The following is a 115,343-nucleotide window of genomic DNA, read 5'->3' on the forward strand; positions in this document are numbered from 1 at the left end:
AATAAGTAAAGATGATGCGTTATTTTAGAGGGAGGTGAGCGTGTTGAGCCAGACAGAAACTGCAATCGGGCCGTCGGGTCGTACAGGAAAGAGAGCTAAACGGCAAAAACAACCCAATGAAATTTCTAATATCTCCAATTTGTTAATTAATATATTCTTCTGGATCTATACGGCGATTTGTGTGGTCCCACTGATCCTCGTGATTATCGTATCGTTCTCAGATGAACAATCGGTTGTGCAGCACGGCTACAGCTTTTTCCCGAACAAGTGGGATATCTCGTCATATGAATTTCTGTTAAAAGATTATTGGCAAATCATAGATGCGGCTGCCGTTTCCTTATTTGTGACGGTGGTTGGAACGATTCTGAGTCTCGTAATTATGGCAATGTATGCCTATCCTATCTCGCGTGGGGATTTTCCACATCGTAATTTCTTTTCGTTCTTTATGTTTTTTACACTTTTGTTTAATGGAGGCTTAGTGCCCTGGTATCTAGTTTATACTCAAATGATGCATTTGAAAGATACGCTATGGATTCTGATTATGCCACTGCTGGTTTCAGCATTCTTTGTCATCATTTTACGAACCTTTTTTGCAAACACAATCCCGCCGGCACTAGTTGAATCCGCTAAAATTGACGGGGCACCGGAGTTTCGGATCTTCGTTCAAATCATTCTGCCTTTGTCGTTACCGGTGCTAGCTACAGTGGGATTATTTCAAACCTTGGCGTATTGGAATGACTGGTATCTAAGCTTGATCTTTATTTCACCCGAAGGGCATGTCAATCTGCAGTATCTAATGTATAAGACGATGTTGAACGTTCAGTTCCTGACTGCAAGCCCTCAAGCGATGGCTGCCTTAGCTGCACAAGGTGTAGAAATCAATCTGCCGACAGAGACAGTAAGAATGGCAATGGCTGTTATTGGGATCGGCCCTATCGTATTCGTTTACTCCTTCTTCCAAAAGTATTTTATCAAAGGACTTACCGTTGGTGCTGTTAAAGGCTAATGAGGATTGGAATGGCTTAATTCGGCGTTCTATGCAAGTGTGTGAACGTCCGATTCAGCATATATAAATATTTTGAGGGAGGTTATGGTGTACATGAAGGCTATTCGAACAAGCACACTTTTAACGCTGATGCTTATCGTAGTACTCAGTCTTAGCTTAGCTGGATGCGGAGGGAATAACGGGAATAATGAAGGAGCATCACCAGCGCCAAGTGAAAATGCAACCGCTACCAATGCTGCGGCAACAGATGAGCCCGCTGCAGATCCTACAGCTGAACCGGAGAAGAAATTAGATCCTTATACTGTTAAGTTAATCTATGTCGGTGCCGTTCAAAAGGATGAGCAGGTTGTAGAAGATGCTATCAATAAGCTTCTGGAACCTAAAATTAACGCCAAATTGGATATCGCACCGATCGACTGGGGGCCATGGGACAATGATGTTAATCTGAAGATTGCCAGTCAGGAGAAATTCGATATTATTTTTACAGCCCAATGGAAAAATTATGTAACCAATTCAGCTAAAGGTGCTTACCTCCCGCTTAATGATGATAACGGCAAGTACGGTAATCTATTGAATGAATATGGCCAAGGGATTCTTAAAAATCTCGACCCGCAATTCTTAAAAGGTTCTGCGATCAATGGTGTGAATTATGCCGTTCCTACGAATAAGGAGCTAGCAGCACAAGGCGGGATCGTTTATCGCTCCGATATTGCTGATGAACTGGGTATTGATATGTCGAATGTAAAGACCATTCAAGATTTGGATGCCGTGCTCAAAGTCGTAAAGGAGAAGAGACCTGACCTAACCCCACTGTACTTCAAACAAGGAGAGACCTTTAACTCTCAGTACATGGCGCAGTACGATACGCTTGGTGATGCTTCAATTCCGGGCGTTCTGCTTAAGGATTCATCGGATACTAAAATTCAATCCATGATTGAACTGGATCGTTATAAAGAAATCATTAAACTTACTCGTGAATATATGAAGAAAGGTTATATTAACAAAGATGCGGCCGTGGCTACAAATTCTACGCAAGATGCAATGAAGGCTGGTAATGTTTTTATGACAGTACAATCACTTAAACCTGGTAAAGATAGTGAATTGGCTAATGCTACAGGTTTGGTAGGAAAACTGAAACAAATTGCTTTTAACGAACCGACGATTTCTACTAGTGATGCAGCAGGATCAATGTTAGCGATCTCCGCTTCCTCGGGTGATCCAGCTCGTGCCATGATGGTATTAGATCTTTTGCACACGGATAAAGAAATCAATAATCTGCTCGTATTTGGTGTAAAAGGTGTCCATTATGATGTCGTTAGCGGTGATACGATTAAAGCTACTGACAAAACGGGTGACTATAATACCGCTGCCGCCTGGATGCTTGGAAGCCAATTCCTGAATCCTGTATGGGAAAGTGAAGCTCCAGACAAATGGGAGCAATTCAAGGCCTTCAACTCCAAAGGTAAAGCTTCTGTTGCGCTCGGTTTTAACTTCGACGCATCCTCTATGAAGACTGAAATGGCAGCTTGTAAAGCTGTTATGGATGAATATGACATCAGTTTGGATACGGGTTCTGTTGATCCCGATACTGTATTGACTAAGTACGCCGACAAGCTGAAGAAAGCCGGACTTGATAAGATTATTGCAGAGAAACAAAAACAATTAGATGCTTTCTTAGCTGCTCAAAAATAAATACTTTAAATGAAACTAAAAGGCTATCCCCGGCATGATTACTGCGCTGGGGATAGCCTTTATTGTACGCTTGGTGAATAGGTTAGCGGAAAGAAGTATCTATTTTTTGCGCTACCTGAATGGCAAGTGACCAAGCCTGCTCGGGATCTAGCTTACCTTGCTCGGCTTTGGTTAAATACTCGAGCATATTTGTTTCTACATCGGCGTGGTGCGGACCGTAGTAGGTGGGAACTACTTCTTGTGCTGCTGTAGAGAGGACACGTCCAACCTCAGAATTAGGAAAATAGGGATCAGACAGGTTATGGATCTCGGGATCGTCATAAATTTCGGGCGTGGAGGGAAATGCCCCTTCTGACTTAAATGAAATTAGCTGTTGTACGGGCTCGGTTAACCATTTGATAAGCGCGAATGACTCCTCTGGATGACTGCCTGTTCTAGGCAAGGTAAGGACGGAACCTCCTCGATTAGCGCTATTTCCTGGGATGGTCGTTACATTCCATAATCCGCTGGCTGTTGGAGCACTACTTTTGATATGATCAATCATCCAAGCCGGACAGAGCATCACTGCAAAGTCGCCGTTTAGCAGACCTGCGCCCCAGCGCTGTGTATCTACAGCAATACCTGCGGATAAATTCAGCTTCAGAGCTTGAATTGCAAAGTCCCAAGCCCCTTTTACTGCTGGATTATTTCCTATGATCAGCTCTTGGGAAGTGGGGCTGTAATATTGAAGCTTGGACTGACGCAGAAGGGTTAGATAAAGATTCTCTAAGTCATTGACAAAGGCTTTGCCTGTTGCCTCATGGACTCTAGTGCCGGCCTTGAGGAATTGGTCCCAAGTTTGGATTCGCTTTGCTACTTCTTCAGGTTTGGTAGGGAGTCCAGATAACGCGAAGATGTCAGTCCGATACAACATAGCGTAGGGACCAATATCAGTCGGTAATCCGAAGATAAAATCATTACCGAGCACCTCCTGCCATTTCCACCTCAGAAATTGATTCTTTAGATCATTCGCTCCAAATGTTGTTAGATTATAAAAATAATCGGGGAACTGCTTGAAACGATCCAAATAGCTAATATCAATGGCCGCCACATCAGGGGAACTATATCCTGCTGCGAATGAAGTTTGCAGCTTGGCAGGAAGCTGCGTGGAGGTTGAGGTCTGAATATGGATTTCTAGCTCGGGATGCTGCAATTGATACTCTGCTATAAGCAGCTCAAGACCCGATCCAGCTGTAAGCCAGATGTTCAGCTGGATCGGGTCTTGAAGGTCGATATCTTCCTTGGAAGGAGAGATCTGGCAACCGCTTGTATGAAGCAGCAATCCAAAGCTTAACAGGATAGTCAACAACTTAGCATTCACATGCAAGAGAACACACCTCGTCTTTATTTGTTGTGCTTCTGAAATTCCTGAGGAGTCATACCCATGTATTTTTTGAATATGAGGCTGAAGTACGCAGGATCTTTAAAGCCAACTAATTCGCTAACTTCGTAAACTTTGAGCGTAACATTATTTAGCAGTTCTATCGCTTTTTGAATACGAAGCTTGGTAAGAAAACTAGAGAAGCATTCTCCTACATCGTCTTTGAACAGACGGCCCAGATAGGTTGGATTCATGTATAATTCATCTGCAATCATTTTGAGAGAGAGGTTCTCTTGGAGTCGCGAATTCATAGCCTCAATCATCATAGAGATTACCCTGCGTGTAGCCTTCACCTGTAGTTGTTCCGTAAGCTGAGGAGAAGCTGAGCACATGGATACATCACTATAATAGATAACGGGTCGGGTACTATCCTTTTTGAGCTGTTGGCATGCCTGCAGGCTCTCATGATAAGCTGTTGCGAGGGCTCCAAGATCATAGTGAGGGTTGGAGACACCCGCGCTGAAAGGCGATTTCAAGAGGCTAGACAGCTTAATCATCATTTCCTGAGTTAGCGCCTCATCGATTCTTTCGGATTGTTCATCGGGATAAAACAACATGATTATCGCTTCTTGCTCCTCTTGAATGCCGACAACATTAGCGTAAAGCGAAAAACACTCTTCTAATATATTGATTACGGCCGCATACATCGCTTGTTCAGACCAGTACTGTGGCATAACATCACCTAGGTGATTTACAGTAATGATGACAAAAGAATGAAAGGGAGGTATGAGCTGTTCTTCAAAGTAGGGTAATGGAATGCCATAAAGTAGATCAGAAAGGCGTTTCTCCCGAAGATTCTTTTCTCGCAGCTGCGAGACTTGCCTGTGTTGCTTCTTCAATTCCAGACGTTCATACACACTTGTTACGACTTCGAGGATATTTTCAACTGAATTTGGCTTGACCAGATATTCTCGTACACCGTACCTTATGGCTTGGCTGGCATAGGAGAAATCCTGATAACCAGTGAGCAGTATCGTCTCGGTGTCAGGGTAACATTCATGGATATGCTTAGAAAGCTCGAGTCCATCCATGCCAGGCATACGTATGTCTGATATTACAAGGTCAATTGCCTGCTCTTTTAACAGTTGTATCGCTTCTAATCCGTTCTCTACTGAACCAATGATGCTAAAATTATGGTTCGCACTTCCCAGCATTTCTGACAGGGATCGTCGGACAAAACTTTCGTCGTCAACAATTAACACTTTCATCACTTCGCCCCCTACCCTTGATCGAACTGTAATGGAACAGTGACTTTTACGAGTAAGCCTCCGAGCTCGCTGGTTGATAAATGAAGGCCAAATCCATGTCCATAGATTAGTTCTATACGATGATTCAGATTGGAGAGACCGATACCCGTGTGGAGCAGCTTCTCCGGATTAACCTCGCCGCTGATTAAGGCCTCTTCCATTCTTGCCTCGCTCATGCCTTCTCCGTTATCTTCTACTGTTAGCACAAGTGAGTTGCCTTCACTATAGGCCCGAATACGTATAAGCCATACTTCGCGTAGTGTAGGTTCAAGTCCATGCGTGATAGCATTCTCTACAAGGGGCTGAAGGGTTAGCTTCATAAGCTGCCTATTCATGACCTCAGGATTCACGTGCAGATCAACCTGTAGTTTGTCCTCGTAGCGTAGTTTTTGCAGGTAAATGAACCTTTCTAGTTGTTGTAAATCCTCATCAACCGTAACAAATTCCGATCCACGATCAATGCTGTATCGAAGCAAATCGCTTAGTGCAATAACCATCTGTGACTCTTCTCGCATATGTTTATTAGCCAGTGACCAATAGATGGTGTTCAATGTATTGTAGAGAAAATGAGGGCGAAACTGTGCTTTAAGAGCTACGATCTGAGCTTGTTTTTCACTGATTTGTTTGCTTGAGAGGTCAGCAATCGTATGGTCTAGGTTTTGAAGCATGGAGTTATAGCTTGAGTATAGGATAGCCATTTCTTTATTCATGGTTGTTTTTACAAACGGTAGCGTGGTTCCGCGTTCAACGTTGCTTAGCTTGGTTGCGAGATTACGAAGCGGCTTAGACAGTGTCCACGAGAAAAAGAAGGTAAATAATAACGCTGCGGCCATCCCGAGCAGGCCAATTAAAATAATATTTCTGCGAATGCCATTTAAATCTTTAACAGCTTCTTTAGAATCAATGTAAGCAAAAATGCTCCACTCACTGTAGGGGGAATAAGCGTAGGATACGAACATATTGCGGGAGTTTATGGTATTTGGGATGATTCGTGCTTTATGATTACTGAATTGACTTAGAATTCTATCATCCATATACAGACCTATCTCATCTGGATCGGTGGAATAAACAATGGTGTTGAAGGAATCAACAATTTGAATTTTCTCATTCTTACCAAGATGAAATTGGCTGACAGCGTTATGGATAACCTCCACAGGAAGGACGAGAAATAGGGTTCCTAGCCGATTTAAATCATTCCAATCATTAATTTGCCTAGCTCCCATGACCACAGGGATCGTGCCGTTCTGCCATACATCTACACCAAACCAGAGCATACGGCCGTTATTCTGGGCTATAGCTGGAAACCAATAGGCGCCGCGGATTTCTCTCTCGCTGTCCCAGATTACTTTTAAGGAGCTGCTATTGGTATATACCTGATTATCTGAAAGTCCGAGCAGCTTGAACTGGATGTCATAATTGATGGAACGTGTCTGTTGATCGATGTAGCGGGTGATATCCATAGCGTCAGTAGGAGGTGTGCGGGATTCTGCTAAGTCTCCTAGTGTTTCTTGAATCAAGGGACTGAACATGATCGTAGAAGAGAGTTTGTCGTTATCTTGAAGGATAGCGTCCATTTTACCTTGAAGCTGTTTGACGGACTCCAGAATATATTGGTTCGACCGGTTAAGAACGGCTTGGGATGACGAACGGTAGGACAAAAAAATCGTAAAAGCTACGATAGTGAAAATGATCAGTGAGAAACCCATGATTAATTGAACGAGGATGGAGATTTTCTTGGACATGTCATCACCCGCATAAAAATATATTCTTCCATACATTGTAACAAAAGCAAATGAAAGCGAATATACCTTGCCGTAAAAAACACATATTTATATGGATAATCTCATATTTTTCGGGTAGCGGATGAAAGGTTGTTTTTGCTTGTTTTAATACTGGGTTAATCTTTCTTTACTTTAAAATGAAACTTTTTGCGGTCGGATGCGTCTAATACTATGTTTTGTTATAACGAACGTGGCAAAAAGCAATTCTTCCGCTCCGCTGAGAGCGGTTGCGTTTTTGCGGGGAATATAAGAGGAGTATGAAAAAGACAGAGACCTACTTATATTTACAAATAGGAGCAGAGGAGTCATATCATGGATTTGAAGAAATTAACGTTAGTTGCTGTTTTGGCCATATCTCAGGCCGCCTCGGCAGTGCCGGCTTTTGCTGAATCTGTCAATAGTACCTCAGGTAATACCAATGCAGTAGGAGCAGCTGCCACATCTGCGACGGATGTAATGCCAGAAGCTACTGACCCATTGCCGCCAATGCCAACTGAGGTACCAGGGGGAGTCGTATCACCTACACCAACTCCAATGCCTGGGGCAACAGCTGAACCGACGACTGAGCCTACGACAACACCTGAACCTACATCAACACCTGAATCAACGGCTACACCGATCCCTACAGCAACACCTGAAACCACTACACAACCTACACCAACGGATGGTGTTCGTGCTGCAGCTAGTAATCAGCTTGTACTTATGATGAACAGCAACAAAATGTACCAAAACGGCGTTGAGTATTTGGCTAATCAGCCAATGGCCGTGAAGAATGGCGTCTCATACGTTTCGATCCGAGCTATGGTAGAACGCGTAGGTGTGAAATACATTTACGATTATAAAACGAAAGAGACCATTGTTACCAAAGGAAGCGACGTAATGCGCTTTAAAACGGACAGTAAGATCTATTCCGTTAATGGTAAAAATGTGACGATGAAAGGTCCAGCTTACCAAACTAATGGTACATTCATGGTTCCTTTGACGTCCATCACCGGGGCATTAGGCATTCCTTATACCGTTGATAATGTGCAAAAACGAGTAATTCTTACGTTGAACACGAAGCCAAAAGCTTCTTTTACAGTGCCAACTGAAATTTATGCTGGTGATCCTGTGAATTTTGTAACTTCCAGCTCTTCACCGAATGGTACGGCCATTGTCGATGAACGCTGGGAAGGAAATAAGCAAGATATCTATGATACACCAGGATTTTATGTAGTATCCTATTCCGTTATGGATGCGAATGGACAGTGGAGTGATCCTTACTCTGTGACCATCAACGTACTAAAACCAAATACACCGCCAGTCGCTAATTTCACGACAGACAAAGATTCTTACAAGATGGGTGAAATGATCACTTATTCGGATCTAAGCAGCGACCCAGACGGTGATCCAATTGAAGTGACTTGGACGAACAAAGCAGAAGCTTTCTTTACACCAGGTCCAGCAACAGTCGCTATTCAAGTCAAAGATTCACATGGCGCAATCAGCACTTTTGAGAAAACCATTAATATTTCAGATGAAATCTTGTACAGTAAAGAAGATTTCTATAGATTATTCGGTGCTCCGGGTAGCGTATTTAACATCGACGGATCGATGGTTCCAACTTGGCAGAAGGTAGCCTATAATCTTTCTTCTGAGCCATATAACCTTATTCGCAGTAATAGTCCAGAAACAGTGAATACGGAAGGGATCACGTATAAAGAAACATCATTCGGCGGAACTCGCTTTTTGGTCCACCACAAGAATAATATGAATATTAAAACGAAGGTGTATGTGATTGCTAAGAATAACAATCTGTACCCTACGACAATTACAACAGAGTATGTAGGCTTTGGCGGTCCAAGTTCATTTCCAGAAGGCACTGGTAAAATGTCTGTGGAACGTTACTGGAAGTCTATGATTACTAGGGAACATTATAAGACAACGGTCCTTCAACCAGGAGAAAGCGTATCGATTCTTACGGACCTAAACAAAATTGCAATGAAACCAGGCGAGATTGTATCCCTCCAAGCGGATTTATTTAGCGATTATCCTATTGAATATAATGTCATGATGATCGAAGCGAATAAAGATCCTCTAACTACACTTCCTACACTTCCAATATTGGATCGTGATGGGGTGCATAACCGAGGAACTTATGCTGATTCTACACGCATCATCACGGTTACCGACGAAGTAGGAACAACTCCTGCGAGACTTCTTCTCGGTGACAATTCGAGTGATTTGAATTTGACCGGTGTAGACCCAATGAATGGTACTGAAGCATCCAATGCAGGTAATTTTGGTGTGTTATACAAAATCAAATTCGACCGTGTTGCACCTAATTCATTGATTACGTTTAATCCACGTGGCGGTAATTACATGGGACCAGTCATGGTTAATGGTCAAATCGTACAAATGCCGAATTCAGGAAGTCTCTCTAGTGCTGACATGAACAGTGTGATTTATCGTACTGGCGATTATGGCGGCTCCGTGGAGATTTTGTTCACAGCAGCTTCTGGTAGTAACTTGCCGGTGAATTTCCTGGTTACACCGCTGCCAGCGAAAAAATAACAAAATAGGTCCATCCATTAAGTTATTTGGGATTCACCTGAAATAAAAGTCCGGCTGAATATTCCGCAAAGGAATACTCAGCCGGACTTTTTGTATTTATATGTATGATTTTACTCTGATGAGCGCTCATACGCGTGGTTGTTTCATTGACGGGGCATTTATTTTGGGGCATTATTAAGAGAGTGAAATATAAATGAACTGAAATGTTATGGGAGATGAGCGTATGCTGTCGACAGAACAAATATTAGAGGTCATGTCGGGGCAAGGTCTGCGAATCACCGACCAACGCAAAACGCTTGCCAAGTTATTCGGCGAGAATAAGGGTTATTTGTCAGCGAAGGATGTCTATGAGCATATGGGCCGCAAGTATAGCGGACTTAGCTTTGATACCGTGTACCGCAATCTGCGTGTAATGGAAGAGCTTGGTGTACTTGAACAAATCGTCTTTGAAGACGGAGTGAAATTCAAGGGAAGCTGTAATCATCAGGATCACCATCATCATATGATCTGCCTTCAATGCGAGAAAACCTACCCGATTAATTTCTGCCCGATGAATTTAACGGATACTCCTGATCAATTCCGGGTAGTCAAGCATAAATTTGAGGTGTTCGGTTATTGCAAGGAATGTGAAGAGAACCGGGAAGAAGAACTAGTCGCAGCAGCTAATCGCAAAAAAGGGGTCTAAGAATGGCGACCCTTCGTAGAACGATTCAGGCTCCCATTCGGGTGTACCGCAAGTACATTTCCCCGATTAAGCCTGCCACTTGTCGCTTCTATCCAACCTGCTCTGCCTATGCACTAGAAGCTATTGAAGTCCATGGTCCACTTAAAGGTTCATGGCTTGCTGCCAAGCGGATTGCTAGATGCCATCCCTTCAATCCAGGGGGACTTGATCCGGTTCCGCCTCTTGAGGAACACCCCACAAAGAAGGATTCTGCTCGCGCGACTTGACACGAGCCCTTGCCATTGGGTATATTCACAGGTAATAGTATGAATTCCGAGGAACGGATGAGTAAATCGGTACGCCCATTACAGAGAGCCGGAACGAGCTGAAAGCCGGTATGGAGCGTTAGATTGAATATGGTCCGGGAGGAACTGTGTTCGAGCGGGAACTGCAATTGAGGTTCACGTAAGATAACGGCGTGTTCCAGCGTTAATGGACAGTTCCCGAGAGGGAACTGGCGAAGCCTGATCTCTGTGAAGAGACAGGAAATTTGGGTGGTATCGCGTGAGTTATACTCTCGCCCCATTAAAGGGGCGGGAGTTTTTTGTCTTTTTATGAAAGAAAGGATGATTAATCAATGAGCGAAAAGAAAACTTTTTACTTAACTACACCTATCTACTATCCGAGTGATAAGCTGCATATCGGACATGCTTATTCTACCGTAGCTGGAGATGCAATGGCCCGCTACAAACGTCTACGCGGCTATGATGTAAGGTATCTTACAGGTACAGACGAGCATGGTCAAAAGATTGAACGGAAGGCAGAGGAAGCAGGTAAAACCCCTCAGCAGTTCGTAGATGACATCGTTGTTGGCATTAAGGAATTATGGCGCAAGCTAGACATCTCCAATGATGACTTCATCCGTACAACGGAAGAGCGTCATAAAAAGGTTGTTCAGGATATTTTTGATCGACTGCTCAAGCAAGGTGACATCTATAAAGGCGAATATGAAGGCTGGTACAGTATTCCGGATGAAACCTTCTATACAGAAACACAATTGGTTGATATCGTTCGAGATGACAATGGCGTAATCATTGGTGCAAAAAGCCCTGATAGCGGTCATCCGGTTGAACTGGTGAAGGAAGCGAGTTATTTCTTCCGGATGAGTAAATATGCAGATCGATTGCTGCAATTTTATGAGGAGAATCCGGAGTTTATTTTGCCGGAATCCCGTAAAAACGAAATGATCAACAACTTTATCAAGCCTGGTCTGGAGGATCTTGCGGTTTCCCGTACGACTTTCGATTGGGGTGTTAAGGTTAAAGGCGATGAAAAGCATGTAGTGTACGTATGGATCGATGCATTGACAAATTACATTACTGCTTTGGGTTACGGTTCCGAGGATCGTAGTCTGTACGATAATTTCTGGCCTGCTGATGTGCATATTGTCGGCAAAGAAATCGTCCGTTTCCATACGATTTACTGGCCAATCATTCTAATGGCGCTGGGTGAGCCTCTTCCGAAAAAGGTATTTGCTCATGGTTGGCTGCTCATGAAGGATGGCAAAATGTCAAAATCCAAAGGGAACGTAGTAGATCCAGTTACATTAATTGATCGTTACGGCCTGGATGCACTTCGTTATTACCTGCTACGGGAAGTACCATTTGGTTCGGATGGTACATTCACACCGGAAAGCTTTGTAGATCGGGTTAACTATGATCTTGCTAATGACCTTGGTAACCTGTTGAACCGGACAGGTGCGATGGTAGAGAAGTATTTCGGTGGAGAGCTTCCAGCGTATGAAGGAAATGTAACAGCATTTGATGGTGAGCTTCAAGCTGCGGCAGAGAATACTTATGCCAAAGTAGAAGAAGCGATGGAAAAAATGGAGTTCTCCGTAGCGCTAACAGCGATCGGGATCTTTATAAGCCGCACCAATAAATATATTGATGAGACACAGCCTTGGGTGCTTGCTAAGGATGAGAGCAGAACAGCTGAGTTGGCTTCCGTAATGAGACATCTTGTGGAAGGTCTTCGCACCGCTTCCATTCTACTGCAGCCGTTCTTGACGCAAACCCCAGCGAAGATTTGGGAACAGCTTGGCATCGAAGTTGGTGAATTAACGACATGGGACAGCGGCAAGACCTTTGGTCTGATTCCGGCAGGAACAAAGCTGGTGAAAGGCAATCCAATCTTCCCTCGTCTGGATGTGGAGCAAGAGGTAGCTTATATCGCCGAAGCCATGGGCGCTGGTAAACCGGCTGCTGAAGCGACCGAAGCAGCACCTGCGGCTCCTGTGGTATCCGAGCCTGAGGAAGAGCATAAAGAAGAGATCGGCATCGACGATTTCGCCAAGGCTGAGCTTCGGGTAGCTCAGGTCATTGCAGCTGAGCCTGTGAAGAAAGCCGACAAGCTGCTGAAGCTGCAGCTGGATCTAGGTTATGAGCAGCGTCAAGTCGTTTCTGGTATCGCGAAGTTTTACACACCGGAAGAGCTGGTAGGCCAAAAAGTGATTTGTATTGTGAACCTGAAGCCAGTGAAACTGCGCGGAGAATTGTCCCAAGGGATGATTTTAGCGGCTTCTAAAGGTGATCAGTTAACCATCGCTACAGTTCCAGACAGCATGCCAAATGGAGCTATTGTGAAGTAAGAATCGTTATGTAGAATCTATATATGTAATTGTTATATAAGAAAGGGAATGCTCCTTCAGCCAGCTAGGCTGTGGGAACATTCCTTTTTCAACGTATAAGCAGGGATAAAATTCAGAATCATCTTATTAGGATTTATTGTTGACTTATCGTAATGATTACTATTATACTTCTAATAGTAAAGATTACGATTTGAGAGGGAGATCAATTTAATGGTTGCTATGAAGTCACGAATAAGTCTGCTTATACTTGCATTGGTGCTTGTATTTACACTCACTGCATGTGGACCTAAGAGCAGTGGAAGTATAGTTGAAGGGAAAGTAAATGTTGTAACTACTTTTTATCCTATTTATGAGTTTACTCGGGAAATTGGTGGAGATGATATAAATGCCATTAACCTTCTTCCGGTTGGTGTAGAGCCGCATGATTGGACACCACGCAGTCAGGATATTGTCAATACCTCCAAAGCGCAATTGTTCTTGTACAATGGAGCAGGGCTTGAGGGATGGGTTCCTAATTTTCTAAAAGGACTTGATAGCAGCAGTAAAGTGGAAGCTGTTGAAGTAAGTAAAGGTGTTGATTTAATAATGACCGATGAAGATGACGGACATGATCATGGGGGAAGCGGCGAAGAGGATCATCACGAAGATGATGCTGATCATAATAGCCATTCTTCTGAGGACAGCCTTCATACGGACCCGCATACCTGGGTAAGTCCGAAATCAGCGATCATCATGGCGCGCAATATAAAAGAAAGCCTTCAATCTGTGGACCCTGAGCATAAAGATGGTTATGAAGAGCGTTACAATAAGCTTGCTGAACGTTTACAGGCTTTGGATAGTAAATTTGAACAGGAGCTTACCAAGCTGCCTAACCACAAAATTGTAGTTTCACACCAAGCTTTTGCCTACCTTGCCCGTGACTATAAGCTTGAGCAGCATGCGATTATGGGATTATCCCCAGACGCTGAGCCGCGTGGACAGGATTTAGTAAACCTGGCGAAGATGGTTAAAGAGGAGAAAATTAAATACATCTTTTTTGAAGAGCTTGTCTCCGATAAACTGGCTAAGACGTTAGCGGCTGAAGCTGGTGTGTCTACTATGGTTCTTAATCCTGTAGAGGGTCTTACTGCGGAGCAAGAAAAGAACGGGGATAACTACTTCACCTTGATGGAGAAAAATTTGCAAAATCTGATTATGGCTTTACAATAAAAAGGAAAGTATAAGGAAAAGGCGGTGCTAAAGCATGCAATCGGTATCCTTGGACTGCCATCAGCATATCATCGATATACAGGATCTTTCTTTTTCATATGGTGAACAGAAGGTGATCTCGAATCTTAACTATAGTGTAAGAGAACGAGACTTCCTTGGTATCATTGGTTCTAATGGCGCTGGTAAAACTACACTGATGAAGATGATCGTCGGTTTGCTTCCGGCAAGCAGTGGTGAAATCAAATTATTTGGAACGCCTGTCCGCAAGTTTAAAGACTGGGAACGGATAGGTTATGTTCCACAAAAGAACGCCTTCAACCCGCTGTTTCCAGCAACGGTGCGTGAAGTAGTGCTATCTGGTTTGTACAACAACAAGAATCTTATTCGAAGAGTATCTAAGGCTCAGCATCGTCAGTGCGAAGATGCACTAGAAGTGATGCGGATACAGGATATTGCGGAGAAAAGAGTAGGCCAGCTGTCGGGCGGCCAGCAGCAGCGTGTATTTCTAGCACGTGCGTTGATCAACCATCCGGATCTGCTGATTTTGGATGAGCCTACAGTCGGTATTGATGCTGAATCACAAGCAGGATTCTTTGAATTAATTACACATATGCATGCCCATCATCATATGACATTCCTAATGGTGTCGCATGATATTGACATGATTAAGAATTACTTAGGGAATGAACCTGTGCAAACGAACGGTAAGATTAACTTTTTCTCCCGTCATTCTCATGATTTGCAGAATTGTACAGAGGAGAACCTGCAGCACACGCTCTCTTAGGTCATAGTTAAGCTCTGGTAGAAAAAGGGAACTCTCGATTATTGTGGGCGTACATAGAGCGTGGGAGCAGGGTTTCCCTCATCTTTAATCCTTTCCGTATACTAAATACCGCGACGCTGTAAGCGTGCCCCGTTAGGGGTGAAAGCGATCCTTCTTCGTCCTGACTATGTTCAGTAACCCCACCTCCTACGCCAGTTGCACTTGACGGGTGTCCAGAGGGCAGAGCCCTTGGGGCCCTCCCTTGGAAGGGAGGGTTTGGGAGGGATCGAAAAAAGATTTTAATAAAAGATTTTAAAAATGTTTCAATTGTTCTACGGAGGAGAGTTAAAGTTGGAAATTCTATTTAGCGATTTTTTTCAGCGAGCGCTTGCGGGCGGTCTTCTGATTGGCATTACAGCGCCGCTTATAGGCGTTTTTCTTGTGCTCAGACGTTTATCTATGATTGGGGATACGCTGGCTCATGTTACGATAGCCGGTGTGGCACTTGGTTTTTTGACAGGATTTTACCCGCTGGGAGCAGGTCTTATTTTTGCAGTGGTGGCTTCCTTCGCGATAGAGAAGCTGCGCAAGGCTTATAAGAGTTATGCAGAGCTCTCGATAGCCATAATTATGTCGGGCGGAGTGGCTTTAGCCTCACTCTTTTTCACTTTAGGAAAAGGTTATAATGCAGATGTTATGAGTTACTTGTTCGGTAGCATTTATACGCTAGACAATACCGATTTAATCGTAGTAGGGATCGTAACGATAGCAGTTGTAGTAGTAGTATCTCTGTTCTTTAAGGAGTTCTTCTTACTTAGCTTTGAAGAGGATGCTGCGAGTGTCAGCGGACTCCCAGTGAAGCTGCTTAACATGTTGATTACCATTCTGACGGCGCTTGTAATCAGTACTGCGATTAAAATTGTTGGATCTTTGCTGGTATCAGCTCTACTGACCATTCCTGTGGCCATCAGCTTATTGTTATCTCGAAGCTTTAAATCCTCAGTCATTCTATCCGTCATCATTTCGGAAATTGCTGTTGTAGGCGGACTAGTGGTTGCAGGAGTTTGGAATCTGGCGCCTGGTGCAACCATTGTGCTTTTACTCATATCACTATTAGTGTTGACTTTGATTGGTAAAAAGGGTTTGCCAGCATAAACAGCGAATAAAATATAGGGTATGCCCTGAAGTGACTCGAATGCTGGAAGGAGAGCCGCTACCTTGTCTAATATCAATGCAGGAATAGCCTTAGCAGCAGGGGTAGCATCATTTATATCACCCTGCTGCTTACCGCTTTATCCCTCTTATTTATCGTATATTACCGGATTATCCGTTCAGCAATTGAAGTCAGGCAGCAATACCAAAGAGGTCCGTATACGCACAATAACCCATACATTGGCATTTATTTTAGGTTTTTCAGCGGTTTTTTACACCTTGGGATTTGGTGCAGGACTATTTGGACAATTTTTTAATGGACAGCGTGATCTGATCCGGCAATTATCGGCGATTTTGATTATTGTGATGGGATTATTTTTGCTTGGGATCTTTCAGCCGCAATTTCTACTTCGCGAACGTAAGCTTGATTTAAAATGGAAGCCGGCGGGTTATGTGGGATCCTTTATTTTTGGGATCGGTTTTTCAGCGGGCTGGTCTCCATGTATTGGACCGATTCTGACTGCGATTATCGCACTTTCTGCAAGTGAGCCTGGCACGTGGTTTACGTTAATTACGGCTTATAGCATAGGGTTCGCATTGCCATTCTTTGTCTTAGCCTTCTTTCTTGGAGGAGCCAGACGCATCCTTAAATATTCAAATGTGCTGATGAAGATTGGTGGCGTTCTCATGGTATTTATGGGCGTTCTGCTCTTTACAGATCAAATGTTTCGGATCACAGTTTGGCTACAGGGAATCACACCAGATTGGCTCATTTTTTAAGTGAAATAATCAATTCCTGCTTCTGGAAAATGTTCGAATATCCGCTCTGTGATAAACTCTCGCAGGGCGGTTTGCTGTTCATCTGGATAGACATATTTATTTTGTCCCCAGCGTCCCCATTTCTTCTTACGCTTCTCCATGTCCATTTCTAGCTTGGATTTGGGGTAGCGCTTCTCTATAACCGTCTTAGCGGTTTTAGTGAATCGATGCTGAATCATTTCGAAGGTTAGTCCTTTTCCGATTTCAGGGGGAAGGGTCTGGGCTAATTTGGCCAGTAGCTCAGCATAACCTTCTTGCCAGCCGTCATACCAAATAATTGGAGCAATGATAAAGCCAAGAGGATAACCCGCCCGTGCTACCTTTCCAGCGGCTTCAATACGCTCCTCAAAGCGGGAGGTGGCAGGCTCGAAATTTTTGATTACATAATCTGCGTTGACGCTGAAGCGAACTCGGGTATGTCCGTTATGCTCCAAAGCAAGCAGTGGTTCAACATGTTGGTATTTGGTCACAAAGCGCAGACGGCCAAGGGGTTCTTTTGCCATAAATGTAATTAGTTCTGCTAGAGAGCCGGTAATATGCTCAAGTCCTAAAGGATCTGATGTGCAGGCAGCTTCAAAAGTGGTGATTTCTGGATTGCGCTCCTCAATATATTTTTTGGCAGCATCTATAATGTCATCTGTGTTTACATATACGCGAATGTAGGGCTTTGCTCCTAAGGTAGTCTGCAAATAGCAATAATGGCAGTGCCCCATACAGCCGGTGGCAATGGGAATAGCATAATCAGCCGATGGCTTGGATTGGTCAAATTTCAAAGTTTTGCGTAGGCCGACAACAAGCGTTCTTTTGGCAATTTTATATTGCTCGACCTCAGTTTCACCAGGGAAATTCATAATACGATTATGTGATGTGGTCATACGATATGGGATATTGTTAGCCTTTACCCATTCCATTATTTTTTCACCTTTAGGGTAATTTAAAGCATTCGGTTCGAAGAAAACAAGCTCTGGAAGAAAAAGTGCAGTAGGTTTTCTGGGTCTTTTTACAGTAGAGGGCTCTGGCGTCACTATAGTCATAAATTCACGCTCCTTTTGAATGACGAGTATGTTTATTATGTCTAACTCAGCCCCAATAGAAGCATGGCAAACATGTGCAACTCAACTGTAAGTTCCTTTGAAGGACTTGCCAAGGTGCGTTAGAAACATGTATCATTGTTAGAGCAAGGTTTGGCCCGGCGCCATGCTCATTATAGAAAAGAGGTAAAGTTTAATGCCAACACCCAGCATGGAGGATTATTTGGAGCGCATATACAAGCTCATAGATGAGAAAGGTTATGCGCGGGTCTCGGATATTGCCGAGGGACTGGAAGTACACCCCTCCTCTGTGACCAAGATGATCCAAAAACTGGATAAGGACGAATATCTCATCTATGAGAAATATCGTGGGCTTGTCCTAACCAACAAAGGGAAAAAAGTAGGAAAACGTCTGGTTGATCGCCATCAACTATTGGAGGAATTCCTCGGGTTGATCGGAGTACAGCAGGAATACATTTATAATGATGTTGAAGGAATCGAGCATCACTTAAGTTGGGATTCGATTACGCGTATTGAAACATTGGTAGAATATTTCCGCCGCGACGAAGAACGTGTACAGACTTTATATGCGATTCACAACGAACTGACAAGCGATTCTTGAAATGTTTTTCCCGAAACGGATACTGTCCTAAAAGTTATGCGCAGCAAGGCTTTCGTGAGCATAATCAGTGGATAGTATAGCCGTTTCTATTTTGTTTAGTGCAACCTTTCCCAGTTTTTAGCGTCAAAACGGATACAGTCCTTTTAAAAATATAAGAGAGTATGAGTTTTATTCGGTACTTCTTATATTTTTTGCAGAGACAGATACCCCCTTTTTAGAAGGAGGCATTCTCTCATCTGCTTGAAGGATTTATCCGTTTTTTCTTATTTTTGGATACATATTTTTTAGATTTGGGGAGGAATTATGAATTATCGTAAATGGATGTTGAGCTTGTTAGTACTTATGTTGTTTCTGCCTTTATGGTCTCCTGGTGCACGCGCGGCAGCGGTGCAAATTACGATTGAACTGGATGGAGAGGCGCTGATTAGTGATGTGCCTCCGTATATCACAACTTCCAATGTAACGATGGTGCCAATAAGTGTGATCAGTAAAGGATTAAATGCCGGCGTAGTATGGAATCAAAATAGTAAGACTGTAACGATCACTCAAGGAGATACGGTTCTCAAGCTGACCAGTGGCCTGAAAAACGCATGGGTAAACGATACTTCGGTAGCGCTGGATACATCCGTGCAGATTAAGCAGGGGCGGGTAATGGTACCCATTCGTTTTGTAAGTGAACAATTGGGACTGCAGGTGTTATGGGATCAGGTTAATAAGCATATTTCCTTGATCTCCAACACTGAACCACCACAATCTGTCGATCCAGAAACACCAACGACACCAACGACACCAACAGTGCCGACGATACCGACTATCCCTGGTGGATCGACTAGTAAGGAGATGAAGGGGGCTTGGATCTCTACCGTATTCAACCTGGACTGGCCTTCAACGTCTTCGGCAGGAAATGAAGCGAAACAAAAACAGGAGTTTGATAATTTGTTAGACAAGCTAAAGGCTGTTGGCTTTAATGCTGTATTTGTTCAGGTTAGACCTTCAGCAGATAGTCTGTATCCATCGACTTTAGTTCCTTGGTCTAAGGTATTGACGGGTACACAAGGGAAGAATCCGGGATATGATCCTCTAAGCTATATGGTCAGTGCTGCGCATTCCCGCGGCATGCAGTTTCATGCTTGGTTCAACCCATTCCGTGCAACGACGGATGCTTCCACCTCAGCGTTAGCAAGTAACCATGTGGCAAAAGCACATCCAGAATGGATTGTGAATGCCGATGGTAAGAAATACATTAATCCAGGTATTCCGGAGGCTCGCCAACATATCATCGACACGGTGATGGAAGTGGTTAAAGGTTACGATATCGATGGTGTCCATTTGGATGATTACTTTTATCCTTCAAATGTTACTTTTGCCGATGATGCTGCTTATTCTACCTATAATACGAAAAAGCTTTCTAAAGCTGATTGGCGCCGAGATAATATTAATGAATTTGTCCGTCAGTTGGGAGAACAGATTCATAAGGTGAAGCCAAAGGCTTCTTATGGGATCAGTCCTTTTGGAGTATGGCGAAATATTAAAAATGATAGTACAGGTTCGGACACGACTGCAGGGGTATCTGCTTATGACAGCATGTATGCGGATGTTCGGACATGGATTAAGCAGGGCTGGATTGATTATGTCGCTCCGCAAATTTATTGGAGTTTGTCCTTTAGCACAGCTCGTTATGATAAGTTAGTTGATTGGTGGGTAAAAGAAGTCGAGAATACGAATGTTAAACTCTACATCGGGTTAGCTGGTTATAAGGTCGGAGCCAGTGATCAAAAGGCTGAATGGCAAAGTGGAGATCAAATTATTAATCAGCTCAAATATAATGAGAAGTACGAAGAGGTTGCAGGTAGTATTATGTTTAGAGCGAATGACGTCGTAGTCCGCAATCCGTTCGGATTGTCGAGCTTACTGACCTTTTATTTTAAATCCTAATAGCTTAGTTGTTATTCATAAGGAGTCATGAATGTTCCCCCGTGCTCATAGATAAGCAATAGAATCTATGGGAAACGGGGGATTTTTGTGTATGGAGATTAACGCAGTATTTGAAGGAGGAGGCGTAAAGGGGATTTCTCTTGCGGGAGCAGTTGAAGCTACAGAAAGGGCAGGCTGGACTTTTAAAAGGGTAGCAGGAACCTCCTCAGGTTCGATTGTAGCCACTTTACTAGCAGCGGGCTATGAAGGGGAGGAAATGTGTCGGATAATCCAAGGGACATCCTTTTCATCGTTTTTGAAGCGAGGTCCCATTTATAATACGGCTATCGTTGGTCCTGCGCTGCGAGTGTTATTGAAGAAAGGATTATATTCTGGGGAAGCCTTGGAGTCCTGGATAAGAGCATTATTACTAAAAAAGGGGATCATCACCTTCCGTGATCTGCCTCCCGGTAAATTATCTATCATCGCATCCGATATCACAAATGGAAGGATATTGGTCTTGCCAGATGGCTTGGAGCAGTATGGGATTTCTGCGGAGCATTTTGAAGTGGCCAAGGCAGTGCGAATGAGCTGCAGCATTCCTTATTTTTTTGATCCTGTGATGTTAAGACTAAACGGGCAGGCAGCAAGAGGGAAATCCTTTGCCGAGCAGTTTGTGTATGTTGTAGATGGTGGGCTCTTGAGTAATTTCCCTTTGTGGCTATTTGACGGCAAGAATAATGGGAGCAAACAACCTGGGAGCAGAATTCCTACGGTAGGTTATCAATCGGTAGGTAAGACCGATCCACAGCCGCATAAAATTAGAGGGCCATTCAGTATGCTCCAAGCTCTGGTAACCACCATGCTCTCTGCTCATGATGAGAAGTTTATTGAAGGGGATAAATTTGTTCGTACGGTAAAAATTCCTACGCTTGGGATTGGAACGACTCAATTTGAAATTACAAAAGCGCAAAGCGATGAAATGTATGCTGCTGGACTCAAAGCAGGAGAAGATTTCTTTAAGGAGTGGCGACCAAGATAACGAGCGAGGTATCCATAAGAGAAAAAAGCATCCCGCACGTTACTTAAAACGTGGAGATGCTTTTTGGAGTTCTTATGAAGTTAGTGATACTTCGGAAGCTGATCATCATTTTTCCCTTTACTTCCTTCGATCACTTGGAAAGGATAGCTTTTGCGTTTGCCTGGTGCAGCTTGAGTCTTGCGAATTCCTGCTACCTTTGACATGGTCTTCTGGGAAGGCTTCACTTTAACCTTAGATCCACTGCTGCTACGAGCGTATTTGCCTGGTCCCATTTTTTTGTAAGCATAATAAATGATTGCTAACAGTACTAGGGGGAGAATCAGCTTCGACAGCGTAAAGAAGGGCTCGGTCAAGACTCCAATCACAAAACCGAAAATCGCAAGCGTAACCGTAATCCAAAAAATTAAAGCATGCCTGATCATAGATCACTCATCCTTTCGCAGGATCCAATATGCCGCCTGACACACTTGCCTCCGAATATCCTCTTGCTTCAATCGCAGCATCAAGCTCACGCATACGGTTAAAAGAGGCAATAGATACTTCTACCTGATCGTCTTTTGGCTCTTTGGTTGTAAGGAGTTGCAGCCACAATCCAGGGTAACCCAGATATTTAAGGCCTGGTACTTCTCTTACCGCATTGGTTCCCTTTAGAACTTCGAACGATACACCAATTACGACTGGCAACAAGATAATCCGCTGGATCACTCGTTCCCAAAGATTATCCCATGGGACTACGGAGTAAATGATCACACCGAGGATAATCGTCAGCATCATAAAGCTACTTCCACAGCGGTAATGCAGACGGCTGTATTTCTGAACGTTCTGAACAGTCAGTTCTTCGCCTGCTTCAAAAGCGCTGATGACTTTATGTTCGGCGCCGTGATACTGGAACAGTCGCTTGATCACAGGTGTTTGAGAAATCGCCCATAAATAGACCAGCAAGAGAATCATTTTGATGCCGCCTTCTATGAGGTTGTGCAGTACGTAGTTATCAAATACATTTTTAAATAAAAAATCCTCTACAAATACCGGAACAAGCGTAAAAATGAGCTTTCCGAACAAGAAGGAGAGAATACCCATTACAGCAACCCCAAAAATCATTCCAAGGCTCCAGCCCTCATCCTTTTTCTTCGGCTTCGCTTTTTCCTTCTCGATATCTTCCGGTTCCAATTCATCTTCAGCGTAGGATTCGGCTGAATAGTTCAAGTGCTTAGAGCCTTTAGCGCTGGCATCTATTATACTGACAAGGCCGCGAAGCAGCGGAATCTTGCGCAGTTTCGTGACCCAGCTCTTATCGCTTTTGGGTACTTCTAAAAATGTGATTTCCTGATTCTTGCGTCGCACGGCTGTTACATTGATATGCTTACCGCCGAACATGACGCCTTCAATGACGGCTTGGCCGCCGTAACTGGGAGTTTCCTGGGACAACCAATTCACCTTCTCGTATTTAATATGATTTATATAATACATTGTAACTAATTTTTGAAGACATTACTAGTTGGATCGCCTTTTGCTGTACATACTATCTTCTAGAGAGAACGAGAGATAAATTGGCATTGAAAATAAAGAAAGCGAGGCAATTTCATGAGCAAATCACATCAACAACAATCGGGGCATACAAATATTTGGCTTTTTGCACTCGAATTAGGTTTTTTTGCAGGATTAATTTGGGGTGGGCTTCATTGGCTAGTCTATTGGTTCAGTTTTACCAAAGTAAGCCCTGGCTTTATCGCAGAGCCTTTTTTCAGGCATGCGTTTTTGACAACAGCATTTGGACATTTCGTGGGATATATGATGTTTATTGTATTTTCGGTCATCGCCTCCATGCTGTATGTACTGCTTCTCCGCAAGCTGAAGGGACCTTGGCCAGGCCTGGTCTACGGCGTTTTATGGTGGGCGATTATATTTATTCCTGGTTCGCAGATGTTTCTTATGCAGCCCCCATTCAAGCTGCCGTGGAACACTGTCATTAGTGAGTTCTGCATTTTTCTGCTATGGGGAATGTTCATTGGATATACAGCAGCGATCGAGTATACGGACGAACGGAAGCGTGAGCAAAGTACAGCGCTTGCCTAACGGCGCGAAAAAACTTCTCAAGGGGATATCCCTATGTTAAAATACAATGTGGCTATTTCGAGAGGAGAATGAAAATGGGTAACAAGCGTGTCTCCAAGCTGCGTAAGGTTTTGCAGGATCAAGGATTGGATGCAATGTTGATAACTAGCGGTTATAACCGCCGCTATTTAAGTGGATTTACCGGATCGTCCGGTTATGTACTGGTGACAAGTGATGATTGTTATCTGCTGACTGACTTCAGGTATATGACACAGGCCGCGGACCAAGCAATGGGGGTTAAAGTTGTAGAACATACAACTAAGTTCATTGATACAGTTCGCGAGCTTCTGCCTTCTGGTAAAGAGGTACGTATCGGTTTCGAACAGGATGATGTTTCATTCAGCGCGTACACCTCATATGCAGAAGCACTTAAGCCGGCAGTGTTAGTTCCAATTTCCAAAGCTGTGGAAGACCTTCGTATGTTCAAGGATGAGGAAGAGCTTGCCGTTATGCAACGTGCAGCAGATCTGGCCGATGCTACATTCAGTCATATTCTGAACGTGATCAAGCCGGGCATGACTGAGCGCGATGTTGATTTGGAAATGGAATTTTATATGCGTACCCATGGTGCAACTTCTTCATCGTTTGATACGATTGTTGCTTCAGGTGAACGCTCGTCCATGCCACACGGCGTAGCAAGCAGCCGTGTAATTCAAGGCAATGAATTCATTACCCTTGATTTCGGTGCATTACTTGATGGCTATTGCTCAGATGTGACAAGAACCATCGCACTCGGAGCACCGGATCCGAAGCTGAAAGAGATCTATGATATTGTGCTGGAAGCTCAGCTACATACTTTAGCACATATCAAGCCGGGTATGACTGGACGGGAATGTGATGCCTTGGCACGTGATATCATTGCTAGCTACGGATATGGTGAACAATTTGGACACAGCACAGGCCATGGACTTGGAATGGAAGTTCATGAGTGGCCGCGTTTGTCCAAACTTAGCGACGATATTATGCAGCCGGGGATGGTCGTAACTGTGGAACCTGGTATTTATTTGCCGGGAATTGGCGGAGTACGTATTGAAGACGACATTGTGATCACGGAGAGCGGAATATCACTGCTGACCCATTCGTCTAAAGAATATACAGTACTGTAAGTAAGCGTGATGTATTAGATTGATTATAAATTTTGGAGGGATTTTTAGTGATTTCAGTAAATGATTTTAAAACAGGTTTGACCGTAGAGGTAGAGGGAGATATTTTTACCGTTATTGATTTCCAACACGTTAAGCCAGGTAAAGGCGCAGCATTTGTTCGTTCCAAGCTTAAGAACTTGCGTAACGGTAATACAGTAGAGCGTACATTCCGTGCAGGTGAAACGATTGGCCGTGCTATTATCGAAAACCGTGGTGTACAATATCTCTATGCCAGTGGATCGGACCACGTATTCATGGATAACGAAACTTATGACCAATTCGAATTGTCCGAAAAGCAATTGGAATGGGAATTGAATTTCCTTAAAGAGAACATGACTGTAAACATCGTTAGTTACAAAGGTGAGATTCTTGGGATCAACCTTCCTACCAGCGTAGAGTTGAAGGTTGTTGAAACTGAGCCTGGCGTTAAAGGAAACACGGCTCAAGGTGCTACGAAATCGGCCAAGCTTGAAACCGGACATAGTGTTCAGGTTCCATTGTTCATCAACGAAGAAGACATCTTGCTGGTTGATACTCGTGAAGGTAAATATATCTCCCGCGCGTAGGAAAAAGAACAATAACCTAGATATTACCAGAAGAGCCTCCCCGTTTATACGGTGGAGGTTTTTTTATGAACAGTAACGGATAAAGATGCTATGGAAACCTACATTAAAATACTGGAAGTTGAGTAAAATAAGCACAGCTGAAGGGCAGATGCTTACCTTATCTTTTTTTTCACAGCGGGGAAATTTAATAAATTTTTTATGAAACCATTAACGCAAGGCACTGTTTTCGTATTATACTGATTTAAAGCGGGAAACCGATTAGAAGCAACTACATAGACCGATATGGGGAGTGAATGGGACTTTGTCACTTTATGTTATGAAATTCGGAGGCAGCTCCGTCGGCGACACTGAACGAATGAAACGCGTCGCCAAGCGCATCGCAGACAAGCAAGATGAGGGACATCGCTGCGTTGTGGTTGTATCTGCAATGGGGGATACAACAGATGATTTGATCGATACGGCGAAGCAACTAAACGGGCAGCCGCCCGCACGTGAAATGGATATGTTGATGACGACAGGTGAACAAATCTCCGTCGCTCTATTGTCCATTGCCCTGCATGGGATCGGGCGGAATGCAGTTTCTTATACAGGATGGCAGGCTGGATTCCGAACAGACGAAACTCACGGCAGAGCTCGTATCAATGAAATTGACCCGCGTCGTGTATTAGCGTCTTTGGAGCGTGAACAGATCGTGATCGTTGCAGGCTTTCAGGGAATGACTGTGGACGGTGAGATCACCACATTAGGCCGCGGTGGTTCGGACACTACAGCCGTAGCATTGGCTGCTGCTATTCAAGCAGATGTATGCGAGATCTATACCGATGTAGATGGTATTTACTCCACTGACCCACGTATCGTGAAGACGGCACGTAAGCTGAAGGAAATCTCTTACGATGAAATGCTGGAGCTTGCCAATCTGGGAGCAGCTGTATTACATCCACGTGCAGTGGAGTACGCTAAGCGTCATCAAGTTAAGCTGGTCGTTAGATCGAGCTTTAATCATAATGAAGGTACTGTTGTGAAGGAGGAAACAAGCATGGAGCAGGGAATCGTAGTTAGTGGTATTGCATTTGATAAGAATGTAGCACGTGTCAGTATTCTTGGAGTTCCTGATGTACCAGGTGTACTCGCTCAGGTCTTCGGCAAGCTTGCTGAAGAGGGCGTTAACGTAGATATCATCGTACAAAGTGGTGTACAGAATGAGCAGGCTGACTTCTCATTTACAGTTTCTCTTGATGAGCTGGATCGGGCGAAGGAAGTAATTAAAGAAATTCATAAAACTTTGCCTTATCGTGAAGTTACCTCCGAAGATAACCTGGTGAAGGTATCCATCGTTGGTGCTGGTATGGTCAGCCATCCAGGGGTAGCGGCTCAAATGTTTGATGTACTCTCCCAAGAGGGTGTAAGCATCAAGATGGTCAGCACTTCTGAGATCAAAGTATCTTGCGTCATTGAATCAGGCAATTTGCCATCAATCATACAGGCGCTGCATAGCGCCTACAATCTCGATACAACAGAGCAGGCTTTCGTCGGAGGTCCTAAAGATCGCCGATAAGAGCTGTTGGGAAATAAAAAGGGATGCTTACAGCTAAATGGCTGTAAGCATCTTTTTTTATTGTTTAGGAAATTATACAATACAAAAAAATGTGGATAACTCCGAAGAAAGAGGAAGGAGGGGTGAACGTGAAGAAGCAGGAGACATGGAATAAACGAGGAGTCCTCCGTCAGATTCTAAAAACCGAGCGGACCTTATATCCTCCGAAATGCATGTTTTAGTCGAGCCTACGGACAAATGTATGCGAATAATCGAATACAAATGTGCCGCCGGTAAAGTAAATGTGCCAATTGTATGCGAAAAATCGAATACAATATGCCGCCGGTAACGTAAACGAGCCAAATGTATGCGAAAAATCGAATACAATATGCCGCCGGTAACGTAAATGTGCCAATTGTATGCGAAAAATCGAATACAATATGCCGCCGGTAACGTAAACAAGCCAAATGTATGCGAAAACCGAATACAATGTGCCGCCGGTAACGTAAACGAGCCAAATGTATGCGAAAAATCGAATACAATGTGCCGCCGGTAGCGTAAACGAGCCAAATGTATGCGAAAAATCGAATACAATGTGCCGCCGGTAACGTAAACGAGCCAGCGCTGTTATTCGCCCCAGATCACCGGGAAGGGACTTGTTATTAGGAATAAGTGCAATACGGTCCGTCCCTAATATATGTGCTCATTTCATCGAAATAAAGCCATTCGGTCCGCAAGCGGAACCACACTACGAAGGTGTATATGGATACGAGTATGGAATTACGGATGTACTCAGCTTGTAACTCTACCTCCAAGGACGACTCAGGCGTTTTTCTTGTTTAGACTTATAAACCGAGTTTGTTGCGGTATTCCTGCGGTGTTATGCCATAATGCTTCCTGAATAGATGAATGAAATAGCTAGGTTTTTGATAGCCAAGCAAGGTGGAAATTTCATAGATTTTTTCAGGTGACTGCTCTAGCAAGAGGATTGCCTTCTCCATACGAACACGAAGCGTATATTCACTGATTCCTTCACCAGTTTCAAGCTTGTAAATCTTCGAGAGATATGAAGGATTCAGATATACGCTTGAAGATATAGTCTGTAGTGAAGCTGTACCAGGGTTCTGCGCGATGTAATCCTGTACCTTGCGGATAATGGAGTTTCGGGAATCCTTCTCCACACTGCTAACCGAGCGTCGGTAGCTGGCGATGACCCGTTCACTCCAGTTGCGTAGCTCATCGACTGTTTGCATAGGCTGCCCGCTAGTAACGGTGTAGAAATCTTCACCGATCGTGTCAGCCAGCCATTTTTTGGTGCGATGAATAAGAGAAGAAATGGAGGAGGCAATGGCGAAATAAGCTTCAAGGATATGCTCCTGTGAGTCTCGCCATTCTTCTTCCAGCTCTTTCAGGATTGCTGCCAGCTTATCGTTGGCTGCTTCCCATTGGCCCATTTCCAGCAGCAATCCGAGAGTCGGCGTTAGGTAGAGCTCATTTAGCTGCTGCATTTCACCGCGGTTTGGTTCCTTGGCTAGTGAAATGAACAATTCGGTATCCCTTCCGATGAAATGCCTGAAACTCGCCAGTGAGGACTGATACATGGTCCGGATATCTTGCGGAAATTGGCCTCTTTTACTCGTTAGAACGGATACGCCTACCTTTAAGTAGGATTTAGCCGCACGTTGGAGCTGAAAGGCCTGTGTTTCAATCCAGACATCGAGTTCCTCTTCTTCGCTTATCTTTGTTGATTCAATCGTATTTGGAAGGGACTTGTCTGACAGCAAGCAGACGATAAATCCGTGCATATCTGTACAATGCCATAACGCCATACGGGGGCCGAACAGCTCAGCAGCAATGTTAGTCAGTGCATATTCAATGAGTGTCTCATCACTCTGATCGTACTCGCCTTCTGTTGTGTCTATCCTCAGCAGCATCATGCTGTAGGGAGTGCCTCTGGCAATGGGAACTTCATACATTTGAAGTTTTTTGGAAAGTGGACCTATGGCCGGGTCCTGCTTGCCGGTAATCAGATCCCGCAGTAGATATTCCCGTAGCTTAGACAGCTGTTCTCTAAGCGTATAATTAATTTTTTGAATCGAAATGATTCCTTGCCACTCTTGTTCAAGCTCGTCTAGTGCTTTGCGAACGGCGCTCATTAATTCTTCGTCTTCAACTGGTTTAAGGAGATAATCGCTGGATCTCAGCTTCAGCGCCTGTTGACGAAACCGATTGGAATAGCAGCAAATATGTTGAGCCAATCACACTTACGACGGTTAAGGCCATCGGTAATAACTATTACTATAAAACCGGCGAGAGTATGGAGAACAACGTTCTTAACACTTATATGAAAGATAATCTGGGCATTGATGTGAAATATGATTGGGTTGTCACCGACACCAACCAAGCCTATCAGACGAAGATTAGACTTATGTTGTCTTCAGGTGATAAAATGCCGGACGTGATCACTTACCGCGGCGATATGGAAACGGTCAATATGCTGATTGACTCCGGACAGTTCACAGATGTTGGTGGCTTGATCGACAAGTATGCTGGCGATGTATACAAGAAGGGTATGGAGCTGAATCCGGATACATTGTTACCAGTAACACGCGATGGCAAAGTTATGGCGCTTCCGGTTCTGGATTACGCTTATAATGACGACATGGTTCTCTGGCTGCGTCAAGATTGGATGGATAAGCTGGGTCTGCAGGCTCCTAAGACACTTGCTGATTTCGAGAACATCATGGACGCTTTTGTAAACAAAGATCCTGATGGCAACGGTAAGAAAGACACTCTTGGTCTCGCAACCGGTTTTAAAAATACTTACTTGAACTGGATCGCTGATATCAGCTGGTTGTTCGGTGATTTCGGCACCATGCCAGAACAATGGAACAAAGGTGCAGATGGTACGCTGAGCTATGGCTCGATCGATCCAGGTGCGAAGCAAGCACTGTCTACACTGAAGACATGGATGGAAAAAGGCTATATCACTAAAGATGCAGGTCTTGTCGATGAAAATGGTGGTTACGAACAATTCACTAAAGGTCAAGCGGGTGCAATTGTAGGTCGCAACTGGCTTCCAGACTGGCCGTTTGGTGATCTGCTGAACAACGTACCTGGTGCAAAATACAAAGCTTATGCAATTCCTGCCGGCCCTGATGGCAAAATTGGTACACAAAGTGGTAACCCGTCTGTTAACGGATGGATGCTGATCAATAAAGATTCGAAGCATCAAGAAGCACTGCTGCGTTATTATAACTTCTTATTCGATAACTGGGCGAATCCACAAAAAGGTGGCATTTTCGAAAATGGCTTTGCTGAAGGTTATGACTATGCCAAGCAAGCAGATGGTACTGTAGTTAAAGACCCGGCGAAATATCCGGATCTATTCCCTGGCTATGGCGACCGGACACATTTAGTTGAACCGATCTACTACTCTCTTACCTTTGACGGTGCCCGTGAGCCGGGATTGTACGCAGAGACGATGAACAAACTGGCAAACGGTGGTACGCCTGAAACACCGTACGAGATCGCTACAGCTGCGGTTCGTAAACCGGAGAATATTGAAGCCATGAAGATCGTCTTGGAGCAAAAGGATATTCGTATGAAGAATTACTTCCAAGGACCTCTGACTGAAACCATGAAATCCAAAAATGAGCTATTAAAGAAATTGGTACTTCAAACGTACTCCAAGATCATTTACGGTCAATCCCCTATCGAAGAGTTCGATACGATGGTGGCCAACTGGAAGAAATCTGGCGGTGATGAAATTACTAAGGAAGTGAATGACTGGTATATTTCCGCTAGTAAAAAATAAGCAAATAGCATCACTAATAAATGAAAAGGAACGCTGCAGATTTGAATGCAGCGTTCCTTTTCATTTATATAACAGCAAGGGAGGTAGGTCCCTGAATTTATCCTAATCGTTTGAACCGGCCCTGAATCTCTACAGTCTCCACAACATTGACGAAGGAGCTTGGGTCTGCCTCAAGAATAGTTCTCCGCAGATTTGCAAGTTCATACCGAGTCGTTACAGTCATTAGCATGGTATTTCCCTCATGACTGTATCCACCCTCTGCATTGACGACAGTGATGCCATGAGGTAACTCTCTGAGACGGGTTAACATCATCTCCCGTTCTTTGGTAACGATAAAGCAGGTCAGCTTCACATGGCGAATATGGATCATATCGACTACTCTACTCTTTACAAAAATACAGAGCATAGCGTATAAGGCGGAATCCCAGCTTTTAAAGAAGCCTAAACTCAGAATAACTAATCCATCCATTAGGAACATGATATTCCCCATGGGAATATCCCGTTTACGTGAAATAATCGAGCCTAATATATCAAATCCCCCAGAAGAGCCCCCAGTACGGAGAGAAAAACCAACGCCCCCAGCAATAATTACTCCGCCGAAAATACTTGCAAGAATGGGGTCCTTGGTCATTTGCACCTCAGGAATAATGGTAATGAACCAGGTGGTGGCCACGACGGAAAGCAAGCTTAGTAAGATGTACTTTTTCCCCACTGCAATAAATCCCCAGACAATTAAAGGAAGGTTTATTACAAAATAAAGTTTAGAAATGTACTTCGGATCCGTTAAATAACCGACGACCGAAGCCACCCCTGCTACCCCACCGCTCAGAAGCTGATGAGGAATTAGAAACAATCGCATCCCGCTTGCAATTAAAAAGGCTGAAAAAATAATGATAGCTACTTCCTTGAGTGGTCTGACTACGGTCCGCATGTTTTGCGGTAACCCGTAACTTCGAACTTGCATGACACAAATCCCCTCTTTTTCTTATGTCTTTATAGTCTGCTCTTTTTGAAAATATAAACCCACTATATTTCCAATTAACAAGGATACCACAGATGGAAGTGTTCGTAAAAAATAATTTTATCGTACTGATTATATTTATTTATATAGGTGTGTACTATGAACTCTTTCACAGTTGGACTTGCAATTCTGTCATTTCTCCTTGTCTAAAGTGAGTAATTATCGCATATCCATGGATAAGAGAAGGACAAACCAGCCCTGAATATCATTCTGTGTGAAATAGTAAAAGTTAGGAGTGGAGTGGATTGGACAAGTATGTAAGCTGGATGGCGACTCTTCGGCTGTTCTCGGGTAGTGCGGAGATTATAGCTGCACTGATTATGCTGCGGTTGAATCAGGTAGACAAGGCGCTTGCAGTCAATTCTGGACTAGCTTTGGTAGGCCCGACGATCTTGATATTGACGACAGCGATCGGACTTACAGGGATGGCTCAGCAGTTGTCCTGGAGCAAACTGGGCTGGGTCGGTTGCGGTGTAGCCTTTCTCTTAATCGGGATTCTAAAAAAATGATAGATGATAGGCATATTGAGCGCGTACAAGCATAAATATGGAATAAAGCAATTAGATAGAGGACAACTTGGGGGTACTTTGTATGGCAGATGATTGGTTGCAATTGTTTCCTGAAAAAGTAAGAGCACTATTAAAGTGCCTTCCCCTTCCGCTACTTGGAATGGTGGAAGAGATTCGGGTCCGTGAAGGTCGTCCGCTGGAGATTAACTATTCAGGTAAATATCACTTTCTTAGAGCAAATGGCAGCGTAACGCAAAGGCCGGAAGAAGCCTATAGGCCGGATCGGGAGGACACTCATAGACTGCTAGATCTGATCAGCAACCATTCACTATATACGATGGAAGAAGAGCTGAGAAAGGGATTTATTACGATTCCTGGCGGCCATCGAATAGGACTTGCTGGTCGGACGGTGCTGAGTGGTGGTGGTGTGGAGCATCTACGCGACATTACAAGCTTCAATGTCCGCATAGCCCGTGAGGTTCCTGGAGTCGCGGATAAAGTGCTACCCTATCTGCTGGACAAGGGGAGGCAGCGAATGATGCACACCTTGATCCTCTCGCCTCCACAGCACGGGAAGACAACACTTCTTCGCGATATCGCGAGACAAATCTCATTAGGAGATTTGGGGAAGCGTGAAGGCGGAAGACCCGGTTTGAAGGTGGGGATTGTCGATGAACGTTCTGAGATTGCAGGAAGCAGACGCGGGATTCCCGCCTTTGATGTTGGTCCGCGCACAGATATTCTCGACGGCTGTCCCAAAGCTGAAGGCATGATGATGATGATTCGTTCCTTGTCACCGGATGTATTGATCGCTGATGAGATTGGTCGTCCTGAAGACGCTGAAGCAGTCACTGAAGCGCTGCATGCTGGAATATCAGTCGTTGCTTCGGCTCACGGTAAAGAAGTAATAGAACTGGCTCGTAGGCCCGGGCTTGGCGGGCTATTGGAACAAAAGATGTTCGAAAGATACGTCATTCTGCATCGCTCAGAAGCAGGGCTCTCCTTTCGTGTTCTGGATGGACAGAAACGCGGATTACTTCTTATCTCACCCGGGGATCGATTAGGTGGTGATTTACATGCTTAAGCTATTCGGTGCCGTTCTGATTGTGCTGGCTGGTACGCTAGCAGGGCTCCAATTTGCAAAACAATATGCAGACAGGCCAAGACATATCAGAGGCTTGATAGCAGCGCTACAGCGGCTGGAAACAGAAATTATGTACGGCTTTACCCCATTGCCTGAAGCTATGAGGCGTATTGGGATTCAGTCTAAGGAACCGCTCAAAACATTGTTTATTAAAACAGCTGAGGAGATGAGCCCGCCCCATGATCGAAGTGCCCAGGATGCCATTCAGAGGGCTATGGACTCGCATTGGAAGTCTACCGCATTGAAGGGGACAGAAAAAGAGATTCTCCGCCAGCTCAGTTGTACTCTCGGTACAAGCGATAGGTCCAATCAGAGCACTCATATCGCGTTAGCATTGCAGCAATTGAAGCAGGAGGAGTCGGTGGCCAGAGAGGATCAAGGCAAATATGAAAAATTGAGTAAAAGCCTGGGTCTGCTGCTTGGAGCATTGATCGTCATTTTGATCTTTTAGCGAGGTGCCAGGAATGAATATTGAAGTCAATGCGATTTTTCAAATTGCCGGCATTGGCATAATTATCGCCATGATACACACGGTGCTTAAACAGATGGGAAAAGAAGATTTCGCACATTGGGTTACCGTAATCGGGTTCGTCGTTGTGCTATTTATGGTTATTCGAATGCTGGACGGACTGTTGCAGGAAATAAAAACGATCTTTCTTTTTCAATAGGCGTGCTATGGAGATCATTCAAGTTGTTGGAATAGGGCTGATATCGACCATATTGATTCTCGTGCTGAAGGAACAAAAACCGATGTTTGCCTTTCTCCTCGCTACTGCCACAGGGATTCTGATCTTCCTGTTTCTAATCGGCAAGATTGGAATGATACTTTCCACACTGGAGCGGGTGGCAGAGTCATCGGGGATGGAAATGATCTATTTGAAGACCGTGTTCAAAATCATCGGAATTTCATATATCGCTGAATTTGGAGCACAGATTGTGCGTGATGCAGGGCAGGAATCGATTGCTTCCAAAATAGAGCTCGCCGGAAAAGTCCTCATTATGGTACTAGCTGTACCCATTATCAGCATCATTATTGAAACGGTCATGAAGCTGCTACCTGCTTAAAGCAATTGAAGGAAGCTAAGCAACGATTAGGGAGGAGAAGTTATGCAAAAGTGCAGTGTTTTTCGTCCTCCAAAATTAAAAATAATACTGTTGCTGCTTCCATGCTTCTTCATTCTATGGTTTGCAGGTACAGCTCAGGTGGCCATAGCTTCTCCAGCAACTCCAGCACCTGGATCGGGGAACTCCTCCCCAGTAGACCAGTGGGTCAAGGGTCAGGTGAACAATCTGCCAACAGATAAGGTGGAGTCGTACTGGGATCAACTGATGAAGGATTACGGAGGTTTTTTTCCAGACGGGGCAACACCATCACTTATGGACATGCTGCTTCCAGGGGATAAGGGACTCAGCTTACAAGGTGTATTATCCGGGCTTCTTGGATTTATGTGGCATGAGGTGCTGTACAACGGAAGGCTGCTGGTCACGATTGTCATGGTCAGTGTGCTCAGCATGATACTGGAGACGCTACAAACCGCTTTTGAGCGAAAAACGGTCAGCAAGGTGGCTTATACGCTCTGTTATATGGTAGTGCTCGTTATTGCCGTGAACAGCTTCAATATCGCTATAGGTTATGCGAAGGATGCTATCGACCGGATGATTGATTTTATGATGGCCATGATTCCGCTACTGTTCGCGTTACTAGCTTCCATGGGGAACATTGTTACCGTCTCGGTCACACATCCACTAATTGTTTTTATGATTCATACCGTTGGCACACTGATCCACACCGTTGTCTTTCCACTATTATTCTTCTCGGCGGTGCTGCATCTCGTAAGTGCATTGTCGGAGAAATACAAGCTGACCCAGTTGGCGAATCTGCTAAGAAATATCGGAGCTGGATTACTAGGAGTACTGCTCACTGTGTTCCTCGGTGTGATTTCAGTCAGGGGAATTACGAGTTCAGTGACAGATGGTGTTACGATCCGGGCCGCTAAATATATTACAGGCAACTTTGTTCCGGTCATCGGAAAAATGTTCGCAGATGCAACAGACACAGTGATCTCAGCTTCACTCCTGGTGAAGAACGCTATTGGGCTATCCGGAGTGATCATCATTTTGTTCCTTTGCGCTTTTCCGGCGATCAAAATTCTGGTGCTTGCTCTGATCTACAATGTAGCTGCTGCTGTAATGCAGCCATTAGGAGAGACGCCGATTGTGGTCTGCCTCCAGACCATCGGAAAAAGCATGGTGTACGTATTCGCTGCTTTGGCAGCTGTATCGTTAATGTTTTTTATGGCCGTCACGATCATGCTAACCGCTGGCAATTTAACCGTCATGATGAGGTGAGCTTGAAGGCTATGCTAACAAAACTTAGCGGGTGCTTACGAAGCTAGTTTTGTACGTAGAAATTCTCTGAAGGCTATGCTAACAAAACTTTTAGGAGGGAAACGATGAGCTGGTTGGGCGATTGGCTACGAGAGATCATACTTGTCGTGCTGCTAGCATCATTCGTTGAATTACTGCTCCCAAGCAAATCCATGGAGCGTTATGCAAGGCTGGTTCTGAGCCTCCTGATCTTACTTACCATGCTTAGCCCGATCGTTTCTCTCCTTAAAGGTGACGCAATAGCCGAGCTGAGTATAGCCATGGGGCGTCAGGAGAAAGAGGGAGGCTTTTTCACAGGAGGGGGAAGTGGAGATCCCTCTTTGGAAAAGATTCTGGCAGATGGTCAAAAGCTTGCGCAAGGGCGACAGGATCAAAGTCTAAAACTGGCCGCAGAAGAGGTTGCTGAGCAAATGAGGGAGCAGATCATCAGCGAGACCGGCAAACGCGGGGTTAATGTCACTGTAACGCTCGGTATGGGGAAATCCGGCGGCTCTGGTAATGAAGATATTCCTGTCATCTCCGCAGTGAAGGTCTCAATGTCCCAAGCAACAGCTAATTCCATAGGGGCTTCCGGTACTTCCAGCGCAGCTGCTGCTCCGCCGATTGCAATCGCTCCTGTAGAGCCTGTAGAAGTAAAGATCGGTACGAATCCAGAGAATGGATCAGCTTCTGCAGATGAGCCCAAAGCAGTGAACGGAAATGTAACAGAAAATAACACGCCTTCAAGTGAAACGGAGTCCATCGTAAATCTGTTGGAACAAAAATGGGATTTGGATCCCAAAGTAATCCAAGTAGATGGCGGCGTTGTGAATAACGTCAAGTTATGAGTCTGTAGCTTCTAAACTATCAATGTTAGGAGGGATAGGAGTGGGCAATTGGCTGAAAAAGCTGGAGCAATGGGCTGGGGGTGGGGCTGGCAGTCCGAAGAGAAGTCATACTTTCCGCTGGCTAATCATTCTGGGTCTGCTGGGTGCAGCGATTATGCTGTTTAATTCCTTCGTCAATGTGAAGAAGATTGATAACGAGAATACGGGGCGTGAGCCACCGCTGAATCAGTCCTCCCAAACGGCGCTGGTACAGAGTGATCCTGGAGCTACTAACTCGTTCGAGAGTATTGAACAGACACTGGAGAACCGGACGAAGGAGATTTTGGAAAAAATCGTTGGTGTCGGTACCGTTGATATCATGGTCACTGTGGAATCCACGGAAGAAATTGTCGTGGTGCGAAATATGAACGACTCCCAGCAGCTTAGTGAGGAGACGGATGCCAGTGGTGGAAAACGTCACACGACACAATATACGAGGGATGGCGAAATCGTAACCTACTCGCAATCGGGTGATGAAACACCTATTGTGACGAAGCGGATTAAGCCTCAGGTACGCGGCGTACTGGTAGTTGCCAAAGGTGCAGAGAACAAAGTCGTTCGTGGACTTATCGAGCAGGCTATCGAAAAAGGCTTGAATGTCCCAATTCAGCGGATTTCAGTAGTACCACGCAAACAAGAGTAGCAGGAGAAAGTCAAGAAGTGAGTGCTTCCGAAGCAGCCACTAGATTAAATTTTAGGAGGAATTAAGAATGAACGGCAAAAGACAAACAATATGGTTGGTTTCTATGCTCAGTTTGATGGTTGTACTCTCGGCATACTATTTATTTACTGAAGATTCAGGTGCATCGGTTCCAAAAGACACAGCAGGAACTATGCAGGTAGACTCCTTGAAAAAAGATACAGCAAACGCAGCATTACCAACGGTTGGCGACAAAGGTATCGTTGTGAACGAAGTGGTCAATCAAGGAGATGTTGTTGCTGATGGAGGCGTTGTAGATAACGCTACAGCCACTGACGATAGTGCAGCTACTGCAACTACTGATGACAGTGCAACTACAGCGGTTAAGGATGATAGCAGTAAAGCTGCAGCAGACAGCGATAACTCTGAGAAAGCTTCGACGGACACTGCTGCAAAAGACTCCAGTAAAACTTCTGACACGGCAGCTAAGGACACAGCAGCTAAGGACACAGCAGCTAAGGATACAGCAACTAAGGATACGGCAGCTAAGGATACAGCGGCTACTACAACATCCAAAACCCCTGCTAAGAATGATAAAGAAATCCTGGATGAAGTAGCTTCACAAAGTGTATCGGCGAGCAGCATGTTCACTAACTACCTGTATGAACGTGAGCAAAAGAATCTAAAGAGCCAACAAGACTTACTGGCTTTGATTAACAATATGGAGAAGACGCCTGCTGATAATGCAGTTGCTCAAGAACAGCTCCTTAACCTTGAAGAAAAAGAATCTAAAATTACGGGCATCGAAGAACAGCTTCAACAAAAATATGGGGAAGCCATCGTGAAGGAAGAAGCTGGGGACAGCTATAAAGTAGTCGTACTGAGTGACAAGCTGGATGTAAAACAAGCGGTTAGCATCGTTGATCTCGTAATGAAGGAACTGAGTGTGTCTCAGGATAAAGTTAGTGTTCAATACGTTTCCGAGAAATAATAAGACGTGAAATTATAGGAAAAATGACGAAAGAGCTCGGGTTCTCCCGGGCTCTTTCCATTTCTAGCGTTTATGATATAATACATAAAGTTATCTTGTCCGCTTAAGAAGTGGCTTCGAGAGAAAGCTGAAGGAGTGAACTAATGTATGTTCAAGTTGAGCGAAATTAAGGAATTAATTAAATTGCTGGACCAGACCTCCTCTGTACATGAGTTGGAGATCGAAAGCGAAGGAATGAAGCTTGCAATTCGCAAACCGGATCGCCCTGAAGCTGATGGAACAGCAGTACTGGCGACTCCTTATAATGCCTATCCCTTTACGCCTGCCCCGCAGCCGCAGAGCGTGCAGCAAGTGTCCTATCCAGTAATCAGTGAGGTTCCTCCAGCGCAGCAGCCACAAGCCGTCGCAGAAGGCAATCTACATAAAATTGTATCTCCAATGGTGGGAACATTTTATAGTGCCGCTTCTCCGGAAATGCCATCGTTCGTTAATGTTGGAGACCGTGTTGGTGAGAAAACAACGGTATGCATTATCGAAGCGATGAAGCTGATGAATGAGCTGGAAGCGGAGATTAAAGGTGAAATCGTGTCCGTACTGGCTGAGAATGGTCAGCTTGTAGAATACGGTCAACCACTATTCTTGGTTAAACCGGAATAAATACCGCAGATTACTTATGGAGCGGAAGCTTCGCAAAACTTTGGGAGGAAACGCATGAACATTCAAAAAGTGTTGATTGCCAACCGCGGCGAAATCGCGGTCCGCATTATTAGGGCCTGCCGAGAACTGGGCATTTCCACCGTCGCGGTCTATTCGGAACCCGACCGGGATTCACTGCATGTCCGGTTGGCTGATGAAGCTTACTGCATCGGTCCGATGCCGTCCAAGGACAGCTATCTGAACTTTACAAATATTATGAGTGTAGCCACCTTAACAGAATGTGATGCCATCCATCCTGGTTATGGATTTTTAGCTGAGAATGCAGATTTTGCAGAAATTTGTGAATCTTGCAATATTATCTTCATTGGGCCATCTCCAGATGCAATCAACCGTATGGGTGATAAAGCTGTGGCGAAGGAAACCATGAAGCTGGCTGGAGTTCCGATCATCCCGGGCTCAGATGGCCTTGTAGGTGATGTTGAGGAAGCCGTCATGCTGGGTCGTGATATCGGATACCCGATTATCATTAAGGCTACCGCAGGTGGCGGGGGTAAGGGCATTCGGATTGCTGAGGACGAGGAATCATTGGTGAAGCAGATTACTGCTGCACAACAGGAAGCGCAGAAGGCGTTCGGCAACGCTGGTGTATATTTGGAAAAGTACCTTACAGGTATGAAGCACGTAGAGATTCAAATTATTGCAGATAAGCATGGTAATGTAGTGCATTTAGGTGAACGCGACTGTTCCGTACAGCGTCGTCGCCAAAAGCTGATTGAAGAGGCACCTTGTTCTGTACTTACACCGGATATCCGTGAAGCGATGGGGAATGCAGCAGTTCGTGCAGCACTCGCTGTGAATTATTCGGGAGCGGGAACGCTTGAATTCTTGCTTGGACCGGATGGACAGTTCTACTTCATGGAGATGAATACTCGTATTCAGGTAGAGCATCCGGTAACGGAAATGGTTACGGGTGTGGATTTGATCAAGGAAATGATTTCGGTTGCAGAAGGAAATCCTTTGTCATTTACACAGGAAGATATCGTGATTAATGGCTGGTCGATTGAATGCCGTATCAATGCGGAAGATCCAGAACGTAATTTTATGCCTTCACCAGGTAAAATCGGCTTTTATTTGCCGCCTGGAGGTCTCGGTGTTCGTGTAGACAGTGCGGCGTACCCTGGTTATACGATTTCCCCTTTCTATGATTCTATGATTGCAAAGCTGATTGTATGGGCACCCACACGTCAGGAAGCGATTGCAAAGATGAAGCGCGCCTTGGCTGAATTTGCCGTGGAGGGAATCCATACTACGATCCCTTTCCATCAGAAACTGTTGGAGCATCCTGTATTTCTGGATGGTAATTTTGACATCAAGTTTCTGGAAGAGTATGAAATTTAGGACGACTTCGCTTTGTTTGTCATAAAGTTCGTCAAATGATATAGTATGTTTAATAAGAGACGTGCTTTACGCTTGAATTTATGAGAATCTTTGTTGAAAGGTGTGAAGTCTAAAATGAGTACATTGCCGACAGAATACGAACGGACAGAAATCGGTGAGATCCAGATTGCTCCTGAAGTGATCGAGGTGATCGCAGGTTTAGCGACCGTTGAGGTTAAAGGTGTAGCTGGCATGAGCGGTGGTTTCGCCGGTGGTATTGTTGAGCTTCTCGGACGTAAGAACTTGTCTAAAGGAGTTAAAGTAGAGGTTGGACAACGCGAAGCTGCAGTGGATGTTTCTGTAATCATTGAATATGGTAACCGTCTTCCTGAAGTGGCTGCTGAAATTCAGCGTAATGTTAAGCGTTCCATCGAGACTATGACTGGTCTGACTGTTGTGGAAGTGAATGTGCATATTCATGATGTACAATTCAAGAACAACAACACTGTAGACAAGAACGAGGAAGCTGAAACGGTTCTTCGCGTGAAATAACAGTCGTCGTTCTTCCATAAACCCCCGACAGTAAAGTCGAGGGTTTACTCTAATTTAAGGAGGTTATGAGACTCGTGGCAAAAATTTTGGACAGACTTTTGCTGTTTGTCTACAGCTTAAGTATCGGAATATTATCTGTTATTGCCATCCTCCTCTTGAGCGGTGCTATTCCTAAAACTTTGGAGATTGAGAATGGACCAGCAGCTTATATTACTGCAATTGTAGTAGCAGTTGTCTTGTTCCTTCTGAGCATCCGATTTTTCTACATCTCTTTGCGTCGTGATCGCGCTTCTTTACCTTCTGTTGATCAGCGTACAGAGTATGGGGATATCCAGATTTCAGTGGAGACCATTGAGAATCTGAGTCTGAAGGCTGCCGGTAAAGTGAAGGGAATCAGAGATCTCAAATCGCGTATTCGCGTTTCTCAGGCGGGCCTTGAAATTACAATTCGCGCAGTAGTGGATGGTGAACATTCATTGCCGCTACTAACCACAGAAGTGCAACGTCAGGTGCATGATTTTGTGCAGGAGACAACCGGTATTCCGGTTGCTGATGTGTCTGTATACATTGCTAACCTCACGCAGTCTCCAAGCTTCAAAAGTCGAGTGGAATAGAGGTGAATTTCCCTTATGTCTTGGAAAGAAGTATGGGAAAGTCACGGGGGTAGAATCGCCGGAGTGACTTTCGGCATTGGTCTAGGTTTGATATATTTAATTTGCGGTTTTTGGGATATGTTGTTCTTTGCACTGGTAGTGTTCATCGGATATACGTTCGGCAAAAGAAAGGATAACGCAGAGGCTCCCCTGTTTCAGTGGCAGGAGCTGATTACGCGTCTATCCGGACGCTGGCGTCCCTTCAAGTGAACCGCGATAGTCTTTTTCCCGGAGCAGGAAGCCGTAAGTTTGTGTTGTCCAATGCCCCTGGAAGAAAGACTTTGCGGTTTTTTTAATTGTGAAAGATATCTTTAACGGACATCGGACAATAATCCTCTAAGGATTAGGGATAGAATTCGAAGGATTTGGGCTTAAAATAATTATAGGCGATGTGATTAAAGTCTGAATTATTATCACACTTGAGGTGTGAAGTTATATTTATGGTTGCCCGACGTTATAGAAGTTTGAGTAAAGATGTTAATGCGATATAAGATTTTAGGAGGAACACATGAAAAGACGTATAGCGAGAGAGATTATTGTCCAAAGCCTGTATCAGATGGAAATGAACGATGTAGAGAGCGCGGAAGCTGTGGAAATGCTGCTGGAGGAAGCTTCAGAGGAGAATGAAACAGAGCGTGTAATTACGGACGAAATTCAGCTTAAGCACTATGTGGTGGAGCATGTAAACGGTGTGTGGGAGCACAAGGTTGCAATTGACGATATGCTTGAGCATTACTTGAAAGGCTGGCAAATGAGCCGTCTGTCACGTGTGGATCGTCAAATTTTACGTCTTGCGGCGTATGAAATGGTGTTCGCGAATGATGTTCCGGCTAAGGTTGCTGTGAATGAGGCTATAGATTTGGCCAAGCATTTTGGAACGGATGATTCCGGTAAGTTTGTAAACGGTGTGCTTGGTAAGATGATCCAGGAGATCGATACAATTAAAGCTGACCATTCTTAATTTTTAAAAAATATAAGCAAGTATAAGTTATTCACCTATTCTTTATGTTTTATATTTCTCGCATAAACGCTTACCGTCCACATAAGGACGCCGAAGGCGTTTATGCTTGTACAATAGTAAAGTATATAAAAGGGGAGAGACTATCATGACAGCAGCAATCATCAGTGGTAAACAAGTATCTGAGGAAATTCGTATTGGTATTGCCCAGGAGGTTGCTGAACTGGCGAAACGTGGCGTGAAGCCCGGTCTGGCAGTAATTCTAGTAGGTGAAGATCCAGGATCACAAGTTTATGTTCGCAACAAGGAAAAATCTTGTATCAGCCTTGGTTTCCATTCGGAAGTGCATAAACTGGATGAGTCTACTACTCAAGAAGAATTGCTGGCTCTCGTAGAGCAGCTTAATGGACGCGATGATATTGATGGGATTCTAGTTCAACTTCCATTGCCTAAGCATATTGAGGAAAAAGCTGTTATTGATGCGATCTCCGTGGAGAAAGACGTTGACGGCTTCCACCCTGTAAATGTAGGTAACCTAGTGATTGGTGCTGACAGTCTGCTTCCTTGTACACCTGCAGGTGTAATTGAACTAATCAAACGTACAGGAACAGGAATGGCTGGTAAACATGCTGTGGTCATTGGCCGCAGTAATATTGTAGGTAAGCCAGTGTCTTTGTTATTGCAACGTGAGAATGCTACTGTGACGATGTGCCATTCCCGTACAGCTAATATGCAAGAAATTAGCCGTCAAGCAGATATTCTAGTTGTTGCGATCGGACGCGCGAATTTCATTGACGCTTCTTACGTGAAACCGGGTGCTGTTGTCATTGATGTGGGTATGAACCGTTTGGATAACGGTAAGCTTGCGGGTGACGTTGATTATGATAGTGCAAAAGAAGTTGCCGGATACATCACACCTGTTCCGGGTGGGGTTGGACCGATGACAATTACAATGCTGATGAGCAACACGCTGATTGCGGCTAAGCGCCGTCACGGCTTGGAATAGGGGTAGGAATTCATGGCGGCAGAGCGGCAGGTCTATTCGATAAAAGAACTCAACCGTTACATCCGCATGAAGCTAGACTCGGATAATTTACTTTCGGATGTATGGATTCGCGGAGAGATTTCCAACTTTACGCATCATGGTAGCGGTCATATGTATTTCACGCTAAAGGATGAGAGCAGTCGGATCAAGGCGATTATGTTTGCTTCTCATAACCAGCGCCTACCCTTTATTCCGAAGGAAGGTGCTCGGGTAATTGCTAGAGGTAATGTGACCGTATATGAACGGGACGGGCAGTACCAGTTCTATGCCACACACATGCAGCCTGATGGAATTGGTAGTCTATATTTAGCCTATGAGCAGCTGAAGAGCAAGCTTGAGCAAGAGGGGCTGTTTGCAGAAGCGCGTAAACGTCCTTTGCCTCGCTTTCCAAAGTGCATTGGCGTGATTACTTCGCCAACGGGGGCAGCTGTGCGGGATATCGTGATTACACTCCAGCGGCGGTTTCCGCAGGTGGCTATTGTGATCTATCCCGTACTGGTGCAAGGCAAAGGCGCCGCGCCTTCGATCGTGAAAGCGATTGGAGCGCTGAACCGCATGGGTGAGGCCGACGTGCTTATCGTCGGCCGCGGCGGCGGTTCGCTCGAGGAGCTGTGGGCGTTTAACGAGGAGGAAGTCGCGCGAGCGATATCGGCATCGAGGATTCCGGTCATCTCGGCCGTTGGCCACGAGACCGATTTCACGATTGCCGATTTCGCCGCCGACCTCCGCGCGGCTACGCCCACAGCGGCCGCGGAGCTGGCCGTGCCACACGCCGGCGAGCTAGCTGCGCAGCTTCGCCAGCAACAGCAGCGGCTGCGCCAAGCGCTGCAAAGACGCGCCCAGCGCGGACGCGAGCGTCACGCGGGGCTGGAACGCTCGCTGGCGCTGGCAGGCCCGCGCCGCTCGCTGATGCAGCACACGCAGCGGCTGGATCAGCTGCGTGAGCGGCTCCAGCGCTCAGCGGATGCACGGCTCAGCCGTTCCCGCGAGCGCAAAGCTGTGCTGCATCATAGTCTGCAGCGGTTCCATCCGCACGGCAGTGTTGCCGCTGCGCGTCAGCGCACCGAAAGCATGCGCCGTGAGCTGATGGGTGCTATGCAGGCCCGCCTGCAGGAGAAGCGAGCTCGCTATATAGCGGAGATTCGTCATCTGGATGCACTGAGCCCTCTTAAAGTTATGTCGAGAGGCTACAGCTTAGTCTATGACGAAGCAGAAGAACATTTAATCAAATCGCTGACCGAAGTACAGCTTGGCGATCTTGTAGTGATAAAGATGAATGACGGACAGCTGAACTGCCAGGTATGGGGAATGAAGGAGGATGGCAAAGACGATGACGAAGGAAGCGGAACTTGATTTTGAAGGCGCCATGGACCGGCTGGAGGAAATCGTACGTGAGCTTGAACACGGCGACGTTCCCCTGGAGAAGGCCATCGATTTATTTCAGCAAGGTATGAAGTTATCTCAGCTTTGCGGCAGCAAGCTTGAGCAGGTAGAGCGTAAGATCGAAATGATTACCCTAGAGGACGGAGAACTGCGTAAGAAGCCGTTTGGTGCACGTCTGGAAGGGGACGCCGATGACTCGCTTTGAGCATGAGCTTGAGAGAAACGCTGAAGGAGAAACAGTGCGTCAGCCACTGGAGGATTACATCGCGTCCTTAAGCGATCTAGTCTCACATGAACTAGAGGTTATTCTCCCCACGCAATGGATGGTTCCAGAGAATTTACAGCAAGCCATGAAGTATTCACTTATGGCTGGGGGCAAACGCCTCCGACCACTGCTGGTGATTATCGCATGTGAAGCACTGGGAGGAAGTCGAGAGGCTGCCCTGCCTGTCGCTGCTGCTATAGAGATGGTACATACCTACTCGTTAGTTCATGATGATTTGCCTGCCATGGATAATGATGATTATCGGCGCGGGAAGCTGACGAATCATAAAGTCTTTGGCGAAGCGACCGCTATTCTTGCGGGTGATGCCCTTCTGACCCATGCTTTCTACAGTGTGGTACAAGCCTCGCGTAAATTTGGCGTCCCTGCGGAAAGTGTACTATCCATCGTGGAGGATTTGGCGGAAATGGCAGGTCCTCGTGGTATGGTTGGCGGTCAGATTGCAGATATGGAAGGCGAGCAGGGTCTAACCGATCTTGCACAGCTAAAGTACATTCATCTGCATAAGACAGGAGATTTGATTATCTTTTCGCTATTAGCTGGCGGTCGTATTGCAGGTGCTAACGAGCAGCAGCTTGAGGCTTTGCATAAATTCGGAACAGCCATTGGACTCGCTTTTCAAATCCAGGATGACATTCTGGATTTGATTGGAGACGAAGGTAAACTTGGCAAAAAAACAGGCAGTGATGTTAAGCAGCATAAAGTAACCTATCCTTATTTTATCGGCCTCGAAGCATCGCGAGAAGAAGTGAAGCAGCTTACAGAAACAGCCCGAAATGCTGTTCTGAACGGTGGCTTTCATGACAGCCAGCGCCTGCTGGAAATTGCAGATTACTTAATGGCACGTGATCACTAATTATGAACTTTCGAAACGGCTGTATTTCGACAGCCGTTTCGTTTGTGTTATAATGGGTTTTATATAATTTACAACATCTAGGAAAGCGGGGAACTATACGTGCTGCTTCCACAAATAAATGATCCTAAGCAACTAAAATCATTGTCAGTCGATGAATTAACTACCTTAGCGGAGGAAATTCGTCGATTTCTGATTGAGAAGCTTACAGCAACTGGGGGGCACCTCGGATCCAATCTAGGAGTCGTGGAGCTCACTTTGGCTTTGCATTATTGTTATAACAGCCCTCGTGACAAAATGATTTACGACGTTGGGCACCAGGCTTATGTTCACAAGATCCTGACTGGTCGTCAAGACCGCTTCGATACCCTGCGTAAATATCAGGGCTTGTGCGGCTTCGTTAAGCGCTCCGAAAGTGAGCATGATGTATGGGAAGCTGGACATAGCAGTACCTCATTATCGGCAGCAATGGGGATGGCGATGGCTCGCGATCTCAAGGGTGAAGACAATAAGGTTATTGCCGTGATTGGTGACGGTGCTCTTACTGGTGGAATGGCGTTTGAAGCACTTAACCATATTGGCCATGAGAAGCGTAAGCTGATGGTTATTTTGAACGATAATGAAATGTCAATTGCTCCTAATGTAGGGGCGATGCATAATTATCTAAGCAAAATACGTTCAGATCGCCACTATTTGCGTGCCAAAGATGAAGTAGAGGGGCTGCTTAAGAAGATTCCGGCCATCGGAGGACGATTAGCAAAGACTGCTGAACAGTTAAAGAATAGTCTCAAATATATGATGGTACCTGGAGTATTGTTTGAAGAGCTCGGCTTTACGTATCTCGGTCCTGTAGACGGACATGATCTGGAGAAGATGATTGACACCTTCCACCAAGCAGATAACGTGGCTGGACCTGTGTTGGTACATGTACTAACAACTAAAGGTAAGGGCTACAAACCCGCTGAGACCGATTTCTATAAATCACATGCCATTTCACCATACAAAATTGAGTCGGGTCAGGCGCTTAAAGCTGTGGGTCCTCCAATGTACACGGAAGTATTTGGCGAGACGCTGATCGAACTGGGTCGGGAAGATTCCCGTCTGATTGCTGTTACACCTGCGATGCCAGGAGGCTCGGGTTTATTTCCTTTTGCTAAGGAATTTCCCGATCGTATGATTGATGTCGGGATTGCTGAGCAACATGCGGCTACGCTTTGTGCAGCTTTGGCTATGGAAGGGATGAAGCCGGTATATGCGGTGTATTCTACCTTCATGCAGCGTGCCTATGATCAGATCGTCCATGATATTTGCCGACATAACGCGAATGTTATGTTCGCCATTGACCGCGCGGGGTTTGTAGGTGCGGATGGTGAGACTCATCAGGGTGTGTACGATGTTGCTTTTATGCGCCATATTCCGAATATGGTGATGATGATGCCAAAAGACGAAAATGAGCTGCGTCATATGATGAAGACGGCGCTTGAATATAATGACGGTCCGATTGCTTATCGCTATCCGCGTATTAACGGTACAGGTGTAGCAATGGATCCTGAGCTGCGTACTATTCCAATCGGATCATGGGAACGACTGCGTACAGGCGAAGGTTATGCTGTTGTAGCCTGCGGACCTATGGTTCAAGTGGCTGAAGAAGCCGCTGATTTACTCAAGCGGGAAGGGATTCAGGTAGGCGTCGTAAATGCGCGGTTCCTGAAGCCACTCGACAACTCCATGCTGCTTGATTTGGCTCACGCTGGAACCAATATGGTTGTTATTGAAGAGGCTTGCCAAGCGGGAAGCCTCGGCAGCTCGGTATTAGAATTCTACGCAGAGAATGAAATTTATGACGCTCGTGTACATCTGATGGGTGTACCTGACATCTTTGTGGAGCACGGCTCTATTAAAGAACAGCGCCAGGAAACAGGTCTTACTGTAGAAGCGCTATGTGCACGTATCAAGTCCATGATGGCTTTGAGTGCTTATAACTACAAAACAACTTCGTCTTCCTAAATGGAAGCCGGAAATTAGCAACCCTTTGAACGATCGGGAGATGACCATGGAACACCGTAAAGAACGGATAGATGTACTACTTGTTGAGCAAGGTTTTTATGAAAGCCGTGAGAAGGCTAAAGCAGCCATTATGGCAGGACTGGTGCTCGCGGATGAAGAACGCATTGAAAAGGCTGGTATGAAGGTGTCACGGGAGGCTACCCTTAAGGTTAAAGGCTCTGTGCATCCTTATGTCAGTCGTGGGGGCCTAAAGCTGGAGAAGGCTCTACGCCAATTTAATATTGATCTTACGGGACGGACCATGCTGGACATCGGTGCTTCTACTGGAGGCTTTACGGATTGTGCACTTCAGAATGGAGTAAGCCATGTGTACGCGATTGATGTTGGCTATAATCAGCTGGATTGGTCGCTGCGTAATGATGAACGCGTTAGTGTGATGGAACGAACGAATTTCCGATATATGACGCCTCCAGATTTGGTGGGTCCGATTCCAGATTTTGCGAGTATTGATGTTTCATTTATCTCCTTAAAAATAATTCTTCCACCGCTCAAAGCTTTGCTTAAGCGCCCGGCGGATATTGCTGCGCTGATCAAGCCGCAGTTTGAGGCAGGACGGGAGAAGGTTGGTAAATCAGGTGTAATTCGTGATTCTGCTGTTCATAAAGAGGTATTAATTAATGTACTGACCATGGCGGCAGAGCTAGGTTACCAGCTGCAGGGATTAACTTTTTCACCGATTACAGGCGGGGAAGGCAATATTGAGTTTCTTGCTCAATGGAGATTAACACCTGAATTGGCGGAAGCTGAAGAAGGTACATTACAGCCTTCAGATGCTGTATCATCAGTCATTCCAGTGGAGGATTTCCCATCCCTAGCGGATGAAGTGATTAAGCAGGCTACGGGTACTTTTAATGTAAATTCGACTCATGGAAACTCATCGCGCCGGTGAGTTTCTTTTTCCATATGGAAAATAACAATTATTTGGAAAGCTTCTAAAAAGGCAGCTTAGAAGAAGGAATTGGCATGGCTTCACGCGAATAAATCACCGAGGTGATTGATAGTGGCGGGTAGCTCTGACAAGGTCGTCATGGCGTTTATTGGAGTAGCATTATCGATTTTTATAATTTATCGGATATATATATGGCTGCAAAATTCTCCGCGTTCTTTCATGAAGGATCAGATCCCGTTTAATAAAGTGATTATTCCTCACCCATCTATAGACATACTAGAGGATGAAGGGTACGAGGTCGTTGGAGGGAAGCTCAAAATCCCGTTGTCCTTCAACGTAAACGGGGCGCAGATGTATAGCCGGTTATTTATAGATTATGTGGCGACTAAAGAGGAAGGATCAATATATTTGGTTATCCTTTCTAGACCACGCAAACCTTTGGATTTCACAGGCAGTGGCTTACGAGATACCTTGCTTCCGTACTTGCTGATTTATCCGGAATGTAGCGGAGTTTTGTATGTTAATACTGCAGCGGGATCTATTCAAGTGATTAAGCTTGGCAGAGATGACGGAGAATCAAACTGAGTCCATATTTAACTAGGTGTATGCTTCCGAAGTAGTTTTGCCGAAGCAATTCGGGGAGCATCGCTTACAAAACTAAGTCCATGCTTCCGATGTAGTTTTGTCGCTGCTAATCTGGAAGTGTCGCTTACAAAACTTTTAGGAGGCAACAATGAAGGGTCAACGACATATTAAGATACGTGAGATTATTACGCAAAAGGATATCGAGACACAGGACGAGCTGGTAGAAGCCTTGCGTGAATCTGGTTTTCAGGTTACTCAAGCTACAGTATCTCGAGATATTAAAGAGCTATTGCTCATCAAGGTGCCTATGGATGATGGAAGATATAAATATTCGCTTCCAACTGACCAACGGTATAATCCCATACAGAAGCTGAAGCGCGTTTTGGTGGATAATTTTGTGCAGATCGATTCATCGGCTAATCTTGTGGTGATGAAATGCTTACCGGGGACGGCTAACTCAGTCGCTGCTTTGATTGATAATATTGACTGGCCACAAATTATGGGGACCATCTCTGGTGATGATACCATTCTAATTATTTGCCGCCAGCCTGAGGACAGTAAGACTGTAATTTCACAAATCATGGGTTACATTTCTTAAATTATAAGAAAGTATTAATTTCATTCTATTAAATTCTTATCATCTTCTCGGAGGTGCTCTATTAGTGTTAGAAACCTTGTCTATCCGCAATCTAGCCGTCGTTGAGGCGGTAGATGTGCATTTTTATCCTGGCTTCCATGTGCTCACAGGGGAGACTGGGGCAGGTAAATCCATTATTATTGATGCGCTTGGACTGATTGCCGGAGGGCGCGGCTCCGCGGATTCTATTCGTTACGGTTGTGAAAAAGCAGAGATGGAAGCGCTCTTCAGCCTCCCAAGCGGTCATCCCGTCTGGGATACTTTAGAGCGTCTTGGCATTGAGGCTCAGCGTGAGGAGCATCTTATAATACGCCGTGAACTCACCTCTCAGGGTAAAAGTACATCACGTGTAAACGGACAGATGGTCAATCTTACTATGCTACGTGAAATTGGCGAGCAGCTGGTTAATATTCATGGACAGCATGAACACCAAAACTTATTGAAGGCAGAACGACATTTGGGACTTTTAGATACATACGGAGAACCCATTATCGGGCCGCTAAAAGCGGTATATCAGGAAAAGTATTCAGCCTTTGCAAAAGTGGAGAAAGAGCTCCGAGAGCTGCAGGAATCCAGCCAAAAGGCTTATCAAATGCTTGATTTGTACCGTTTTCAGTTAGAAGAAATTTCATCTGCAGCATTAAAACCGGGAGAAGATGAATTACTTGCCGAAGAACGGGTCAAACTATCCCACAGTGAGAAAATGATGGATTCCGTATCCGGTGCATATGAGCTTCTCTACGATAGACAAGGCTTAGAATCCATAGGTAATGTCATTTCCAGACTCGAGGATGCGGTTCGTTATGATGAAAAGGGTCTTAAATCCGTGCTTGAGCAGCTGCAATCTTCTTATTATCAACTAGAGGATGCTGCATTTCAGCTTCGTGATTACCGAGAAGAGATCGAATTCAATCCACAGCGACTCGAAGAAATCGAGAATCGTCTCGATTTAATTACCGGACTCCGCCGTAAATACGGAGATAGTGTAGAACAGATTTTGGCTTATTATGAACAAATCCATCGGGAAACCGATCTGCTTGAGAATAAAGATGAATATCTGGAGAAACTGACGACCAAACGCGATGCATTGCTGTCTGTATTGATGGATGCAGCTACTGAATTAAGTGAAGCACGGAAGCTGTGTGCGTCTGATTTAGCCACGCAAGTGGAGAGTGAGCTTAAAGATCTTCAAATGGAAAGAACTTCGCTACAGGTTAAATTAGACACGTTGGAGGACCCACGTGGAGTTGATTATAAGGGTCGGCGTATTCGTCTTACAAGACAAGGGATCGACAGTGCGGAATTTATGATTTCCCCTAACCCTGGCGAGCCGTTAAGACCTCTTGGCAAAATTGCCTCGGGTGGTGAGTTGTCGCGAATTATGTTGGCAATGAAGAGTATTTTTGCGCGTCATGATGCGATTCCAGTTCTGATTTTTGATGAGGTAGATACCGGTGTGAGTGGTCGGGCTGCTCAATCCATTGCAGATAAACTGTATAAGCTGTCCTCCACTTGTCAGGTGTTCTCCATTACGCACTTACCGCAGGTGGCTTGTATGGCTGATCATCAGTACTTAATCCGCAAAAAGGTTGAGGACGGAAGAACCATGACGGAAGTGGAATCACTCTCGAATGATGGACGTGTAATGGAGCTGGCCCGAATGCTGGGTGGGGTGGAAATTACCGAAAAAACATTGCACCATTCGCAGGAAATGCTTAATTTGGCCGAGGCAAGTAAGGCTGCAACAAGCTAAGCGGAACAATGATTGACAGTAATAAAAGCCTGGGGGCAAGGTTATCTTATAGGTACGCAATTGGCGACCACCTTTTTCGTCAAGCGAAAGAAGCAAAAGGGAGCGTGACAGCCATTGAAGCCTAACCTCAGGAAGTTAATGCCAGGCCTTTTATTTGCCTTCTTTCTTAGTTTATCGGGCATAACGGGAACCCACCAAAGTTTTGCCGCACCACTGAACAGTGAACCTGCCAAGGTGACTGCGCATGGAATGAAACCGGAACTGAAGGTGATCCCGGGAGGTCAAACGATCGGAGTAAAGGTGAAATCAGCAGGTGTTCTGGTTGTTGGACATCATCTGATTGAAGTATCCGAGAAATCCAAGCTTTCCCCAGGTGAGGTCAGCGGTTTGGTGCCAGGTGATTTGATGATCTCCATTGATGGAGAGAAGTTGGACGAGTTATCTAAGGTGGCCAAGCTTGTGGATCGTGCTGGAAAAGCGAATAATTCTCTGACGATTGTCTTTAAACGCGCTGGGAAAGAGCATACAGCCAAGCTGAAACCCGCGTATGATATTAATGACAAAGTCTGGAGGTTAGGCCTGTACATTCGAGATTCTGCAGCGGGTGTCGGCACGTTAACTTTTTATGCCCCGAAACAGGGGGTTTATGGAGCTTTAGGACATGTGATTACGGACATGAATACAGGAACACCAATTGTTGTTGGCAGCGGTCATATTGTTCAGTCCAGTGTAACTTCGATTTCTAAAAGCCAGGATGGCGATCCGGGTGAGAAACGAGCCCATTTCTTAAAAGAAAGCCAAGTGCTTGGTAATGTGGAGAGTAACACAGATTTTGGAATCTTCGGTAAAATGAGTCGTAATCCCGAGCATAGTCTTTATAAAGAACCTATTCCTGTGGCAATGAGCAACCAAGTCAAGGAAGGTCCAGCTGAAATTCTTACCGTTGTAGATGGGCAGCAGGTAGAACGATTTAAGGTTGAGATCATTCATGTGGCACATCAGCAGACGCCGGCGACAAAGGGTATGGTCATTCGTATCACAGATCCGCGACTGATCGATAAGACAGGTGGTATCGTTCAGGGGATGAGCGGAAGTCCAATCGTTCAAAATGGACGGCTCATCGGCGCTGTAACTCATGTGTTTGTAAATGATCCTAAGTCCGGTTACGGTTGCTTCATCGAATGGATGCTTAAGGATTCTGGTGTAACCCTACAGGAGAATAGGTATCCATTAAATCTTAAGGCGGTTTAGCCTTAAGATTTTTTTGTCGAAGGAATACGAAGATCATCGAAACTTGAAATAAAATATTTAATTATAATCCATGCCAGAAAAAAAATAAAGAAAAATAATTTTCGACAGAAGGGAATTCAATCTCCATGTCGAAAATGTTAAGAGACAAGAAAAAAATGTTATTTTCGAATAGCAGATATAATTAAGGAGGAAGCAGCCAGTGCAGAATATTGAAGTGTTGTTGGCCGATGATAACAGGGAGTTTACGAATTTGCTTTCCGAATACATTTCTGAACAAGAAGATATGACAGTAACGGGTATCGCCTACAATGGTGAAGAAGTGCTTCAAATGCTAAGCGAAGCACGCAAAGTTCCCGATGTCCTTATTCTTGATATCATCATGCCACATTTAGACGGTCTGGGTGTCTTGGAACGTCTGCGTGATATGGATCTGAATCCTCAACCGAAGATCATCATGCTGACCGCTTTTGGTCAGGAGAACATCACTCAAAGAGCTGTACAGCTTGGTGCATCCTATTATATTTTGAAACCGTTCGATATGGAGGTCCTGGCAAATCGTGTACGTCAGCTTGTAGGGGTACAAGGCAGCATGAGCTCATCCTCTAACATGTACAACTATTCGTCGACGTCCAGATCGAATGTAGTGCCGCTTACGAAGGGCAAGAATCTTGATGCTAACATTACCTCGATCATCCATGAAATCGGTGTTCCAGCACATATCAAGGGCTATCAGTACCTGCGCGAAGCGATCACCATGGTATATAACAATATCGAGATCCTTGGTGCGATTACAAAAACACTCTATCCAGCCATAGCAGAGAAATTCAAGACCACGCCTTCACGCGTTGAACGTGCGATTCGCCATGCAATTGAAGTGGCCTGGACCCGCGGCAACATTGACAGCATCAGCCATCTGTTCGGCTATACGATTAATATCTCCAAATCCAAGCCAACTAACTCGGAATTTATTGCCATGGTAGCCGACAAGCTGCGGATTGAGCATAAGGTTAGTTGAAAGGGTTAGGGGCAGTGCGTGGTAAGGGATTGTGGGTTGCTGGAAGGTGTTTACAGACAGTATATAAAAACCGATAGACTTGTTTTGAATCCGATAAACTTTTTCCATCTCACCCGATAAACCTTTTTGGTTTATTGGGTTTTGTTTTTGTAGGAAAAGAGATGGAGGATTTGTATGGAGTTATCGGATTTGGAGTTTTTTTAGAAGACTTTTTAGATTGTCAAAACAAGAATTTATCACGTAAGACCGTTAACTCTTATGAACAATTTTTAAAGTTAATTCTTAAAGAATCAGCATGATGTGAATAAGGAGAATTATTTAAAAATCCTGTTGAGAATATCTCACAAATAAAAACTGTAAGAGGATAGAAAAGGGGATATGTAAGAAGAGTTTAATTGATTATTTAAGCACTGTTTCTTATAGAGGAAGCGAGATTGCGATAAAACCACTTAATGATTCAAAATATCTGCTGAGTTTTCACCCGAAGCAATCTGCAAAGTAGCTCTGATTTCACTGATTTCTTTACGATGAAATTGGGCTTTTATTATATAGCGAATTAAGAAAAAAATTTAGGAGTTTTATATTTTGACTATTAGATAATAATATATATTATGAAATAATATAGCGAAAATCGCATTATTATAGTCAAAAATACAAAATATTACAAGGGAATATATTCTATTTTATTTATCTGATGTGACATACAATTATCTCATTCCAAAAGGAGGTAATTATATGAATTATAGTAAAAAAATATTAACTAGTCTTCTTATTTCAAGTTTTGCGGTTTTCCCTGTTTCAGCTTTTGCTGACGACACATTACCAACTTCAAGTCTGGAGTTGGCAGAGATTAATGTGGTGCATCAAGAGACTCAAAAGGTTGCCGATTATCAACTTGCTGCCGTACTACAAATTGCTAAAAATGCTGTTGAAGAAGAAAGAGATAGTAAAGTAGCTTTTGCAAAAAGTGCTGACCAAACTACTTATGATTACATTACTTTCGATGAACAATATACTTATTTTTATGAAGAGTCGGCTAATGCTGCCCCAGAATTATGGGTAGTAGATAAGACAGATACTAATGTGGAAAGTCTTCTAGCGGGAAATGTTAATGAATTTAATGAGGCTAACAGTATTAACGTCGCTCCTAGAGCTGGATTTATTGGGGATGGTGTAGGCGGTAGAATGAATGTTAATACTACTGGTAGCTATCTTATGGCACTAATGCAACTACCATTAGCGGACAGTAATATAGTGAGTCTGGATAGACCGAATCATATTGCTTTTAACTATGGTGGATTTGAATATACTACGACTGTTACCGATGGTATTGGTTCTTGGGCAGCTGACATGGGTGTGGAACTTTATAATAATTTAGGGCCAAGTGCTACGTCTTATGGATGGAAACCAGTAATAATTCTCAAGAAAAAAAATCGTCCATATGTAAGTGAGACAAATACAGGTTGGGATCAATATCAAAGCGCTACTTTCGATCCTAGCTATAATCAAGTACAAACAAAAAATGGTTATAAACCTGGCACAGCTCCATTAATGTATTTTTGGTACAATTATAATGGAAAAGTAAGAATCAAAATTGATGGAACATCTATTTGTCCAACACTCGGGGGCTATTCTCTTCAAGACACACCAAATATAACAATAATGGAATCAAATGCAAGCTGGAATATTGCCTCAATAAGCAGATGGAAACTGTTATCAACTGTTTGGTCTAAAACTGATACAGGAAAAAATAGAACGACTTTTTCTAATATCAAAGTTGACGGAACACCTATTTCTAGCAGTGCATTATCAGGCCCACTGAACGATCATTCGAATGTCACTGTCAGTGGAAATAATGTAATTACAATTGTTGTAAATAGTGACATTTACAATTAAAATAATGGACAGTAGATACTTTTGTGTCTATTGTCCATTATTATTTAAAGGAGGAATCGTATGAAGGTAGTTTTTAAAGCAATCTTATTTACATCTGTTATTACGTTAATGCTAGGAGGGACTGGCGTAAACGCTTCACGCAGCAAGCCAGTCATTTACATTAATGATGAAAAGTTAGACATTTATGCAAATGTCACTTATCTTGGAACAACTCTTGTCCCTATGCGACCCATTTTTGAAAAGTATGGAATGTCGATTGAATGGGATAATAACACAAAAACTGTGACAGCATCAAAAGATAATAAAGTTATAGTGTTAACAAATAATTCTTATGATGCATTATTAAATGGAGAAAAAGTTGTATTAAATCAAGCACCATCACTTGAACCTACGAGTAATATCTTTTATGTAAATCTGAGATTTATTTCTGAAGCATTGGGGGCAAAAGTGAATTGGGAAAAAACAGAGAATGATGCTAAGATTCACATTGATTTTGCAAAGTAGTTTTTATTTATTATCATAAATATCAAATAATAAATGCCTACCGTTGATATGGAATGGCGTTTATTATTTGCGTTATATTATAAATTTGGTAGTAATTTAAAATGATTAGTTAGAAAATATCTCCTGCTTAAAGAACGTATGCTCGGTATATAATGCATATACAAAAACAAATATTCTATAAGGGGGATGTTGGCATAGATTTCTAATGATAAGTGAACCACTGTCCGCGGCAAGAGCTATCAACAAATCAATGCAGCAAAAAGACACTGAGATCTGAAGTGCTCCCTGTCAAGTGGACAGTGTAAAAAACAAAAATAGTTAGTTTAGATACCTCAGCTCGTAATACAAGAGCTGAGGTATCTTCGTTATGCAGCACGTCGGTATTCGTTAGGTGACAAGCCATCCAAACATTCTACGTAGCGATAATTATTGTAGTAGTGAATATATCGGCTAACCTCTGTGAGGACATCTTCATAGGTGTCATACTTTGTAAGATAATAGCTTTCTGACTTGTATGTACCCCAAAAACGCTCAATAGGTTGGTTGTCCAAACATCGGCTTACACGAGACATGCTTTTCTTAAATCCGTACTTTACATGAAGTCGGTTATACTCATGAGACGTGTACTGGAAGTCTCTGTCGCTTTGTAGAAGAGGAGATACGCCAGGATTCTTCGCGTAAGCCCTTTTCAACGTATCCATCACGAGTTTATTGTTGTTGGAATGGCTTAATACCCATGAAACAATGGAATTATCATATACATCAATAATAGCGCTCAAATAGGCTTTGCGCCCATTCCCGTACTTCAGTTCTGTCACATCTGTACACCATTTTGAATTAGGAGAATTGGCATCAAAGTTACGGTTCATTACATTTTCAGCTACATGGATCTCCATAGCTTTCACATAACTCGCTCGTTTTCTGCGAATGACTGCTTTAAGCCCAAGAGCAGACATAATTCGGTAATAACGCTTTTTGTTATACTGCTTTTTGAGCTTTCGGTTTAATTGCGTGCGCATTTGATGGTAGCCAAGAATCCCTTTTCGCTTGTCATATCGTAGCTTTACTTCTTTCGCTAACGCACGAGTTTCAAGTTCTATGCAAGAGGGTTTCCATTTTAACCACTTGTAATAGGCAGATCGAGCAACCCCAGCTAACGCACACAACTTCGTAATTGCGTGACCTTTTTCTTTGTTCAGTTCTTGAATCGCTTGATACAAGTTTACTTGTCGAACGAGGGTTAGCGTGTATTTCGTCGCTTGATCTCTACCAACTTTTTTGCGAAGTCATTCTCCATCTCTAGGTATTCATTTCGCGCTTCTAGCTCTTTAATCCGTAGCTTAAGACGTTCATGCTCTTCTAGTTCTTCTACAGGCTTTTTACGACCTCGATTGTCCTGAAGAGCTTCCTCACGGCCAGCTTGATATTTCCGAACCCATGCGTAAACTTGCTGATAAGATACACCGTACTTTTCAATCGCTTTCTGATAATCCAATTCATTAGCGATGGTATATTGTGCAATTTCAATACGTTCTTCGAAAGTTGTTTTACGTCCTTTGTTCATATGAGATAGTCCTTTTCCTTTATGTGTAGGTTTTAATTCTATCTCATTAGTATACTTGGTAATCCATTTGATCAAAACACTTCTACTTGAAATATGATGCTTGTTTGTCGCCTCTTCAACGGAGAAACGACCAGACAATACTTCGTTAACAACAGCTAGTTTGAATTCCTTTGAGTATGTTTTCCATGTTCTCGATTCCTTTAACCCGTCTAAACCATCTGCTTTATATTTCCTAATCCATTCTCTTACCGTGTGCGAACTAAGACCTCGCTGTTTTGCCTCATAGTTTGGATTCGACTTGTGCTCAAGGCACAGCCGTACGACATGTAATTTTACTTCTAAAGATGCTGGACTTCTTTTAGACATTAGAAAAACTCCCGTCATTGAAGCAGTAGAAGTTTTTATTTTTTCTACTGTCTACTATGACGGGAGCATATCAATCTTATTCATCAGTGTCTTTTTTGTAGACATTTTCCCACCAGAGGGTTGTAGTTTAAAGCAGCTTAATCAGCTCTTCTAGCTCGTCAACCATACCTTTTGCAAGTTCAAAATTATTGTCTTTTAAAGCTAATTCTATTTTCATTTCAACTGCTTTTTTATTTTGTTCATTTTCTAAATAATCTTTATCAAAATGACTGGCATAAATCATCTTTCTGAATTTTCGCATACTCATTTTTCTAATCGACTTTTTGTCAATGATTAATACATAATCCATACCATTTACTACAGAATAGAAATCATGAGAAATCATGAGAATCGCACCTTTATAGTCTTCAATGGCTTTCTCCAGTGCGATTTGTGTATAGGTGTCTAAATGGCTTGTCGGTTCATCAAGAAGCAATAAGTTTGCTTTGCTAGCAGAAACTTTTGCCAATTGCAGTATATTTTTTTCGCCACCAGATAAAGATTCTATCTTTTGATTAAGAATTTCTCCTTCAAAGCCATAGTTTGAAAGATGTGCTCTAATCTCGTCATAAGTTGCAAACCCAGCATCGATGAAGTCTTCTAGTATGGTATTAGAATCCTTTAGCACTTCGTCTTGAAGCTGAGAAAGATAAGCCACTTTAATATCAGCATTTATTTCAATTGAATCATGATTATTTTTAAAGATATCTCGGAGTAAAGTCGTTTTCCCGGTACCGTTTGGACCGATAAGGGCTACTTTATCTGTAGGTTTCATCTCAAAGTTAACATTTTCTAAAATCAACTCATCAAAGGAAACACTATAATTATTCACATTTAAAACAGTGATGTCTTCTTCAATTTCATTGTCCACACCAAAACTGATTTTCGGTTGCTTAATATCAACGAATGGCGCTTTAATTTTTCGCGCTTCCAATCTTTCTTGAAACTTAACCCTAGCTTTTAACGCTCTCCCTCTAGATGCTTCTGAATTATAGGTTGCGATCGCTCTAAGATTATCAATAATGTTGTCGTATCTCTCTATTTCTTCTTGTTCAGCGACTGCGATTTCTTGTAACTCAATTTTCGTCTGAAGTAATGAGAAGTTATACTCAATATATCGCCCATCGAACTCTTGGATCTCCATGTTTTCAAGGTGTATAATTTTGTTAAAACAATGATTCAGTAGATAACGGTTATGCGTAACAACTAGCAATATTCCTTTGTGAGCATTAATAAGATTTTTAAGTGCATTTAGGTTTTCAAAATCTAAAAATACATCGGGTTCGTCCATAATCATTAAGTCTGGACTAGTCAGCATTTCCTTCATCACTTGAATAAGCTTGAATTCCCCACCACTTAGGTCGGATACCCTAGCATCTTTTAGCTTCAAAAGGTTGGCTAAATTTAGTTTCTTATTAATATTGCTTTCAAAATCATTTCCATCCATTAAATCAAAGGCATCTAGAGCTAATTGATACTTTTCGAGTAATGAATCAATATCTGATGATGTTTCCATTTCAGTGAGAATAGCTGTTATTTCATTTTGTATCTTAATAAATTCTTCTCCTATATATTCAAAAACGGTTGTTTCTTTAGATTTGTCTAGTTGCGAAAACTGACTTACATACCCAATTTTGCAGGTTGGGTCCATCTCTAGCTTGCCTTCGAACAAATATTTTTCTGGATCCATCAGTATATCGATCAGTGTACTTTTACCACTGCCACTTGTTCCTATAAAAGCGCAATGTTGTGCTTCTTCAAGCGTAAATGAAATGTTTTTATATAGTTCTTTTTGCGGGAATGCGAAGGATAAATTATCAACTTTTATCATAGTGTTACCTTTCTTTATAACTAAAATAGTGACTATTAATAGATGTATGGAGGATCATAAGATTTTGAGTTTACCGTTGATAGAGTAACACTGTTTACAAACAACTTCAATCATTTCGAAATAAAGTTGTTTGTGAAATCGAAAAACACAACTTAGAACAATAGGATCATGCTTACTCAGATGGCTTCTTATAGCTAGATTACATATGGCCAGTAGTTGAGTTGGCTGTGGCAGAGTCTCTTAGTATATCTTTCATGTTACGAATATATTGGTTATAATTGGAAGAATAATAAGCTCAGGAGGTTCGTAGATATGAAGAAGAAAATAGTAGGGATTGTAGCAGCGGCGTTGTTACTTGGTGGTTCAATAGGATTCGCAGCGAGCTCGTCTTTAATTGGCGCTAAAGTTTCCGGAATGTATACTATAAAACAAGACGGAAAGAAGATTGCAGATGCGATTGTAGTAAATAACTCGGCCTACGTACCTGTGCGCACGATGTCCGAAGCGACGGGAGCAGGGTTGACGGTTGAAGGAAAGACGATAATATTGGAGAGTAAGGAGACTGAGAAGGCGCTAAAAGCAAGTATTGCAGCGGCTAAACTCCGGGAAAGATTAGCAGGGGCAGAATCAAGTGTTCAAGTTCTCAAAGAAGCCATCAAACTGGCGGAAACTACTGCGGCCGACCTAACAAGCGCAGCAGACCAAGAGGCTCAAAGAAACTATATCGCGGAGTTGAATAAACGTGTTGCCTTCATGGAAACAGAAATTGCGCAGCTCAAGGAGCAGCTCGGCGAATAATAAATGAATAATGATGAAGAGTCTCGCCATTACTGGTGCGGCACGTTCGACGATGCGGATTAACGCGCAGTGAAATGTCCGACATAGGCGGCAGATAGTCGCAATATTGGTGTTTATTGTTCCGATTAAACAGAAGGTCAAAGCTATGATTGAATGCAAACGTAGTAGTTAACGGCTGGAGCGTCCGGGTACCGTCATTTCCAGAATCGTAGTGTGGCTGAAACAGCAACAAGTAAATAAATTTTCTTAGCGATTCTTCAATGATCTGAAGAATCGTTTTTTTTTGTAATGACGGGAGAGTTTGTTTTCTTCGAACAAATGGATGATAATAAAGGAATGAGCTAGGCTAATCGCATGACATCGTTTTTATAAACTACATAACTTTATACCCTAAAAGCGAGGCGTAACGAAATGAATACATCTGAGTTTCAACAGTATGTGAAGAAGTTCAGTGAAACCAAAGGTTTTGACACGAGCTCCATTGAGCAGAGAATGCTGTACTTAATGACTGAAGTAGGGGAATTGTCCAAAGAGGTGCTATCCGTATCCTTCGACCCCGGTGCAGAGAAGAAAGAAAACTTGGGATTTGAGATGTACGACGTGGTGTGGAATATTTTTGATCTGGCCAATAAACTGGATATTGATCTAGAGCAGGCATTTAAACGTAAGCTGGAAATCAATGAACAGAGATCATGGGAGTAATACAAAAAAAATCCAAGACTACCCGCTCGGGAAGCCTTGGATTTTTTGATTTATAATTTTTTATTTAAATGAAGCATAACCTTCATCAGCCATTACAACACTACCGTTAATTGCACTAGCTTCTGGTAAGGAGAGCAAGTATACAGTGTCTGCAACTTGTTCAGGCAATGTTAATTTGTTACCCATTACTTTGCTCTTCATCTGGTCGACCATTCCTTGATCTTTATATCCTTGGATAATTGGCGTATCTACAGCGCCTGGAGCAACGGCAAGCACGCGGATGCCATGAACGGACATTTCAAGTGCTGCGGATTTAGTCATCATAATGACCGCACCTTTGGAAGCGTGATACGCGAATGTACCTGGGGAAGCTAGGAATCCAAATACAGAAGCTGTATTGATGATGACCCCTTTGATGCCGAGCTCACGCATTTTTTTACCTGCTGCGATAATACCGTGGGCAACACCATGCTGATTGACATTAATAACACTATGATAATCTTTAAGGTCTTGGTCTAGTACAGGAGTGACGCGGCCGATCCCGGCATTGTTGAACATAACGTCAATTCTTCCATATGTGGCAACGGTTTTCTCAACCAGTGCTTCTACCTCTTCGTATTTTGAAACATCCGTTTTGACGAAAATAGCTTCGCCACCATCCTTGATAATCTGTGCGACCGTTTCTTCACCTAATTGTTGATTGAAATCGGCAACGACCACTTGATCACCTTTTCTTGCAAATTTAATTGCGGTTTGTTTCCCGATTCCACTGGCTCCACCTGTAATTACGGCTACTCTTTTGTCTGTCATTTGGGACTCCTCCTCGAGAAATATAGTTATACTAGAAATATAGGATCATAAGGTGAAAAGGTTATTTACTAACTTATTTACATTGTAGCACTTGTCTAAATTAATTAAAATTTAAGTAAATTTAATAGATGTTAAGTAAATATTAACTTAGGGAGTGATTCAAATGAATTTAGAGCAATGCGAGAATATCGTAGAAGTCGCAAAGATTGGTTCACTAACCAAAGCTGCTCAGAATCGTCATATCACCCTGTCTGCCATAAGCCAGTCCATAACACTGCTGGAAGCGGAGCTTGGAGTTAATTTGTTCATTCGTTCGCGAGGCCAACGAGCAGTTCCCACAGCAGAGGGACAAGCCATTATCGGCAAAGCAAATGAAGTCTTGATGAAAGTAAATGAATTAAAAGCTGAAGCACAGATCTACAGCGATGCGCTTAGTGGTCATTTGAAGATTGCTACGATTCCGGGACCCATGCATCTAATCGTGAAGGTCATATCCGGTTTTAAAGCGGATTTTCCAAATGTGAAAATAGAGATTTTTGAAAAGGGGCCTAAAGAAATTCTGGATAATGTGCTTCAGGATGAAATGGATATCGGACTGATGGTCTCGCCAGAGGGCTTATCAGAGAAACATAAAGGGGTCGTATTCGAGGAATTAATGGAAGGTAAGATTGTTGTAGGTGTACATCCTCAATCACCACTAGCTTTAAATACAATAATTACGCCCGAACAGTTAGTAGGCCAGACGTTGGTTTTATACGATGATCATTACATACAGGACTTTGTGGAGCGTTATTTACTGAAAGTTGGGCCGATGAATATTCTTTTTACAAGCAATAACACCCGTGCCATTGATAATGCAGTGGCGTCAGGACTCGCGATCACGATTGGGATGGATTATTCTTTTCTGAAAACATTTGAGGGTTCTCAGAAGATCATGAAGACGATCGAGCTACGATCACCAGATCATAATACTCCGGGGTCCATTGTTTCAGCTTCTAAACAAGGATCGAAAACGGTCAGAAGATTCATCAACAGGTTGAAACATGAATTTGAGGAGGGGATTAGAAGAAGTTAACAGTATGCCTTGGTAGATTTTATCTAACCTTTACGCTTCCTAGTTAATATGAACCCTATGATGTTGTCCATTTCAGATCGTAATAAGGACAGCCAAGTGGGGAGGATGTCAACACAGTGAGAAGGTATCTAAGGCAAATTAATGTGGCAGTTATTTTTGTTTTGTTGATTTCGTTATTACAGCCGGGAGTATTTGTTCACGCTTCCATTTCTGATCTACCAGCAACAAACTACGGAACCGTTATTGATATACGGCAAACAGAGCTTGCACCTGGGGCGATGTACACCTGGATGGATCTTCAGAATGAACGTGGTTTACAAAAGATACATGCAGTGGAGTTCAACCCAGGGCAAGGCCATTTAGAACTGCGGGCAGGTACGAAGGATGGAAAGGTATACGGTATGAAGGGTGTTACAGAAATGGCCGCTTATGCGGATTCGCCTGGAAACCGGGTGATCGCAGGGATTAACGGTGATTTTTATGAAATCTCCGGTTTTGCCACGGGTGTTCCAAATGGATTATTTATGGATGATGGTGTAATCCTGAACAGTTCGATTTCAGCTTTTACTTTCGGTTTAAAAGAAGATGGCAGCTCGATTTATGGGGTGCCGAAGCTGACCAAGAACGTAACGATTAATGGAAAAACAACTAATCTAACCAGCATCAACCGTTATCGAAATACGAATGAGCTGGTTCTTTATACGGAAGATTATAATACAACTACAAAGTCGACCAATGAGGGTGACGAGGTTGTTCTAGATATTGTCGAGGGAGAAGTGAAGAGCGGTCAGACCTTGAAGCTGAAGGTATCTGAGATTCGCAACAATCAAGGCAATACGCCGCTTACCAAAGGAAAAGTAGTTTTGTCTGCTAACGGAACGTCTCGTGCTGTTCTGCAGGGGTTATCGGTTGGCGATAACGTTACTGCGACCTTTGCGCTTAGCGGAGAATGGAATGATGTGAAGGTAGCCATTGGCGGCGAAGGGCCGCTGGTAAAAGACGGAGTAGTTCAACAAGGTGTTGGACCTTTAGGAATTCATCCGCGTACAGCCATTGGGACAAAAGCGGACGGAAGTCTCGTTTTATTCGAAGTGGATGGAAGATCGCCAGGTTTTAGTGAGGGCGTAGATACCGATGAGCTTGGCAACATTCTGAAGGATATGGGCGTAGTGAACGCCATGAATCTGGATGGTGGCGGCTCTTCTACTTTTGTGGCCAGAATGCCGGGTGCATCTGGTGTCAAAATGATGAATCAGGGCTCTGATGACTATGAACGTAAAACCGGCAACGGTTTGCTGGTCGTCAACACAGCCCCAGAGCAATCTACAGCTTCTAAGCTGGTTGTGCAGCCGAATGCGGAACGTATTTTGCAAGGCTCCAGCTTTATGTTCAAAGCAGCAGGAGTGGACGAGAACGGCCATCCGGCACCTTATTCGGGTACGCTGAATTGGCAGGTGGACGCTGACCTTGGTACTGTCGATGCGAACGGAGTCTTCACCGCAGGAACCACTGCCGGCACAGGAACGGTAATTGTAGAGGCTGGGACAGTCAAAGGCAGTGGGGAAATCGAAGTCGTGGATAAGCTCACAGACCTTATGTTTCCTGATGAGATCAAAACTTATTCTTCAGGTGCTGCTGCGCAATTAACTGTGAAGGCGCTACGTAATGGACAGGTAATTCAAGCTGACAACCATAGTTTTGAATGGCGGGTTGAGGGCGAGATCGGAAGTGTGGACGAGAAGGGTTTGTTTCAAGCGACGAGTGAAAACGGGAAGAACGGGAAGATTTATGCTAAGTACGGGGACGCCCAGACCTCATTTGAAGTAAATGTGGGGTTGCCGCCTGTAATGCTGGAGGATTTTGAGAATGGCATTGATAAATATATAGCCTCCAGTGCAGCAGCTAACAGTGTAGCGATTCAGGAAGTGACGGATCAGGATTTTGTCCGCAACGGGGATAAAGCCTTGAAGCTGGAATATGATTTTGTTAATAAAACAGGCACATCCGGTGCTTATTTAGCCGCAAGCTCAACCGCCAATCGGATTCAGATTCCGGGGTATCCTGAGAAGATCAGTATGTGGATCTACGGAGATGGCAAAAAGCACTGGCTGCGGGGACAAATTCGTGATGGCAATAATGCGGCAGTGCCTGTGGATTTTACAGATCAGGTGAATGGAGTGAACTGGACGGGGTGGAAATACGTCGAAGTATCCGTTCCTAAGGGAAAAACCACCCCGTTAACGATGGATATGCCTGTCCGCTATATGGAGACAAGCAATCTTAACAAGAGCGCAGGTGCAATTTACGTTGATGATATTCGTGCCATTTATGGTCCGATAGAGGAGGATAGAACACCTCCTGTGCTTAAAGATGCCTATCCTGGCGTGAACGAAATTGTCAAAACAGCTACACCGACCCTTTCCGTCAATGGTGAGGATGATGGTTATGATCCTGTGGTGCATCCGGGAACGACCTTAATCGATCCGGACAAAACACGTGTGTATGTTGACGATCAATTAGTGGAGCATGGCTTTTATCCTCCAAAAGGTCAAATCACCTATAAACCAAAGGTTCCGCTTACAGAAGGCCGTCATAAAGTAAAAGTTGCCATTCGCGATTTGAGCGGTAACCAGACGATAAAAGAATGGTATTTCACAGTGAATTTGGGCTCTCCATTCTATGTGTACAAAACACCAGAAATCGTTTATGCCGGGAACACTTACACTTTGGATGTAACGGCAGAGAAGGCGGGCAAGCTGAAGGAAGGAAATCTTACGTTTGCTTTTAATCCGGCTGCAGTTAAAGATTTGCAGGTAATTCGAGGGGATAAGGTATCAGAAACGCAAATGGAGTCAATCATTGATCCAGCTTTGGGCACTGTGCGTCTTAACCTAACGAATATCAATTCCTCCAATCTACGAGATACGGATCTCATCGGACAAATTCAATATACGGTTCGAAATGATTATGTGGGTCCCTTTACACAGGAGCAGCTCGCTGGGGATACAAGCAAACCTTTTGTAATTGAAAATACATCCGGATCTGTAACTTCGACAGAAGGTACCGGGGTTCCTATTTCTTTTATTGGAGCGGCTGTTGAATCTGTTGTAAAGACACAGCTGATGCTCACTTGGAACCATTATGATCTTGCGAAGGGCTTTGATGCGTCTTTTGCGGTAAAAGATCTGAATGGAAGTGTTGTTGAAGGTGCGAAGCTGCTGTTCGATGGATTGGAGGTACAAGGCGCAACTTCAGAGGGAAGTGGGACACTTACTACTGGCTTTGTCACTTCAGCAGAAGGAACTTTTAAATTGCAGGCGGTAAAAGGAAATACCTATAGTCCTGTAATGACGTTCAAGGTTGCTCCATATGACGGTACTGCTGCCCCGCGTAATGTTAATGTTACGATGGGCCAGGATGCAGCGACTTCTCGCCAGTTTACTTGGCAGACAGAACCGCTAACCGTGAATACTGTAGTAGAATTGGTGAAAAAGGCAGAATTCACAAGCTTTCAAGCCGCGAATGTAATGAAAATTACTGGCAACAGTTCAATTTACAACACCAACAATGATGGAACGATGCGAGTTCATAAAGCGGAGGCAGTAGGGCTTATCCCTGGAACCGAATATGTATATCGTGTGGGGAATGGGGAGTCAAATGTAAGTGAGCAAGGAACCTTCGTTACAAGCGGGGGGGAGAGCGCTTCTACAAAATTCCTGTTTATCGGAGATTCTCAAGCAGATTCTAAAGCGGGATTTGGTCTTTGGGGCAATACGATAGAGGCTGCTTTTGCCTATATGCCGGATGCTGAAATGTTGGTTCACGCTGGAGATATGGTGGATAAAGGCTTTGAACAAGAGCAGTGGAACTGGTGGTTTGATGCAGCCCAAAAGCAGCTGATGAATACCACGCTTGTTCCGATTATTGGAAACCATGAAGTGATGGGAACCAATGGCGATGGGGATTATCTGGCGCAATTCAATAACCCGCAAAACGGTGCGGCGAGCGTAAAAGGTACGAATTATTCTTTTGACATTCAGGATACACATTTTGTGGTTATGAATACTGAGCATTCAGGTGCTCCGTTCACTGAACAGGCAGAGTGGCTGGATCAGGATCTATCTGCTACAGATAAAAAGTGGAAGGTGATTTTTTTCCATCAAGGGCCCTATGGCAGCATCTATTCGAATGAACAGGTGCAAGCAAAGTGGGTGCCGGTGTTTGATAAGCATAATGTGGATCTAGTGATGAACGGTCATGATCATATTTACTTGCGAACTTTTCCAATGAAGGATGGTAAGCAGGTAGCAGAAGGCGAAGGCACACGATATGTTATCGGCGGTTCCTCCGGTCCTAAGTTCTATGCGCTGACGCCACGTTTTTGGCAGGAAAAAATATATGACGAAGATGAGCAAATCTATACGGCTGTTGAAATTGGGAAGAACGAGATTACGGTTACGGCAAGAACGGTAGACGGTGTAGAAATTGACCGTTTAGTGATCGAAAATTTTGTTCCAAAATCCATTAAGCTGGATCAAATAGCTGTTGAGCTTGAGCCTGGTGCTAGTCTGCAATTGCAAGCTAAGGTAGTGCCGGATGAGGCTAATCATCTGACAAAAATTTGGTCCATCGTTCCTGACACGACAGAATCAGTAGTTACCGTAGATGGAAATGGCTTGGTTACAGCTCTAAAACCAGGGACAGCTAAGGTGAGAGTCACAGTGGCAGGTTACCCGAATGTTTTTGCGGAAAGTAAGATAACTGTAGATGCGCTGCAAGCGATTAAGCTTCAGGGCAAAGGACAACTTAAACCAGCAGAGGTCGACCAGACAGTCACCGAAGCTGTCTATGCATCCGGTAAACGAATCCCAATATTGGATGGACTTCATTATTCCAGCTCGAATGAGCATATTGCTACAATCAATGAACAGGGCTTGGTCCAGGCTCATCAGGAAGGCTCTACTGTGATCTCAGTAACCTACAGGGAGTTCGCCTCGGAGTATAGTCTCGTCGTAACAAATGATGAGGCTCCTATTCTTACAGAAATAACGATAAAAGGGCCGGATTCGCTGGAACAGGGAAATAAAGGCTCCGTTGTTGTTCAGGCGGTATATAGTGACGGAAGCAAGCAAGAATTGGTCGAGGGCGTAAGGTATGATACATCTGATCATTCCATTGCAATGATTAGTGAGAATGGGGAGCTTCACGCATTGAGTGCTGGTATAACAAAAGTCAGCGCTGTTTATAAGGGGTTCAGCACTGAATATATTTTGACAGTGACTGAGAGCACGCCAGGTACGACTCCGACACCAAGCCCAGAGCCAACACCGGAACCAACACCAAGCCCAGAGCCAACACCAACACCAGGAGGCTGGGTGCCGGGACCTGCTGTGACACCAACGCCAACTGCTACACCGACACCAACTCCGTCGGCATCTGCACAAATAGGTGTAGTAACTATAACAGCCTCTCAACTGTCAGAGAACAAGAATGCTCAAGGTGAAGTTGTGGTTTCTGTTGACGGATCGGTTACGGAATTGCTTTTGCCAGGCAATGTGGTTGAACTGCTTGGACGCGCACCGCTTAGAGTGGTTATGCAGGATTTATCCGTTACGATTCCTGCTACAGTACTGGCAGAACTTAGTAAGCTAATCTCAGCTGAGGCTCTTGCCAAGAGTACGATTTCACTACGGTTGAACACTTTAGCTAGTAATACAGCAGTGGATCTGTTGGATCGTGCAGGTACACTAGCTGGAGCACAATTGAGAGCGAAAAGTGATCTGCAAGAATGGTCGCTCAGCATCCTCACAGAAAATGGCCAGTCCTTCTCATTAAGACAGTTTGCAGAGCCGATCAAGATTTCATATAAGGTCGGTGCGACTGTAGAGCAAAGCTTACTGGGTATTTATTTTATGGATGATGCCGGTAAGTTGGAGTATATGAGCAGTACATGGATGAATGGTTATCTATCTGCTGCTGTCAGTCATTTTAGTAAATATGTTGTATTAGAATATGACAAAACATTCAATGATCTGAAGCCGGATCACTGGGCTTACCTTGCTGTGAAGCAGCTTGCGGCAAAACAGCTTGTACAGGGGGGAGCTGTGGATCGTTTCGATCCAAACCGTGCGGTTACACGTGCGGAGTTTACAGCGATGTTAGTCCGTGCGCTTGGCTTAAAAGGTCAAGCAGTAGCTGGTTTCACTGATGTACCTGCTGATAAATGGTATGCAGAAGCAGTAGGGTTAGCAAAACAAGCTGGAATTGTTAAAGGTCAGACCGCTTTACTGTTTGGACCGGATGCCAAGATCTCTCGTCAAGAGATGGCAGCGATGCTGGCTCGTGCATATGCATACGCCAATAACAGCGTATCTGTAGCTAGTCTTAACGTTTCAGCATTTAATGATATTGGCACTGCACCACAATGGGCTCAAGAGGCTATCAGCGAGGTGTACAGACTTGGATTGATGCAGGGACGTGCTGTAGCGCAATTTGCTCCGAAGCAAAACGGCACACGTGCCGAAAGTGCACAGATGATCCTCAATCTGTTGAGTGTTTTGGAGTAACGATTATGGCCAGTTCCAGGTTGTTGGGACTGGCTGTTTTTTTAACAAATTGGATTAGCTGGAAGCACACAATGGTTTGCATACAGTAGATGGTTTGGGATCATTATGGACTGTATTGCAGCTATTTCAACTTTTTGGTGGTCTTTTTCCAAGTTTTCGGACATCATAACTCTTATTGTCATACTTTTGCACCGAACCGTAGTATATTTAAATGAACAGTTGCATCTGAGTCCGATAGCTGAGTGAAATGGCATAAATCAGCTTAATAAGATCTCCTCGGTCCGATACGCTGTAATTCCCAACCAACGATTACAATCCAGAGACTGGCAGATGAGTATCAAATCTTCTCCAATATTTTGGAAATATAGTATTATATTGGGTTTTTGGTACTGAGAATCACCCTTCAGAGGCAAGTAATTACTAGTATTAATTGTTATAAGCCAACACAAATTGTTATGTTGTGTTATGATAGTAGGGAGGTGACTCCCATGAATGATTTTGAGAACTATCCCGATGAGCTGGGTAATTTCATTCGGCACATCAGAAAGACGAGAGGGTTAACCTTAAGAGGACTGGAAGAAAAGAGCGGCATAAGTTACTCACAGCTTAGCAAGATCGAGCGTGGAGAGAGCATTCCGCTAAAAGACAATCTGGACAAGATCATCGAAGCACTTGGAACAGATCTGAAGAATCGGATGTATCATTTGGCAGACTATATGCCAGATATTGAATATATCAAGACCTTAAAGCATGGTTATGAGCTGCCACAGCTTAAACAGTCTCAGGACTACATTTATGAGACGGCATTTAACAAGCTTAAGGAATTCAGGGCAAAGGAAGGTAAAGAAACATCTTACGTTTCCTTTGATTCTAATGAAGTCATAGTTTATGAAACGGAATATGGGGCAGGAATGGTAATAGAGAAGATTGAGAAATACAATCTTACCGACGTCCTGAACGATAAGTTTGAGGGTTGCCTCGACTCCTTAAGAAAGAGCCCTCGGAAAGGGCGTCAAGCCTTTCTATTTGGCGAGTGGTTACGGGAGTGCGTTTATGAGCTGAAGGAAGAAGAACAGGATCAGGTCATACAAGCGCTCAAAGAATTTACGCAGTTTAAAGTACAACAGATAAAGGGTGCTTATAAATAATGTGTGTTTCATAAATGATCTCAAAAATGAATAATGTTGCCCTTTCTTGCAGCCATCTATTCATCTTGATCCATAAACTAACAACTAAAAATGGTTTGACAGAAAAGGGGATATTAATAATGAAAATTAACATGAAGTTTACCAGCAAGGGAAAAGTCGCTATAGAGAATTTTAATAACGAGGAATTGCTGGAGATCTTCGCACGATACATCAAGACATTATCCAAAAAGTATGATATCGAAGTTGATGTTCCTCTTGAAGAGAATCAAAATATTGTTGGTGATGGCGCTGTAATTGCGACTGCACAAAATGTGAAATGCGATGTAGAAACATTTTTCAAAGAGCTGGGTAGAGATATTAAAGTTCCTTTGAAGAAAAGACTTGGCGGAAAATTGGAAAATGTATTTAAAACGGAAATTACGGAGTAGAAGATTACTCTATTTCAGGGAGTAGTCCTTACTGAACATAAAGAAGGTAGGGCCTTCAGGAGGCTCTACCTTCTTTATGTTGATGATGTTAACATGAAGACAATCTAGAGAACACTCGCAGTGAAGCCATAGGAAGTTATGTAATTATGTCATAATTTGCGAATTAATTTGTGTATGGGGATGTTATGATTTTTCAGTTTGAATGAGATCTCTACTGTCTAAGATCTCTCTAACAATCTCTATGAAATCTGGTAAAGCTTGTGCCTCAAGCGCTAATTTATAGATGTTAAGTAATTCTTCATCAGATATTGATTCAAGAGATGAGGGGCGTGGTGAGGGATGAAAATAGTAATTCATTTGGTTCCTCCATCATATATTTGTTTTTATTACACATTTATATATATGGTATCATTTGGAATACAATCCGTCTCCTGTCATTCATCCTACGAATTTTCCTTTACATCTTAGGGGAATTATGGCATAATGACTATTTTTATGTGATAATAGATTGGTTTACTTTGAATTTTAATAAACAAAAACAATCCCGACATGTATAGTACATGTCGGGATTGTTTTAATCAGAGTCTTTCTTATGAGTAGATAAGTACTTCTTTAGGCGAGGTTCATTGGATTCCGAAACGGTAGTGAACTGCTTACCTTGATTAAAGCATACAATCTTGCGTCCGGGATCATAGCCTTCTATGTTGTTGATATTAACGACGTTGCTGCGGTCAAGGCGTTCGAATCCCTTACCCTCATACGCTACGGAAAGATCGGAAAGCGTGGTGGGGAGAATAAATTCGCCTTCTTTCGTATGGACGAATATTGTATTCTTATAATTCGAGAAATACAATATATCTTCCTCTAGAATATCACTAGAGGAACCGTCTTTCTGTAAGACACGCATCTTTTCCCCATCCTTGTTTGATTACTTGCGCAGTTCTTTCGGAACTTCAGGACTGTAGAGTGCTGGTTTTAGTATTGTTGCAAAAACAACAGCAGAAGTAGCTAGTATGTTAGAAGCATAACGAGCTAAATTTTTCTTCATTTGATTGGCCTCCTTTGTAATGGAATTATAACTGTAAAGGATTGAACTAAAAATGCCAATCCAATGACAGACGAATGGATCCAAAAATTCAAAGAAACCAGAATTATGGAAATGATCTTTAAACCCAAATACCATTCTTTAGGAATCTGAGCATTAGCATCAGGATTTGGAGCACATAGAATCATTACAAGCAAAGAAAAAAGATTAATCCAAATGAAATGGTTATGTACTAGATAAGTTATATGAGGGATCAGTGAACAGATAAAGATAGATACAATATTGCAGGCCCTTGCGGTTTTTAGATGCACACCACCAGAAGACATTCTTAGGAGTATGAAGCTAAATAAGGCTAAGAATGTTTCCTTTAGCTGTCCTGTGAGCCCGCCAATGCATAACGAGGTTATAATGATTAATAAAGTATTCAGAATAATGCTAAGGGCATAATGCATGATTTCAATGGAATGTGTTTGCTCGGGATTACTTTTCTTAATGACCTCAACAATCTTAAGAGTTAAATGATTCATAATTATTTCTATCCTTTTTGTAGGAGAAATAAAGATATCCCCATAATATTATTCCATAGAAAATTGGGATCAAGAAAAAGAAAAAGGATTCAAGAAAGTAGCTGATTGAAGTAATGACAATTAGTGTAGGAAGATTAAGAGCGAATAGTATTTTTTCGCTAGTCGTTGGTTTGATTTTTACATCGGGTTTATCAGGTACAAAGTCAAATCCAATACGTTTATGACCCACATACATACCAATGAGAATCGCGGTTAATGCTGATAAGATCTGCATTGTAATCATGTTTATTGTAATCGGGTTCGAAGTATTTAGAGACATGTTGATTACAGAGTCTAATAGATACATAAGACTGGGTTGAATCACAAAGTATGTTTGATAGACCATCCCGGTTAATATAGAAGCATAGAAGGGATGAATCCGGAATAACAGCCACATAAAACAAAGCATTAGCGCATATTGTGTGAGGATATCTAATTGAAATAACTCATAGTTGATTCTAATTGAATAAGAAAAAAAGCCCATGATAAAACTAGCAAACACCATCTCTTTATGATAAATGTCAATTTTAAAGATTTTGAAAGCCAGAAAGAACATTGCATATGTCTCTAGTCCTGAAAATAATATAAACAGAATAAAATCTATCATGCCGACACTCCCGATGTCTTCTAGTATAACTAACCCTATTATTGCAAGTATCGTATAAAATGGACTAAAATACAACAACTACAGTATAATTTTCCTCCTATTTTTTCAAAAAAATTCAAAATGAGAGGGGTTTAGACATGGATCGACGTCCAAAAAGCAGTGAGTATCTTGAGGAATTATCAAAGTATGTCGATTTAGTGCCAGTTGAAGGGGATATTTGCACTGTTTTTAGAGCGCAGACGGATGAGATTTGTAGCTTTATTTCGAACCTTACGGAAGAACAAGGAGAGCATCGTTACGCTCCTGATAAATGGAGTATTAAGCAAATGGTTGGCCATCTAGCGGATACTGGAAGAATTATGTCTTATCGTTTGTTGCGCGTTGCAAGAGGAGATACGACTCCGCTGGCGGGCTTTGATGAAAAGGACTATGTGCCTACCGCAAATTTTGAAGCAAACACTCTAGAAAAACTACTGGCTCATTACAAGCTTGTCCGAGAGTCAACGCAAGTTCTTTTGGACACTTTGCCGGAAGAAGCATGGACTCGTAAGGGAACGGTTAACAATGCAACCATCTCCGCGAGAGCAGTGGCGTGCGTAATGATTGGGCATGATCATCATCATTTGAATATTCTTAAAGAAAGATATCTGGTTTAATCGAGTTTTATTTTAAAAAAAGCATTCCTGAGGCCATTGCGGCTTCGGAATGCTTTTTTAGCTAAAGGTATATATTTGGGGCCCCCCGAAATGTACCTGAGTAAGCATCGAAGCAAAGCCTCACTTTGTGGGTATATTTTATAGTGGAGGATTCTTGTGACATTTACGGCATACTGGATAGTAGGCTTCATTGCCGCCAATTTGGATTTGCTTGCCGCTGTATACAGGCTTACCATTTTCTACTCTTAGAGCCATCGTTGCTTTGCGCTCGCAGAACCAGCAAATGGTCTTCATTTCCTCGATTTTATCAGCGTAAATCAGCATGTATTTGCTGCCTTCAAATAGCTGGTTCTGGAAATCATTTTTAAGTCCAAATGCCATAACGGGAATGCCTAGTTCATCTACAATCCGTACTAGCTGTAGAATGCAGTCCTTGCTTAGAAATTGACATTCATCAATTAGTACACAGTGGGGTTTGGGCTGGTTACTGCTGACGATATTATAAATATCGGTATTCTCGTCGACGGGTATGGCCTGTTTCCGCAGCCCAATACGGGAGGAGATAAAACCAACTTCGTCCCGATCGTCTATGGATGGAGTGAAAATGAGCACCGATTTCCCTTGCTCTTCATAATTATGCGCAACCTTGAGTATCTCAATAGATTTACCGCTGTTCATTGCTCCGTATTTGAAAAACAATTGTGCCACTTCCATCTATCCTTTCGTATAAGCCAATTATCTAATCTTAAAAATGCGACCTTATTAGAGTATCATATTCGTGTCAGCTGTATCCAGTGAAAACATTGCGATAGAATTGAATGTGGTATGATAAAAGGAATCATGTGATTGGAAAGGAAGTAATATGTGTGACTGAAAAAATAGACGAATACAAGGAACGGTTAGCTCTGATTCAGCAGAATGAAAATCTTTCTATCGAGGCTGAGGCTTTGCTGGAAGAGATGATGGCAGATTTGGTGGAATTGAATCGAAGCAATAAAGCGCTGCGGCGGGCAATAATGAAAACTGGGCAGGCCTCCACAATGTCGACTCGTTTAAGGGATGCACTGTACGAATAGAAAAAGAGGGTATGCGAATGGGTTTGATTTTCTCTTTTCTCAAAAAATATAAAGTCGCTGCAATAGCTGCCCTAGTGATGATGCTTATTGAACTAGCGGTGGAATTGTCACAGCCTTTACTCATTTCCAAAATTATTGACCAGGGCATTAAAGAACAGAATTCCTCTGTAGTATGGCTCTGGGGCGGTGTATTGATCGGCAGCGCAGTAGTCGCGTTTATAGCTGGGGTATTAAGTTCTTTTTTTGCTGCCCATGCGAGTCAGAGCTTTGCGTTTGATCTTAGGGACAAGTTATATGAAAAGGTACAATCCTTTACATATGAAATATTCAATCGGTTTGCTACCTCGTCGCTGATCACGCGTCTGACCGGCGATGTATCGCAGCTGCAGGACACTATATTTATGAGCCTCCGCTTTATGACACGGGTGCCACTGGTTGTGGTGGGCAGTGTGATTATGGCATTGGTTGTTCATGTGAAGCTGGGATTATTTCTCACTGTAGCTCTACCTTTGTTGCTTCTCTTCCTTTACTTCATCATGAGAAAAGCTTCTTTGTTATTTCGCAACGTACAAAATCGGCTTGACGGTGTGAATGGTGTAATCCAGGAGAATTTAACGGGAATTCGCTTAATCCGTGTGTTCGTGCGCATGGGGCATGAGATTGGACGTTTTACGGTCTTTAGCGGGAATTTGATGAAATCCACGGTATCTGCGCTACGTTTGACGGAGACAACGATGCCATTTGTTATGCTTATTGTGAATGCAGCGATTATGTCGATCCTATGGTTTGGACGGATTGAGATTGCAAATGGGGATGCTACTTTAGGAGAAACTGTTGCAGTTATTAACTACTCTTTACGAACCATAGGAGCGTTGTCAGCTATATCTGGACTTGTCGTTACAATTTCCCGAGCACGTGCCTCCTCACAGCGTATTACAGAAGTGATGTCAGCAGGCGCTGGAGTTAAGGAAGGCGGAACCGCAAAGGGCGAACCGATACAGGGTCACGTCCAATTTGAAGGCATCAGCTTCAAGTATCCTGAGAGTGATATTTCGGTGCTAGAGGATATTACTTTTGAAGTTGCTGCTGGTGAGCGGGTAGCGATTATGGGAGCCACCGGATCAGGAAAGTCTTCTCTTGTCGGTCTAATCCCACGTTTATATGAAGAGACAGACGGTATCATTCGCATTGATGGGCAAAAGAGCACCGATATCGATATTTCAAGATTGCGGCGATCGATCGGTTACGTTCCTCAAGAACTGCAGCTCTTCAGCGGATCGATTCGCGATAATATCGCTTGGGGCAATGAATATGCCACACAGGAACAAATCGAACACGCAGCGGCTGCCGCACAAATTCACGCAACAGTGATGGGTCTGCCCAAAGGTTATGACACAATGCTTGGTCAGCGAGGGGTAAATCTGTCTGGTGGGCAAAAGCAACGGTTGACCATTGCTCGGGCGCTTGTGAGGAAACCTGCTATTTTGATCCTCGATGACAGTACGAGTGCGCTTGATGCTGTGACAGAAGGACTTTTGCTGGAGGCACTGAAAGAGATTTCATGTACAACCTTCCTGATTACTCAGAAGATTAGTTCTACAGCATCTGCAGATTTGATTCTGCTGTTGGACGAAGGACGCTTAATCGGTAAGGGAACACATGACGAGCTTATGACAAGCTCTGCGCTGTACCGCAAGATTTATGAATCACAGGTAGAGGAGGCGAAGCAGCATGTTCAAAGCAATTCTTGAACCCTTTCGTCACCCAAAACCCGTCATTGAGCTTGGAGCAGGAAGAAGCCTTGGCTCAGCTGCTGGAGGGAAGCCAAAAGCAAAGGCGAAGGATTGGGGCGGCACGCTCATGCGGATTTGGAGCTACCTTGCCGAGCGTAAAGCTAAGCTTTTTCTCGTTCTGTTAATGGTAGTCTTCAGCTCGGCTTTAGCACTGCTCGGGCCTTATATGATTGGTAAAGCTGTGGATGATTATCTGGAAGGCACTGGCGGACGATCGTGGACGATTTTTCTGATCAGTCTAGCTAGTGTTTATATCTTCTATTCATTAACTTCTTGGCTGCAAAATATATGGATGATTGAAATTGCCCAGGAGACCGTATTTCGGATGCGCACGGAGTTGTTTTCCCATCTTCATCGGTTGCCCATCTCATTTTTTAATCGGAGACAGCAGGGCGAAATTATGAGTCGCCTCACCAACGATATTGAGAACGTCAGCTCTACGCTGAATAGCTCAGCTATTCAGATCTTTTCCAGTGTTTTGACATTGCTCGGAACGGTGGGGGTAATGCTCTGGCTCAGTCCTCTATTGACGCTACTCACGTTCCTGGTTGTGCCGTTGATGTTATTAGGCATGCGCTGGATTACTCGGCGTACGGGTCCGCTTTTTAAGGAACGTCAGCGCAATGTGGGTGAGTTAAACGGTTATATAGAAGAGACGTTATCCGGTCAACGGATTATCAAGGCTTTTTCACAAGAGGAACGGGTCATCGCTGGTTTTCATGAACGCAATGAGCGAATTATGCTCTCTGGATACTGGGCACAGTCGATTTCTGGCTTCATTCCTAAGCTGATGAATGGACTTAATAATTTGAGCTTCGCTATTGTGGCTGGAGTCGGTGGTTTGTTAGCGATTCGCGGAGCGATTACGGTCGGTGTGATTATTGTGTTTGTAGAATATACGCGTCAATTTACTCGCCCTCTTAATGACTTAGCGAATCAGTGGAATACACTACTGTCAGCGGTTGCAGGAGCGGAAAGAGTGTTTGAAGTGCTGGACGAAGAGACGGAAGCTAAAGATGAAGGTGCAGCCACTTCGCTGGTTAAAGTTGAAGGTGCAGTGAAGTTCGAAAAGGTATCTTTTTCATATGACGGAAGTTCTAACACACTGCATGATATTAGCTTTGAAGCGAAGCCTGGCGAGATGATTGCCTTAGTAGGACCTACCGGTGCCGGCAAAACAACACTTATCGGGCTGTTATCTCGTTTCTATGATCCTAATCAGGGTAAGATTACGCTGGATGGCTTAGATGTCACTTCGATTCGGCGTGAAAGCCTGAGGAGCCATATGGCGTTTGTATTGCAGGACTCCTTTTTATTCAAGGGCAGCATCCGCGATAATATTCGTTACGGTAGACTGGATGCTTCCGATGAAGAGGTCGAGGCGGCGGCCAAGCTGGCTAACGCTCATTCTTTTATTATCCGTATGCCGGAAGGTTATGATCGAATGCTCTCTGCAGATGGTAGCGGTATAAGCCAAGGACAGAAGCAACTGCTATCCATTGCAAGAGCCATTCTTGCCAATCCTTCGATGCTTGTTCTTGATGAAGCCACTAGCAGTATCGATACGGTGACCGAAATCAAGATTCAGGAAGGACTTCAGGCGCTAATGAAGGGACGGACCAGCTTTGTTATTGCCCATAGACTGGGCACTATCCGTGCAGCTGATCGAATTCTTGTTCTTCAAGGGGGCAGATTGCTGCAGCAGGGCTCCCATGAGGAGTTGTTGAAGCAAGGTGGCTTGTACAGCGAGTTGGTGCAAGGCGGTCGTAGAGAAGTACTTGATAAGGCTAGGCTTTAAGCTGTGCATAAAAAGGCGGGAGTTTTCAAGGAAGCGCAGGTCGCGTCCATGAAAACTCTCGCCTTTATGTAATGTGTGGATATTCATTATACATTGAAGTGAGCTGTTGGATGGTTTAATTGCAGAATGTGCAATAGATTTCGGTTGTACAATGAGGGGATAATTATGCTGCTTATGAGATCGTTTCTTGCGCGGCAGCTTGTTTCGCTTTTTGTTTCTCCTTGAACCGAGGGCCAACATAATTACGTTTGCGGTCTCTTGCCAGAATCCAGCCGCCAAGGAAAGTCATACCTGCTGCAAAGAGCAGAAACCCACCGCCGAAATGCAACCAAGCGAAATCTGGAACAACGGAGTCATCGCCATGCATAGAGATATAATCAAAAATATCGTCCTTCATCATTAAGAAGCCCTTCATTGCGATTAAACCAGGAAACACAAGAATAAGGATGGCAATGAAGCGTGAAATTAATAGTTTCATAAGTGTCTCCTACCCCTCTTAGCCCATTAGATTCAACCATATGATAACGCTTTAGTAAGAAAAAGTCCATTTGGATATGACGTTTATAAGTTTTGTAATACGCTAAAAAGAGAGTACAATATACAATGTAAAATGAACTTACGTGTAATGACTGGAGGATACATATCATGACAATTTCATGTGACGTGGCCATACTTGGCGGAGGAACCGGGGGATATGTGGCAGCCATTCGCGCTGCACAGCTTGGAAAGTCCGTCGTCGTCATCGAAATGGACAAACTGGGAGGAACCTGCCTGCACCGTGGCTGCATTCCTAGCAAATCGCTGCTCAGAAGCGCAGAGGTATATGCTGAAATCAATGAGAGCGAGAGCTATGGCATTGAGACAAGCGGTGTACAGCTTGTATTCCCAAAAGTACAAAAGCGCAAGGAAGCGGTAGTTGAACAACTTCATCAGGGCGTACAATATTTGATGCGCAAAAATAAAATACAAGTTATTAAAGGCAAGGGGCGCGTGACGGGTCCCTCTATTTTTTCCCCGCGTAGTGGTGCTGTTGCTGTGGAACTAGAAGACGGTGAAATGGAAACAGTGGTCTCTAACCATCTTATTATTGCTACAGGATCTCGTCCGCGTGTATTACCTGGTCTGGAACCAGACGGGAAAGTTATTCTTAGCAGTGACGAAGCGCTGACCCTCGACGAGTTACCCTCTTCCATCGTTATTGTTGGAGGCGGAGTAATAGGGGTGGAATGGGCCTCTATGCTGGTTGATTTCGGAGTGCAGGTAACGGTAGTTGAAGCTGCTGGTCAGTTACTGCCACAAGAGGATGAAGAGGTAGCTAAAGAGCTGCAACGCTTATTGAAAAAACGTGGGGTTAAAATCCTGACTGAAACTACAGTGGATGCTGCAACCTGCAAGGTAACGGACGATGGAATTGCGATTGATGCCCGCAAGGGTGAGCAAACTCAAAGTCTATCTGCAGAAAAGCTGCTTGTATCCGTAGGTAGAGTAGCGAATGTAGAAAATATTGGTCTGGAAAATACAGATATTCGCTTTGATAAAGGAATTATTGCTGTAAATGCTAGTATGCAGACGGCTGAGCCACATATTTATGCGATTGGTGACTGTATCGGTGGACTACAACTAGCTCATGCAGCCAGTCATGAAGGCATTATGGCGGTCAACCATCTCGCTGGTGAGAAACTTCACCCTTATCATACACATCTTGTACCGCGTTGTGTCTACACACGTCCTGAAGTTGCGAGTGTGGGTCACACTGAGAAGGAAGCTAAAGCATTGGGACATGATGTCGTAACTGGTAAATTCCCCTTCTCGGCCATTGGCAAGGCGATTGTGTACGGTCAGAAGGACGGGTTTGTTAAAGTTGTGGCGGACCGAAGCAGTGGAGATATTCTCGGTGTGCAGATGATAGGTCCGCATGTTACCGATCTAATCGGGGAAGCTGCATTGGCTCAACTGCTGGATGCAACACCTTGGGAGGTTGGCGAGGCTATTCATGCTCACCCTACACTTTCGGAGATCATTGGAGAAGCAATGTTAGCTGTAGATGGAAGATCTATCGGGATTTAGCTTTTCTTTTTGGGTAGAAAGGGATTATAATAAACTCAAGCCAAGTCTTAGTACCAGGTTTTAAGATCAGGATACAATTGGTCTTAAATCCTGTAAGACTCAGGCTTTATGAATAAGGAGGTATCTCTTTATGGAATCCCAAGATACTGTAGAAACGATTAACAGACATAAGCAGCTTGGACTAAGTGACGGCCAGGTCATCGATATGTACAGATATATGCTGCTCGCACGTAAATACGACGAGCGCAGTCTGCTGCTTCAGCGCGCTGGCAAGATTAACTTTCATGTCTCCGGCATTGGCCAGGAGGCGGGTCAGGTAGCAGCAGCATTTGCGCTGGACCGGCAGAATGATTATTTTTTACCTTATTACCGTGATTATGCTTTCGTACTCTCCGTGGGTATGACTACTCGTGAATTGATGCTGTCTGTGTTCGCAAAGGCAGAAGATCCAAACAGTGGTGGGCGGCAAATGCCAGGTCACTTTGGTAGTAAGCGTCTGCGTATTGTGACAGGCTCAAGTCCTGTAACCACGCAGGTCCCTCATGCGGTTGGTTTTGCTTTGGCAGCCAAAATGCAAAAGAAAAAATTCGTCTCATTTGTAACCTTCGGGGAAGGCTCTAGCAACCAAGGCGATTTTCATGAAGCTTGTAACTTTGCCGGAGTGAATAAGCTGCCGGTTATTATCATGTGTCAGAATAATCAGTACGCGATCTCTATTCCTGCTCACAAACAGCTTGGCGGTAAGGTCAGCGATCGTGCTCTGGGTTATGGGTTTCCAGGTGTGCGTGTAGACGGCAATGATCCACTGGAAGTATATCGTGTCGTTAAGGAAGCTCGGGAAAGAGCACTTGCGGGTGAAGGTCCTACGTTAATCGAAGCCATGATGTACCGTTTATCTCCACACTCCACCTCGGACAATGATTTGGCTTATCGGACCAAAGAAGAGGTTGATGAGAATTGGAAGAAGGACGGCGTAGCAGGATTCCGTAATTATTTGATCGGTCTGGGACTTTGGAGTGACGAGCAAGAACAAGATCTTATTGCTGAATGCAATCTTGAGCTTAAAACAGCTATCGAATATGCTGACAACGCTCCGTTCCCGAAACCGGAAGATACACTGCTGCATGTTTACAGTGATTCCGACCTGAAAGGAGGAGCATAAATCATGGCTATAATGGAATATATCGATGCCATTCGGCTCGCGATGAAGGAAGAAATGGAACGCGATGAATCCGTGTTTGTGCTTGGTGAGGACGTGGGGCTCAAAGGTGGCGTATTTACAACAACAAAAGGCCTGCAAGAACAGTTCGGAGAAGAACGTGTTCTAGATACACCGTTAGCGGAATCAGCTATAGCTGGTGTGGCGATTGGTGCAGCTATGTATGGTATGAAGCCGATTGCTGAAATGCAGTACTCTGACTTCATGCTTCCAGCAACGAATCAAATCATTAGCGAAGCGGCCAAAATCCGCTATCGTTCAAATAACGATTGGAATTGCCCGGTTGTCATACGTGCGCCTATCGGCGGCGGTGTATTCGGCGGTCTGTACCATTCTCAGTGTCCGGAATCGATTTTCTTCGGTACACCAGGATTGAAGATTGTCGCACCTTACTCTGCTTACGATGCAAAAGGACTTTTGAAGGCAGCCGTTCGTGATCCTGATCCGGTTTTATTCTTCGAGAACAAAAAGTGCTATAAGCTGATCAAGGAAGAAGTGCCAGAAGGTGATTACACCGTTCCAATTGGCGAAGCTAATCTGCTGCGTAAGGGAACAGATATTACGGTTATTGGTTATAGTTTGCCATTGCATTTTGCGATGCAAGCAGCAGAAGAATTGGAGCGCGAAGAAGGCATTACAGCGCATATTCTGGATCTGCGGACCTTGCAGCCTCTTGATCGTGAGGCGATCATAGCAGCTGCTCGTGAGACAGGGAAGGTTCTTATTGTGCACGAGGACAATAAAACGGGCGGTATTGGTGGCGAAGTGGCGGCGATTATCGCTGAGCATTGTCTATTTGAACTAGACGCGCCGATCTTCCGTCTTTGTGGTCCCGATGTTCCAGCGATGCCTATCAGCCCTCCAATGGAGAAGTTCTTCATGCTTAGCAAAGAAAAAGTGAAGGCGGAAATGCTTCGACTGGCGCAATATTAAAATAGTTGAGTGGACGCGAAGCTTCGTAAAACTTTTAAGATTATGCTTACGAAGTGAGTTTTACTTCGTAAAACATTTGAGGAGTGAAAAGATGTCTGACAACCAAAAGTTGACTGACGTGATCATGCCGCAGCTGGCGGAATCGCTAGTATCGGCGACGATCGGCAAATGGCTGAAGAAACCGGGCGATCCGGTAGAGCAATACGAACCAATATGTGAGCTTATTACAGATAAAGTAAATGCTGAATTGCCTTCAACGATAGATGGAGTTATGGGTGAACTATTGGCGGAAGAAGGTCAGGTTGTCAATGTCGGCGAAGTCATTTGTCGTATTGCCGTGCCTGTGACTGCATCTGCTGCTGCAAACGTGACTAACACTAACACAGTTGCAGCTAATTCCTCTAATAATGTTGCAGGACAAAGTGCGACTTCAACTGCTAACGATACGATGCGTGCACGCTATTCTCCTGCGGTACAGACTTTGGCGGCTGAGCATAACATCGACCTGACTTTAGTTATGGGTACTGGTATGGGTGGCCGAATTACCCGTAAGGATGTGCTGGCCTTCATCGATAGTGGCGGAGCTACATCTCCAGCTTCGATTTCTGCTAGTCAACCAACCCCAGTGGTGTCACAACCGCCTGCAACACAGTTCGTTCAAGCCCAAGAGAAGAAGGCGGAAGAGCCTCTTCGCCATTCGGGTCTACATTTGAGCGAATCTCCTCGTATTCCAACAATTGAAGTCGAGGGTGGACGAGGCAGCAGTTCGGAATACCTGATTGATGTAACACCAATCCGGAATACAATCGCTACAAGAATGCGCCAAAGTGTCTCGGAGATTCCGCATGCTTGGACAATGATTGAGGTAGATGTGACTAATCTGGTCGCACTGCGCAATAAACATAAGGATGAGTTCAAGCGTAAGGAAGGTATCAATCTAACCTATCTGGCTTTCATGATGAAGGCTGTTGTGAGTGCGATTAAGGATTACCCGATTATGAACTCTGTCTGGGCTGTAGACAAAATTATTGTCAAACGTGATATCAATATCTCGTTAGCGGTAGGTACTGAAGATTCGGTTATCACTCCTGTAATTAAGAAGGCCGATCAGAAAAACGTTGCCGGGCTGGCACGTGAGATTGATGAATTGGCACAAAAAACCCGCGAAGGCAAACTGAGTCTGGAAGATTTGCAGGGAGGGACTTTCACTGTAAATAACACCGGCTCATTTGGCTCCATTCTTTCTTATCCAATCATTAACTATCCACAGGCAGCGATTTTAACGTTTGAATCGATTGTAAAAAGACCTGTGGTCATTAACGATATGATAGGTGTACGGTCAATGGCTAATATTTGTCTGTCGCTGGATCATCGGATTCTGGACGGAGTGATTTGCGGTCGTTTCTTGCAACGCGTCAAGGATAACATTGAAGGATATACCCCAGATACGAAACTTTACTAAAAAATAATAACGAGCCAAACTGTGCAGGCATGAGACTGAAAAAGGGGACCTGACGGTATGAATAATTCGGATATTCGTAAGCTGCAGATTTCATATGACCCTATTATGGAGTATGGGGAGGCTTGGGATCTGCAAAAGGAAAGTGTGCACGCCATTGATGCTGGTGAGCAACCGGAACGATTGATTCTTTTGCAGCATCCGCCTACCTATACTATTGGTTCACAGAATCATCCCGAACATCTTCTTCTAGATGAAGAGCAGCTCAAAGAAAAAGGAATTGCGCTGTTTGAAATCGACCGGGGAGGAGATATTACATATCACGGACCGGGTCAGCTTGTAGGTTATCCGATCCTTATGCTCGGTGAAGAAGGTAAGGTGGATTTACGCGGGTACTTGCGCAGTCTGGAAGCAGTGATTATTGATTATTTGGCATCCTACGGAATTGTAGGAGAACGGAAGCCGGAGTATACAGGGGTATGGGTTGGCGACGAGAAGATCTGTGCCATTGGTGTTAAGTTTAACAAAAGCAAATTCCGAAGAGGGTTTGTTACTAGCCATGGTTTTGCTTTTAACATTTCTGAAGGAATATCTGGATACGGCTTTCAAGGGATTATTCCATGCGGTATCACTGAATTTGGAGTAACTTCCCTAGAGGAGTGTGCAGGTCGTCATTTTGAACTACAAGATGTGGCCAAAGAATTGGTTCCATATTTCCTAAGACACTTTCCTTATGAAGAGCAGGATGAGTTTTTTGGCACTATGGCTTAAGGTTTAATAACGAACTAACAGGCAAGCCAAATAGCGGCAAGGGGGTCCCTAGCCGCTATTATCAATGTTCCTTGTGAAGAGATTATCCTGCAAGGAAAGGCTCGATAACCATAAAGAGCGTAGAGGCAATCATGGCGAACAACATGACGTAGATGAAGATTTTGAACCACTTATTACGTTGCATGAGTAACTCCTTTAGATTTAGTTTAAGTTAATAGCATGAAGATGGATGGTCTTTCTGTACAACCATTGTAACGTATTCACGAAAGAGAGGGAAGTCCAGTGATTTCACAAGACAGATTGATTCAAGAATTTATGGAGCTTGTCCAAGTTGATAGTGAAACAAGAAATGAGCGGCAGATTGCCGATGTGCTCAAGAGCAAATTTAACGCTCTTGGCTTAGAGGTTACCGAAGATGATTCCCAGGAAAGAACTGGACATGGAGCGGGTAATCTATTCATTACCTGGCCGGCTGAGAACGGTGGATCTGCGCCAAAGCTACTGTTCACTTGTCACATGGATACAGTTGTTCCTGGACAAAATATCAAGCCTACGCTCGGCGCGGATGGATGGATTACAAGTGACGGCACTACGATCCTTGGAGCAGATGACAAAGCTGGGCTAGCTGCACTGTTCGAAGTGATCAGAGTGATTCAAGAGCAAAAATTGCCACATGGTCAGATTCAGTTCGTAATTACTGCGGGTGAAGAATCTGGATTGCTAGGTGCACGTTCGATGGATCCGAGCAATTTGGATGCAGACTTCGGTTTCGCACTCGATTCCAATGGTGAAGTCGGTGCGATTGCAGTTGCGGCACCTACACAAGCTAAGATTACGATGCAAATCTTCGGAAAATCAGCTCATGCAGGTGTTAATCCAGAAGACGGCATCAGTGCGATTCAAGTAGCCAGCAAAGCAATTGCTGCCATGAAGCTTGGTCGGATCGACAACGAAACGACTGCGAATATCGGTAAATTCGCTGGCGGCGGACCTACGAATGTGGTGTGCGATCACGTTCAATTGGACGCAGAAGCACGTAGTATCGTGCAGGAAAAAGTTGGCGATCAAATCGCCTTGATGCGTGAAGCACTGGAGACCACTGTCCGCGAATACGGTGCAGAATGCGAATTCCGCAGTGAAATTATTTATCCGGCGTTCAGCTTTAATGAAAATGATCCAGTGGTACAGCTTGCACAGCGGGCTATCACTTCTATGGGTCTTACGCCCCGTCTGTTCCACTCTGGTGGAGGAAGTGACGCTAACGTATTCAATGGCCTAGATGTTCCGACCATTAATCTCGCTGTAGGATACGAGCATATCCATACCACTAAGGAACGGATTAAAGCCGAAGATATCGTTAAAGTGGCTGAGCTTGTAGTAAATATTGTTAAAGAGAGTGTGAAGGGCTAACCTTCTTATAAAATAACAGAGCAGCGATCCTACCGTAACGGTGGATTGCTGCTCTGTATTTTTTTATGGGGAGTTTAATGCAGCCAGATTTAGGGGCATCCAAAAAAGTTATTTGAGGCTAAAGGACCCAGATGACACTATAAGCAAATTTATCGCCTTTTGGGACACCTCTATATTCGGATGCACATGTATGATTAAATCCTAAAGGAGAGAGTGAATTTAACCTGCTTTGGTTGGAATGATCTTGGATTGATCCTTTAGGGAGAGAATGTATGAGAGAGGCATATCGGGCCCATACCGCTCTATCCACCTAGCTAAAATGGCCTTGATTTCCTCCGGTTTACCTACCATTGTAACTGCGGATGAGCTTGTACGGCTGAAGATTTCGTTCATCTGAAATTCCTTCTTTCCCTTTAAGTTTGCTATAATACACCGTATGCACAATAGAGAAAAAGGAGACCAGAAACTTTATGGGAGAACAACATTTGCACAGCAAACCCGAGCTTGATGAAGTGACATTGTCTACACAGCCTGTTTTTGATGGGAAGATTATATCTTTACAGGTGGACACAGTGAGACTGCCTGATGGAAATACTGCGACACGTGAAGTTGTGAAGCATCCCGGCGCCGTAGCGGTGCTTGCTTTAAACAACAACAAAATGCTTGTTGTAGAGCAATACCGTCAGCCCATGCAACGCACTGAAGTAGAAATTCCGGCTGGGAAGCTGGATAAAGGTGAAGATCCATTAGTTGCGGCTGGTCGTGAACTTCAAGAAGAGACTGGATTTCACAGTGGAGATCTGAAATTGCTTAAATCCTTCTATACTTCTCCCGGCTTCGCCGATGAGATTATTCATTTGTATGTGACTACTAATGCAAAGCCAGGGGATATGTCCCTGGACGAGGACGAATTTCTTGAAGTTTCGGAGCTTACCCTGGAGGAAGCGTATCAATATATGGCTGACGGGCGCATCGCGGACGCGAAGACGATGATGGCAGTGTATGCTTGGCATCTATACACGCTGACAGGCCAATGGAATTAACAACTGAATTGAAAAGTTTCTATTGCGATCTGCATGTTCATATTGGACGAACGTCGGAAGGACAAGCGGTCAAAATCAGCGGCAGCCGTGAGCTTACCTTTGCGGGCATTGCCAAAGAGGCTGCAGAGCGCAAGGGACTAGAAATGATCGGTATTATTGATAGTCATTCACCAGGCGTTCTACGTGATATTCAGCGTTCCTTGGAATCTGGAGAGATGACGTTAGCTGAAGGTGGAGGGATTGCTTACCGAGGGACTACGATCATTCTGGGAACAGAGATTGAAATCCGCGAGCCTGGGCGAAAAGAGTGCCATGTGCTCGCCTACATGCCGGACGTGGAGCGCATGACCGATTTTAGTGCGTGGATGAGCCGCTATATGCGGAATGTGAATCTAAGTTCCCAGCGCCTGTATGCTCCGGCTAGGGAGCTTCAGGATGAGATTTATGGGCGGGGAGGCATTCTTATCCCTGCACATATATTCACGCCTCACAAGGGCTTGTACGGCTGTGCAGCGGAGCGTATGGCAGACATATTTGATCTGGATCGCATAGCAGCAGTTGAGCTAGGGCTGAGTGCAGATTCGGAAATGGCGGGTTATCTTTCTGAGCTGGATGACTTCACATTCCTAACGAACTCTGATGCGCATTCACTGGGCAAACTAGGTCGCGAGTATAATGTAATGGCGTTGGCACGACCTTCTTTTGCTGAACTACGACTCGCACTAGAACGTAAGGAAGGGCGGAAGGTAACTGCCAATTTCGGACTTAACCCCCGGCTGGGTAAATACCACCGAACCTACTGCGGAGGTTGTGGCAGTATTATTGACGAAGCTTATGTCACATCGGAACGCTGCCAGTATTGTGGCAGTCTTAAATTGGTGAGAGGTGTATTCGACCGGATCCTAGATATCGCAGACCGCAAGACGCCTCTAGTACCCGCAAACCGTCCGCCTTATCACTATCAGGTTCCACTTGAATTTATTCCAGGCCTCGGGAAGGCTAAGATGAACGCGTTACTGCAAGCTTTTGGCACGGAGATGAACATTTTACATGGTTGTGGTGAAGCGGAAATTGCTAGCGTAGTAGGAGTGGATTTGGCGGCTATGATCGTTAGGGCCCGCTCAGGCATATTGGAATTATCAGCAGGCGGTGGGGGAACATACGGTAAAGTCGTACAACCTGGAAAGTAGAGTTATTGTCCTAAGGACAAGTCATATCGCGGGACGTTTTCTCATATGGTGTAACATGTAACCGGAAAGGGGAACGTCTCGATGCGTAATTTAAGGCTGATGATGAAGGAACAGACGCCTCTGTATATTTTTGTCGGCGTATTATTTCTGGTAGGTGTTGTATTTGGAGCTCTTATCGTTAGTGCGCTTACGATGGATCAGCAACAGGAGCTGGGGGATTATCTAGGAAATTTCTTTGTAACGGTTGATCAGCAGGGTCTACCCGCAGCACCTGATTCGTACTGGAGTATAGCGGCCTTAAATCTGAAATGGATTGGGCTGATCTGGATCCTTGGATTATCAGTCATCGGGCTGCCGGGAATCTTGATTCTTGATTTTCTTAAAGGGGTATTGATCGGCTTTACGGTCGGTTGTCTAGTAAGTCAATATTCATGGCATGGAATGCTGTTCGCATTAGTCTCCGTGGCTCCGCACAATCTGGTACTGATTCCTGTGTTGTTAGTAAGTAGTGCAGCGGCGATCGCCTTTTCCTTACAGATGATTCGTAGCCGAGTGCTAGGACAACGTCGGACGCCAGTGACTCGACCTTTTACTATGTACACCATATTGTCACTTGTAATGGCACTGTTGATTCTGGGCATTTCTAGTTTTGAGACCTATGTTACGCCGATCATGATGCGCTGGGTTACTCCTTCACTTGTACAAGCAGTGACTACCTTGGGCTTGCAGTAAAAGCGTTTGACTTCTCAAAGCGACACCCCCTATAATGGAAGAAGTGGTTTGAAGACCGGTGAGGTTATTTTCCAAGGGGGAGGGAGACAATGGAAGCTCGGATAGACAAAATTAAGCAACAGTTACAATCCCAAGGATACAAGCTTACACCCCAACGGGAAGCGACCTTAAGAGTGCTGCTGGAGAATGAGGAAGATCATCTTAGCGCAGAAGATGTTTTTATGCTCGTGAAAGAGAAAGCTCCCGAGATCGGTCTTGCGACTGTATATCGTACCCTGGAACTTCTTAGCGAGCTTCACGTCGTAGAAAAGATTAACTTCGGTGACGGTGTCGCCCGTTATGATCTGCGAACAGATACTGCGAAGCACCATCATCATCATTTAATTTGTGTGCAATGCGGTAGTATGGATGAGATTCGCGAGGATTGGTTAGGTCCGCTAGAAGAGCGACTGGAGAAAGAATTTAATTTCACAGTGCTTGATCATAGACTTGATTTTCATGGGATATGCTATCGGTGTAGCGATAAGAATAATTCAAACGGAAATCCGTCCTAAGTCATCTTATAATGAAATTCACTTCATAAGCTCTCCCCGGTTTTTTTACCGGAGAGAGCTTTTTAAATGATTGGTCTATTGGAGGTATACATATCAGTCCGTTTTGGTGCATAAGGTGAAGGACGAGCAGATCTTAACTGTATGTTAGAGGGAGGCGTCCATATGATCGTTTCTGTGCCCAAAACAGTTCGAAAGCTGTATTTTATGATCATGTTTGTGGCTCTAAGCTATTTGCTCTACAGTGCTATGAGCTGGCTTGGTGAATGGATCAGTCCGATAGAGAATTATGGAATTCCTGAAGGCTCCGCTGTTCGGGCTTTTGATCATGCCGATCGTAGTGATGATGGTCTGGATACAAGACAGCGTTTGCGCTTCTATTACTGGTATGGAGAATGAAAGCTTCGCAGGAAGCAGGAACAAGCGAGAAGAATGTCGAAGAAAACAAGGTGGATTCATGCAGCGTATACTAAATGTACACATCTGCAGAACCCTCATGCTGAATGTGCTGCAGGAAGTCACTATGAGTAGCTGCGCCAGGACAGGAGCGTGAAATAATGAAGTCACACTTGCAGCCGTTTTTACATTATTTGTCCGGAGATAAAGGCTTGTCCCCGAATACACTGGAATCTTACGGTAGGGATGTATCGCAGTTTCTGGAGTTCGCTGAAGAGCGGGGGGCTAGTCAGCCTGATGAGATCCGAAGATCGCATGTGATATTATATCTCGGCTCATTACGCGGAGCTGGTCGAGCAACAGCAACGTTGAACAGGAGCGCAGTGTCCCTCCGTGCTTTTTTTCATTATTTGCTGAAGGAACGTTTGATTGAGCAGGATCCAACACTGGACATGGAGACCATGAAGCCTGATAAGAAACCTCCGATGGTGCTTACCATTTCGGAAATAGAGCAGTTATTGGCTGCGCCGGATGTAAGTACGCCACAAGGGATGCGCGATAAGGCTATGCTGGAATTACTCTATGCAACAGGCATTAAGGTCTCTGAATTAATCTCACTTAACGTGGATGATGTGCACACGGATATGAAATTTGCGCGTTGTACAGGAACTTCTGGCAAGGAGCGGGTAGTTCCCATTGGAACCCTTGCAGCTGAGAGTGTAGCGGCTTACACTTCACTTATGCGGGACAAGCTGCTTCGTGATCACCAGGAGGAACCAGCCATGTTCCTGAATAGTCTAGGCGGAAGATTAACCCGGCAAGGCTTTTGGAAAATCATAAAAAAATATGCACGGGAAGCAAACATTGAGCAGGATATTACCCCGCATACACTTAGGCATTCCTTCGCAGCCCATTTACTGGAAGGCGGAGCAGATTTGCGTTCCGTACAACAAATGCTGGGTCATGCCGATATTTCGACGACTCAGATTTATAACGGTATAGCCCGTAAGAATATGAAGGAAGTATATGAGAGCCACCATCCTAGAGCTCGATAATTCTGCTTTAAAGATGCTTTTTGTGAGTAAGATGGTTATGATGGAATCATACTGAAAGGATAGACTGGGGAATGATCCGCAGGTTATCTTTTAGCAGAAACGGATACCTGATAAGCGGTACATTGTATCGCTGACTTCGGAAGCGTATGTCTTCTGGAAGACGGTACAGCCGTTTCTTCTTGTTGGTACGAAAGAATATCTATATTAAAAAAGGAGTGAAGACAACTATGTCCTCATTTAAACGAATTGGTTTTATTGTTCTAGATAGTGTTGGTATCGGTGAAGCGCCAGATGCTGCGAATTTCGGTGATGCTGGGTCGCACACGCTTGGTCATATATTGGATCGTGTTCCTGGTTTGAAGCTTCCTAATCTCCAGAAACTCGGGTTAGCTAATATTGCTCCGCTGCCACCGCTAGAGCCTGTAGCTTCACCAACTGGGTACTACGGCAAAATGCAGGAAGTATCTGTAGGCAAGGATACGATGACCGGACACTGGGAGCTAATGGGGCTGAAAATTGAGGTTCCTTTCAATACGTATCCTGACGGTTTTCCAGCAGAATTGATTGAGAAGTTCGAAGCGGCAACTGGTCGTAAGGTAATCGGGAATAAACCGGCTTCCGGTACGGAGATTCTTGTTGAATACGGCGAAGAACAAATGAAAACCGGTGCTTGGATTGTCTATACCTCTGCGGACAGCGTATTCCAGCTTGCTGCACATGAAGATATCATTCCACTCGAAGAGCTGTACAGCGCTTGTAAAATAGCCCGTGAACTGACGATGGCTCCAGAATTCTCGGTTGGTCGCGTGATTGCTCGTCCATATGTTGGCGAACCAGGGAAATTCGTTCGGACGCCAAACCGGCATGACTATGCTGTGAAGCCGCCAGAACCAACGGTAATGAACGCGCTGACTGATATCGGTAAGGATGTTATCGCGGTTGGTAAGATCAACGATATCTTTACAGGAGAAGGAGTTACGGCTTCTTATCCAACGAAGAGCAATGAACATGGAATCGAAGTTACTATTGAGCAGCTTCGTCAACCGTTTGACGGTTTCCTGTTTACGAATTTGGTGGATTTTGATTCTTTGTATGGACATCGTCGTGACCCAGAAGGATACGGTCGTGCACTGGAAGTGTTCGATCAGGCCCTGCCTGAAATTCTATCTACGCTCGGTGAAGATGATCTATTGATTATTTCTGCAGACCATGGTAATGATCCGATCCATAGTGGAACTGATCATACCCGTGAATATGTTCCGCTCTTAATCTATAGCCCGCGGTTTAAACATCCAGCAAGTTTGGGCATTCGTGAAACCTTCTCTGATGTAGCTGCAACCATTGCTGATAACTTTGGTGCGAAGGCGCCGCAGTATGGGACAAGCTTTTTAGCGAAACTGCAATAAAAGGGTTGTGGGTTGCTCCACAACATCAATGAAGGAGGATCATCCATGAGCGCATTAACTCAAAAAGAAATTCAAGAAGCAGCCATTTATATAAAAGACAAATGTCCGGTGGCTCCGGAAATTGGATTGATCCTTGGTTCAGGCCTCGGTGTGCTTGCAGACCTTATTACTGATGGAGTAAGCATTCCGTATGATGAGATTCCTCACTTTCCTGTTTCTACTGTAGAAGGACATGAGGGCGAGCTATTAATTGGTATGATCGAAGGCCGCCGAGTCGTGATGATGAAGGGCCGCTTTCATATGTATGAGGGTTATGGACCGGAGGTAACGGCATTCCCTGTACGGGTTATGAAAGAGCTTGGTATAGCCAGTTTACTAGTAACGAATGCAGCTGGTGGAGTGAACACTGATTTCACGCCGGGTGATCTTATGCTTCTTACGGATCATCTTAATATGACTGGACGGAATCCTTTAATAGGACCTAATGATCCTGCACTTGGTGTGCGCTTCCCAGATATGTCGACCGCCTACAGTCGCCGCCTGATCCAGGTAGCGAAGGAAACGGCAGCTCAGCAGAATTTCGAGTTCAAAGAAGGCGTATATGCAGGTCTATTGGGACCTTGCTACGAAACGCCTGCTGAAATCGTAATGCTTCGTACGCTAGGTGCCGATGCTGTGGGCATGTCTACTGTATCGGAGACCATTGTTGCTCGTCATGCAGGTATCGAGGTATTGGGCATCTCCTGTATTACTAACATGGCCGCGGGAATCCTGGATCAACCTCTCAATCATGAAGAGGTGATGGAAACTGCAGAACGTGTGCGTGAACGTTTCTTGAAACTGGTCTTAGGCTTTATTCCGAAAATGTAATTTCGGGCACTGCATTTTGAATTACTGGGAGGTCATCTTTATGACACAAGTGATTAAATTTAAGCCATTGACGCATGAACAGGTAGTTAATGTAACTAAACCAAAATATATCGGATTTGCTCGCGCAAATGTCCGTGAAATGCAGGTGTAAAATGAGAGCTGTCGACATTATTCAGAAAAAAAGAGACGGTGGAGAGCTGAGCCGTGAGGAAATATCCTTTCTAATTCAAGGCTATAGTAAAGGTGAAGTTCCTGATTATCAACTTGCCGCTTGGGCCATGGCGGTTTATTTTCAAGGCATGAACGCACGGGAGACCGGCGATCTAACGATGGAAATGGCGATGTCCGGTGATCAAGTGGATCTGAGCCCAATCGCAGGCATTAAGGTTGATAAGCACTCCACAGGTGGAGTGGGAGATAAAACCACCGTGGTGCTTGCACCGTTGGTAGCCTCTGCTGGAGTACCGGTAGCGAAGATGTCCGGCCGCGGACTTGGGCATACAGGAGGTACACTTGATAAGCTGGAGTCGATCACTGGCTTTTCTATAGAGATGGATCGCGAGCGTTTCTTTGATCAAGTAGGGGAGATCGGAGCTGCCGTGATCGGCCAGTCGGGCAACATTACACCCGCTGACAAAAAGCTGTATGCCCTTCGGGATGTAACAGCAACTGTTGAATCCATCCCTCTTATTGCAAGCTCAGTGATGAGCAAGAAGATTGCAGCGGGTGCAGACGCCATTGTACTGGATGTCAAAACCGGCAGCGGTGCTTTTATGAAGACGCTTGATGATTCAATTGCGCTTGCCCAGGCTATGGTGGATATCGGCACCCATTTGGGTCGTAATACTGTTGCCATCATCAGTGATATGGATCAGCCACTGGGTTACGGGATCGGAAATGCGCTGGAAATTAAGGAAGGAATCGAGACCTTGAAGGGTCACGGTCCTAAAGATTTGCAGGAAGTCTGCCTTATTCTGGGCAGTCAGATGCTTGTTCTTGGCGGTAAAGCCAAGGATGAAGCGGAGGCTCGTTCGATTCTGATGACACATATTGAAGATGGCACAGCGCTGGAGAAATTCAAACAGATCGTGAGTGCGCAAGGCGGAGATGTTTCACAAATCGATGATCCGGAGAAACTCCCTGCTGCTAAACGATTCATTGAAGTGAAAGCGAAGACTAAGGGTTTCATTGAGGGGATTCAAGCAGAAGAAATCGGCATTGCTGCTATGCTGCTTGGTGCAGGACGTGAAACTAAGGAATCTGTAATAGATTTGGCTGTAGGTATTCAACTCTCTAAAAAAGTTGGAGATGCTGTAGAGATTGGGGATACACTTGCAGTATTGCATATCAATGATGCCAGTGATAAGAAAGTAGAGGAAGCTGAGGGCAAGGTGCTGGAAGCTTACCGTATTACTTCTGAATCGGTTCCACCATTACCACTGGTATTCGCGCTTGTTACGAAGGATGGAGTAACACGGTACTAGCCAAGGAAATGTAATTATTGTCATGACAAAGACCTGAAATAGACAGTACAATAGCGAGCCTCCCGTATTAGGAGGCTCGCTGTTTTGCGTTTTTGATGGAGCAGCTACAAATGCTTATCGATAAGATTGAAAATCTGAGAAGCCCCGCTGCTTGTATTACATAATACGACCACAGTCTCTCCACTAGCCGGATAGATAGCCGATCGGAAGGAAATACCGGGATCGTATCCCATAATGTGAAACTTGAACACTTTTTCTTCTCGGAGGGTGATCCATACACCATAACCATAATAGCCTTCACCATCCACATGTATGTGGGGAGTAAGCAACAATGAAGTGAGTACTGGACTTAAAAGGGTATGGTTCATTAGCCCGTTCCAGAATAACTGCATGTCGGGAGCGGTTACGAAAGCTCCGCCGTCAGCGCCTCCTTTTACCGGGATTGAATAGATGTTGCTTCTCCAGCTACCGTTCTCTTCTTCTATGTATCCTAGTGCACAGTTGGCTGGTAAGGCATCTAACGTAAAGTAACCGGATTGCTCCATTCCGCAAGGCTTAAAGATGTGAAGCTCCACATAATCGGAAAAGGACATTCCACTCAATTCCTCCACCAGAAGACCTAGCACGATATATCCGGCATTGTTGTAGTGGAAACGTTCACCAGGGGTCCACATCATGGGGAGGTTTCTAAACATCGGTACAAAATCTTCCAGTTGCCGTAAAGTGTACATAGGTTGTGTCTTCCACAGTTCTTCGAAGTCATCCATGATTGTTTCATCAAAATAATCTGGAATCCCAGAGCTATGCGTAAGCAACTGATGTATGGTAATTTCAGAACTAAAGAGAGGGAACTCTACCTTCTTCAGATAGTCTGATAATCTGCTTTCGAAAGAAATCAATCCTCTTTCGACCAGTTGACAGACGGCAATTGCTGTGAATATTTTACACCCGGAAGCGATCCCGAACCGAGTATGAATATTGTTTTCGCGCTTATCCGACTTATTGGCATAACCGTGACAGCTGCTGGCGATTTCTTTATCATATTGTTTTGCTAGTACTACGCCTGAGAAATCGTTCTGTTTTGCTTCTGTCTCAATATAAGTTTCTAGTGGGTTCATTCGTATATTCACTCCTCTGTAAGACAGTATAGGTTCTTAGTTAGCATTCGTTGAAAGTCTACGATTTACCTTTAAAAGTCCTAAAATGAGAGCTAAAAAAATGGAAATACTTTAAATTTGAAATATTTTTTAATCTCCCCTATAATAAAAATGCTCTGCAACTGCTGCTGGGCTTTTTTTAATTGATGACATCCTTACTTCTTGAGATAAATAATTGTGGTTATTTCCTTAAAAATGGAATAATTTTCACCCTTTCTGACGAAACTGGAACACAGTACCTGTGATATGAAGGTTAACGTTCAGGAGGGGAACCATTGTGAGAAAAATGCGTTTTGCTGTGCTTGTGCTCTGTATCGCTGTATCGGTTCTAGGACCTATGTCAGGCGCTTATGCAGAAGAAAAAACCAAGGACTCTGGCAGTAATGCTGCCGCTGTAGACCTCGCACCGGGAGCACGTTCTGCTATTTTGATGGACGCTGGTACCGGAACTGTTATTTATGAGAAGAACAGCCATGATAAGCTGCCTCCCGCAAGTATTACGAAGATTATGACGATGTTACTAACGGTGGAAGCGCTGGATGAAGGAAGGCTGCAGCTGACTGATAAGGTGCGAACAAGTGAATATGCGGCTTCTATGGGCGGATCGCAGATTTTTCTGGAGCCTGGTGAAGAAATGTCGGTAGACGATATGCTTAAAGGTATCGCTATGGCTTCTGGTAATGATGCTTCTGTGGCGATGGCGGAGAAAATAGCTGGTTCAGAGAGTGCTTTTGTCGATCTGATGAATAAACGTGCAGAGGAACTGGGTCTAAAAGATACCCATTTTGCCAACTGCAACGGTCTTCCAGCCGCCAATCACTATTCCTCAGCTTACGATATTGCGGTCATCAGTCGTGAGCTTTTGAAGCATGATCAAATTATCAAATATACCGGTTCCTATCAGGATTACTTACGTAAGGATTCAACCAAACCGTTCTGGTTGGTGAACACGAACAAGCTAGTGCGTTTCTACACTGGTGCTGATGGTTTGAAGACTGGTTATACTGCTGAGGCAAAATTCTGTCTGTCCGCTACAGCAGCAAGAGATGGCCTACGTGCTGTCGCTGTTGTGCTAGGCGAGCCGAACACAAAGACGCGCAATAGTGAAGTGTCAGGCATGTTCGATTACCTGTTCTCGCAATATAAAGTACACACGATCCACAAAGAAGGGGATGCCATCGGCACCCTAAAGATTGAAAAGGGCGTAAAATCCGAGCTGCCGATAACGGCCAAAGAGACGTACAGTGTTCTTTTGAAAAAAGGTGTGACTCAAGAAGGCATTCGCCACGAACTAGTATTGCCGGAAAGCGTGAAGGCTCCAGTAGCTGAAGGTCAATCTGTGGGCAAGCTAGTGGTCTACCAAGGAACCCAAGTGATTAAGGAATATGAATTAAAAGCAGGGGAAGCTGTGCCGAAAGCAGGCTGGTGGAAGCTCTTTAAGCGCACAACAGGCTCGATGTTCGGCGTAGATTAAAAACAGTTTTTTTGTAGATTACCCCCATGTACTCTGTAGATTCATAGGGGTTTTCTTCTAGTTTTGTCGTGAGGCAGGATTCCTGATTTGCCGCGTAGAAAACCTTGTCCTTGAAGGGAATAGGTACTGTCTTTCAAGGTCAGTTTTCAAAGCAACGAAGAGGAGAGTGGCAAGCATGAATTCTCATGTGGAGATGGAGCATCACAGGGGTGTGTTGATTGTCCGTTTATCAGGGGAGTTGGATCATCACGCAGCCGATTTTGTAAGAATGGATATGGATGAAGCGATTATGCGTGGTCAGGTATCGCATTTGGTTCTTAGTCTTAAGCATCTGCAGTTTATGGACAGTTCAGGCCTAGGCGTGATTCTGGGAAGGTATAAACTGATCCACAGTAAAGGTGGAAAAATGGTTGTGTGTGATGCAACGGCACCTGTGAAGCGGCTGCTGGAAATGTCAGGCCTGTTCAAAATCATGCCCCTATATGACGACGAGAGTACTGCACTCTCGGATTTGGAGGTTGCGTTATGACAAATAGTAAGGCTGGTAACTTCATGAACGTGCAGTTCGCTGCACGCTCGGAGAACGAATCGTTCGCACGTGTAGTCGTAGCGGCGTTCGTTTCCCGGCTTGATCCTACGATGGACGAGCTGAATGATCTGAAGACAGTCGTGTCGGAAGCGGTCACCAACTGTATTATTCATGGGTATGATAGTGATCCGGAAGGTATTGTGACTATTTCGGCATCGCTGGACAACGAAACGGTACATCTAACCATTGAGGATCAAGGACGGGGCATTGAGGATTTGGAGCTGGCGCAACAGCCGCTGTATACCTCTAAGCCAGAGCTGGAGCGGTCGGGCATGGGCTTTACCATTATGGAGAATTTCATGGATGAATTTGAAGTCACTAGTGAACCGGGACACGGTACTTCTATCTCAATGAAGAAAACCATCGTCTCGAAAAAAGCTTTATACAATTAGGGGTTGGAGCCATGGATGCAGAGTCAAAAAAAGCTCCGCCGACCTATTTGGACGATGCGGAGGTCAAACGTCTTATCGCGCTCAGTCAGGCCGGAGATAGTCTTGCCCGCGACACGCTTGTAAGCTGTAATATCCGACTGGTCTGGTCGGTAGTACAGCGGTTTATGAACCGCGGTTATGAGCCTGACGATTTGTTCCAGATCGGTTGCATTGGACTCCTGAAGTCCGTTGATAAATTTGACCTCAGCTATGAGGTCAAGTTCTCCACTTATGCGGTGCCGATGATTATCGGTGAGATTCAGCGTTTCCTTCGTGACGATGGCACCTTGAAGGTCAGTCGTTCCCTTAAGGAAATGGCTAATAAAGTTCGTAAGATGAAGGACGAAATGTCTAAAACGCTTGATCGTCTGCCTACGATTGGTGAAGTTGCGGAAGCGCTAGGGGTTACACCCGAAGAAGTGGTGTTCGCTCAAGAAGCCAATAAACCACCGACCTCTATCCATGAGACGGTGTTTGAGAATGATGGAGATCCGATCACGCTGATTGATCAAATCGCTGACGAATCACAGGAGCGTTGGTTCGATAAGCTGGCATTAAATGAAGCTATCGGAGGCCTCAGTGAACGTGAACGTCTGATTGTCTATCTACGCTACTATCGTGATCAAACGCAGTCGGAGGTCGCCAGTCGTCTAGGGATCTCTCAAGTGCAGGTATCCCGGCTGGAGAAGAAAATATTGCAGAATATCCGTGAGCAGATTGCTCAGTAGGATAAAGTTATTCATGTAATGACGCTTGTAAAATAGCGAATTAGAACAAAAGCCGCCCCGAAAAGGGGGGGCTTTTTATGTGGAGGTGATCTCAATATGCATTCACTCGGTGACGAGAATGTGATCACATGGTCTTTAGATATGGAAGAAAATCTGCTGACGATGTCGAATGTTTTAGAGGAATGGGTTAGTTGCACAAGTAGGACCAAACCGCACAACCCTAATTTTTTGCGGGAACTTGTGAATGTAGCGGATCTTGATCGATATGATGCTTACATGGAAAGATTAAATGCTGGTCATATCAGTAGTCTTGAGTATCGGATGCAACTACCTACTGAAGGACTGAAGTGGGTTCAAAATATCGGCACGCCTATCCTAAATAAGGAGAACAAGGTCTGCCGAATAGATGGAATTATGCTGGACATTACTGAACAAAAAACGGCACAGATTCAATTAGAGAGCACATTTTCTTTGTATCAACAGATGTTCTCTAATCTAGATGTGGCGGTTTGGTCTTACGATTACGTATCTAAGAAAGTGTTATTTATATCGGATGCCATACTCAATATCACCGGTTATTCCGTTGAGCAGGCGAAAGAGGATGATTTTTGGCTTCGTATTGCTTATAAGGAAGAAAATCCCTTGATTCAAGAGATCATATCATCAGTTGGTCAAGGGATTCCACAACTTAGTGAATATCGAATTATCCACGCAAGTGGTGAGCCTCGATGGCTACAGGTCAGAATCATACCCAGTCTAGATGAATCCCAAGCGGTAGTTCGGCTAGACGGGATCTTGGCAGATATCACTGAAAGAAAGTTAATGAAGGAGGCTTTACTCAAAAGTGAACAGCGCTATAAATCCTTATTTGACTATAACTCAGACGTCGTATGTGAGGTGAATCTGCAAGGTAATATTTTGGCAATCAATTCTGCGGCACAGCAAATTACTGGAGAAGCTTTAAGTATGGTAGGAGAGAACTTGTCCATCATGAATCTATTTGGAGTAGAAAATATAACGAGAATGTCGGATTATTTCGGAAGAACAGTACGGGGATCTGCTCAGCATTATGTTGTGGCCTCTTCGCGTAAGGATGGATCAGTGAGCCACTGGACTATGAAAAACATCCCAATTTATGTGAATAGTCGTATTGTGGGTGCTTTTGTTGTCGCTAAAGATATAACATCAACAGTAGAAGTAGAACAAAAGCTGGCACAGCGAGAAGCAGAGTACAGACTAATTATCAATAACATGAAGGATATGATGGGGGTTCTGGATCAGAAAGGAAATTTCATTGTAGCCTCCCCCTCCTGTGAGACCCTAATCGGTATTCCTGTAGGTTTAATCAAGGACACTACCATCTTAGAGTATATCGATCCAGATGAGCAAGAAAGCTTGCGTGAACAAATAACAAATATTTTTCGGACAAAAGCAAGTAAGATGTTTTACAATCGTTTTATTCACACAAAAGGTTATATCTTAAATTTAGAATGTCTTGCTACTCCCGTTCTAGGTGAGGATGGAGAAGTAATGAGTATCGTAATTGTAGCAAGAGACATTACCAAGAGAGTCCAAATGGAACAAGAATTAAGGGAAAGCGAGGAATTCAATCAGCAGCTGATCAAGATGTCACCTGAAGCGGTCGTTCTGCATAGCGATTATAAGTTTGTTTATGTAAATTTCTCTTGTCTTGGATTATTTGGAGTTAGCGATGAGAGTCAATTGATCGGTAAAAATATTTTCAATTGGGCGCATCCGGAGTATCTGCCGCTGGCGAAAGAACGCATGCGTGAGATCTATAAAGAACCCTATAAGATCTTAGTTCCTATTGAACAAAAGGTCGTACGTTCAGATGGGACGATTATCGATGTAGAGGTAACAGCTAGCTCCATTTTGTACAAAGGAAAAGTCGCATGTATCTCTATATTTAGGGATATAAGTGATCGGAAAAAAGCAGATGTGGATAGACAACATACAGAGCAGATTATTCGAGAGAGTGAGGAACGGTATTTTCGCCTGCAAACGAGTCTCGATCAGTTCTCTCAAGATCTTTTTGGTGTGATGAAGATTAGTCATATGGAACAGCGGTTACTTAGAGAAGTCAGAGAAACTCTGCAGATAACAAATATGAAATTTATCGCAGTTGAATCTAACCATGATAAATTATGTGAAATTATCGAGACGGAGCAAGGGTATTCACTCAAGATCGGGGAGTCCCGAGGAAAGAGCTACTTGCTATCGATTAACGAGAAGACGCTTTTACTAGAAATCAGTTCTATTCGTGTGTGGCTGGAGACGATTACCCGTTATGTCAGTGTTCTCTTTGATCATTTTTTGCTTATCGAAGATTTAACGAAGGATCTTGAGCTAGCGGCTTCTAAGCAAGTGGCCCCTACATGGCTTCTTCGCTTTATGTTTAATTTATCAGAGAATGAGCGAAAACGGCTTGCTCAGGATTTACATGACTCAGCGCTCCAAGAACAGATTATCTGGTATCGTAAGCTGGATTTTCTCTTAGGTGAAAGGTCCATTAATGGGGAACTTAGAGAACAACTAGAACAGATCTCAGAAGGTTTACTTGATGTTATTTATCAACTGCGGATTATTTGTAACGAGCTCCGACCTCCTGCATTAATCAATGAAGGTCTTATCTCCTCGCTGGAGACGTTGTTTGAATTTACGCAGCTACGTACCAACTATCAGATTTATTTCGAGTCTGAAGGATTCACGCATAAGTTAGATGATGAAGTGCTTATAGGTCTGTACCGTATTGTGCAAGAGCTTTTAGCTAATGCAGCAAAGCACTCTTTTGCGACAGAAGTCCACATCACCTTAGCTAGTGAAGACAATCATATTCATTTGGATTATAAAGATAACGGAATCGGAATGAATTTATTTGGCGAGGATTCACTTACAAGTATGGGAATTTATGGGATGAAGGAAAGGGTTCGAAGTATGGATGGGTCAATAGTATTCCGATCGCCAGATAAAAAGGGATTAGCGGTCAATATATCTATACCTGCAGATTAATCATGCGGCATAACAATTGGATAGAGGGGTAGTCATAGGCATGATTCAAATATTGTTAGTGGATGATCATCCATCTGTGATGGAAGGGACTAAAATGATATTAGAGCAAGAGGGAGACATGAAGGTTACTCTAGCTAATTCAGCGGATGAAGTGCTTGAAATGGTGAGTAGTCATTCCTTTGACGTAATGTTATTTGATCTTCATATCGCGGATGTGAATGGGATTGATTTGGCGAAGCAAGTATTAACAATGAACGCGGATGCGATTATCCTAATCTACACCGGATATGAATTTACTAACAAATTTAACCTGATGATAGAATCGGGGATCTTTGGGTTTATCTCAAAAACAACCAATAGAGAGCAGTTGATTACAGCGGTACGATGTGCATTAAGAGGGGAAGTCATTCTGCCGCGGACCTTAGTCAAGCAGTTAAGAAAAGTACCGCCTAAAGGATTAGAAATCAATGATGAACAAGCAACCTCCATGATTAGCAAAAGGGAACATGAAATGCTGACGGAAATCGCAAAAGGAAAAAGTAATAAGGAAATAGCGGAGATTGTGCTTATGAGTCAGCGGTCACTAGAATATAGTTTAACGAATTTGTTCCAAAAGCTAAATGTGAAATCTAGAATTGAAGCGGCTATAAAAGCTAAACGGCTCGGAATATTGAAGGAATCAGATTTTACTAATTCATTGTGAAAATACGTAACAACCCTATAGATTGAAATCCCGATCACTAGATAGTGAGGCGGGATTTTTTTGTTTTGCGCGTCATTGCGGAGGTACGCAATAATTTTGCGTGATCACGCTATTTATTTTCGGTTACCATATTCTTCTTACCGTTTATGATGAAATAGTTCCTAAGAATTACTAAAAATTGACTAACGTAATGAGGTGCAGAAGGATGAAATGGTTTTATAATTTGAGAACAGCAGTGAAGCTAATCTCAGCATTTGTGTTGGTATCAGTCATTTTATGCTTTGTAGGATTCTATGGAATAAGTAATTTGAGTAAGATGGATGAGTCCATCGAGGATATGTATAAAAATCGCTTAACACCGATTGCCTATCTCGGTGAAGCGAATGAACTTTTTTTAACGAATAGAATAAACATCCGGGATATAAATACGATGGCCCAAACCGAGGTGAAGAAAAAAGAATATCGGGATAAATTACATAAGAATGTCCAAAGCATTGAAGACATCATGAGTAAATATAGTAAGACAAGATTGAGAGAAGAAGAATTAGAGAAAATGAAGGATTATCCTGAGATCTGGCAACGCTATACCACCAGCGTGGATCATGCAATTGAATTGGATAAGAAGATCATTAGTAATGAAGAATATACGAATTATTTGCTAACAGGAGATTTACAGCTGGCCACTACGGAGATGACGGATTTCTTGCAAGGCTTAATTGATATCAATATGAAGCAGGCACAGGAATCCAGTGATAACGCCAATGAATTATATCAATCCTCTCGGTTGATTACCTTTAGTGTTACTATCATTGCACTTTTAATCAGCGTGGGTTTTGGCTATCTAATCTCGCAAATTATAGCACGGCCTCTTAATCAAGTGATGCGCCTGCTAGGTAAAGTAGCCAATGGAGACTTAAGCGAAACTTCGAATCTAAATTCTAAGGATGAGATCGGAAAACTTGCGAATTCTGTGAATGAAATGGTTCTGAACTTAAGGCATACTGTGGGGGGGATTTTGTCCTCTGCGGAAAGTGTCTCGGCGGCAGCACAGCAAATATCAGCAAGTACTGAGGAAGTAGCTAGCGGCAGTATGAGTCAAGCCACTGCAGCGCAAACGATGAATGAGTTGTTCCGAGAATTGTCTGAAGCGATTAATTCAGTAGCTCAGAGTGCAGAGCAAGCCTCAGAGCTGTCAGATCATACGATGCGTATTGCTCAGGATGGAGGTGCGGTGGTTACTGACTCCATTCAAGGGATGACGTTACTTAACAACCAAATGTCTAGACTAGAAGAAGGCTCAGATAAAATTGGCGAGATCATTGCGGTCATTGATGATATTGCAAAACAGACAAATCTGCTGGCTCTTAACGCAGCTATAGAAGCGGCTCGTGCAGGTGAACAGGGCCGAGGTTTTGCCGTTGTAGCGAATGAAGTAAGAAAGCTAGCAGAGCGGAGCAGTGAGGCTACTAAGCAAGTCACGGACATTATTAAAGAAATGCAGAAGAATACGCAGCATAGCGTGAAGGCTGTAGTCGAAGGCGTAGCTTTTTCACAAAAAAATGGGGAAGCCTTTGATCATATTCTCTCTATGGTGAACGATACCGCTCATAAAGTAACAGAAATCGCTGCTGCCAGTGAAGAACAGGCCGCGCAGTCATCAGAAGTGTTGTACTCGATCGAGAGCATATCGGCAGCAACGGAAGAAATGGCGGCAAGCAGTAGTGAAACGGCAACAACGGCTAATGCATTAGCGCAGCTTGCGGAGGAACTAAATGCACTCGTATCTATTTTTAAAGTTAAATAAACAGTGTCATGGGGATCATCATTGATAGGAGAGGAGAAGTAGTGCAAAAGTTAAAGGTGCTCGTTGTAGCTACTTCAGTAATGATGCGTAAACAGATCTCGAACCTTATTGCGGAGGATTCAATTATCGAGGTCATTGGAGCAGCTCGAAATGCATCCGAAGCGGTTAGTATAGTTCAAGAACTCAGGCCTGATGTCGTGACGATTGATATAGAAGTGCCAGAATTGAATAGTTTAGTAGCGCTCTCTAGTATTATGTCGCAACGTCCAACCCCTATCCTTATCCTAAGCTCGGGATCAAAGGATGGAATAACAGCAACTATCACAGGTCTACAGAACGGAGCTGTAGATTTTATATCCAAGCCCACTCAAATCCATGGACCTGATTTATCCCAAATAAAAGACGAGCTAATATTCAAAATTAAACAAGCTGCTCAAATTCCTTTGAGAACCCTTATCCTTAACAATATTACTGTTTCGAAAGTGATGACAGGACTACAGGCAGAAGACAATTCTAAGAACGGATGTACGGAAGAATTCGATCAAATCGTAGCCATAGGATGTGGAGTTGGTGGTCCGAAGGCGCTTGAAATCGTAATTAGCTCGCTCCCGGCAAACTTCCCATATCCTTTATTAATCGTTCAGCATATGCCACCCAAGTATACGAAAGTATTAGCAGAACGATTGAATCGATTCTCAAGTGTACGGGTGGTTGAGGCGAAAGATGATCAATTGGTACATGGCGGAACGGCATATATTGCACCTGGTAATTGTCATATGACCGTAGTTCAGCAAGGGCAAGTATGTAGAATCAAACTTCACAAGAAAGCTTCAGTGAACGGATACCGTCCATCCATTGATGTATTGTTCGAATCGATTTCTGGACTGAAAATCTTGAAGCAGCATTTGATTTTAATGACCGGAAGGGGAAACGATGGCGCGAGAGGCATGCTGATTGCCAAACAAGCTGGCGCCCAATCTACCCTTGTAGAGTCGCAAGAGACTTCGATTGTAAATGAAATGCCTGAAGCGGCGGTTGAGCTCAAGTGCGTGGATTATGAAGTTCCTTCATTTTTGTTAGCCTCGAAGATTATGGAGGTTACGGGGATGTTGGACGAACAAATTTGATGAATAATCATTACCATAGGCGTTGGTAGGAGGAAAATCCACCAACGCTTTTTTATGTAAACCTAGGGTTTCATCCCAAGTGGGGATAAAATTCCTATAGATTTATTCCATGTTGACACTTCCAAATGATAACGATTATCATTTGAGTTGTGAATGGCTTTAATTGTATTGGCGAAGAAGGAGAGGCTTTCGATGGCTTTAAAAATATTGAATTTGGAGATTCATGATCTTTTTGAACAATTTACAGAGCGGATAGAAGGGCATGTTGAGCACAACCAGTGGGAACAACGTCTTACCATACCCTCGCATATCGGTCAGGGAAGCATTACACGTACGCGGATTCGTCCAGGTATGGAGATCATGTATACGGATATAACTTACGAACAAGATATGAAGCTCTATATTCAGGAAGCTTGTCCGTTATTCGAACTAAGCTATAACGTGAGTGGAGAAATCTATTGCGAATGGAACGGCAAGGAAAGTCACACGGAGAAACAAACAGGCAATGTTCTTTTTTTAGAGGATGTTCAGGTGTATGAAGAGAAAAAAGCTGGTGTCTCCAATCAATTGTTAGAAATACGGCTAGCTCCTAGCGAACTGCTGTATTATGCCGGAGATCTAGCGGAGAAACAACAGATGGAGACCTGGCTTAAACATCATCGTGGAAATATTGACCGTTATCCTGACACTGCGGCGATTCGAAAATGTGTCTTTGAAATGATCCATTGTACTTATCATGGAACATTGAGACGATTATATATGGAGAGCAAAGCGCTTGAATTTATCGCTTTATTTGGGGAGTCCGATAGTTACGGCTCTATGAGCGGGAGTATGACGTTCCGGCCTGATGATATTATAAATCTAAAGCGGGTACATGAGTTGGTGCAAATCCATTTCGAACAACCGCTGTCCATACGTGAGTTAGCCAAGCGGGTAGGCATCAATGAATTCAAGTTAAAAAAGGGTTTCCGTGAGTTATTTGGCATGACGATCTTCGAGCTTGTTCGTATAAAGCGGATGGAGAAGGCACTTTGGTACATGGAGGTAGAAGGTTTGAATATAGGAAAAACAGCCGTTTCGGTCGGATATAGTAATGTCAGCAATTTCACGACAACCTTCCGTAAGCACTACGGCTGCAATCCAAGCGAGTACTTAAAACGTATCGAACAACAGACTTTGGAGCGAAATAGGATCTAGAAGGATTTGTACTTACAGATGGCTTCATGCAGTAGGACATAGGGTTCGGAATCGAACACTATATTCTGCCTGTTTGAGGTTTTTTTGTGTTTGCTCCCTTATCAAGGAGTAAACCTCCCTTAACAGGTAGAGAAAAAGACTATTCTAATTGATAATCATTATCATAGATTTCATGAAGAGGTGGTCATACAATGCAAGAAGTTGATTCGCGACGTTGGTATTCGCTATGGGTTATTCTACTTCCAACTTTACTCATTTCATTGAATACTTATATGATTCAAGTCGCCCTTTCATTAATGCAAAATCGCTTGAATGCGAGCTTCTCTGAAGCACAGCTTATCGTCACCGGATTTTCGCTAGGATTAGCTGTGGCGTTGATCATTAGTGGAAAGCTTGGGGATATATACGGCAGAAAACGAATGCTGATTATCGGAGTGAGTGGATTTACGATTATGGCAGTGTTGGGTGGTTTGACCTCAGATCCGACACTTCTGATTGTTATTCGCATCGTACAAGGTATGGCAGCTGCGCTTATCCAGCCTCAGGTTTTGTCTACACTTCAGGTCAGCTTTCTGCCAAAGGAAAAGGGGCTTGTTTTCGGTATTTATGGTGCAATGATTGGCATTGGATTCGCTTTCGGATTTATTCTCGGAGGCACTATTGTGAATTGGAATCCGTTCGATCTCGGTTGGCGGACGGTATTTTTTTTCAATGTGCCTTTCGGACTTCTCGTCTTGCTGTTAATGCCGATTGTTCCTGAAACACGGGCCGAGCAGACTAACAGTATTGATTGGACGGGAAGCTTCCTACTGCTGATCGGTTTGTTTCTGCTGATCTATCCGTTATCTGAGGGACAAAAACAAGGGTGGCCCTTGTGGATCTCAGGCTGTCTAATTATAGCTTTATTAATGTTGTTTACTTTTATCTGGGTTGAAAATCGGAAAGGAAAGCAGGGGGATTGTCCATTAGTCGATCTGTCTATTTTCAGACATAGAACATTTAGTGTAGGTCTGGCGACCGTGCTTGTCCTTTATCTAGGCATGTTCTCCTTCTTTTTTGTTTTAAGCTACTATATGCAATTTGGCTTGCACTATAATGTTCAAGATACAAGTTTGGTTTTTTTGGCTATAGGCATAGGTTTTTTTCTGACTTCCCTGATCTCGTCTCGAATGGTCAGAAGATGGAGGATGAGTGTACTTAAAATAGGTGCACTGATGATGGGATGCTCTAGTTTATTGCTTATATGGGAGCTAAATGTGGATGCGACGCATCTGCTGGGCGCACGAAATATTTTAATATTATTGATATATGGCTTCGGTCTCGGTATGGCTACTACACCACTAGTTAACGTCACGCTCAGTTCGGTACCAGCAAGGATTACGGGCACAGGATCAGGTCTGATCACTACATTTATGTATTTAGCAAACTCGTTAGGGGTGGCTCTAATCGGTATTTTGTTCTCCACTTCGTTGAAACATTCTCTTTTGGAAGCAGATTTATCGGATTATGTAAGGGCGTTTTCCTTCTCACTGGCAGCTATCGGAGGACTTGCTTTTACTGGTTTTGTTTGTCTTTGTTTCTTGCGAGAGCGGAAATGATAGAGGAGGAATCAAGTTTTCTTGTTCTGTGAGGAATCTAACAACCGTTCTCTTCACTTAGTTTTATAGTATTTACAGGAATAACATAATTCCATTTAATGTTAATCTGCCAATCAATGAAGGGGACGGTGCGAGCATGCCTATTCTAGAGGTAGAGAATCTCTCAAAAGAATATAAAGGCAAGGGCAAAATGAATGTGTTTCGGGCGCTAAACGGCATAAGCCTGAGTGTGGATAGCGGAGAGCTTGTAGCGATTATGGGGCCTTCGGGGAGTGGTAAAACGACGCTGCTGAACATCCTTAGCGGGATCGACACGGAATATAGTGGGGTAGTCCGGATTGCAGAGACTAGTATAAGCGAGATGTCTAAGAATGAGCTTGCACTGTTTCGCCGGCAGCGAATGGGGTTCGTTTTTCAAGATTACAATCTACTGGATAGCCTGACCCTACGGGAAAATATAATGGTGCCCATGGTTCTGGATGACCAAGAGGGAGACGACATCAATACCAAGACAGATGAGACGTTATTGCTCTTTGATCTGGGCGAGGTGAAGGATAAATATCCGTATATGGTTTCAGGAGGACAGCAACAACGAGCGGCGATTAGCAGAGCGATTATTAATGATCCAGAGGTGATCTTTGCGGATGAGCCGACGGGGAATTTGGATTCCAAATCCTCAAGTATAGTGATGAAGACCTTCGCCAAACTGAATGCTCTGAAAGGAGCAACAATTGTGATGGTCACACATGATCCTTTTGCGGCCAGCTATTGTAATCGCGTGCTCTTTATCAAGGATGGGAAGGCTCTATTAGAGATTACTAGGGACAATAAAGAACGGAGAGCATTTTTTGATAGGATTCTGGAGAGTCTGGCCTTCATTGGAGGGGGAGAAGATGACCTTTAGGAGAATGGCTATTCAGATGTTTAAGGCGAACCTTAGAAGGTACTTGTTATTTTTCCTATGCAGCAGCTTTACGATTATGGTCTTTTTCGCCTTTTACTCCCTGTATAAAAACCCTGATTTTAATGACCCCTATCAAGTAAATGGAATGGTGTCTGGTAATTTATATGCTCCTTTCTTGGTTATGAGAGTGTTTGCTGTTCTATTTATTGTATATGCGCAAATGGCCTTTTTGAAATTTAGAAAAAGCGACTTTGGGCTGTTAATGGTGCTTGGAATGACGAGCCACAATATCCGTAAAATTATTTTGTTAGAAAATAGCATGATCGCATTAGCTTCGATTCTCACGGGTTTAGGTGCAGGGTCGGTCTTCTCCGGTCTTTTCTTCTTCATCATCTCGTTGTTTGTTAATATAGGGGGCAGTTCTTTTTCACTTACACTGGAAAGTTATCTGTATACCATTAAATTCTTTGGGATTATTTACATAGCTGTGATTGGAATCCAATTAATATTAACGCTGAGATACAACATTGTACGCCTTTTAAAAGAATCCAGAACCGCAGAACGTAGCCTTCTTCATGGTAAAATCACAGGGATCATCGGAGTCGTACTACTGGGGATCTCCGTTTATGATATGATTACTCATTACAGTCCTGATGATGCCCGTATGATGTTAATCAATCTGGGAGTAAGTATGGTGGGTGTCTATTTGCTGCTGTCAGGACTTGGGGACTGGATGAAACTTTTTATATCGCGATCAAGCAGAGCCTATCACAAGCACCTGCTGTTTAGTTCCAATTTGATCTATACCCTTGGTCGCTCCAAAATAGTGCTTTCTCTTATCACCTTCCTCGTCTTCATAACAATTTCTCTAAGCGGTATTATTTTTTATTTGACCTGGAATGCTGAGGATATTCCTGTTGCAAACAATCCATATGATATTGCCTATGCAGAAGTATTCGGGAAAAATAGCCTTCCTTCTGAGACACTCAGCGAAATCACGGATCATGGTGCTACACCGCTGATTTCACACCAAACGCTTGAATACATTGATTTGTTCAATTTCAAAGTATTTTTGGATCAAAACATCAACACATTAATAGGCAGTGATTATCATGTGGAGAAAGATCACTTTTTTAATCTTGCCTTAGTTGCTCGAGGAGAAGAATGGAAGAATCAAAGACCAGAGATGCCCACCTTCGAAATGAAGCTTTCTTCCGGGAATCATACGTTGTACTCACAAGGACTTATATTTAAAATGCTATTTAACCCTGTGCCGAATCTTATGAATGGTCTTCATGTCATTGTTAACGAAGAGGATTATATGGCGCTGAAAGCGGAAAATAAAAAAGCGATCGGTAACCTTCAGCTCCTGAATTTTAAGGATTGGAAAAAAACTGCGGATATAGATGCTAAGTTAAGTGCCGCTTTAGCCAAATATAACAAAGACAATACAGAGTCCTGGTATGGCAATGAGCGGCAAGAGGCCCTCGTATTCTCTACGAAGTCTAGAATAAGTGACTATCTACAGTTACAGGAGTCTGGCCGATTTGGAATCTTCGTAATTTCATTTGTTGGTTTAATATTTTTCGGCGCCTCCGGGATAGTGCTGCATTTCAGTATTCAGACCGATTTAGAGCGTGAGAGGATCAAATTCAGGAAGCTGAATAAGATTGGAATTACTTCTAAGGACGTGGCTCGCATTATAGGCGGCCCTTTAAAAGTGCTGTTTTTTCTCCCGTATGCATTAGGTATTGCATTGTCTTCTTTTTATGTTGTTAGTTCTTCCAGAGTTGAAATGTCTACAGCTCTGGAGCCGATGTGGTTTTGTTTGTTGGTAGGCGGAGCGTATCTTTTATTTCAAGTCCTTTTTTATCGTATATACACCAAATTATACACTCGCAATATGCTGGCTCATATCGGACTGCTTGATGTTCCCACAACGAATAATACAAGATGTAAATTTAATTCCAATTATGATAATATTAACAAATAAAATCGTGGGGGGATTCCATTTGAAAAAGATTTTTTCCAGAATTGCAGTCGCATTAATGATCTTGATCCTTGTTGCGATAGTCACTTGCTTTTATTTTGGTGAATTCACCTATGCGTATGGATTAATTTTGGTGCTGTTTTTCGTATTTGCGGGGATGGGGCAGCTCTATAAGCTTAAAAATGATGAGTATATGTACAAAAAATTAAATAACACTGATGAGTATAATGAATATACTAGATGATATAAATTTAATAGAAACTTCTTATGTATAACCAAAACACCCCACTTTAGGCGATGCCTAATAAGTGGGGTGTTTCTTTATGTGTCTATTCTTATTTCTTACCGTTGCGCTCAAGAATCATATCAACGAACAGATCGATTTGTGCGGTAATGGCAATAGGATCATAGCGATAAAAAGTATCAAAATCGTTGTAGAACAGATGGTCGTTCTTCGCAGCAGCAAGTCCGTTCCAAACGGGTGATTCCTTCAGCTCTTTCAGCTTATCACCTTTTTTATCAGGATCATAAGTAGTTAGGAACATGTAATCCGCTGCATATTCTGGCAACAGCTCCATGGATAGCTGCAGTGTTTGGTTGTCATTGCTGTTCTTAGTAGGCATTTTCAGCTTAAGTGCATTATAGAGGGCTTGTCCACCACGGCCCGCATTGTTACCGAAGGTCCATAGCTCACCTTTGTCAGTCAGCTCATAAATTCCGAATGTATCATTTTCATTCACGACACCTTTAAGCTTTTCGCGGCCTTCAGCAGCCTTTTTCTCAAAGTCAGCAATGAATTGCTCAGCTTTATCAGGTGCTCCTACAATATCTCCAAACAGTTTTACGGTTTCATAGATGTTCGTAGCAGTTCCGTATGGAATATGAATGGTTGGAGCGATTTTGGATAAAGCATCATAGTTGTCATCGTACATAACTACAATTAGATCAGGTGCAAGTTCTAGTGCTTTCTCAGCATTGACTGGAGCACCAACATCTTGTGTGTTTTTGAGCAGGTCTTTCAAGAAGGGGTTATCAAAAGTACTAGGTTCAACGCCTATGACGTTAGCTCCAACGGAGAGTAATTCCCCACCATAATAATCTGTAACGATCCGCTGAGGTTTAACTGGGATTTGAACAGTACCTTTAGTAGTTTCATAGCTGCGCATTTCGGCAGCGGAAGCATCAGGAACAGCTGTTGCCTCTGCACTCGGGGCTGTTGTTGCTTCAGTTGTCGCTGTTGGTGTATTAGATGAAGCCTTGTTGTTTCCCCCGCAAGCCGTCAAAAATACAGACAATAACATTACGAGTGCCAGGATGGGGAAAAGGGTCTTTCTTTTTAGCATGGTAAACCTCCCTAAGTATATGTACCAAATGATAATAATGAGAATCATTATCATCATTATTATCAATTTGAACTGTATCAAAGCTTAGAATTTCTGTCAATGCAATAAATTAAATGGTACCAATTAAATCTATCTATTGCCAAACCTAGGAAATGTAATTTACAATAGTCTAATGATAATGAGAATCAATTTCACAGAAATAGGGTGGCATTCATGAATCAACAGATAACTACCAGGATAGGAGCCGATAAAGGAGTAGTTAAACGAGAATTTCGTTCACGTCCTTGGGCGGCAACATTAATCTTGGTCGGCGGTCTGGCGCTATTATTATTAGGAATCGCTGTTTCCGTCTCCTTCGGTGCAGCAGATATTAAGCTGTCTGTGGTATGGTCAGCTGTGTTTCACTTTGATCCGGAGATCATGGATCATCAGATTATTAGAGAATTAAGATTACCTCGTGTACTTGGCGGAGCAATGATAGGGGCTAGCTTTGCAGTTGCAGGTGCCATTATGCAAGGGATGACGCGAAATCCATTGGCTGATTCAGGTCTGATGGGTATCAACTCAGGCGCAGGATTTGCGCTTGCACTATGTTTTGCTTTTTTTCCAAATTTATCGTTTATGTATTTGATTCTATATTCTTTCGTGGGTGCCGGCGTAGGCGCGGGTGTCGTATACGGAATAGGATCACTTGCTAAGGGAGGATTAACTCCTGCTCGTTTGGTGCTGGCCGGTGCTGCTTTTAGTGCACTTTTGTCTGCGCTGAGTGAAGGGGTAGCTTTATATTTTCACATCGGTCAAGATTTAGCCTTCTGGTACGCGGGAGGTGTGGCTGGAACGAAATGGATCCAACTCAAAATCATGTTCCCTTGGATAGGGGCCGCTTTAATTGGTGCAATGGTAATCTCTCGATCGATCACGATGCTCAGTTTAGGTGACGATGTTGCGAAAGGTCTAGGTCAGCGTACAGGGCTTGTGAAGTTGGCAGGTGCATTAATCGTATTGATTTTGGCTGGATCATCGGTTGCAGTAGTTGGTGCAGTTGGTTTCATTGGACTAATTATTCCGCATTTGACACGATTTTTTGTGGGTGTCGATTACAGATGGATTATTCCTTGTTCAGCGATCCTCGGCAGTCTACTTGCTGTATTTGCA

General features: G+C 43.8%; 109 protein-coding genes (2 of these 109 running past the window's edge). 86 read left to right on the plus strand and 23 right to left on the minus strand.

Features of this window, described 5'->3' with window-relative positions; genetic code table 11:
• The 3 genes from MKX35_RS11705 to MKX35_RS11715 form a co-directional block, all read left to right on the plus strand.
• A protein-coding gene (locus tag MKX35_RS11705; protein ID WP_339266345.1) for an ABC transporter permease crosses the window boundary here: on the plus strand, positions 1 to 28 show its 3' end. It extends 998 nt beyond the left edge of the window; the window shows 28 of its 1,026 coding nt (coding positions 999–1,026); the start codon falls outside the window, past its left edge; the stop codon is at positions 26 to 28.
• A 15-nt stretch (positions 29 to 43) separates the two neighbouring features.
• Positions 44 to 1,006 (plus strand): carbohydrate ABC transporter permease, encoded by a 963-nt coding sequence (locus tag MKX35_RS11710; protein WP_256716416.1) that lies wholly within the window; start codon positions 44 to 46, stop codon positions 1,004 to 1,006.
• 93 nt (positions 1,007 to 1,099) lie between these two features.
• Complete coding sequence (locus MKX35_RS11715; protein ID WP_076300848.1) at positions 1,100 to 2,698, plus strand: ABC transporter substrate-binding protein; 1,599 nt, start codon at positions 1,100 to 1,102, stop codon at positions 2,696 to 2,698.
• Positions 2,699 to 2,780: 82 nt separating this feature from the next.
• Here the strand turns inward: MKX35_RS11715 and MKX35_RS11720 are convergent, their stop codons facing one another.
• From MKX35_RS11720 to MKX35_RS11730, 3 genes are read right to left on the minus strand one after another with little or no spacing between them, the layout of a single operon-like run.
• Complete coding sequence (locus MKX35_RS11720) at positions 2,781 to 4,058, minus strand: ABC transporter substrate-binding protein (protein ID WP_179086746.1); 1,278 nt, start codon at positions 4,056 to 4,058, stop codon at positions 2,781 to 2,783.
• 23 nt (positions 4,059 to 4,081) lie between these two features.
• Entirely contained in the window at positions 4,082 to 5,326 is a 1,245-nt protein-coding gene (locus tag MKX35_RS11725; RefSeq protein WP_076300850.1) for a response regulator, read from the minus strand.
• An 11-nt stretch (positions 5,327 to 5,337) separates the two neighbouring features.
• Positions 5,338 to 7,107 carry a sensor histidine kinase gene (locus MKX35_RS11730; RefSeq protein WP_042190508.1) on the minus strand — a complete coding sequence of 590 codons (1,770 nt, stop codon included), beginning with the start codon at positions 7,105 to 7,107 and terminating at the stop codon, positions 5,338 to 5,340.
• Between the two features lie 351 nt (positions 7,108 to 7,458).
• On the opposite strand from MKX35_RS11730, the gene MKX35_RS11735 reads away from it, so the two are divergent.
• The 8 genes from MKX35_RS11735 (at position 7,459) to MKX35_RS11770 (ending at position 16,917) form a co-directional block, all read left to right on the plus strand.
• On the plus strand, positions 7,459 to 9,699 hold the full coding sequence (locus MKX35_RS11735) for a copper amine oxidase N-terminal domain-containing protein (RefSeq protein ID WP_076300851.1): 2,241 nt from the start codon (positions 7,459 to 7,461) through the stop codon (positions 9,697 to 9,699).
• Positions 9,700 to 9,922: 223 nt separating this feature from the next.
• A complete protein-coding gene (locus MKX35_RS11740) occupies positions 9,923 to 10,384 on the plus strand; it encodes a Fur family transcriptional regulator (RefSeq protein WP_042190503.1) in 462 nt (153 codons plus the stop codon).
• Between the two features lie 2 nt (positions 10,385 to 10,386).
• Positions 10,387 to 10,650: a membrane protein insertion efficiency factor YidD gene (gene yidD, locus MKX35_RS11745; protein WP_042190501.1), complete on the plus strand. Its 264-nt coding sequence runs from the start codon at positions 10,387 to 10,389 to the stop codon at positions 10,648 to 10,650.
• Between the two features lie 350 nt (positions 10,651 to 11,000).
• Positions 11,001 to 13,013, plus strand: a complete 2,013-nt coding sequence (gene metG / locus MKX35_RS11750) for a methionine--tRNA ligase (RefSeq protein WP_076284468.1) — start codon at positions 11,001 to 11,003, stop codon at positions 13,011 to 13,013.
• Between the two features lie 219 nt (positions 13,014 to 13,232).
• Positions 13,233 to 14,222, plus strand: a complete 990-nt coding sequence (locus tag MKX35_RS11755) for a metal ABC transporter solute-binding protein, Zn/Mn family (protein WP_256716417.1) — start codon at positions 13,233 to 13,235, stop codon at positions 14,220 to 14,222.
• A gap of 34 nt (positions 14,223 to 14,256) precedes the next feature.
• The gene (locus MKX35_RS11760; RefSeq protein WP_042190495.1) at positions 14,257 to 15,006 is read left to right on the plus strand and encodes a metal ABC transporter ATP-binding protein; all 750 of its coding nucleotides are present in this window, start codon (positions 14,257 to 14,259) and stop codon (positions 15,004 to 15,006) included.
• Between the two features lie 330 nt (positions 15,007 to 15,336).
• Positions 15,337 to 16,140 carry a metal ABC transporter permease gene (locus tag MKX35_RS11765; protein ID WP_042194307.1) on the plus strand — a complete coding sequence of 268 codons (804 nt, stop codon included), beginning with the start codon at positions 15,337 to 15,339 and terminating at the stop codon, positions 16,138 to 16,140.
• 63 nt (positions 16,141 to 16,203) lie between these two features.
• On the plus strand, positions 16,204 to 16,917 hold the full coding sequence (locus MKX35_RS11770; RefSeq protein ID WP_042129852.1) for a cytochrome c biogenesis CcdA family protein: 714 nt from the start codon (positions 16,204 to 16,206) through the stop codon (positions 16,915 to 16,917).
• Here MKX35_RS11770 and splB read toward each other — a convergent pair.
• Entirely contained in the window at positions 16,914 to 17,990 is a 1,077-nt protein-coding gene (gene splB, locus MKX35_RS11775) for a spore photoproduct lyase (protein ID WP_076284470.1), read from the minus strand. The two genes, MKX35_RS11770 and splB, sit on opposite strands and share 4 nt — an antisense overlap.
• 193 nt (positions 17,991 to 18,183) lie before the next feature.
• Between splB and mntR the strand changes: the two genes are divergently transcribed.
• From mntR to MKX35_RS11790, 3 genes are all read left to right on the plus strand, one after another.
• Entirely contained in the window at positions 18,184 to 18,609 is a 426-nt protein-coding gene (gene mntR / locus MKX35_RS11780) for a transcriptional regulator MntR (RefSeq protein WP_042190488.1), read from the plus strand.
• A 303-nt stretch (positions 18,610 to 18,912) separates the two neighbouring features.
• Positions 18,913 to 20,544, plus strand: coding sequence for a family 10 glycosylhydrolase (locus MKX35_RS11785; protein WP_076300852.1), 1,632 nt, complete (start codon positions 18,913 to 18,915; stop codon positions 20,542 to 20,544).
• 91 nt (positions 20,545 to 20,635) lie between these two features.
• Positions 20,636 to 21,565 carry a patatin-like phospholipase family protein gene (locus tag MKX35_RS11790; protein WP_076300853.1) on the plus strand — a complete coding sequence of 310 codons (930 nt, stop codon included), beginning with the start codon at positions 20,636 to 20,638 and terminating at the stop codon, positions 21,563 to 21,565.
• 80 nt (positions 21,566 to 21,645) lie between these two features.
• Here the strand turns inward: MKX35_RS11790 and MKX35_RS11795 are convergent, their stop codons facing one another.
• Both MKX35_RS11795 and MKX35_RS11800 read right to left on the minus strand, forming a co-directional pair.
• Complete coding sequence (locus tag MKX35_RS11795; protein ID WP_042190481.1) at positions 21,646 to 21,987, minus strand: hypothetical protein; 342 nt, start codon at positions 21,985 to 21,987, stop codon at positions 21,646 to 21,648.
• Between the two features lie 7 nt (positions 21,988 to 21,994).
• Positions 21,995 to 22,942, minus strand: coding sequence for a DUF1385 domain-containing protein (locus MKX35_RS11800; protein ID WP_371916578.1), 948 nt, complete (start codon positions 22,940 to 22,942; stop codon positions 21,995 to 21,997).
• A 207-nt stretch (positions 22,943 to 23,149) separates the two neighbouring features.
• Between MKX35_RS11800 and MKX35_RS11805 the strand changes: the two genes are divergently transcribed.
• The 4 genes from MKX35_RS11805 to MKX35_RS11820 all read left to right on the plus strand — a co-directional run bounded on the left by MKX35_RS11805 (position 23,150) and on the right by MKX35_RS11820 (position 26,946).
• On the plus strand, positions 23,150 to 23,641 hold the full coding sequence (locus tag MKX35_RS11805; RefSeq protein WP_076284474.1) for a YqhR family membrane protein: 492 nt from the start codon (positions 23,150 to 23,152) through the stop codon (positions 23,639 to 23,641).
• Between the two features lie 74 nt (positions 23,642 to 23,715).
• Positions 23,716 to 24,786 carry a M24 family metallopeptidase gene (locus MKX35_RS11810; RefSeq protein WP_076300855.1) on the plus strand — a complete coding sequence of 357 codons (1,071 nt, stop codon included), beginning with the start codon at positions 23,716 to 23,718 and terminating at the stop codon, positions 24,784 to 24,786.
• A gap of 47 nt (positions 24,787 to 24,833) precedes the next feature.
• The gene (efp, locus tag MKX35_RS11815) at positions 24,834 to 25,391 is read left to right on the plus strand and encodes an elongation factor P (RefSeq protein ID WP_042190473.1); all 558 of its coding nucleotides are present in this window, start codon (positions 24,834 to 24,836) and stop codon (positions 25,389 to 25,391) included.
• A gap of 301 nt (positions 25,392 to 25,692) precedes the next feature.
• On the plus strand, positions 25,693 to 26,946 hold the full coding sequence (locus MKX35_RS11820; RefSeq protein WP_076300856.1) for an aspartate kinase: 1,254 nt from the start codon (positions 25,693 to 25,695) through the stop codon (positions 26,944 to 26,946).
• An 824-nt stretch (positions 26,947 to 27,770) separates the two neighbouring features.
• On the opposite strand, the gene MKX35_RS11825 is transcribed toward MKX35_RS11820, so the two are convergent.
• Complete coding sequence (locus MKX35_RS11825) at positions 27,771 to 29,183, minus strand: response regulator transcription factor (protein WP_143759443.1); 1,413 nt, start codon at positions 29,181 to 29,183, stop codon at positions 27,771 to 27,773.
• A gap of 86 nt (positions 29,184 to 29,269) precedes the next feature.
• Here MKX35_RS11825 and MKX35_RS11830 point away from each other — a divergent pair, with 86 nt between their 5' ends.
• Positions 29,270 to 30,742: an extracellular solute-binding protein gene (locus MKX35_RS11830; RefSeq protein WP_341044195.1), complete on the plus strand. Its 1,473-nt coding sequence runs from the start codon at positions 29,270 to 29,272 to the stop codon at positions 30,740 to 30,742.
• Between the two features lie 97 nt (positions 30,743 to 30,839).
• On the opposite strand, the gene MKX35_RS11835 is transcribed toward MKX35_RS11830, so the two are convergent.
• Positions 30,840 to 31,706, minus strand: coding sequence for a YitT family protein (locus MKX35_RS11835; RefSeq protein WP_081382878.1), 867 nt, complete (start codon positions 31,704 to 31,706; stop codon positions 30,840 to 30,842).
• A gap of 302 nt (positions 31,707 to 32,008) precedes the next feature.
• On the opposite strand from MKX35_RS11835, the gene MKX35_RS11840 reads away from it, so the two are divergent.
• From MKX35_RS11840 to MKX35_RS11975, 28 genes are all read left to right on the plus strand, one after another.
• Positions 32,009 to 32,272: a YqhV family protein gene (locus MKX35_RS11840; RefSeq protein ID WP_371915730.1), complete on the plus strand. Its 264-nt coding sequence runs from the start codon at positions 32,009 to 32,011 to the stop codon at positions 32,270 to 32,272.
• Between the two features lie 82 nt (positions 32,273 to 32,354).
• On the plus strand, positions 32,355 to 33,356 hold the full coding sequence (spoIIIAA, locus tag MKX35_RS11845) for a stage III sporulation protein AA (RefSeq protein WP_076284476.1): 1,002 nt from the start codon (positions 32,355 to 32,357) through the stop codon (positions 33,354 to 33,356).
• On the plus strand, positions 33,349 to 33,867 hold the full coding sequence (gene spoIIIAB / locus MKX35_RS11850; protein WP_042190466.1) for a stage III sporulation protein SpoIIIAB: 519 nt from the start codon (positions 33,349 to 33,351) through the stop codon (positions 33,865 to 33,867). Before spoIIIAA ends, spoIIIAB begins: the two co-directional genes overlap by 8 nt.
• A gap of 13 nt (positions 33,868 to 33,880) precedes the next feature.
• On the plus strand, positions 33,881 to 34,084 hold the full coding sequence (spoIIIAC, locus tag MKX35_RS11855) for a stage III sporulation protein AC (RefSeq protein ID WP_036682849.1): 204 nt from the start codon (positions 33,881 to 33,883) through the stop codon (positions 34,082 to 34,084).
• A gap of 7 nt (positions 34,085 to 34,091) precedes the next feature.
• A complete protein-coding gene (gene spoIIIAD, locus MKX35_RS11860; protein WP_042129828.1) occupies positions 34,092 to 34,481 on the plus strand; it encodes a stage III sporulation protein AD in 390 nt (129 codons plus the stop codon).
• A gap of 42 nt (positions 34,482 to 34,523) precedes the next feature.
• Complete coding sequence (gene spoIIIAE, locus MKX35_RS11865) at positions 34,524 to 35,765, plus strand: stage III sporulation protein AE (RefSeq protein WP_076299515.1); 1,242 nt, start codon at positions 34,524 to 34,526, stop codon at positions 35,763 to 35,765.
• A 104-nt stretch (positions 35,766 to 35,869) separates the two neighbouring features.
• Positions 35,870 to 36,631, plus strand: coding sequence for a stage III sporulation protein AF (spoIIIAF, locus tag MKX35_RS11870; RefSeq protein WP_076299516.1), 762 nt, complete (start codon positions 35,870 to 35,872; stop codon positions 36,629 to 36,631).
• Positions 36,632 to 36,671: 40 nt separating this feature from the next.
• Positions 36,672 to 37,313 (plus strand): stage III sporulation protein AG, encoded by a 642-nt coding sequence (gene spoIIIAG, locus MKX35_RS11875; protein ID WP_042190462.1) that lies wholly within the window; start codon positions 36,672 to 36,674, stop codon positions 37,311 to 37,313.
• 67 nt (positions 37,314 to 37,380) lie between these two features.
• Positions 37,381 to 38,301: a SpoIIIAH-like family protein gene (locus MKX35_RS11880; protein ID WP_076299517.1), complete on the plus strand. Its 921-nt coding sequence runs from the start codon at positions 37,381 to 37,383 to the stop codon at positions 38,299 to 38,301.
• 147 nt (positions 38,302 to 38,448) lie between these two features.
• Positions 38,449 to 38,958: an acetyl-CoA carboxylase biotin carboxyl carrier protein gene (gene accB, locus MKX35_RS11885; protein WP_076284481.1), complete on the plus strand. Its 510-nt coding sequence runs from the start codon at positions 38,449 to 38,451 to the stop codon at positions 38,956 to 38,958.
• 54 nt (positions 38,959 to 39,012) lie between these two features.
• Positions 39,013 to 40,356, plus strand: coding sequence for an acetyl-CoA carboxylase biotin carboxylase subunit (accC, locus tag MKX35_RS11890; protein ID WP_042190455.1), 1,344 nt, complete (start codon positions 39,013 to 39,015; stop codon positions 40,354 to 40,356).
• A gap of 114 nt (positions 40,357 to 40,470) precedes the next feature.
• Positions 40,471 to 40,887, plus strand: coding sequence for an Asp23/Gls24 family envelope stress response protein (locus MKX35_RS11895; RefSeq protein ID WP_042132343.1), 417 nt, complete (start codon positions 40,471 to 40,473; stop codon positions 40,885 to 40,887).
• Positions 40,888 to 40,961: 74 nt separating this feature from the next.
• A complete protein-coding gene (amaP, locus tag MKX35_RS11900) occupies positions 40,962 to 41,501 on the plus strand; it encodes an alkaline shock response membrane anchor protein AmaP (RefSeq protein ID WP_042129814.1) in 540 nt (179 codons plus the stop codon).
• Positions 41,502 to 41,516: 15 nt separating this feature from the next.
• The gene (locus tag MKX35_RS11905; RefSeq protein WP_042190453.1) at positions 41,517 to 41,750 is read left to right on the plus strand and encodes a DUF2273 domain-containing protein; all 234 of its coding nucleotides are present in this window, start codon (positions 41,517 to 41,519) and stop codon (positions 41,748 to 41,750) included.
• A gap of 298 nt (positions 41,751 to 42,048) precedes the next feature.
• Positions 42,049 to 42,501, plus strand: a complete 453-nt coding sequence (gene nusB / locus MKX35_RS11910; RefSeq protein ID WP_042190451.1) for a transcription antitermination factor NusB — start codon at positions 42,049 to 42,051, stop codon at positions 42,499 to 42,501.
• Positions 42,502 to 42,646: 145 nt separating this feature from the next.
• The gene (gene folD / locus MKX35_RS11915; protein ID WP_076299518.1) at positions 42,647 to 43,504 is read left to right on the plus strand and encodes a bifunctional methylenetetrahydrofolate dehydrogenase/methenyltetrahydrofolate cyclohydrolase FolD; all 858 of its coding nucleotides are present in this window, start codon (positions 42,647 to 42,649) and stop codon (positions 43,502 to 43,504) included.
• Between the two features lie 12 nt (positions 43,505 to 43,516).
• Positions 43,517 to 44,896: an exodeoxyribonuclease VII large subunit gene (gene xseA, locus MKX35_RS11920; protein WP_076299519.1), complete on the plus strand. Its 1,380-nt coding sequence runs from the start codon at positions 43,517 to 43,519 to the stop codon at positions 44,894 to 44,896.
• On the plus strand, positions 44,874 to 45,131 hold the full coding sequence (gene xseB / locus MKX35_RS11925) for an exodeoxyribonuclease VII small subunit (protein ID WP_042129807.1): 258 nt from the start codon (positions 44,874 to 44,876) through the stop codon (positions 45,129 to 45,131). Before xseA ends, xseB begins: the two co-directional genes overlap by 23 nt.
• Positions 45,118 to 46,065: a polyprenyl synthetase family protein gene (locus tag MKX35_RS11930; RefSeq protein ID WP_076299520.1), complete on the plus strand. Its 948-nt coding sequence runs from the start codon at positions 45,118 to 45,120 to the stop codon at positions 46,063 to 46,065. The genes xseB and MKX35_RS11930 overlap by 14 nt, the downstream gene beginning before the upstream one ends.
• Before the next feature lie 99 nt (positions 46,066 to 46,164).
• Positions 46,165 to 48,069, plus strand: a complete 1,905-nt coding sequence (gene dxs, locus MKX35_RS11935; protein ID WP_076284485.1) for a 1-deoxy-D-xylulose-5-phosphate synthase — start codon at positions 46,165 to 46,167, stop codon at positions 48,067 to 48,069.
• Positions 48,070 to 48,115: 46 nt separating this feature from the next.
• Positions 48,116 to 49,018, plus strand: a complete 903-nt coding sequence (locus tag MKX35_RS11940) for a TlyA family RNA methyltransferase (protein WP_076284486.1) — start codon at positions 48,116 to 48,118, stop codon at positions 49,016 to 49,018.
• A 219-nt stretch (positions 49,019 to 49,237) separates the two neighbouring features.
• The gene (locus MKX35_RS11945; RefSeq protein ID WP_262495691.1) at positions 49,238 to 49,603 is read left to right on the plus strand and encodes a hypothetical protein; all 366 of its coding nucleotides are present in this window, start codon (positions 49,238 to 49,240) and stop codon (positions 49,601 to 49,603) included.
• A 148-nt stretch (positions 49,604 to 49,751) separates the two neighbouring features.
• Entirely contained in the window at positions 49,752 to 50,201 is a 450-nt protein-coding gene (gene ahrC, locus MKX35_RS11950) for a transcriptional regulator AhrC/ArgR (RefSeq protein ID WP_042190440.1), read from the plus strand.
• Between the two features lie 64 nt (positions 50,202 to 50,265).
• On the plus strand, positions 50,266 to 51,993 hold the full coding sequence (recN, locus tag MKX35_RS11955; protein WP_042190438.1) for a DNA repair protein RecN: 1,728 nt from the start codon (positions 50,266 to 50,268) through the stop codon (positions 51,991 to 51,993).
• 138 nt (positions 51,994 to 52,131) lie between these two features.
• Positions 52,132 to 53,244, plus strand: a complete 1,113-nt coding sequence (spoIVB, locus tag MKX35_RS11960) for a SpoIVB peptidase (protein WP_081382880.1) — start codon at positions 52,132 to 52,134, stop codon at positions 53,242 to 53,244.
• A gap of 199 nt (positions 53,245 to 53,443) precedes the next feature.
• Positions 53,444 to 54,259 (plus strand): sporulation transcription factor Spo0A, encoded by an 816-nt coding sequence (gene spo0A, locus MKX35_RS11965; RefSeq protein WP_042129795.1) that lies wholly within the window; start codon positions 53,444 to 53,446, stop codon positions 54,257 to 54,259.
• 735 nt (positions 54,260 to 54,994) lie between these two features.
• Positions 54,995 to 56,155, plus strand: coding sequence for a YrpD family protein (locus MKX35_RS11970; RefSeq protein ID WP_076141570.1), 1,161 nt, complete (start codon positions 54,995 to 54,997; stop codon positions 56,153 to 56,155).
• 60 nt (positions 56,156 to 56,215) lie between these two features.
• The gene (locus MKX35_RS11975; RefSeq protein WP_076299521.1) at positions 56,216 to 56,659 is read left to right on the plus strand and encodes a stalk domain-containing protein; all 444 of its coding nucleotides are present in this window, start codon (positions 56,216 to 56,218) and stop codon (positions 56,657 to 56,659) included.
• A 365-nt stretch (positions 56,660 to 57,024) separates the two neighbouring features.
• On the opposite strand, the gene MKX35_RS11980 is transcribed toward MKX35_RS11975, so the two are convergent.
• From MKX35_RS11980 to MKX35_RS11990, 3 genes are all read right to left on the minus strand, one after another.
• Positions 57,025 to 57,879, minus strand: coding sequence for an IS3 family transposase (locus MKX35_RS11980; RefSeq protein ID WP_081382881.1), 855 nt, complete (start codon positions 57,877 to 57,879; stop codon positions 57,025 to 57,027).
• 20 nt (positions 57,880 to 57,899) lie between these two features.
• Positions 57,900 to 58,589 (minus strand): helix-turn-helix domain-containing protein, encoded by a 690-nt coding sequence (locus tag MKX35_RS11985; protein ID WP_076299522.1) that lies wholly within the window; start codon positions 58,587 to 58,589, stop codon positions 57,900 to 57,902.
• 127 nt (positions 58,590 to 58,716) lie between these two features.
• The gene (locus tag MKX35_RS11990) at positions 58,717 to 60,459 is read right to left on the minus strand and encodes an ABC-F family ATP-binding cassette domain-containing protein (protein ID WP_076299523.1); all 1,743 of its coding nucleotides are present in this window, start codon (positions 60,457 to 60,459) and stop codon (positions 58,717 to 58,719) included.
• A gap of 312 nt (positions 60,460 to 60,771) precedes the next feature.
• On the opposite strand from MKX35_RS11990, the gene MKX35_RS11995 reads away from it, so the two are divergent.
• Positions 60,772 to 61,257 carry a hypothetical protein gene (locus MKX35_RS11995; RefSeq protein ID WP_076299524.1) on the plus strand — a complete coding sequence of 162 codons (486 nt, stop codon included), beginning with the start codon at positions 60,772 to 60,774 and terminating at the stop codon, positions 61,255 to 61,257.
• Between the two features lie 411 nt (positions 61,258 to 61,668).
• Positions 61,669 to 61,959, plus strand: coding sequence for a MazG nucleotide pyrophosphohydrolase domain-containing protein (locus MKX35_RS12000; RefSeq protein WP_042190426.1), 291 nt, complete (start codon positions 61,669 to 61,671; stop codon positions 61,957 to 61,959).
• A 60-nt stretch (positions 61,960 to 62,019) separates the two neighbouring features.
• On the opposite strand, the gene MKX35_RS12005 is transcribed toward MKX35_RS12000, so the two are convergent.
• Positions 62,020 to 62,769 (minus strand): SDR family NAD(P)-dependent oxidoreductase, encoded by a 750-nt coding sequence (locus tag MKX35_RS12005; protein ID WP_076299525.1) that lies wholly within the window; start codon positions 62,767 to 62,769, stop codon positions 62,020 to 62,022.
• A gap of 163 nt (positions 62,770 to 62,932) precedes the next feature.
• On the opposite strand from MKX35_RS12005, the gene MKX35_RS12010 reads away from it, so the two are divergent.
• From MKX35_RS12010 to MKX35_RS12025, 4 genes are all read left to right on the plus strand, one after another.
• Positions 62,933 to 63,844, plus strand: coding sequence for a LysR family transcriptional regulator (locus MKX35_RS12010; RefSeq protein WP_076299526.1), 912 nt, complete (start codon positions 62,933 to 62,935; stop codon positions 63,842 to 63,844).
• A 116-nt stretch (positions 63,845 to 63,960) separates the two neighbouring features.
• Complete coding sequence (locus tag MKX35_RS12015) at positions 63,961 to 70,410, plus strand: phosphodiester glycosidase family protein (RefSeq protein ID WP_076299527.1); 6,450 nt, start codon at positions 63,961 to 63,963, stop codon at positions 70,408 to 70,410.
• Between the two features lie 488 nt (positions 70,411 to 70,898).
• Positions 70,899 to 71,558 (plus strand): helix-turn-helix domain-containing protein, encoded by a 660-nt coding sequence (locus tag MKX35_RS12020; RefSeq protein WP_042190416.1) that lies wholly within the window; start codon positions 70,899 to 70,901, stop codon positions 71,556 to 71,558.
• Between the two features lie 119 nt (positions 71,559 to 71,677).
• Positions 71,678 to 71,986 (plus strand): hypothetical protein, encoded by a 309-nt coding sequence (locus MKX35_RS12025; protein WP_042190413.1) that lies wholly within the window; start codon positions 71,678 to 71,680, stop codon positions 71,984 to 71,986.
• A gap of 183 nt (positions 71,987 to 72,169) precedes the next feature.
• Here the strand turns inward: MKX35_RS12025 and sda are convergent, their stop codons facing one another.
• The 5 genes from sda to MKX35_RS12045 all read right to left on the minus strand — a co-directional run bounded on the left by sda (position 72,170) and on the right by MKX35_RS12045 (position 74,204).
• Positions 72,170 to 72,343 (minus strand): sporulation histidine kinase inhibitor Sda, encoded by a 174-nt coding sequence (sda, locus tag MKX35_RS12030; protein WP_081382883.1) that lies wholly within the window; start codon positions 72,341 to 72,343, stop codon positions 72,170 to 72,172.
• 217 nt (positions 72,344 to 72,560) lie between these two features.
• The gene (locus MKX35_RS12035) at positions 72,561 to 72,893 is read right to left on the minus strand and encodes a LytTR family DNA-binding domain-containing protein (RefSeq protein WP_042190411.1); all 333 of its coding nucleotides are present in this window, start codon (positions 72,891 to 72,893) and stop codon (positions 72,561 to 72,563) included.
• Positions 72,894 to 72,914: 21 nt separating this feature from the next.
• A complete protein-coding gene (locus MKX35_RS12040; protein ID WP_143759448.1) occupies positions 72,915 to 73,034 on the minus strand; it encodes a cyclic lactone autoinducer peptide in 120 nt (39 codons plus the stop codon).
• The gene (locus tag MKX35_RS31865; protein ID WP_081382884.1) at positions 73,031 to 73,558 is read right to left on the minus strand and encodes an accessory gene regulator ArgB-like protein; all 528 of its coding nucleotides are present in this window, start codon (positions 73,556 to 73,558) and stop codon (positions 73,031 to 73,033) included. The genes MKX35_RS12040 and MKX35_RS31865 overlap by 4 nt, the downstream gene beginning before the upstream one ends.
• On the minus strand, positions 73,539 to 74,204 hold the full coding sequence (locus tag MKX35_RS12045; RefSeq protein WP_076299529.1) for a hypothetical protein: 666 nt from the start codon (positions 74,202 to 74,204) through the stop codon (positions 73,539 to 73,541). Before MKX35_RS12045 ends, MKX35_RS31865 begins: the two co-directional genes overlap by 20 nt.
• A gap of 137 nt (positions 74,205 to 74,341) precedes the next feature.
• Between MKX35_RS12045 and MKX35_RS12050 the strand changes: the two genes are divergently transcribed.
• Complete coding sequence (locus MKX35_RS12050) at positions 74,342 to 74,860, plus strand: DinB family protein (protein ID WP_076299530.1); 519 nt, start codon at positions 74,342 to 74,344, stop codon at positions 74,858 to 74,860.
• A 138-nt stretch (positions 74,861 to 74,998) separates the two neighbouring features.
• Here the strand turns inward: MKX35_RS12050 and MKX35_RS12055 are convergent, their stop codons facing one another.
• Complete coding sequence (locus MKX35_RS12055) at positions 74,999 to 75,568, minus strand: thymidine kinase (RefSeq protein ID WP_042129772.1); 570 nt, start codon at positions 75,566 to 75,568, stop codon at positions 74,999 to 75,001.
• 158 nt (positions 75,569 to 75,726) lie between these two features.
• Between MKX35_RS12055 and MKX35_RS12060 the strand changes: the two genes are divergently transcribed.
• From MKX35_RS12060 to MKX35_RS12070, 3 genes are read left to right on the plus strand one after another with little or no spacing between them, the layout of a single operon-like run.
• Positions 75,727 to 75,936: a hypothetical protein gene (locus MKX35_RS12060; protein WP_076299531.1), complete on the plus strand. Its 210-nt coding sequence runs from the start codon at positions 75,727 to 75,729 to the stop codon at positions 75,934 to 75,936.
• 17 nt (positions 75,937 to 75,953) lie between these two features.
• Positions 75,954 to 77,687 (plus strand): ABC transporter ATP-binding protein, encoded by a 1,734-nt coding sequence (locus MKX35_RS12065; protein ID WP_076299532.1) that lies wholly within the window; start codon positions 75,954 to 75,956, stop codon positions 77,685 to 77,687.
• A complete protein-coding gene (locus MKX35_RS12070; protein WP_042190395.1) occupies positions 77,668 to 79,527 on the plus strand; it encodes an ABC transporter ATP-binding protein in 1,860 nt (619 codons plus the stop codon). Before MKX35_RS12065 ends, MKX35_RS12070 begins: the two co-directional genes overlap by 20 nt.
• 172 nt (positions 79,528 to 79,699) lie before the next feature.
• Here MKX35_RS12070 and MKX35_RS12075 read toward each other — a convergent pair whose 3' ends face one another.
• Positions 79,700 to 80,005 (minus strand): DUF2627 domain-containing protein, encoded by a 306-nt coding sequence (locus tag MKX35_RS12075; RefSeq protein WP_042190393.1) that lies wholly within the window; start codon positions 80,003 to 80,005, stop codon positions 79,700 to 79,702.
• Between the two features lie 167 nt (positions 80,006 to 80,172).
• Between MKX35_RS12075 and lpdA the strand changes: the two genes are divergently transcribed.
• From lpdA to lipB, 5 genes are all read left to right on the plus strand, one after another.
• A complete protein-coding gene (gene lpdA / locus MKX35_RS12080; RefSeq protein ID WP_076299533.1) occupies positions 80,173 to 81,594 on the plus strand; it encodes a dihydrolipoyl dehydrogenase in 1,422 nt (473 codons plus the stop codon).
• 130 nt (positions 81,595 to 81,724) lie between these two features.
• Positions 81,725 to 82,756: a thiamine pyrophosphate-dependent dehydrogenase E1 component subunit alpha gene (locus MKX35_RS12085; protein ID WP_076299534.1), complete on the plus strand. Its 1,032-nt coding sequence runs from the start codon at positions 81,725 to 81,727 to the stop codon at positions 82,754 to 82,756.
• 3 nt (positions 82,757 to 82,759) lie between these two features.
• Positions 82,760 to 83,746: an alpha-ketoacid dehydrogenase subunit beta gene (locus MKX35_RS12090; RefSeq protein ID WP_042190385.1), complete on the plus strand. Its 987-nt coding sequence runs from the start codon at positions 82,760 to 82,762 to the stop codon at positions 83,744 to 83,746.
• A 91-nt stretch (positions 83,747 to 83,837) separates the two neighbouring features.
• On the plus strand, positions 83,838 to 85,208 hold the full coding sequence (locus MKX35_RS12095; protein ID WP_076299535.1) for a dihydrolipoamide acetyltransferase family protein: 1,371 nt from the start codon (positions 83,838 to 83,840) through the stop codon (positions 85,206 to 85,208).
• Between the two features lie 57 nt (positions 85,209 to 85,265).
• Positions 85,266 to 85,976 carry a lipoyl(octanoyl) transferase LipB gene (gene lipB, locus MKX35_RS12100; protein ID WP_076284505.1) on the plus strand — a complete coding sequence of 237 codons (711 nt, stop codon included), beginning with the start codon at positions 85,266 to 85,268 and terminating at the stop codon, positions 85,974 to 85,976.
• Positions 85,977 to 86,058: 82 nt separating this feature from the next.
• Here the strand turns inward: lipB and prli42 are convergent, their stop codons facing one another.
• A complete protein-coding gene (prli42, locus tag MKX35_RS12105; protein WP_094872112.1) occupies positions 86,059 to 86,160 on the minus strand; it encodes a stressosome-associated protein Prli42 in 102 nt (33 codons plus the stop codon).
• A gap of 98 nt (positions 86,161 to 86,258) precedes the next feature.
• Here prli42 and MKX35_RS12110 point away from each other — a divergent pair, with 98 nt between their 5' ends.
• Complete coding sequence (locus MKX35_RS12110; protein ID WP_076299536.1) at positions 86,259 to 87,386, plus strand: tripeptidase T; 1,128 nt, start codon at positions 86,259 to 86,261, stop codon at positions 87,384 to 87,386.
• 219 nt (positions 87,387 to 87,605) lie between these two features.
• On the opposite strand, the gene MKX35_RS12115 is transcribed toward MKX35_RS12110, so the two are convergent.
• Positions 87,606 to 87,779 carry a hypothetical protein gene (locus MKX35_RS12115; RefSeq protein WP_179085764.1) on the minus strand — a complete coding sequence of 58 codons (174 nt, stop codon included), beginning with the start codon at positions 87,777 to 87,779 and terminating at the stop codon, positions 87,606 to 87,608.
• 77 nt (positions 87,780 to 87,856) lie between these two features.
• Between MKX35_RS12115 and MKX35_RS12120 the strand changes: the two genes are divergently transcribed.
• The 9 genes from MKX35_RS12120 to MKX35_RS12160 all read left to right on the plus strand — a co-directional run bounded on the left by MKX35_RS12120 (position 87,857) and on the right by MKX35_RS12160 (position 96,113).
• Positions 87,857 to 88,429 carry an NUDIX hydrolase gene (locus tag MKX35_RS12120; protein ID WP_076299537.1) on the plus strand — a complete coding sequence of 191 codons (573 nt, stop codon included), beginning with the start codon at positions 87,857 to 87,859 and terminating at the stop codon, positions 88,427 to 88,429.
• Positions 88,420 to 89,619 (plus strand): endonuclease Q family protein, encoded by a 1,200-nt coding sequence (locus tag MKX35_RS12125; protein WP_076284508.1) that lies wholly within the window; start codon positions 88,420 to 88,422, stop codon positions 89,617 to 89,619. Before MKX35_RS12120 ends, MKX35_RS12125 begins: the two co-directional genes overlap by 10 nt.
• 81 nt (positions 89,620 to 89,700) lie before the next feature.
• Complete coding sequence (gene spoIIM, locus MKX35_RS12130) at positions 89,701 to 90,351, plus strand: stage II sporulation protein M (RefSeq protein WP_076284509.1); 651 nt, start codon at positions 89,701 to 89,703, stop codon at positions 90,349 to 90,351.
• 89 nt (positions 90,352 to 90,440) lie between these two features.
• The gene (fur, locus tag MKX35_RS12135; RefSeq protein ID WP_042129744.1) at positions 90,441 to 90,905 is read left to right on the plus strand and encodes a ferric iron uptake transcriptional regulator; all 465 of its coding nucleotides are present in this window, start codon (positions 90,441 to 90,443) and stop codon (positions 90,903 to 90,905) included.
• A 162-nt stretch (positions 90,906 to 91,067) separates the two neighbouring features.
• Positions 91,068 to 91,301: a DUF4227 family protein gene (locus tag MKX35_RS12140; RefSeq protein ID WP_076284510.1), complete on the plus strand. Its 234-nt coding sequence runs from the start codon at positions 91,068 to 91,070 to the stop codon at positions 91,299 to 91,301.
• 158 nt (positions 91,302 to 91,459) lie between these two features.
• Entirely contained in the window at positions 91,460 to 92,353 is an 894-nt protein-coding gene (gene xerD, locus MKX35_RS12145; RefSeq protein ID WP_042190365.1) for a site-specific tyrosine recombinase XerD, read from the plus strand.
• A gap of 227 nt (positions 92,354 to 92,580) precedes the next feature.
• On the plus strand, positions 92,581 to 93,759 hold the full coding sequence (gene deoB, locus MKX35_RS12150; RefSeq protein ID WP_076299538.1) for a phosphopentomutase: 1,179 nt from the start codon (positions 92,581 to 92,583) through the stop codon (positions 93,757 to 93,759).
• Positions 93,760 to 93,804: 45 nt separating this feature from the next.
• Positions 93,805 to 94,629: a purine-nucleoside phosphorylase gene (locus MKX35_RS12155; RefSeq protein ID WP_076284512.1), complete on the plus strand. Its 825-nt coding sequence runs from the start codon at positions 93,805 to 93,807 to the stop codon at positions 94,627 to 94,629.
• A gap of 152 nt (positions 94,630 to 94,781) precedes the next feature.
• Entirely contained in the window at positions 94,782 to 96,113 is a 1,332-nt protein-coding gene (locus MKX35_RS12160) for a pyrimidine-nucleoside phosphorylase (RefSeq protein WP_076284513.1), read from the plus strand.
• Positions 96,114 to 96,217: 104 nt separating this feature from the next.
• Here the strand turns inward: MKX35_RS12160 and MKX35_RS12165 are convergent, their stop codons facing one another.
• The gene (locus MKX35_RS12165) at positions 96,218 to 97,231 is read right to left on the minus strand and encodes a serine hydrolase domain-containing protein (RefSeq protein WP_076284514.1); all 1,014 of its coding nucleotides are present in this window, start codon (positions 97,229 to 97,231) and stop codon (positions 96,218 to 96,220) included.
• 325 nt (positions 97,232 to 97,556) lie between these two features.
• Here MKX35_RS12165 and MKX35_RS12170 point away from each other — a divergent pair, with 325 nt between their 5' ends.
• The 13 genes from MKX35_RS12170 to MKX35_RS12230 all read left to right on the plus strand — a co-directional run bounded on the left by MKX35_RS12170 (position 97,557) and on the right by MKX35_RS12230 (position 113,089).
• Positions 97,557 to 98,744 carry a D-alanyl-D-alanine carboxypeptidase family protein gene (locus MKX35_RS12170; protein WP_042194299.1) on the plus strand — a complete coding sequence of 396 codons (1,188 nt, stop codon included), beginning with the start codon at positions 97,557 to 97,559 and terminating at the stop codon, positions 98,742 to 98,744.
• Between the two features lie 175 nt (positions 98,745 to 98,919).
• Positions 98,920 to 99,273: an anti-sigma F factor antagonist gene (spoIIAA, locus tag MKX35_RS12175; RefSeq protein WP_042129729.1), complete on the plus strand. Its 354-nt coding sequence runs from the start codon at positions 98,920 to 98,922 to the stop codon at positions 99,271 to 99,273.
• A complete protein-coding gene (gene spoIIAB / locus MKX35_RS12180; RefSeq protein WP_042129726.1) occupies positions 99,270 to 99,725 on the plus strand; it encodes an anti-sigma F factor in 456 nt (151 codons plus the stop codon). Before spoIIAA ends, spoIIAB begins: the two co-directional genes overlap by 4 nt.
• Positions 99,726 to 99,736: 11 nt before the next feature.
• Positions 99,737 to 100,492: an RNA polymerase sporulation sigma factor SigF gene (sigF, locus tag MKX35_RS12185; RefSeq protein ID WP_042129724.1), complete on the plus strand. Its 756-nt coding sequence runs from the start codon at positions 99,737 to 99,739 to the stop codon at positions 100,490 to 100,492.
• Positions 100,493 to 100,588: 96 nt separating this feature from the next.
• On the plus strand, positions 100,589 to 103,522 hold the full coding sequence (locus tag MKX35_RS12190) for a PAS domain S-box protein (protein WP_076284515.1): 2,934 nt from the start codon (positions 100,589 to 100,591) through the stop codon (positions 103,520 to 103,522).
• Between the two features lie 40 nt (positions 103,523 to 103,562).
• Positions 103,563 to 104,225, plus strand: a complete 663-nt coding sequence (locus MKX35_RS12195; protein ID WP_076284516.1) for a response regulator transcription factor — start codon at positions 103,563 to 103,565, stop codon at positions 104,223 to 104,225.
• Between the two features lie 205 nt (positions 104,226 to 104,430).
• Positions 104,431 to 106,029 (plus strand): HAMP domain-containing methyl-accepting chemotaxis protein, encoded by a 1,599-nt coding sequence (locus MKX35_RS12200; RefSeq protein ID WP_076284517.1) that lies wholly within the window; start codon positions 104,431 to 104,433, stop codon positions 106,027 to 106,029.
• Positions 106,030 to 106,070: 41 nt separating this feature from the next.
• On the plus strand, positions 106,071 to 107,156 hold the full coding sequence (gene cheB / locus MKX35_RS12205) for a chemotaxis-specific protein-glutamate methyltransferase CheB (protein ID WP_076299539.1): 1,086 nt from the start codon (positions 106,071 to 106,073) through the stop codon (positions 107,154 to 107,156).
• 192 nt (positions 107,157 to 107,348) lie between these two features.
• Positions 107,349 to 108,353, plus strand: coding sequence for an AraC family transcriptional regulator (locus MKX35_RS12210; RefSeq protein WP_076299540.1), 1,005 nt, complete (start codon positions 107,349 to 107,351; stop codon positions 108,351 to 108,353).
• Between the two features lie 191 nt (positions 108,354 to 108,544).
• Positions 108,545 to 109,951, plus strand: a complete 1,407-nt coding sequence (locus tag MKX35_RS12215) for an MFS transporter (RefSeq protein WP_076299541.1) — start codon at positions 108,545 to 108,547, stop codon at positions 109,949 to 109,951.
• Positions 109,952 to 110,087: 136 nt separating this feature from the next.
• Positions 110,088 to 110,855: an ABC transporter ATP-binding protein gene (locus tag MKX35_RS12220; RefSeq protein WP_076299542.1), complete on the plus strand. Its 768-nt coding sequence runs from the start codon at positions 110,088 to 110,090 to the stop codon at positions 110,853 to 110,855.
• Positions 110,845 to 112,848: an FtsX-like permease family protein gene (locus MKX35_RS12225; RefSeq protein WP_076299543.1), complete on the plus strand. Its 2,004-nt coding sequence runs from the start codon at positions 110,845 to 110,847 to the stop codon at positions 112,846 to 112,848. The genes MKX35_RS12220 and MKX35_RS12225 overlap by 11 nt, the downstream gene beginning before the upstream one ends.
• Positions 112,849 to 112,867: 19 nt before the next feature.
• A complete protein-coding gene (locus tag MKX35_RS12230) occupies positions 112,868 to 113,089 on the plus strand; it encodes a hypothetical protein (RefSeq protein ID WP_081382887.1) in 222 nt (73 codons plus the stop codon).
• A gap of 91 nt (positions 113,090 to 113,180) precedes the next feature.
• Here MKX35_RS12230 and MKX35_RS12235 read toward each other — a convergent pair whose 3' ends face one another.
• On the minus strand, positions 113,181 to 114,188 hold the full coding sequence (locus MKX35_RS12235; RefSeq protein ID WP_076299544.1) for an ABC transporter substrate-binding protein: 1,008 nt from the start codon (positions 114,186 to 114,188) through the stop codon (positions 113,181 to 113,183).
• Positions 114,189 to 114,401: 213 nt separating this feature from the next.
• Here MKX35_RS12235 and MKX35_RS12240 point away from each other — a divergent pair, with 213 nt between their 5' ends.
• On the plus strand, positions 114,402 to 115,343 hold the 5' portion of the coding sequence (locus MKX35_RS12240; RefSeq protein ID WP_042190334.1) for a FecCD family ABC transporter permease. It continues 117 nt past the right edge of the window; 942 of the gene's 1,059 nt are visible here — the first part of the coding sequence; the start codon lies at positions 114,402 to 114,404; its stop codon lies off the right edge, out of view.

Origin of the sequence: Paenibacillus sp. FSL R5-0923, assembly GCF_038009145.1 — a bacterium.
GTDB lineage: Bacteria > Bacillota > Bacilli > Paenibacillales > Paenibacillaceae > Paenibacillus_AQ.

Excerpts from the sequence above, each read along its gene's own strand:
- MKX35_RS12075 (WP_042190393.1), bottom strand. The coding sequence starts at position 80,005 with ATGAAACTATTAATTTCACGCTTCATTGCCATCCTTATTCTTGTGTTT.
- spoIIIAA (WP_076284476.1), top strand. The coding sequence starts at position 32,355 with ATGGCAGATGATTGGTTGCAATTGTTTCCTGAAAAAGTAAGAGCACTA.
- MKX35_RS12000 (WP_042190426.1), top strand. The coding sequence starts at position 61,669 with ATGAATACATCTGAGTTTCAACAGTATGTGAAGAAGTTCAGTGAAACC.
- deoB (WP_076299538.1), top strand. The coding sequence starts at position 92,581 with ATGTCCTCATTTAAACGAATTGGTTTTATTGTTCTAGATAGTGTTGGT.
- MKX35_RS11785 (WP_076300852.1), top strand. The coding sequence starts at position 18,913 with ATGAATTATCGTAAATGGATGTTGAGCTTGTTAGTACTTATGTTGTTT.
- MKX35_RS12045 (WP_076299529.1), bottom strand. The coding sequence starts at position 74,204 with ATGATAGATTTTATTCTGTTTATATTATTTTCAGGACTAGAGACATAT.
- xseA (WP_076299519.1), top strand. The coding sequence starts at position 43,517 with ATGGCGGCAGAGCGGCAGGTCTATTCGATAAAAGAACTCAACCGTTAC.
- MKX35_RS12160 (WP_076284513.1), top strand. The coding sequence starts at position 94,782 with ATGAGAGCTGTCGACATTATTCAGAAAAAAAGAGACGGTGGAGAGCTG.
- nusB (WP_042190451.1), top strand. The coding sequence starts at position 42,049 with ATGAAAAGACGTATAGCGAGAGAGATTATTGTCCAAAGCCTGTATCAG.
- MKX35_RS11905 (WP_042190453.1), top strand. The coding sequence starts at position 41,517 with ATGTCTTGGAAAGAAGTATGGGAAAGTCACGGGGGTAGAATCGCCGGA.
- MKX35_RS11945 (WP_262495691.1), top strand. The coding sequence starts at position 49,238 with ATGAAGGATCAGATCCCGTTTAATAAAGTGATTATTCCTCACCCATCT.
- MKX35_RS12210 (WP_076299540.1), top strand. The coding sequence starts at position 107,349 with ATGGCTTTAAAAATATTGAATTTGGAGATTCATGATCTTTTTGAACAA.
- MKX35_RS11805 (WP_076284474.1), top strand. The coding sequence starts at position 23,150 with ATGAGCAAATCACATCAACAACAATCGGGGCATACAAATATTTGGCTT.
- MKX35_RS12165 (WP_076284514.1), bottom strand. The coding sequence starts at position 97,231 with ATGAACCCACTAGAAACTTATATTGAGACAGAAGCAAAACAGAACGAT.
- MKX35_RS11755 (WP_256716417.1), top strand. The coding sequence starts at position 13,233 with ATGAAGTCACGAATAAGTCTGCTTATACTTGCATTGGTGCTTGTATTT.
- MKX35_RS12070 (WP_042190395.1), top strand. The coding sequence starts at position 77,668 with ATGTTCAAAGCAATTCTTGAACCCTTTCGTCACCCAAAACCCGTCATT.
- MKX35_RS12140 (WP_076284510.1), top strand. The coding sequence starts at position 91,068 with ATGATCGTTTCTGTGCCCAAAACAGTTCGAAAGCTGTATTTTATGATC.
- MKX35_RS12085 (WP_076299534.1), top strand. The coding sequence starts at position 81,725 with ATGGAATCCCAAGATACTGTAGAAACGATTAACAGACATAAGCAGCTT.
- MKX35_RS12220 (WP_076299542.1), top strand. The coding sequence starts at position 110,088 with ATGCCTATTCTAGAGGTAGAGAATCTCTCAAAAGAATATAAAGGCAAG.
- spoIVB (WP_081382880.1), top strand. The coding sequence starts at position 52,132 with ATGCCAGGCCTTTTATTTGCCTTCTTTCTTAGTTTATCGGGCATAACG.
- MKX35_RS11880 (WP_076299517.1), top strand. The coding sequence starts at position 37,381 with ATGAACGGCAAAAGACAAACAATATGGTTGGTTTCTATGCTCAGTTTG.
- MKX35_RS12190 (WP_076284515.1), top strand. The coding sequence starts at position 100,589 with ATGCATTCACTCGGTGACGAGAATGTGATCACATGGTCTTTAGATATG.
- MKX35_RS11800 (WP_371916578.1), bottom strand. The coding sequence starts at position 22,942 with ATGTTCGGCGGTAAGCATATCAATGTAACAGCCGTGCGACGCAAGAAT.
- MKX35_RS11730 (WP_042190508.1), bottom strand. The coding sequence starts at position 7,107 with ATGTCCAAGAAAATCTCCATCCTCGTTCAATTAATCATGGGTTTCTCA.
- MKX35_RS12195 (WP_076284516.1), top strand. The coding sequence starts at position 103,563 with ATGATTCAAATATTGTTAGTGGATGATCATCCATCTGTGATGGAAGGG.
- spoIIAB (WP_042129726.1), top strand. The coding sequence starts at position 99,270 with ATGACAAATAGTAAGGCTGGTAACTTCATGAACGTGCAGTTCGCTGCA.
- MKX35_RS11715 (WP_076300848.1), top strand. The coding sequence starts at position 1,100 with ATGAAGGCTATTCGAACAAGCACACTTTTAACGCTGATGCTTATCGTA.
- MKX35_RS11810 (WP_076300855.1), top strand. The coding sequence starts at position 23,716 with ATGGGTAACAAGCGTGTCTCCAAGCTGCGTAAGGTTTTGCAGGATCAA.
- splB (WP_076284470.1), bottom strand. The coding sequence starts at position 17,990 with ATGACTATAGTGACGCCAGAGCCCTCTACTGTAAAAAGACCCAGAAAA.
- MKX35_RS11990 (WP_076299523.1), bottom strand. The coding sequence starts at position 60,459 with ATGATAAAAGTTGATAATTTATCCTTCGCATTCCCGCAAAAAGAACTA.
- metG (WP_076284468.1), top strand. The coding sequence starts at position 11,001 with ATGAGCGAAAAGAAAACTTTTTACTTAACTACACCTATCTACTATCCG.
- sigF (WP_042129724.1), top strand. The coding sequence starts at position 99,737 with ATGGATGCAGAGTCAAAAAAAGCTCCGCCGACCTATTTGGACGATGCG.
- accB (WP_076284481.1), top strand. The coding sequence starts at position 38,449 with ATGTTCAAGTTGAGCGAAATTAAGGAATTAATTAAATTGCTGGACCAG.
- MKX35_RS11735 (WP_076300851.1), top strand. The coding sequence starts at position 7,459 with ATGGATTTGAAGAAATTAACGTTAGTTGCTGTTTTGGCCATATCTCAG.
- MKX35_RS11930 (WP_076299520.1), top strand. The coding sequence starts at position 45,118 with ATGACTCGCTTTGAGCATGAGCTTGAGAGAAACGCTGAAGGAGAAACA.
- spoIIM (WP_076284509.1), top strand. The coding sequence starts at position 89,701 with ATGCGTAATTTAAGGCTGATGATGAAGGAACAGACGCCTCTGTATATT.
- lpdA (WP_076299533.1), top strand. The coding sequence starts at position 80,173 with ATGACAATTTCATGTGACGTGGCCATACTTGGCGGAGGAACCGGGGGA.
- MKX35_RS11795 (WP_042190481.1), bottom strand. The coding sequence starts at position 21,987 with ATGATCAGGCATGCTTTAATTTTTTGGATTACGGTTACGCTTGCGATT.
- MKX35_RS12225 (WP_076299543.1), top strand. The coding sequence starts at position 110,845 with ATGACCTTTAGGAGAATGGCTATTCAGATGTTTAAGGCGAACCTTAGA.
- spoIIIAD (WP_042129828.1), top strand. The coding sequence starts at position 34,092 with ATGGAGATCATTCAAGTTGTTGGAATAGGGCTGATATCGACCATATTG.
- MKX35_RS11830 (WP_341044195.1), top strand. The coding sequence starts at position 29,270 with ATGAAAGATAATCTGGGCATTGATGTGAAATATGATTGGGTTGTCACC.
- MKX35_RS11995 (WP_076299524.1), top strand. The coding sequence starts at position 60,772 with ATGAAGAAGAAAATAGTAGGGATTGTAGCAGCGGCGTTGTTACTTGGT.
- MKX35_RS12155 (WP_076284512.1), top strand. The coding sequence starts at position 93,805 with ATGAGCGCATTAACTCAAAAAGAAATTCAAGAAGCAGCCATTTATATA.
- MKX35_RS11760 (WP_042190495.1), top strand. The coding sequence starts at position 14,257 with ATGCAATCGGTATCCTTGGACTGCCATCAGCATATCATCGATATACAG.
- MKX35_RS12235 (WP_076299544.1), bottom strand. The coding sequence starts at position 114,188 with ATGCTAAAAAGAAAGACCCTTTTCCCCATCCTGGCACTCGTAATGTTA.
- sda (WP_081382883.1), bottom strand. The coding sequence starts at position 72,343 with ATGAATTACTATTTTCATCCCTCACCACGCCCCTCATCTCTTGAATCA.
- spoIIIAE (WP_076299515.1), top strand. The coding sequence starts at position 34,524 with ATGCAAAAGTGCAGTGTTTTTCGTCCTCCAAAATTAAAAATAATACTG.
- prli42 (WP_094872112.1), bottom strand. The coding sequence starts at position 86,160 with ATGCAACGTAATAAGTGGTTCAAAATCTTCATCTACGTCATGTTGTTC.
- yidD (WP_042190501.1), top strand. The coding sequence starts at position 10,387 with ATGGCGACCCTTCGTAGAACGATTCAGGCTCCCATTCGGGTGTACCGC.
- MKX35_RS12065 (WP_076299532.1), top strand. The coding sequence starts at position 75,954 with ATGGGTTTGATTTTCTCTTTTCTCAAAAAATATAAAGTCGCTGCAATA.
- folD (WP_076299518.1), top strand. The coding sequence starts at position 42,647 with ATGACAGCAGCAATCATCAGTGGTAAACAAGTATCTGAGGAAATTCGT.
- fur (WP_042129744.1), top strand. The coding sequence starts at position 90,441 with ATGGAAGCTCGGATAGACAAAATTAAGCAACAGTTACAATCCCAAGGA.
- spoIIIAF (WP_076299516.1), top strand. The coding sequence starts at position 35,870 with ATGAGCTGGTTGGGCGATTGGCTACGAGAGATCATACTTGTCGTGCTG.
- MKX35_RS31865 (WP_081382884.1), bottom strand. The coding sequence starts at position 73,558 with ATGAATCATTTAACTCTTAAGATTGTTGAGGTCATTAAGAAAAGTAAT.
- MKX35_RS12010 (WP_076299526.1), top strand. The coding sequence starts at position 62,933 with ATGAATTTAGAGCAATGCGAGAATATCGTAGAAGTCGCAAAGATTGGT.
- spoIIIAC (WP_036682849.1), top strand. The coding sequence starts at position 33,881 with ATGAATATTGAAGTCAATGCGATTTTTCAAATTGCCGGCATTGGCATA.
- MKX35_RS12170 (WP_042194299.1), top strand. The coding sequence starts at position 97,557 with ATGCGTTTTGCTGTGCTTGTGCTCTGTATCGCTGTATCGGTTCTAGGA.
- MKX35_RS12215 (WP_076299541.1), top strand. The coding sequence starts at position 108,545 with ATGCAAGAAGTTGATTCGCGACGTTGGTATTCGCTATGGGTTATTCTA.
- MKX35_RS11940 (WP_076284486.1), top strand. The coding sequence starts at position 48,116 with ATGGAACACCGTAAAGAACGGATAGATGTACTACTTGTTGAGCAAGGT.
- accC (WP_042190455.1), top strand. The coding sequence starts at position 39,013 with ATGAACATTCAAAAAGTGTTGATTGCCAACCGCGGCGAAATCGCGGTC.
- ahrC (WP_042190440.1), top strand. The coding sequence starts at position 49,752 with ATGAAGGGTCAACGACATATTAAGATACGTGAGATTATTACGCAAAAG.
- MKX35_RS11725 (WP_076300850.1), bottom strand. The coding sequence starts at position 5,326 with ATGAAAGTGTTAATTGTTGACGACGAAAGTTTTGTCCGACGATCCCTG.
- MKX35_RS12040 (WP_143759448.1), bottom strand. The coding sequence starts at position 73,034 with ATGAAGAAAAATTTAGCTCGTTATGCTTCTAACATACTAGCTACTTCT.
- MKX35_RS11970 (WP_076141570.1), top strand. The coding sequence starts at position 54,995 with ATGAATTATAGTAAAAAAATATTAACTAGTCTTCTTATTTCAAGTTTT.
- MKX35_RS12115 (WP_179085764.1), bottom strand. The coding sequence starts at position 87,779 with ATGAACGAAATCTTCAGCCGTACAAGCTCATCCGCAGTTACAATGGTA.
- MKX35_RS12005 (WP_076299525.1), bottom strand. The coding sequence starts at position 62,769 with ATGACAGACAAAAGAGTAGCCGTAATTACAGGTGGAGCCAGTGGAATC.
- MKX35_RS11790 (WP_076300853.1), top strand. The coding sequence starts at position 20,636 with ATGGAGATTAACGCAGTATTTGAAGGAGGAGGCGTAAAGGGGATTTCT.
- MKX35_RS11975 (WP_076299521.1), top strand. The coding sequence starts at position 56,216 with ATGAAGGTAGTTTTTAAAGCAATCTTATTTACATCTGTTATTACGTTA.
- spoIIAA (WP_042129729.1), top strand. The coding sequence starts at position 98,920 with ATGAATTCTCATGTGGAGATGGAGCATCACAGGGGTGTGTTGATTGTC.
- MKX35_RS11895 (WP_042132343.1), top strand. The coding sequence starts at position 40,471 with ATGAGTACATTGCCGACAGAATACGAACGGACAGAAATCGGTGAGATC.
- spoIIIAB (WP_042190466.1), top strand. The coding sequence starts at position 33,349 with ATGCTTAAGCTATTCGGTGCCGTTCTGATTGTGCTGGCTGGTACGCTA.
- MKX35_RS12025 (WP_042190413.1), top strand. The coding sequence starts at position 71,678 with ATGAAAATTAACATGAAGTTTACCAGCAAGGGAAAAGTCGCTATAGAG.
- MKX35_RS12095 (WP_076299535.1), top strand. The coding sequence starts at position 83,838 with ATGTCTGACAACCAAAAGTTGACTGACGTGATCATGCCGCAGCTGGCG.
- MKX35_RS12090 (WP_042190385.1), top strand. The coding sequence starts at position 82,760 with ATGGCTATAATGGAATATATCGATGCCATTCGGCTCGCGATGAAGGAA.
- MKX35_RS12020 (WP_042190416.1), top strand. The coding sequence starts at position 70,899 with ATGAATGATTTTGAGAACTATCCCGATGAGCTGGGTAATTTCATTCGG.
- xerD (WP_042190365.1), top strand. The coding sequence starts at position 91,460 with ATGAAGTCACACTTGCAGCCGTTTTTACATTATTTGTCCGGAGATAAA.
- lipB (WP_076284505.1), top strand. The coding sequence starts at position 85,266 with ATGAATAATTCGGATATTCGTAAGCTGCAGATTTCATATGACCCTATT.
- xseB (WP_042129807.1), top strand. The coding sequence starts at position 44,874 with ATGACGAAGGAAGCGGAACTTGATTTTGAAGGCGCCATGGACCGGCTG.
- MKX35_RS12050 (WP_076299530.1), top strand. The coding sequence starts at position 74,342 with ATGGATCGACGTCCAAAAAGCAGTGAGTATCTTGAGGAATTATCAAAG.
- MKX35_RS12125 (WP_076284508.1), top strand. The coding sequence starts at position 88,420 with ATGGAATTAACAACTGAATTGAAAAGTTTCTATTGCGATCTGCATGTT.
- mntR (WP_042190488.1), top strand. The coding sequence starts at position 18,184 with ATGCCAACACCCAGCATGGAGGATTATTTGGAGCGCATATACAAGCTC.
- MKX35_RS11740 (WP_042190503.1), top strand. The coding sequence starts at position 9,923 with ATGCTGTCGACAGAACAAATATTAGAGGTCATGTCGGGGCAAGGTCTG.
- MKX35_RS11835 (WP_081382878.1), bottom strand. The coding sequence starts at position 31,706 with ATGCAAGTTCGAAGTTACGGGTTACCGCAAAACATGCGGACCGTAGTC.
- MKX35_RS12200 (WP_076284517.1), top strand. The coding sequence starts at position 104,431 with ATGAAATGGTTTTATAATTTGAGAACAGCAGTGAAGCTAATCTCAGCA.
- MKX35_RS12120 (WP_076299537.1), top strand. The coding sequence starts at position 87,857 with ATGGGAGAACAACATTTGCACAGCAAACCCGAGCTTGATGAAGTGACA.
- MKX35_RS11985 (WP_076299522.1), bottom strand. The coding sequence starts at position 58,589 with ATGTCTAAAAGAAGTCCAGCATCTTTAGAAGTAAAATTACATGTCGTA.
- MKX35_RS12035 (WP_042190411.1), bottom strand. The coding sequence starts at position 72,893 with ATGCGTGTCTTACAGAAAGACGGTTCCTCTAGTGATATTCTAGAGGAA.